Source organism: Streptomyces mabaensis (assembly GCF_053763515.1).
In genome coordinates, this window is record NZ_JBSOPZ010000016.1 from 1 (window position 1) to 113,194 (window position 113,194).

Below are 113,194 nucleotides of genomic sequence, written 5' to 3' on the forward strand. Positions count from 1 at the left end.
GGGTCTGGTGCCGTGCATCGCAAGGCGGAGGAAGGAGCCATGGCGGAGCCCTGGCGACTGACGACAACGCGGCGAGGCGCGGTGCCAGACCCCGCGAGCCCGGCAAGATCCAAACGAGAGGCCCTAGGAGTGGTGTGCGTGCTGCTGCTGGTCGGCAGCGGGCTGGCCGGCTGCGGGATCCGGGCCACTTCGGTGCCCGTCGACGCCGGGCCGGCGCCGTCGCGGGTGTCCTGCGACAGCCCGCCGGAGGACGGCGGTACGCAGCCCGCGGACGGCGTCCGGGTCGAGGTGCAGCTGGTCTGCGGTTCGCAGCTGGTGGCGGTGAAGCGGGTCGTACCGCTCGCGGAGGACAAGGCCGGCCGCGAGCCGGCCGCGGTCGCGCAGGTGCTGCTGGGCGAGCTGAAACGCGCGCCGTCGTCCGCCGAGCGGGACGCGGGGTTCTCCACCGAGGTACCGGACGCGCTGACGGTCGCCCCGGACCGCCGGTCCGGCGACCCGGAGGAGGCGCTGCGGCTGAGCCGCCGCCCCGAGGACCTGCCGCCGCTGGCCCTGGCGCAGATCGTCTGCACACTGGCGGGCAGCGAGGCGGTCGGCTCGGACGGCCCGGTGGTGCTGGGCGGCCCGGACGAGGACCCGCCACGGGAGTGGGAGTGCACGGAGTCCCTGCGCGCCCGCCCGGAGGCGGTGCCGACCCTGGGCGAAGTGGTCCGCCCAACCCCGTCGCCCTGACCCGCCGGGCCCCCGCCCCGAGCGGCGCACATCACACCCGGCCCGACCGGGCGGACGCGGAACCGATCCTGCCGGTCGGTGCGACCACTCCCCGACGCACCACTCGCAGCCTCGGCCCCGGGGGGCCTCGGCGCTTCGCGCTGCTGCGGCGGACTCCGCCCGCCGGACCCCCACCCCGAGCGGCGCACATCACACCCGGCCCGACCGGGCGGACGCGGAACCGATCCTGCCGGTCGGTGCGTCTTGGGGGGCGTGCAGCGTAAGGGTGTGGGCGGCAGTGCCGTCGTCCGTTTTCGTGCGGTGGGGGTCGTGCTCCTGCTCGCGCATCTGGTCATGGTCGGGTGGCTGACGCTGCGCCCGCTCGACGTGCCGTGGGTGACCGCGGCGAATCTGACGCCGCTGGCCGGGATCAAGGCCGACCTCGCGTACGGGCCGCTGGAGGCCGCGCGCCGCATCGGTGAGGGGCTGCTGCTGCTGGCCCCGCTCGGCGTGCTGCTTCCGCTGGCCGGCGGGCGGCTGAACGTCTCGCCGCTGGCGTCGCTGGCCCGTACCGTCGCGGCCGGTGCCCTGATCTCCCTCGGCATCGAGCTGCTGCAGACCGGGGTGCCGGGGCAGGTCGTCGACGTGGACTCGCTGCTGCTGAACACCGCCGGGGTGGCCCTGGCCCACCTGGCCGTCGTACCCGCGATGCGGGCCAGGCTGCGCCGCCGGCGGCAGCACCCGTCGGGCGCCGTCCGGCGGGGGGAGTCGCCTCAGGGGCCCACCCCGACGATTCCCAGGGTCGGGATCGCCCCGTAGAGCGACGCTTTGACCGCTTCGCGGCGCGAGGATTGACGCATCGGGAGCACACCGAGCGGCTCCCGCGTAACTCGTGAAGGAGCCCACCATGACCGCTCTGGTTCGTCCCCGTGACGGCCGCATGATCGGGGGCGTGTGCGCGGCGCTGGCCAGGCGCTTCGGCACCTCCGCGACCACGATGCGAGTGATCTTCCTGGTCTCGTGCCTGCTGCCCGGCCCGCAGATCCTGGTCTACCTCGCCCTGTGGGCGCTGCTGCCGTCCGAGAAGACCGCCACCACCGCGTGGTAGGCGCGGTGGTCAGCCGAGGGTCTCGGCGATCTTCGCCAGCTGCTTGTCCGCGACCTCCCGCGGCACCCGCGGCTCCTTCTTGGCCGCCACGTTGAGAGCCATCAGGCGCACGATCGTCGAGTCCTCGCGGACGATGACCATGTGCAGGGGCGCCGAGACGCCCTGGGAGGAGGCCGACAGGGTGTAGCTGACCAACTCGTCGCCCGCGACCTCGAAGTCCTTGGCCTTGACGGCGGCGTACTTCGCGGTCTGCTTCTGCACGGTGGCGGTGAATCCCGAACCGCACGCCGCCACCGCCGCCTTGAGCCCGTCGATGACCCGCTGCGCGCCGGCCTCGTCGTACGCACTGAGCGAGGCGGAGATCGCGAGGCCCAGCTCCTTCTGGGAGCCGAGGCCACGGTTGACGGTCTCGCGCGCGGCCGGGTCCGGCTTGTCACCCATGATGTCGGCGAGCGGCTGGCACTCCTTCTTGTCCGCCCGGGGCTGGCCGTCGGGCGCCGAGGGGTCCTTGCCCTCCTTGGAGACCTGGTAGCCGGGCAGATCGGACCGCTCCAGCGCCGCTTTCTCCAGCGGGGTACGGGCGGCCGCGCCGCTCGGCGCGGCGCTGCGGGTGCCGGTGGCGCTCTTGCCCTCCCCGGCGGCGGAGCCGCCGCTGCAGGCGGTGGCCGACAGCAGCGCGGACACGGTGAGGAGTGCGGCCACTCCGGTTGCCTTCACGCGCATGTCGGAACCTCACACCCCGTGGGTCTGGCGCTGTTTGAGCGGTGATCCTGGCACACGAAGACGGCCGGGCGCACACCTCACCGAGGTGCACGCCCACCGCACTTGCGTACGAGCCCCGCGCAGCCCTGCGTACGGGCCCCGCGCACGGGCACGCCGTACGCACGCGGAAAACGCTCAGCCGGTCAGGCCGCCGGCCAGCGGCACGCCGCCCAGCAGGGTCTTGACGGGGTCGGTGCCCCCGCCGAGGGAGTCGGCCACGGGGACGTTGGCGGTCTTGGCGGGCAGCGTCGAGGTGACGCCGCCCAGGAGGCCGGTCGCGTCCGGGAGGGCCGGGGCGGGGGCGGCGGAGGCGGAACCGGCGGCGGCTGCGGCGAAGGCGGCGCCGAGAGCGGCGACACCGAGGGTCCTGGCAGCTGACTGCTTCATCGAATCTCGTCCTTGCGACGGGGAATTTGAGCGGCTCCGCAACGTAGCCAGCCCCGAGCGCGGCCCGCAAAACGTGAAAGCGGCCGGGAATTGACGTTCCCGGCCGCTGCTGTCGCGTGAGGCTCAGCCCTGAGGCGCGACGGAACCCCTGGTCGAAGCGGTCTGCTTGAACAGCCATTCGGACTTCAGCTCGGCGTAGCCGGGCTTGATCACGTCATTGATCATTGCGAGTCGTTCGTCAAAAGGAATGAAGGCGGACTTCATCGCATTGACGGTGAACCACTGCATGTCGTCGAGCGTGTAGCCGAAGGTCCCGACCAGGTGCTCGAACTCGCGGCTCATGCTGGTGCCGCTCATCAGCCGGTTGTCCGTGTTGACGGTGGCCCGGAAGTGCAGCTTGCGCAGCAGGCCGATGGGGTGGTCGGCGTACGACGCCGCGGCGCCGGTCTGCAGGTTGGAGCTGGGGCACATCTCCAGCGGGATGCGCTTGTCCCGTACGTACGAGGCGAGGCGGCCGAGCTTGACACTGCCGTCGGCGGCCACCTCGATGTCGTCGATGATCTTCACGCCGTGGCCGAGGCGGTCCGCGCCGCACCACTGCAGCGCCTGCCAGATCGACGGCAGGCCGAACGCCTCGCCCGCGTGGATCGTGAAGTGGTTGTTCTCGCGCTTGAGGTACTCGAACGCGTCGAGGTGCCGGGTGGGCGGGAAGCCCGCCTCGGCGCCCGCGATGTCGAAGCCGACCACACCCACGTCGCGGTAGCGGTTGGCGAGTTCGGCGATCTCCAGCGCGCGGGCGGCGTGCCGCATCGCGGTGAGGAGGGCGCCGACGCGGATGCGGTGACCGTTGGCCCTGGCCCGGCGCTCGCCCTCGCGGAAGCCCTCGTTGACGGCCTCGACGACCTCTTCGAGGGTCAGGCCGGCTTCGAGGTGCTGCTCGGGGGCGTACCGCACCTCGGCGTACACGACGCCGTCCTCGGCGAGGTCCTCGGCACACTCGGCCGCGACCCGGACGAGCGCGTCGCGGGTCTGCATGACGGCGCAGGTGTGCGCGAAGGTCTCCAGATAGCGCTCCAGCGATCCGGAGTCGGCGGCCTCGCGGAACCAGATGCCGAGTTTGTCGGCGTCGGTCTCGGGGAGTCCTTCGTAGCCCGTGGCGCGGGCCACCTCAATGATCGTGCCGGGACGCAGGCCGCCGTCGAGGTGGTCGTGCAGCAGCACCTTGGGGGAACGGCGGATCTGGTCCGCGGTGGGAAGGTTCGGGGTCTCGCTCGTCATCTCGGCACTCTACCTCCTACGCGCGTAGATCCGCTTGGTCGATACGTAACAGTGACCCCACGGACGGATGGAGTACATCTGTGCTTCTGAGACTGTTCTGTCATGGCACTGCTTGCGCCGTCGGCGCGCGGGGCCCGCCTGGGGCGGGCGATCAGCGCGGCCGGCACCGGTTCCACCGTCACCGGCGTGGTCCTGCTGCTCCCCGGGGGCGAGCCCGAGTCGACCCGCCGGCCCTCCCCTCTCTCCCACGCCTTCGTACGCCCGCTGGCGCGCGCACTGGCCCGCGCGGGCCGCTCCGACGGCCTCGTCGCGCATGTCGTCCACTACCGCTCGCGCGGCTGGAACGGCCCCGGCGCGCGGCTGGCCCGGGACGCCGAGTGGGCGGCCGACGAGGTCGTACGGCGGTACGGCGACGTGCCCGTCTGCCTCGCCGGGTACGACATGGGCGGCCGGGCCGCGCTGCACGCCGCCGGTCATCCGGCCGTCAACTCCGTGCTGGCTCTGGCACCTTGGCTGCCGGAGGACGATGTCGCCGCATGCCCGGAACCGGTGAAGCAGCTCGCCGACCGGCAGGTGCTGATCGTGCACGGCACCAACGACACCCGTACCGACCCGGAGTTGTCGTACCGGCTGGCCCAGCGCGCCAAGAAGGCCCACCGGGACATCTGCCGCTTCGAGGTGCACTCCGACGGCCACGGCCTGTACCAGCACCGCGCCGAAGTCCTGGCGCTGGCCGCCGACTTCGTACTGGGCGCGGTCTACTCGCGCGCGTTCGCGCGGCCGGTCGCGGACGCGCTGGCCGCGCCGCCGCCGATCGGGCTGCGGATGCCACTGGCGGGGGGATTCGGCCGCTCGCTGCGAGGCTGACGGACACCCCCTAGTCCGGGAGCAGATGGCCCCGGCGCGAGAGCAGGAAGCGCTTGAAGGCGGCCACCGGGGCGGTGTCCGGGTGGCCGTCCAGCCAGGCGACGCCGATCTCCCGTACCGCGCGCGGGGCCGTCACCGTCAGCTCGACCACGCCCGGCCGGGCCACCGCGGGCGGTGGCAGCAGCGCCACGCCGAGGCCGGCCGCCACCAGGCCCCGCAGGGTCTCCGCCTCCTCGCCCTCGAACGCGACCCGCGGTTTGAAGCCCGCCTCGGCGCACAGGTCGTCGGTGATGCGGCGCAGGCCGTAGCCCGGTTCCAGGGTCACGAACGTCTCGTCGGCCGCCTCCGCCAGCCGGACCCGCTTGCGGGTCGCGAGCCGGTGGTCGTCGGGCACGACCAGGCGCAGCCGCTGCTCGTCCAGGCGGCGCGCGACGAGGTCGGGCGCGTCCGGGACGGGCGAGGTCAGACAGAGGTCGAGGTCCCCGGCCCGGAGGCGTTCGAGCATGGCCTCGCCGTAGTTCTGTACGAGCTGGAAGCGGACCCGGGGGTGATCGGCGCGGAAGGCGCGGATCAGCCCCGGCACGGTCTCGGAGCCCATGGTGTGCAGGAAGCCGAAGGCGACCTTGCCGGCCGCCGGATCGGCGTCGGCGCGAACCGTCTCGGCGGCCCGCTCGACCTCGGCGAGCGCCCGCTGTACGGAAGTGAGGAACGTACGGCCGGCCGGGGTCAGCGAGACCGTGCGGCCGTGCCGGGCGAAAAGGTCGACGCCGAGGTCCTGTTCGAGCCTGACCATCGCCCGGGAGAGCGTCGACTGCGGTACGGACATCTCCTGCGCGGCGCGGGTGACGTGCTCGTGGCGGGCGACGCCGGCGAAGTACGCGAGGCGGGGCGCCAGCACCGCGACAATGTCTTCTTCGTAACTGCCCGGTGACAGGGACGGCTGTGAGCTGGGGTCATGCACCATGGGAACGATTATCGCCGTTCCATGCATTGGACGCATAAAACCGCGCGGCCTACCTTCGACATATGCCTCCTGCCAGTACCGGGGCACCCACCACCGTGGGTGCCTCCGCCGCGCCGTCCCCCTCCACCGACGTCACCCGACTCGCCCCGGGCGCCACCGGCTACCGCCGGATGAGCTTCGCGCTCTTCGCCGCCGGGGTGGCGGCCTTCGCCCTCCTCTACTCCACCCAGGCCCTGCTTCCCGCCGTCTCCGCCGACTTCGCGGTGACCGCCGGGCAGGCGAGCTGGTCGGTCTCCGCCGCGACGGGCGCGCTGGCGCTGTGCGTACTGCCGCTGAGCGCGCTGTCCGAGCGGTTCGGGCGCACCCGGCTGATGACGGTGTCCCTGACGGTGGCGGTCGTGGTCGGCCTCCTGGTGCCGTTCGCGCCGGACCTCGGCTGGCTGGTGGCGCTGCGCGCCGTACAGGGCGCGGCGCTCGCCGGACTGCCGGCGTCCGCGATGGCGTACCTGGCGGAGGAGGTGCGGCCCAAGGCGCTGGTCGCCGCGATCGGCCTGTTCGTGGCGGGCAACAGCATCGGCGGGATGAGCGGCCGGGTGCTGACCGGCTGGGTGGCCCAGGCCTGGGGCTGGCGCGCGGCGCTGGCGGCGGTCGGCCTGCTGGCCCTGTTGTGCGCGGTGGTCTTCCGGCTGCTGCTGCCGAGGGCGCGCCACTTCGTACCCGGTTCGCTGAGCCCGCGCACGCTGGCCCGGACGGTGCGCGGTCATCTGGCCGACCCGCTGCTGTGCCGGCTGTACGCGATCGGCGCGCTGTTCATGACCGTGTTCGGCGCGGTGTACACGGTGATCGGCTACCGGCTGGTGGACGAGCCGTTCTCCCTCCCGCAGGGCGTCGTGGGTTCGGTCTTCCTGGTCTACCTGGTCGGTACGGCCTCCTCGGCCGCGGCCGGCCGGCTGGTGGCCCGTACCGGCCGCCGCGGGGCGCTGTACCTGGCGGTCACCACCACCGCGGCCGGCCTGCTGCTCTCGCTCGCCGACAGCCTGGCCGCCGTGCTGCTGGGGCTGGTGCTGATCACCGCGGGCTTCTTTGCGGGCCACGCGGTCGCCTCGTCGTCGGTCAGCCGTACGGCGAAGACGGGCCGCGCGCAGGCCTCCGCCCTCTACCAGTCGGCGTACTACCTGGGCTCCAGCGTGGGCGGCACGCTGGGCGCGGTCGCGTTCCACGCGGGCGGCTGGGCGGCCACGGTCCTGCTCGGCCTGCTGGCGGTCCTGGGCGTCGTCTCGATCACCCTGTACGGCTCGCGCTGCGCGCGGGCGGAGCGCCGGCTGGTGCTCGCCGCTGCACAGCGTTGATCCATTATCACGAAGCGCGTGAAACTGCCCCGGCTTTCCGTGCAACTTCACCTGCATTTCGCATGTCTAGCTCGCAGGACGTCATGCGTGCGCGGGAGGGACGGGGAGAAATGGGACAGATACGCAGGAGAGGGACCGTGGCGGCCGGGGTCGTCGCGCTCGTGGTGCCGGTAGCGGTGGCGGTGGGCAGTACGCCGGCCCAGGCGGCGACGTGCACGACGAGCACCGGGCCGTACCAGAAGCAGGTCGAGAAGTTCCTGGGGCGGCCGGTGGACGGCAGGCAGTCGGCCGCTGACTGCACGGCGATACGTTCCTTCCAGGCCAAGCACGGGATCACGCCGACCATCGGCTACGCGGGCCCGGTCACCTGGCGCACGATGAGCACGATGCTTGCCCAGCGGGCGGCCGGCACCAACCCCAACAAGGCCGGCACCTGCCCGGTCAACAAGGGCCGCATCGCCTGTGTCGACCTGACCCGGCAGCTGAGCTGGATCCAGGACGGCAGGACACTGAAGTACGGACCGGTGCCGGTGCGGACCGGGAAGAACGGCACCGAGACGCGGACCGGGGCGAAGAAGATCTACTACCGGTCCGCCAACCACTGGTCGACGATCTACAAGGTGTGGATGCCGTACTCGCAGTTCTTCGACGGCGGGCAGGCCTTCCACTCCACCACCAAGAGCATGTGGAACCCGCCCGGCTCGGGCGGCTGCGTCAATATGCGGCCGGCCGACGCGAAGGCGTACTGGGGCATGCTGAAGAACGGCGACGACGTCTTCGTGTACGGGCGCAAGCCCGGCACCTGAGACGGCCCCGGAGCCGTTCCGGCTGCCGTTGTCAGAGCGCTCGTGTAGGTTCCGAATCGCTGGTGCCAATGGGCTACAGGGGTGGTGGATCTCCATGAGTGATCTCGCGACGAAACCGGATCTCGACTCCAATCTGGGGAAGTACCGCGTCGAGCTGACGGGCTACTGCTACCGGATGCTGGGCTCCGCCTTCGAGGCGGAGGACGCCGTCCAGGACACGCTCGTCCGCGCCTGGCGGAGTTACGACCGCTTCGAGGGCCGCTCCTCGCTGCGGTCGTGGCTCTACCGCATCGCGACCAACGTCTGCCTGGACATGCTGAACGCGGGGAACCGCCGGGCCCGTCCCATGGACCTGTCGTCCCCGCAGACGCAGGCCACGGCCGTGCTCAACACCCTGCCCGAAGTGACCTGGCTGGAGCCGGTGCCGGACGGCCGGGTGCTGCCGGCCACCGCCGACCCCGCCGACATGGCCGTGGCGAAGGAGTCGGTCCGGCTGGCCTTCGTCGCGGCGCTCCAGCATCTGCCGTCCAAGCAGCGCGCGGTGCTGATCCTGCGCGAGGTGCTGGCCTGGAAGGCGAGCGAGGTCGCCGAGCTGCTCGACACCTCGGTCGCCTCGGTGAACAGCGCGCTGCAGCGGGCCCGCGCCACGCTCGCGGCGAGCGAGATACGGGAGAGCGACGCCGCCGACCCGCTCGACGAGGACCAGCAGAAGCTGCTGGAGCGCTATGTCGCCGCCTTCGAGGGGTACGACATGGACCAGCTCACGGCGCTGCTGCACGAGGACGCCACGCTGTCCATGCCCCCCTTCGACCTGTGGCTGCACGGCCCCGCCGAGATCCGTGCCTGGCACGTCAACCAGGGCATCGGCTGCAAGGGCTCCCGGCTCGTCCCGACCGTGGCGAACGGCCTGCCGGCCTTCGGCCAGTACCGGGTCAGCGAGTCGGGCGACGGCCACGCCCCGTGGGCGCTCCAGGTCATCGAGATCTCAGAAGGGAAGATCGTCGGGCTCAACGCGTTCCTGGACACCGAGCGGTGGTTCCCGCTCTTCGGCCTCCCCGAGCACCTCGACGCCCAGCCCGACCAGCCCTAGCAGCGCGCGGAGCCGGCCGCTGGGCCGGCGCAGCCTGATCCGGCCGCCCATCCGCCGGGCGGTGAGCTGCAGCCTGGCCAGGGCGTCCACGGTGGCGAGGTCGGGCGAGGCGAGCGCGCCGACGTCGCAGTCCACCACCCCGGCGCCGGGGCAGTCGTGCAGCAGCTCCCGCAGCCGCTCGCACAGCCGCGGCACATCGGCACGGGTCACCGGGCCGATGATGACGAGGTCACGTCGTCGGTCGCTTCGTCGGATGGGGTCCACATGAGGGCAGACCCGCCGGGCGGGCGGAACTCATCGCACAGCGAGGGGGTGTCCGGTCGATCAGGCCGGATCAGCGAGCGGCGTCTGGTGCGCGCAGCTGCAAGGCGGCTGGATTCGGCCATAGCGGAGCTATGGGCGGATTCGGCCAACGCCGCAGATGTGCGTGCCAGGCGGCGGGAGCCCGGCATGATCGGCCGGACACCCCCTGGGCGTTCCGCCCGGCTGACCGTGGCGTGGTGGGTCAGGAGACGCGTTCCAGCAGGACCGGGCCGGGGGTGAAGGCCGTGCGCTCGGGGGCGACCAGCACGCCGCCGTCCAGGGCCTCCAGGGCGTACTCGAACTTCTCCGGGGTGTCCGTGTGCAGGGTCATCAGGCGCTGGCCGGCCGTGACGGTGGCACCCGGCTTGACGTGCAGCTCGATGCCCGCGCCCGCCTGCACCTGGTCCTCCTTGCGGGCCCGTCCCGCGCCGAGCCGCCAGGCCGCGACGCCGACGGCGTAGGCGTCCAGGCCGGTCAGCACCCCGGTGGAGGAGGCATGCACGACGTGCTGCTCACGGGCGACCGGCAGCGTGGCGTCCGGGTCGCCGCCCTGGGCGGCGATCATCCGGCGCCACACGTCCATGGCGGAGCCGTCGGCCAGCGCCTTGGCCGGGTCGGCGTCCTTCAGGCCGGCCGCGTCCAGCATCTCGCGTGCGAGCGCGAGGGTCAGCTCGACGACGTCGGCCGGGCCGCCGCCCGCCAGCACCTCGACGGACTCGCGGACCTCCAGGGCGTTGCCGGCGGTGAGGCCGAGCGGCGTGGACATGTCGGTGAGCAGCGCGACCGTCTTCACACCGTGGTCGGTGCCCAGCCCCACCATGGTCGCGGCGAGTTCGCGGGCGTCCTCGATGTTCTTCATGAAGGCGCCGGTGCCAACCTTGACGTCCAGGACGAGCGAGCCGGTCCCCTCGGCGATCTTCTTGGACATGATGGACGAGGCGATCAGCGGGATGGCCTCGACGGTGCCGGTGACATCGCGCAGCGCGTAGAGCTTCTTGTCCGCGGGGGCGAGTCCGTCGCCCGCCGCGCAGATGACCGCGCCGGTGGATTCCAGCACGTCGAGCATCTCGGCGTTGGAGAGCAGCGCGCGCCAGCCGGGGATGGACTCCAGCTTGTCGAGCGTGCCCCCGGTGTGGCCGAGGCCGCGGCCGCTCAGCTGCGGTACGGCCGCACCGCAGGCGGCGACCAGCGGCGCCAGCGGGAGGGTGATCTTGTCGCCGACGCCGCCGGTGGAGTGCTTGTCGGCGGTGGGGCGGGAGAGGGCGGAGAAGTTCATCCGCTCGCCGGAGTTGATCATCGCGGCGGTCCAGCGGGCGATCTCGACGCGGGTCATGCCGTTGAGCAGGATCGCCATCGCCAGCGCGGACATCTGCTCGTCGGCGACCTCGCCGCGCGTGTAGGCGTCGATGACCCAGTCGATCTGCTCGGGGCTCAGCTCGCCGCGGTCCCGCTTGGTGCGGATGACGGAGATGACGTCCATGGTGAGGCTTCCTTCCGGGGCGGCCCCTCCGCCGGAGCGGAGCGGAAGGGCCGCGTTGCTGAGGAGGATCTGCGAGAGATGGTTCGGGCCGAAGGCCTGCGGCAGCATTTCGGCGAGGGTGCGGATGCCTTCCGGCGTCTCCAACAGCAGCTCACCGCCGCCGAATTCGAACAGCAGCTGCCGGCAGCGCCCGCACGGCACCAGGGCCTCGCCCCGGCCGTCCACACAGACGAAGTGGGTCAGCCGGCCGCCGCCGGTCGCCTGGAGCTGGGAGACCAGCCCGCACTCGGCGCACAGGCCGAGACCGTACGAGGCGTTCTCGACATTGCATCCCACCACCGTACGGCCGTCGTCGACGAGGGCGGCGACGCCGACCGGGAAGCCCGAATACGGCGCGTACGCACGGGACATGGCGTCCCGGGCCGCCGCCCGCAGGGCTTCCCAGTCGACGGTCGCGGCCCGCGTCACTTGCCCTGGCCCTTCCGGTACCGCATACCGTCCGCCTTCGGCATCCGCAGCCGCTGCGCGGACAGCGAGAGGACGAGCAGCGTGACGACGTACGGGGTGGCGCTCACGAACTCGGTGGGCACCGTGTCCGTACCGAGGTACCAGACCAGGACGCCGGCGGCGATGACTCCGCTGATCGCGGCGACCAGGTAGCTCTTGCGGTAGAGCTTCCACAGCGCGAGACCCACGAGCAGCACCACCAGCAGCAGGAGCAGCGCGTGTACGGACTGGCCGCCGGCCCGCAGCTGGAGGGCGTCGGCGAAGCCGAACAGGCCCGCGCCCATGGCGAGTCCGCCGGGACGCCAGTTGCCGAAGATCATCGCGGCGAGGCCGATGTAGCCGCGGCCGCCGGTCTGGCCCTCGTTGTAGATGTGCGAGGTGACCAGGGAGAGGAAGGCGCCGCCGAGGCCGGCCATACCGCCGGAGACGACCACCGCGATGTACTTGTACGTGTAGACGTTGACGCCCAGCGACTCCGCGGCGATCGGGTTCTCGCCGCAGGAGCGCAGCCGCAGGCCGAAGGCGGTCTTCCACAGCACCCAGAAGGTGCCGACGAAGAGCAGGACGGCCACGATCGTCAGCAGCGACAGGTTGGTGACCAGGCCGCCGAAGATGCCCGCCAGGTCCGAGACGAGGAACCAGTGGTGCTTCTCGATCGAGGCCAGCCAGTCGGACAGTCCGGGCACGGTGATCGAGGTGATGTCCTCGGCCGGCGGGGACTGCTTGGGGCTGCCGCCGCGCTGGGCCGCCTCACCGGTGTTGAACCACAGCTTGGCGAAGTAGGTGGTGACACCGACCGCCAGGATGTTGATCGCGATGCCGGAGATGATGTGGTCGACACCGAAGGTGACGGTGGCGATCGCGTGCAGCAGGCCGCCGAACATACCGCCGAGCACACCGGCGAGCACACCGATCCAGGGGTTGGTCTGCCAGCCGGCCCAGGCCCCGAAGAAGGTGCCCAGGATCATCATGCCTTCGAGGCCGATGTTGACCACGCCGGCCCGCTCGGCCCACAGGCCGCCGAGGCCGGCCAGGCCGATCGGTACGGCCATGGCGAGGGCCGCGCTGATCTGGCCGGCACCGGTGAGGTCCTCGGCGCCCGTGATGGCCCGCACGGCGGACAGCGCGAGCAGGCCGGCCGCGATGATCAGCAGGATGACGGGGAAGGACAGGCGGGTGCGGCCGCCCTTGCCGCCGGCCGCCTTGGGCGCGGCGGGCGGTGGGGTGGAAGTCGCCGTGGCGGTCACGCCGACACCTCCTGCTGGTCGGAGTTACGGGCCTGGGCGGCGAGCTTCTCGCCGACCTGCCGCTGCTGGCGCTTGAGGCCGAAGCGGCGCACCACTTCGTACGCGATGACGACGCACAGGACGATGACGCCCTGGATCACGCCGACGATCTCCTTGTCGTAGCCCTCGAATTCGAGCTTGCCGGTGCCGCGTTCCAGGAAGGCCCAGAGCAGCGCGCCGAGGGCGATGCCGACCGGGTGGTTGCGGCCGAGGAGGGCGATGGCGATACCGGTGAAGCCGATACCCACGGGGAAGTCGCCGCTGTACTCGAACGAGTCGTTGAGCAGCGTGGGCATGCCGATCAGACCGGCCATGGCGCCGGAGATCAGCATGGAGGTGACGACCATCTTCTTCACGTCGACACCGCTCGCCTGGGCCGCGGAGCCGGACTGGCCGACCGTCCGCAGGTCGTAGCCGAAGCGGGTGCGCGAGAGGGTGAACCAGTACGCGACGCCCGCGACGACGGCGACGACGATGAAGCCCCAGACCGGGGCCGGGGTGGTCGGGAACTCGAAGAAGTGGGCGGACTCCGGGAGCGGGTCCGTGGAGATCTTCGTACCGGCCTCGTCCAGGTGTCCGAGACGGCCCACCTGGAGCAGGTAGCCGATGATCGCGGTGGCGATGGCGTTCAGCATGATGGTCGAGACGACCTCGCTGACACCGCGGGTGACCTTCAGGACGCCGGCGATACCGGCCCACATCGCGCCGACGATCATCGCGGTGAGGATGATCAGCGGGATCTGGAGGAAGCCCGGGAGGGTCAGCGCGCCGCCGAGTGCGGCCGCGAAGAAGGCCGCGAGGCGGTACTGGCCGTCGACGCCGATGTTGAACAGGTTCATGCGGAAGCCGATGGCCACCGCGAGACCCGCCAGGTAGTACGTCGTTCCCTTGTTCAGGATGTAGACCTGGCTGTCCGACTTCAGGCCGTAGTCGAACATGATGCCGAAGGCGTTGAACGGCTCCTTGCCGGTGGCGGCCAGCACCACGGCGGTCACCAGGAACGCGACCACGATCGCGAGTACGGGGGCCGCGAGCCCCAGGAGCAGCCGCTCCTTGTCGAACTTCTTCATCGGTCCTCTCCCCCGTCTGCGGGGTCGCCGTCGGCACCGTCGCCGGCCGGGTGCTCGAGATGGCCGGTGGCCGCGCCGGTCATGGCCGAACCCAGCTCCTCCGGAGTGATGGTGGCGGGGTCGGCGTCGGCGACCAGGCGCCCGCGGTACATGACGCGCAGGCTGTCCGAGAGGCCGATCAGCTCGTCCAGGTCAGCGGAGATCAGCAGCACCGCCAGGCCTTCGTGGCGCGCTTCCCGGATCTGGTCCCAGATCTGCGCCTGCGCGCCGACGTCCACGCCCCGGGTGGGGTGCGCGGCGATCAGCAGCTTGGGGTGGTGGCTCATCTCGCGGCCGACGATCAGCTTCTGCTGGTTGCCGCCGGAGAGCGAGGCCGCGGTGACCTCGATGCCGGGGGTGCGCACGTCGTACTCGCGCACGATCCGCTCGGTGTCGGCGCGCGCGGCCTTCAGGTCGAGGAACGCGCCCTTGCTGTTGGGGCGTTCGGTGACATGGCCGAGGATGCGGTTCTCCCACAGCGGCGCTTCCAGCAGCAGGCCGTGCCGGTGGCGGTCCTCGGGGATGACGCCCATGCCGTCCTCGCGGCGCTTGCGCGTCGGGGTGTGCGTGATGTCGTCGGTGTCCAGGGTGAGGACGCCGCTGTCCAGCGTCCGCATGCCCATGATGGCCTCGACCAGCTCCGACTGGCCGTTGCCCTCGACGCCTGCGATGCCCAGCACCTCACCCTTGTGGATGGTGAAGCTGATGCCGTCGAGCACCGCGCGTACGACGCCGTCGGGGTCGGTGGCGGTCAGCCTCAAGTCCTGAACCCGGAGCATCGGTACGTCGGTGACGGTCGACTCGCGGGTCTCGGGCGAGGGCAGCTCGGTGCCGACCATCAGTTCGGCGAGCTGCTTGGTGGTGACCGTCTTCGGGTCGGCGCTGCCCACGGTGGTGCCGCGGCGGATCACGGTGATCTCGTCGGCGACCGACAGCACCTCGCCCAGCTTGTGCGAGATGAAGATGACGGTCAGGCCCTCGGCCTTGAGCTCGCGGAGGTTGTCGAAGAGCGCGTCGACCTCCTGCGGGACGAGGACGGCGGTCGGCTCGTCGAGGATCAGCGTGCGGGCGCCCCGGTAGAGGACCTTGAGGATCTCCACGCGCTGACGGTCGGCCACGCCCAGGTCCTCGACCAGGACGTCGGGCCGGACGCCCAGACCGTACGCGCCGGAGATCTCCCGGATCTTCGCGCGTGCCTTGTCCCCGATGCCGTACAGCTTCTCCGAGCCGAGCACGACGTTCTCGAGGACGGTGAGGTTGTCCGCGAGCATGAAGTGCTGGTGCACCATGCCGATGCCGCGCGCGATGGCGTCACCGGGGTTGTGGAAGGAGACCTGTTCGCCGTCCACCGCGATGGTGCCCTCGTCGGGCTTCTGCATGCCGTAGAGGATCTTCATCAGAGTGGACTTGCCGGCGCCGTTCTCGCCCACGAGGGCGTGCACGGTGCCTCTGCGCACGGTGATGTCGATGTCGTGGTTGGCCACGACTCCGGGGAATCGCTTGGTGATGCCGCGGAGCTCTACGGCATGGGGACTGCTTGACGCTTTGATGGCGCACTCTCCTAGGGCAGGAGGCGGAGGGAGCGGGGGCGGTGGGGGCGAAAATTACCGCGTTCGGCGGCATGCTACGCGCGTAGCTCTGCCAAAAAAAGAAACTGTCTGACGCCATATGTGACACGGGGCCCGGAGAAGCGGCAGCAGCCGCTCCCACGGGCCCCGGTCAGCGGGCCGGTCAGGTGGTCGTCTTCACCTTGATGGTGCCGTCGACGATCTTCTTCTTGGCCTCGTCGATCTTGGCCTGGATGTCCTTGAGGTGGTCACCCGTGGTGGTCAGGCTGACGCCGTCCTTGGCCAGGGAGTACGAGTTCACGCCGGTCAGCGGCTTGCCGTCGTGGACGGACTTGGCCAGATCGTAGACACCGGTGTCGACGTTCTTGACCACGGAGGTCAGGATCGAGTCGGCGTACTTGGAGAGGGCCGGGTCCTTGGCCTGGTCCGAGTCCACGCCGATCGCCCAGGCGCCCGGCTTGGCCGCGACGGCCTCGATCGCGCCGGCGCCGGAGCCGCCCGCGGCCGTGTAGATGACGTCGATGCCCTTGTCGAGCATGCCCTTGGCGGCGGCCTTGCCCTTGTCGGGGCTGCCGAAGCCGGAGAGGTCGGATCCGGTGGTCAGGTACTGGATCTGGACCGTGGCCTTCGGGTTGGTCTCCGTGACGCCCTGCTCGAAGCCGGCGGCGAACTTCTTGATCAGCGGGAGGTCGACACCGCCGATGAAGCCGACCTTGCCGTCCTTCGACTTCAGCGCGGCCGCGACACCGGCGAGGTAGGAGCCCTGCTCCTCGGTGAAGACGATGCTGTCGACGTTCTTGGCGTCCGAGACGGAGTCGACCAGGCCGAAGGTGGTGTCCGGGAACTTCGCGGCGACCTTGTCGATCGCGTCCTTGTACGCGAAGCCGACACCGATCACCGGGTTGTAGCCACCCTCGGCGAGCGAGGCGAGGCGCGTCTCGCGGTCGGCCGGGGTCTCACCGGTCTTGGCGGTGAGCTCCTTGGTGTCGGCGCCGAACTCGGCCTTGGCCTTGTCCAGGCCGCGGGCCGCGGAGTCGTTGAACGAGTTGTCGCCACGGCCGCCGACGTCGTAGGCCATACCGATCTTGAGCTTCTTCTCGCCACCCGTGCCCGGAGACTCGGTGGACGACTCGCCACAAGCGGTGGCGGTGAGCGCGAGAGCCGCGGTGATGGCACACGCGGCGCTGATCTTGGATACCCGGCGCACTGGGAGGCTCCTTCAACCTGACCGAAGCGCCTCTTCCGGCGCTGGTTTCGCGGCGATCGTAACGCGCGTAGATGTCAGTTAAAGGCCTGTTCATGAGTTGTTATCGGATCGTCGCGAACAGGCCACGACAGGGGATTGCGCGGCGACGAGGGCGCCGTGACGGGAGCGGGGTGGTCGGTGACTATCCGCGACTATCCGCGCATGCCGTCCAGCAGCGCGGCCGCGGTGAACAGCTCCACGCCGGCCTGGATCGAGCCCTCGTCCGCATCGAAGTCGCCGCGGTGCAGGTCCCGGCGGACCGGGTCGCCCGGCGTACGCACGCCCAGGCGGGCCATCGCGCCCGGGACGAGCTCCAGGTACCAGGAGAAGTCCTCGCCACCCAGGCTCTGCTCGGTGTCCTCGATCGCATACGGTCCGCGGCGCGCGATCATGGCGTCGCGCAGCAGGTCGGACATGGCGGGGTCGTTGACGACGGGCGGGACGCCGCGGACGTAGTTGATCTCCGACTTGGCCCGGTGCAGGGTCGCGACCTCGTCGATCGCCTCGTGCACCAGGTCGGGGGCGTCGCGCCAGGCGTGCAGGTCCAGGCAGCGGACCGTACCGGACAGCTCAGCGTGCATCGGGATGACGTTGCACGCGTGGCCGGCCTCGATCCGGCCCCAGGTGACCGACAGGCCCGCGCGGGCGTCCACCCGGCGGCTCAGCACCGCCGGCACCTCCGACACCACCTTGGCGGCGGCGGTGACCAGGTCGGTGGTGAGGTGGGGGCGTGCGGTGTGGCCGCCGGCGCCGTTCAGGGTCACCTCGAGCCGGTCGCAGGCGGAGGTGATCGCGCCGTGCCGCAGTCCGACCTTGCCGACCTCGACCTTGGGGTCGCAGTGCACCGCGATGATCCGGCCGACGCCGTCCATCACGCCGGAGGCGATGGCGTCGGCGGCGCCGCCAGGCAGGATCTCCTCGGCGGCCTGGAAGATCAGCCGTACCGGTCGGGGCAGCAGCCCCTGCCGGTCCAGGTTGGCCAGGACCAGGCCGGCGCCCAGCACCGTGGTGGTGTGCACGTCGTGGCCGCAGGCGTGGGCGCGGTCCGGGACGGTGGAGCGGTACGGCACGCCGACCTTGGCGTCGGGGATAGGGAGGGCGTCGATGTCGGCGCGGATGGCCAGCATGGGGCGGGTGCCGTCCCAGTGGCCGATGTCGCAGACCAGGCCCGTACCGGCGTCCAGGACGCGTGGCTTCAGTCCGGCCTGTTCGAGCCGGGCCTTGATCGCCGCGGTGGTACGGAACTCCTGGTTGCCCAGCTCGGGGTGCATGTGGAGGTCACGGCGGAAGGCGATCAGTTCGGCACGCAGGCTCTCCGGCAGCGTGCCGGGCAGTGCCGCTTCCCCGGGCAGGTCGGCTTCGGACTCGCGGTACATCAACTGGTTCACCTGTTGAAGGGTAGGCCTATTCATCGGTCAACTGGCCATCGATCAACAAAACTTCAACCCGTTAGGCGAAGAAAGCTGGCCGCGCGGTGCATGACCGACTGGGCGTGTGGGTAAGCTGCACCGCTCTTCGAGCGTACCCCGGCTTTGGGCGAGGCTCGGGTGTGACGGTGCTCGCACCAGGCGGTTCGTGCGTCAGGAGTGGGCCCGGCGTACGTCAGGCGGTGCCCGCGGGCGCGGGGACGAGCCGCTCCACGTCGCGGGCGGTGTCCGTGACCCCCGCGAGGAAACTCTGCGCCCGCGGTGACGCGTGGTCCGTGAGCCACGCCGGGTCGATGTCGCAGACGGCGACGGTCACGCCGGTGCCGGCGAGCGCGTACGGCAGGGTGTGGACAACGGTGGACGGGAAGCTCAGGATCGTACGGCCGACCGGGCCCCGGCGGGCGATCAGCTCCAGCGGCAGGTCGGGCCGGACGATCTCCAGGCCGGTCTGGGCACTGAGCGTGCGCAGCTTCTCGGCGCTCTCCCTGCGGTGCGCGAAGTAGCGGGTGGCGGCGTGGGTGCGGGCCAGGGTCCGTACCGCCTCCAGGTAGCGGGCGGGCTCGACCACACCGGTCTCGACCAGGGAGGTACCCACCAGGTCGGTGCCCTTGGTGAGCCGCGGCGGGCCGAAGGTGGACCGGGTCCAGGCGAAGTCGTTGACCCGGAGGGTGATGCCGTCCGGTGCGGCGACCGGCATGGCGGTGAACACCTCGACGCGGCGGCGGGCCTTCGGCGTGAGGCGGCGGCGCGCGGAGGCGGATACGGGCGCGTACGCGAGGTCGCACGCTCCGCGCAGGCCGCGGCCGCCGGTGCGGTGCCAGCGTACGAGGCGGTCGCCGCCGGCCAGCTGGGCGACGAACTCCATGGTGGCCGTGCCGTCGTCGACCACGACGATGTCCCTGGCCCGGGCGAGGGTCAGCAGCAGCTGGACGTACCGGGAGAACGGATCGCCGATGACGATGCGCGGCGCCCGGTGCAGTGCGCCGGCCAGCGCGTTGAGCGCCCTGAGCGGCGCGGCGGCGCCCCCGCGGGCCTCCTGCCAGTCCACCGGGTACCCCTCGTCGAGGGCCAGCGCGGCCATCCGGCGCAGCTGGCCCCGGGACATCGGGTCGACGGGCGGCAGCACGACGATCCGCAGCCACCCGTCGGGGCCGGGCCCGGCCGGGGAGGCGCCGCCCCGCCCGGCCGGCGCCCGGATTCCGTCCGGGGCCCGGGTTCCGGCCCGGGCGGGCTGCGGTGGGACCGTCAGGAGCAGGGACGGGGGGCGGGAGGCCTCCGCGTACGCCCACTCCAGGACGTTGAGGAGCTGAACCGGGCTCTCCACGAGGGCCAGGGTGGGGGCAGGTGAGGTCACCGCGTTCTCCTCGTCGTCCTCGTCGTCCGCGTCGGCCGGGTCGTCCGCGTCGGCCGTCAGACCGCGGCGGGGATGCGGTCGCCGCCCTCCGCGACCGTCCCGGTCACCCGGCGCAGCTTCTTCATCGGGCCGAGCTCGCTCTCGTACACCTTCTTGACGCCGTCGCCGAGCGCGGTCTCGATCGTGCGGATGTCCCGCACCAGCCGCTGCAGGCCGCCGGGCTCGACGGACGCCGCCTGGTCCGATCCCCACATCGCGCGGTCGAGCGTGATGTGGCGCTCGACGAAGGCCGCGCCGAGTGCGACGGCGGCGAGCGTGGTCTGCAGGCCCGTCTCGTGGCCGCTGTAGCCGATCGGGACGTTCGGGTACTCGTCCCGCAGGGTGTCGATCACCCGGAGGTTGAGCTCCTCCGCCTTCGCCGGGTACGTCGAAGTGGCGTGGCAGAGCAGGATGTTGTCGCTGCCCAGCACTTCCACCGCGTGCCGGATCTGCTTCGGGGTGGACATCCCGGTGGAGAGGATGACCGTCTTGCCGGTCCCGCGCAGGGCGCGCAGCAGCTCGTCGTCGGTGAGGGAGGCGGAGGCCACCTTGTGGGCCGGTACGTCGAACTTCTCCAGGAAGGCGACGGCCTCGGTGTCCCACGGGGAGGCGAACCAGTCGATGCCGCGCTTGGCGCAGTGCTCGTCGATGGCGCGGTACTCGTCCTCGCCGAACTCGACGCGGTGGCGGTAGTCGATGTACGTCATCCGGCCCCAGGGGGTGTCGCGCTCGATGTCCCACTGGTCGCGCGGGGTGCAGATCTCGGGCGTCCGCTTCTGGAACTTGACCGCGTCGCAGCCGGCTTCGGCGGCGGCGTCGATGAGCGCGAAGGCGTTCTCCAGGTCGCCGTTGTGGTTGATGCCGATCTCGCCCGTGATGTACACGGGGTGGCCGGGGCCGGCGGTGCGGGAGCCGAGGGTGCGCAGACGGGAGGAGGTGCTCATGGAGGGTGCTGTCCTTCGCTGGGAGCGGGGGGTGGGGACGGGGGATGGGGTGTCGAGGAGGGGGGCGAGCGCCCGGGCGCGCGCCAGGTCGTGCGGATCGTCGATCTCCAGCACGCGGGCGGGATCGGCCGGTACGAGGGCGGTCCGCCCGAAGAACCGGTGGCCGGCGGCCCGGAACCCGGCGGCGTCCATGGCATAGGCGGCGCCGGTCTCCAGAAAGTCCTGGGGCCGGTCCTGCCGCCGGGGCCGGAAGGCCTGGTCATGGTTGACGCCGTAGCCGCCGTAGCCGCCGGAGGCGGCGGAGGCGGGCACCGGCGGGGCCGCCCCGAGGGCGTCGCCGGCCGCGCCGGCTGCCGGGCCGCCATCACCGTGTCCGCCGACGGGCGCGCCCGGCACCGGCCGTGAGCCGTCCGGGGACACCCCCGAGCCGGGCGCGCCGGGCACCGGCAGGGGTGCCGGGGGGGCGGTTTCCCGGAGGTCCGCGCCGGAGGCGGGTTGGCGCCAGATGAAGCCGTGGAACGGGGCCGCCGTCACCGCCGTGTCCGCCCCGCGCGTGGTCACCGCCGACGCGACGCCGTCGATGTCCTCCGGGGTCAGGAACGGGCTCGTGCACTGGACCAGCAGGACGACGTCCACCCGGGTTCCGTACAGCGCCTCGTACGCGTCCATCGCGTGCAGGACCGCCGACTCGCTGGTGGCCGTGTCGCCCGCGATCACCGGCGGGCGGGGGACCACTTCCGCGCCGGCGTCCCGCGCAGCCGCCGCGATCGCCGCGTCGTCCGTGGAGACGACCACGTCGGTCACCAGGCGCGCCGCCAGACAGGCGTGCACGGCTCGCGCCACCAGCGGGACGCCGCCCACGGCGGCCAGGTTCTTGGCCGGTACGCCCTTGGATCCGCCGCGGGCGGGGATCACGGCCAGGACCGTGCGTACCAGGACGTCGGGCTCGGTGGTGCTCACAGTTCTCCCATCCGGCGGATCACGGGGGCCACGCGCTGGACGCCGTGCCGGTACGCGCCCCGGGCCGTGTCCCGCAGCGCGGCGCGCACCCAGCGGCGTACGCCGGAGGCGCGCGCGGCCGGCGCGGCGCCCGGCAGCGGGGCTCCGTCGGGGCCGAGGTGGTGGCGGGCGAGGATGCCGGGCAGGTATCCCGGCGCCGTGGCGAGGGTGTAATAGGGGGTGAGCGGCGGGAGTTCGGGCCGCTCGGTCAGCTCGGCGACGCGCTTGCGGGCCGCGTCGAAGGCACCCTCGTACGCGCCGTCGTACGCGCCCTGGTCCGCACCCTCGTGCGCACCGCCCGCGGCGACCCCCTGCCCGGCGAGCCACTCGGGGTCCGCCTGCGGCCGGTGGCCCTCGTCCAGCTCGTCCCAGGACGCCAGGCACCCGGAGCCGAGGAAGTGGTGGTTGCCGAGCGCCTCACGCACCCCGAGGTCGGTCAGTACGGCCGTGGGGATGCCCCGGTGCAGGGACTCCAGCGCCGCCGTCGAACTGACCGTCACCAGCAGGTCGGTGCGGTCGAGGACCTCGCCCATGTGCCCGTAGACCAGGCGGCAGTTGGCGGGCAGCCCGCCCTCGATCCGGTCCGCGAGCCGCTGGTACGGCAGCTCCTCCAGATGCGTGGTGTGCTCGCCCGGCTTGCTGCGCAGCTTGACCAGAACCTCGCGGCCCGGGTGCAGCCGGGCGTGCCGGACCGCGCGCCCCAGCAGGTAGCTCCGGTCGGCGCGGCTCTCCGGTACGGACGGCTGGGCCGCGAAGACCACGGTCCGCATGCCGCCGTAGCGCTCCTCGTACCGCGCGCCGCCCAGGAACGGCAGCGCGGTCTCGACGACACTTCCGGCATCGGCGCCGACCCCCTCGTACACCGCGCGGAAACGCTCCGCGTCGTGGCGGGAGTTGGCGAGGACGAGGTCCGCGCCGTGGCGCAGCAGCAGCCCGTCGGCGAGCTTCTCGTATACGACTCCGACGTATCCGGTGACGATCACGGGCCGCGCGGCGGGAGTCGGCCAGTGCCGGCGCAGGCCGTGCAGCATCGCCTGTACGCCGCCGCCGACGAGGGCGAGCACGACGACGTCGTACGGCTCGTTCCGTATCTCCTGGAGGAACTCCGCGCTGGTCACCTCGCTCAAGCGGTCGGCCGCCACGCCGACTTCACCGAGCTGGCGCGCGGTGGGGGTGGCCCGGCCGCGCAGCAGGAATCCGGAGAGGTGGAGTTCGGGGGCGAGGCGGTGCGCGGTGAGTGCGCCCCATTTCCATCGCGTATCGGAATCCGCGAGTACGGCGACCCGCAGGTTCCTCTTGGTACTTACTGGCACGACGCCGACGCTATGCAGGCGTTCCGCCCGGCGGCCCAACTCGCCCGCAACAGCTGGTTAACAGCCCGTCGCCGAAATGCGAATGTGGCGTGGAATGGGTCAGGTTAACGGTCTCGTCATTCTTCGTTCATACGCTGTCCGCATGCGGGCCAGAATGAATGCCGGGGCACGCCCTAATGTCACGCGGGTGGTTAAGCTCTCCGTCATCGTGCCGTTCTACAACGTGCAGACATACGCGCCCGACACCCTCAGAAGCCTCCGCTCGAATGCGCGGGAGGATTTCGAATTCATTCTCGTCGACGACTGCTCGTCCGACGGGACGCCGGAGCTGCTCGAACGCGCCGGCCGCGAGCTGCCGGGGGCGGTCGTGCTCAGACACGAGCGGAACGGCGGGCTGGCCACCGCGCGCAACACCGGGCTGGACGCGGCGCGCGGCGAGTACCTCACCTTCCTGGACGGCGACGACTGGCTGGCGCCCGGCCACTACGCCCGCGCGCTCGCCGCCATCGAGGCACTGGGCTGCGACTTCGTCCGCACCGACCATGTCCAGTGCATGGCGCGGGCCCGTACGGTCCACCGCGTCCCGCACGGTCTCCAGGGCGTGGTCTCCTCGCCGCGCGACGCGATCCTGCCGGCCGACCGGTCCACCTCGGTCGACTACGCGTACGCCTGGGCCGGGGTCTACCACCGCCGGCTCGCCGACCGCGGACTGCTGCATTTCACCGACGGGCTGCGCACCGCGGAGGACCGGCCCTGGATCTGGCGGCTGCACCGGGAGGCGGAATCCTTCGCCGCCGTCGGCCTGCCGGGGATCTTCTACCGGCGCGGAGTCGCCACCTCGCTCACCCAGATCGGCGATGTGCGCCAGCTCGATTTCATCCGGGCATTCGACCAGGTACTGGAGGAAACCGCCCGGGACCGGGATGCGGACACCCTGCTGCCGAAAGCCGTGCGCACGTACTGCGCGATCATTTCCCACCACGTGGGATCCGCCGAAAGGTTCGAACCAGCCGTGGCCCGAAAACTGCGTTCCATGAGCGCGGCCGCTCTCAAGCGAATGCCGCAGAACGTCCTGGACGACGCGCTCGATTCCATGGACGTCCGGCGGGCCGCCCGGCTGCGCAGGCTCAGGCGGCGCCCGGTGGCCACGGGGGTGGCCGCCTGATGAGCCGTACCACTCAGATCTTCCTTGCCTCCACTCTGTACGGGACGGCCACGCTGGCGGCGGCGATCGACGCGGGCTGCTTCGGCCCAGCCGACCGCCGGCTGCTGCTCGTCAGCAACAACGCCGCCACTCCGGAGACCACGCCCGGCCTCGACGAGATGCCGGGCTTCGCGCTGCTGCGCGGCCGCTTCGACGGCGTGCTGTCCTGGAACGAGACCATCGCCCCCTTCCATCCGGGCAGTTGGGCCCCGCGCCCGGACGACGCCCCGCTGTGGGAGCGGCAGTTGCGGCAGCTGTGGCGGCTGGGCGACGACCGGGTCGAGCTGATCGTCGAGTCCTTGCAGGTCAGCCCGGCGCTGTCGGTGGTCCAGTTGTTCCCGGGCGCGCCCATAGAGGTGTACGCCGACGGGCTGATGACGTACGGCCCGACCCGCAACAAGCTCGACCCGCTGATCGGCACCCGCGTCCGCGGGCTGCTCCACCTGGACCTGGTTCCGGGGCTGCGGCCCCTGATGCTGAGCGAGTTCGGCGTCGAGCCCCGGCTGGTGCCGACGGACGCCTTCACCAAGGTGCTGGCCGAACTCGCGGACGACGTCGCCGATGTGCCCGCCGTCCCGGCGGAGCCGCCCGCCCTGCTCCTCGGCCAGTACCTCTCCGCCCTCTCCCTCCTCACCCCGCAGGAGGAGGAGGAACTGCACGTACGGATGGTCCGCGGCGCGCACGCCCTCGGCCACCGGCACCTCGTCTTCAAGCCCCACCCCAGCGCGCCGGCCCGCTGGTCGCGCCTGGTCGAGGAGGAGGCCGAACGACTCGGTGCCGAACTCACCGTGCTGGACAGCCCGGTACTCGCCGAGGTGCTCTACCAGCGGCTGCGCCCGGCCCTGGTGGCCGGCTGCTTCTCCACCGGCCTGCTCACGGCCGCCATGCTGTACGGCATCCCGGTCGCGCGGACGGGCACGGAACCGCTGCTGGACCGCGTCACCCCGTACCAGAACAGCAACCGGGTACCGCTGACCATCGTGGACGCCCTGCTGCCCGACCTGGCCGACGCACAGGCCGTCGCCGGCTGGGCGCCGCCCACCGAGCGGCAGGTGCGGGAGTCGCTGACCGGGCTGGTCACGGCGGTCGGCTACGCCATGCAGGCGCAGATCCTGGCGGAGCTTCGGCCGGCCGCCGAGCGCTATCTGGCCGGCCATCTCGACGCTCACACCTGGCGTTACTTCAAGCGGCGCCGGCTGACCTCGCTCGGCCTGCCGGGCGCGGTCCCGGCGCAGCTCGCGTTCATCCCGCGCAGCCCGGCGGTGCGGCGCGTGGTCCGCCGCGCCCGGCACCTCAAGCGGACCGCGCTCGGATGACGTCGACCCCGATAGCCGTACCCGACGCGCCCGACGTATCCGCCGTACCCGAAGCGATCCGCGCGGAGCCGCTCCCACCGCCCGCGACGCGGGCGCGGCGGGCCGCGCCCCCGGCCCGGCTGCGCGCCCTCGACGGGCTGCGGCTGCTGGCGGCCCTGATGGTCGCCGCGTACCACCTCGGCGGCCGGGGCGGAGAGATCAGCAAGGCCTGGGGCACCTCGCCGGGAGTGCAGTTCCCGACCGCCTCGGCGTGGTTCGCGTACGGCTGCCTGGGCGTGCAGATCTTCTTCGTGATCAGCGGCTTCGTGATCTGCATGAGCGCCTGGGGACGCCCGCTACGGGCCTTCTTCGCCTCCCGCGTGGCCCGGCTCTTCCCCGCCTACTGGGCGGCGATCGTGCTGGTGACGCTGGTGTTCGCGCTGCCGTGGGTGGCGTACCGGACGGTGTCGCCCTCGGACTTCCTGCTCAACCTCACGATGCTCCAGCAGCCGCTGGGCGCCGACCGGGTGCTCGGTGTCTGCTGGACGCTCTGGGCGGAGCTGCGCTTCTACGCCCTGTTCGCGCTGTTCGTCGTCCTGCCGGGCGGCGGCCGGCAGCGGATCCTGCTCTTCTGCGCGGCGTGGACGCTCGGCGCGGCGATCGCCGACGCGGCCGACAACCGGCTGCTCGACCTCGTGCTGATGCCCGAGTACGCGCCGTTCTTCGTCGGGGGCATCGGCCTGTACCTGGTCCACCGCGACCGGCGCGACGTACTGGCCTGGGGTGTCGCGGCCACCGGCTGGCTGCTCGGCCAGCACTACGCGGTCGCCACGCTGTGGCACGCGCCCGATCCGCGCTTCTTCTCGTACCGCAGCGCGTGGGTGATCGTCGCTGTCGTCACGGCGGGCTTCGTCGCGGTGGCGCTGATCGCCCTCGGGCGTGCGGCGTGGGCGAACTGGCGGTGGCTGACTGTGGCCGGGGCGCTGACGTACCCCTTCTACCTGGTCCACGAACATCTGGGATGGGTGGCGGTCGAAGCTCTCCACCGCCACCTGGGCCTGCCCGCGTATACGAGCCTGCTGGGCACGATCGCGCTGATGCTGCTCCTGGCCTGGCTGCTGCACCGCTGGGTGGAGCGCCCGCTCACCCCTCTGCTGAAGCGTTCCCTCACACGCTGCTGACCGACAGCTTCGCCGCGAAGCCCAGGAACAGCGCGCCCGCCGCCGTGGTCGCGCCGGCCGAGAGGCGCTTGCGCCGGCGGAAGGCCGCCGACAGGCGGGTGCCGCCGAAGATCAGCGCCGAGAGGTAGAGGACGCTGGCCGCCTGGGCGAGGGTGCCGAGGAGGACGAAGGACAGCGCGGGGTGGGCGTAGCCCGGGTCCACGAACTGCACGAAGAAGGAGATGAAGAAGAGGATCGCCTTAGGGTTGAGCAGGCTGATCACCAGGGCCCGGCGGAAGGGCCGTTCGGCCGCGGGAGCCGCGGCCGGCTCCTCGGCCGGGAGCTCGGTGCTCCGGTCGTGCCGCGAGCGCCACATCGACCAGGCGGCGCGCAGCATGCCGAGGGCGAGCCAGGTGAGATAGCCGGCGCCCGCGTACTTCACGATCCCGAACAGCAGGGCGTTGGCCTGGAGCAGCGAGGCCACTCCGGCGGCGGAGAGCACCATCAGCACCGCGTCGCCGCACCAGACGCCCGCCGCCGCCCGGTATCCCGTCCGCACCCCGCGCCTGGCGGCGACCGAGAGGACGTACAGCGAGTTCGGACCCGGCAGCAGAATGATCAGGACGAGGCCTGCGAGATAGGTCGGAAGATCGGTCACACCCAGCATGTCGCGGAGTGTCGCACGCGAGTACCACACTCCGCTTTTCTGTCCTGTATGTAAGACGACTCAGCCGGAACGCACCTGTCGGCTCAAAAGGCATCAGACGGAACGTACGTCCCCCACACCTCGCGCAGCGCGTGGCAGACCTCGCCGACCGTGGCCCGCGCCCGCAGCGCGTCCTTCATCGGGTACAGCACGTTGTCCGTCCCCTCCGCCGCCTTCTTCAGCGCGGCGAGCGCCGCGTCCACCGCCGCCTGGTCCCGCTCGGCGCGCAGCCTGGCCAGCCGCTCCGCCTGCTGGGCCTCGATGGCCGGATCGACGCGCAGCGGCTCGTACGGCTCCTCGGCGTCGAGCTGGAAGCGGTTGACGCCGACGACCACGCGCTCGCCGCTGTCCGTCTCCTGCGCGACGCGGTAGGCGCTGCGCTCGATCTCGTTCTTCTGGAAGCCGCGCTCGATGGCGTTGACCGCGCCGCCCATGTCCTCGACCCGGGTCATGAGAGCGACGGCGGCGGCCTCGACCTCGTCCGTCATCTTCTCCACGACGTACGAACCGGCGAACGGGTCCACGGTGGCCGTGACGTCCGTCTCGTACGCCAGCACCTGCTGGGTCCGCAGCGCCAGGCGGGCCGACTTGTCGGTCGGCAGCGCGATCGCCTCGTCGAAGGAGTTGGTGTGCAGCGACTGAGTGCCGCCGAGGACCGCGGCCAGGCCCTGCACGGCCACGCGGACCAGATTGACCTCGGGCTGCTGGGCGGTCAGCTGGACGCCCGCCGTCTGGGTGTGGAAGCGCAGCATCCACGACTTGGGGTTCTTCGCGCCGAACTCGTCCCGCATGACCCGGGCCCAGATACGCCGGGCCGCACGGAACTTGGCGACCTCTTCGAGGATCGTCGTGCGCGAGACGAAGAAGAAGGACAGGCGCGGCGCGAAGTCGTCGACATCCATGCCGGCCGCGACGGCGGTACGGACGTACTCGACTCCGTCCGCGAGGGTGAAGGCGATCTCCTGCGCGGGCGAGGCACCCGCCTCCGCCATGTGGTAGCCGGAGATCGAGATGGTGTTCCACTTCGGGATCTCGGCCTTGCAGTACTTGAAGATGTCGGCGATCAGCCGCAGCGACGGCTTCGGCGGGAAGATGTACGTCCCGCGCGCGATGTACTCCTTGAGTACGTCGTTCTGGATGGTGCCCGTCAGCTTCTCCGCCGGCACCCCCTGCTCCTCGCCGACCAGCTGGTACATCAGCAGCAGCAGCGCGGCCGGCGCGTTGATCGTCATCGACGTCGAGACCTTGTCCAGCGGGATCCCGCCGAACAGCACCCGCATGTCGTCGATCGAGTCGATGGCCACGCCGACCTTGCCGACCTCGCCGCTCGCGATCGGCGCGTCACTGTCGTGGCCCATCTGGGTGGGCAGGTCGAAGGCGACGGACAGGCCCATGGTGCCGTTCGCGATCAGCTGCTTGTAGCGGGCATTCGACTCAACGGCCGTACCGAATCCGGCGTACTGACGCATGGTCCAGGGACGCCCGGTGTACATCGACGGGTACACACCGCGCGTGAAGGGAAACGCACCGGGCTCGCCCAGCTTCTCGGCCGGGTCCCAGCCACCGAGCACCTCCGGCCCGTACACGGGCTCAATGGGAAGACCGCTCTCAGTGAATCGAACGCTGCCCGACTCGCGCGCCATGTGCTGTGCCTCCATCGACCTGCCGAAGCTACCGTTTGGTAGCAACGCCTTCTCGCAACGGACTGTAGTGGCGGGCGTGCGGCGAGTGGAGAGCCGCGCGCTGGGACCTTGCTCACAGAATGCGCCGACGTTCGCAACCAAGCACCCGCGGAAAGCATCCCTTAGGTACACGGACCATTCCCGGGGGGCATACATGTATCGCACGACCGTCTTCAGAAGAGCACTCATGGCGGCCGTGGCCGTGGCCTGCGCGGCGGGCTGTACGGCCCAGGCCGCGGGGTCCCCCGGCGGCGGCACCCCGGCGGCCCCCGCGACCGCGGCGCCGGCCGGCGCGTCCGCGACCCCCTCCCCGGACGGCAAGCCCTCCGCCTCCGCCGCCCCTTCCGCGACCGCCTCGCAGGCGCCCACCGGGAGGGTGCTGATGGCCGAGGGCACGGAGAACGAGCAGGTCCGCGAGTTGCAGGCGAGGCTCAAGCAGCTCGGCCACTTCAAGCGCAGCCCCACCGCCTTCTACGGCTCCCTCACCTCGACCGCGGTCCAGGCCTTCCAGCAGCAGCAGGGCCTGGAGACGACCGGCACGGTCGACGAGACCACCTGGCAGCGGCTGGCCGGCACGACGACGAAGCCGACCGCGAGCGAGCTGCGCCCGCCGACCACGTACGAACTCGACACCCCGGACCAGCGGTGCATGACCGGGCGGGTGATGTGCATCAGCAAGGAGAGCCGGACCCTGGCCTGGATGATCGACGGCAAGGTCGTCTCGGCGATGGACGTGCGCTTCGGCTCGGAGAACACGCCGACCCGCGAGGGCACGTTCAGCGTCGGCTGGAAGGCCAGGAAGTGGGAGTCGACGATCTACCACACGCCCATGCCGTACGCGATGTTCTTCAGCGGCGGCCAGGCGGTGCACTACTCGTCCGACTTCGCGGCCCGGGGCTACAACGGCGCCTCGCACGGCTGCGTGAATGTCCGGGACGAGGGCAAGCTCGCGGCGCTCTTCGACGAGGTCAAGGTCGGCGACAAGGTCGTCGTCTACTGGTAGCGGGTCAAGGGACCATATGCGGCCGCGGTGTGAGGGCGCGGGCGGGACCGGGGGAACGTGTCCCGCCCGCGCCGGTGCGCAGTGCCGAAGGTACGGGGGGAACCCCGGCTCATGCGCGGCCGATGACCAGTCGGCTCACTTAGTTCTGCGTCACCGGCTCGAAAAGCGTTACACCGGCCGGCGGCACCGCGACGAAACCGAGCGGCGGGGCCGGGGCATGCTCCGGTGCCACGGGCACCATGCCGGTGCCGCGGTCACCGCTCGACCGTTCCGCGTCGTCACCGTCGTCGTCACCGCCGCCGCTGTCGTCGTCGCCGTCGCTGCCCTTGTCGCGGTCGCCCTTCTTCTCCCCGTCGTCCGTGCCGACACCCAGCAGACGCTTGCAGAACCGCTCCACCTGGTGGGCGCCGCCGGCCCCCTCCTCCAGGCGCTGCCTGCTGTCGCCGGCCAGGCTCTTGCCGCTGTGGTAGTCGCGGCAGGCCTGGACCAGCCACTTGCGGTCCCGCTCCCGGCTGTCCTGGGGCGGAGTGCCGGCGCCGGGGTCGTGCGTGCCGGTCCCGCCGTCGTGCGTCGGATCGGGTGACGTCTCGGGGGTACCGGGGCTCTGAGTGCCGCCGCCGGAGATCCGGGGGTCCTGCGTCGAGGACGGCGGGTCGCTGGGCGTGGCCGTGCCGGGAACGGGCGGGATCCGTGCGTCCGGTGTGCCCGCGACGGACACGGAGACCGCCGGCTGCGGCCGGGCGCTGTCACCGAACGGGGTGGGCAGCACTCCGGTACCGGCCGCGACCGCCACACCGCCGAGCGCGCAGCCGGCCAGCGCGGCGGCGAGGCCGAAGTTCAGCGGGCGTCCCCAGCGGCGCCCCGGGCGGCCGCCGTGTGCGGCAGGGCCGGGCGCGGACCCGAGTACGGTCACCGGGGTGCCCGGGGTGTCCGAGGCGTGCTCGGCGAGCGGGGCGCGGGCGGGGCCACCGTGCGCCTTCCGGAAGGCGGCGAGTGCCGCTTCCTCACCGGGGAGTTCCCCGCTCTGCGGAGCCTGGGCGGCGCGGCCCAGGGCTGCGGAGAGCCGTCCGGCCTCTTCGCGCACCTGCTCGTCGGCGCTCTCGACGGGCTCGCCGCGCAGCAACCGCTCCGCCGCTCTCCTGTCAAGCCACTGGTAGCGCTCGTCCGCCATCACATGTCCTTCTGCGTCCGCAGACGCGAATGCGTCACACCGGCCGAGGCGGCGGTGCCTCGGCGCGGCGCTCGCTGCGGTGGCAGGCCTCCCAGTTCCCCCGACCCGCCATTACCCTCGGTTACGTCGTCGCCCGCCTCCGCGCCCAGCAGCTCGGCCAGCCGCTTCAGGCCGCGGTGCGCGGCGGTCCGTACGGCGCCCGGGCGTTTGCCCAGGGTCTTGGCGGCGCTCTTGGCGTCCAGCCCGACGACCACCCGCAGGACAACCGCCTCGGCCTGGTCCTGGGGAAGCTGGGCGATCAGCGCGAGGGTATCGCCTGTGGCGAGGGACTCCATCGCCTCCCCCGCGGTGTCCGCGTCGGAGGGCTTGCCGGTCAGCTCCGTCTCGTCGCCGCCGACCGCGGGGCGCCGGCCCCGCATCCGTATGTGGTCGAGGGCGCGATTGCGCGCTATCCGCGCGGCCCAGCCCCGGAAGCGGTCCGCGTCTCCGCTGAACCGGTCGATGTCCCGCGCTATCTGCAGCCAGGCCTCGGAGGCGACATCCTCGGCCTCCGCGTCGCCGACGAGTGTCCGGACGTACCCCAGTAGCCGCGGGTGCACGGCGCGGTACACAGTCCGGAACGCGTTCTCGTCGCCGTCCTGTGCCGCGAGCACAGCGGTGGTCAGCTCCGCGTCGTCCCCCAGCACCGTCTCTACCTGTCCCACTGTCCTGTTCGCAGCTGGTCACTGCCGCGCCACACTGCGCGAACCTGCACGCTACGGCCTCTCACCTACCCCCGTCCATGTGTTGTACAACGCGCAACGACACCAGCACTCACCGGGGTGTGACAGAAACCGCAGTCATGGCGCTGTTAGGAATACGGGCTTGTCGCACGAGCCCGTTGCGAACGACGACCGGGGCCTCTCCTGTGGGGGGTGGCGGCCCCGGTCGTCCTCGTCTCACACGGAGCTGTCACGCTGTTCACAGCGGCCATGCGGCCAGCAGATCATCGGGGCCGTAGGCGGCGTCGAGGCCCGGACAGTCGGTTCCACTGCGCGAAACCGCCACCACCGGGACGGGTTCGGCGGTGAGCGCGGCCCGGTGGCGGTGGAGGGCCGCCAGGTCGTGTCGGTCGAAGGGTGACTCCTCCAGCCACTTGATGGAGCCGACGAACAACAGTTCCTTGGCGATGGGGGCGCGGTCTGCCCCGACGATGTCGATCTCTATGTCGTTGGTGCGGGTCCAGTAGCCGCCCACTGCGGGGGCCGCGGGCAGCCGGTCGTCGGGCAGTGTCCGGGCGAGCGCCTCGCGCACGAGCGGCTCGACGGCCCGGCCGCGCCAGCTGGTCCAGTTCTCCCGGATCCGCGCCAAGGTCAGATCGCCTCGACCCCGCTCGATCTCCCCCATGGAAGGGCCGAGAAGGTGCAGCCAGAACCGCAGGTACGGATCCGTCACCCGGTAGCGGCGGTCCTTCGACGGGCGCAGGGACACGGGCAACTCCCCGGCAACGATCCGCTTGTGCGTGAGCAGCTCCAGCGCGCGCTGCAGCGGCGTGGCGCCGATCCCGCCGGCCGCGCGGGCGATGCTGGTGAAAGTACGCTCCCCACTGCCGATCGCCGCCAGCACCGCACGAGCCTGGGCCTGCGGCGGAAACTCCGCGGCCAACGAGCGCTCGGCGGACACCAGCAATGCCGAGACCGGATCGTTCAGAGCCTCGCCGAGGAAGTCCCACAGTCCCGCGCCGTGCGGCCACTCCGCACAGATCAGCGGCAGCCCCCCGGTGACCAGCGCGGCGTCGAAGGCTTCGGCCGGACCCAGTCCCAGCATCCGCCCGACCTCGGCGGGATTCAGTGCCCCGAGCACCATCTCCCGGCCACGCTGGTGGAAGGGGCGTCCGTAGCTGTTCAGCGCCTCCATCATCGACAGATCCGAGCCAATGAGGACCAGCAGCACCGGCTTGGTCTCCAGCGCCCGGTCCCAGGCCCGCTGCAGCATCCCCTCAAAGGCGCCATCGACATCCATCAGGTACGGCACCTCGTCGATGACCAGCACACTGGCCCGGTCGGCGGGCAGCGCCGCGGCCAGTACATCGAACGCTGCATCCCAGCTCTCCGGCCGCGCGGCGGCCACCAACTGCGCCAGCGGCAGCGTCGACGCCTGGGCGTCCCGGGCCAGCCGTGCCAGATCGTCCGCAGGGGATGCACCGGTGGCGGCGTAGAACAAGAACGGTGCCCCGGAACGCTCCACGAACCGCTCGACCAGCCGCGACTTGCCCACCCGGCGTCGCCCGCGCAGCATCACGCACCGACCGGGCCGCTCCCTCCCGACTCCTGCCGCCACCTTCTGCAGCTCGCGCTCAAGCGTCGCCAGCTCCTGCCGACGGCCGACGAAGTCCACCATGCCCGCCAACCTCCACGCATGACACTAACAATAATGTTGGTAACTTCAACGTTAGCATCGACCCGGTCAGCCATGTCTGCTCCCGGCGATCAGTTGGCGGTGGGGTGGGTCAGCCATGCGGATGCGGCGCTCAGCATCAGTCGTACTCCGGTGTCGATGGCGGGGTCGGGCAGCGGGGCGAACCGCGGCGAGTGGCTGCCGGGGACCTCCGCCGGAAGCGCTCCGTCGACCAGGTCCGCCAGCCGGAAACCGTCGAAGATCTTCGGATCCAGCGCGCCGAAGAACCAGAACACGGAAGGGACCCCCAGCGCCGCGCCGAAGGTCCCGAAGTCCTCGCTGCCGGTGAGCGGCTGCGGCAGCGTGAACGCCCGCTCCGGGCCCACGACGTGGGCCATCGCCGCAAGGACCTGGTCGGTGGCGGCCGGGTCGTTGGAGGTCATCGGGAAGCTGTGCAGCTCGGTGATCTCCGGTTCGCGTGGCGCCGCGGACGCCATCGCCTCGGTCCGGATGATGCGCTTCACGGCGGTGAGCACCTTCTCGCGCACCGCCGGGGCGGCGCTCCGGATATTGATCTTCAGGTCGGCGGTGTCCGGGATGATGTTCTCCTTCGTCCCGGCCTGGATCGCACCCACGGTGACCACGGCCATCTGGCTCGCGCCCACCTCGCGGGACACCACCGTCTGCAGCCGCATGACGATCGCGGCGGCCATCACCACCGGGTCCACAGTGGTCTCGGGCACCGACCCGTGCCCGCCCGTACCGAACAGCCGCACGTGCAGGTTGTCGGAGGCTCCCATCACCGTGCCGTGCCGAGTACCGGCGTAGCCGAGCGGAACCGGTGCCACATGCTGCCCCAGACACACCTCGGCGCGGGGGAACCGCTCCAGGAAACCGTCCTCGATCATCGCGGGTGCCCCGCCCACCTCCTCGGCGGGCTGGAACACCGCCACCACGGTGCCGTGCCAGGCACCCCGGTTGGCGGCCAGCAGCGCCGTCGCACCCAGCAGACAGGTGACGTGCATGTCATGCCCACAGGCATGCATGACCGGCACCGTCTCGCCGTCATCGTTGACGGCCGTGGCGGTGGAGGCGTACGGAAGACCGGTTTCCTCCTTGACCGGAAGAGCGTCCATGTCCGCGCGCAACAACACCGCCGGCCCCTCACCGGAGCGCAGCACACCGACCACGCCGGTACCGCCCACCCCCTCAGTGACATCCCAGCCCTGCCCGCGCAGCCGGTCTGCGACGACCTGGGCAGTGCGCTTCTCCTGGAAGGAGAGCTCGGGGTGGGCGTGCAGGTCCTCATACAGGCCACGCAGGCCGGGCAGCAGATCCGCCAGACCGGCGAGCAGGGGGTGATGGGTCGACGTCATGACAGTTCCTTTTCCATCGAGGGAGGACACTCCAGGGCCCCGGCACGAATGCGGTCGTCGGCCGTAGCGAGGAAGGAGGCAGTGTCCTGCGGGGTGAACCAGGCCTTCACCGCAGCGATCACTGCCCCCAGGGCCAGAAACGAGCACCGGCACTCCTTCCAGCAAATGGCCGATACTCGACCGTGGCGGGGAGTCCCCACATGGTGCGACTCACTTGCAGAAGGGCCGGGAAGTTGCAGGAAAACAGCGCTGAGCAAGCAGATCCACAGGAATCCGATACCGGCTTCTCCGAGCTGGATCTGGCGCTCATCGACGCCCTGCAGTCCTCACCCCGTGCCACATGGACGCAGCTCGGCCGGGCCCTGGGCATCGACGCCACGACCGCCGCCCGCCACTGGGAACGACTGCGCGCACAAGGACTGGCCTGGATCACCGCGTACGAGACACCCCACACCGCCACCGTCGCCTACGTCGAAGTCCGCTGCATGCCACGGCAGTTCGACTCCGTCAGCCACGCGCTCACCCAGCTGCCCTGGATCCTCAGCGTCGACGAGACGGCGGGCGACTTCGATCTGTTCCTCTCCGTCGCCGCGACCGACCTCCACTCCCTGGGCAGGGCGGTCCACGGCACCATCGGCCACCTACGAGGCGTCCGCGCCACCAACACCCGCCTCGGCCTGACCCTCTTCGGCGAAGGCAGCAACTGGCGCACCCGCGCCCTCGGGCCCGCAAGCAGGGCACTGCTGCCGGGATCCGGCAGCACCCCCCATGTGACCCCCAGCACCTACAGCACCCACATGCGCAGCCGGCTCACCCCGCAGGACACCGCACTGCGCACCGCACTCGGCCACGACGGCCGCCTCGGCTACAAGGAACTCGGCACCGCGATCGGCGTGAGCGAGTACACCGCCCGCCGACGTCTCCTACGCATGCTCCGCGACCGCGAGATCACCCTGCGCTGCGACTTCGCCCACCCGCTGGCCGGATACCGCGCCGTGGCCCTCTACCGGGCCGCCGTCCCGCACCCCCACCTCGAACACACCGGCGCCGCACTCGCCCGCATGGAACAGGTCCGCCTCTCCGTCTCCGTCAGCGGCCCCCACAACCTCCTCGTCATGGTCTGGGTCCACGACCTCCATGGCATCAGCACCTTCGAGAACCTCCTCGCCGACCGCTTTCCTCACCTGGAGGTCAAGGACCGCACCATCACCCTCCACACCCCCAAACGCATGGGCTGGCTCCTCGACCCCCTCGGCCGCGCCACCCACCACATCCCCCTCGCGCTACCTGCCGACAGTGGATCGGGAACGGACCTCAACGGGGCGAGGGAGTCGTAGGCACGAAGCCCGCCGGCCGACAGAAAGCAGCAGGTCAGGCCCGGTGCCGGCAGGCCGGCCAACTCGACATCGGACCGTCGCACGGGCCGATCAGTTCTGATCCTCTATCAGATTCATGTCGTGCCAGGCGCGTTCCACCCGGCTGAACGCGCGGACCGCCGCAGGCTCGGCCAGCTCTGCGACGATCGCCTGGACGGCGCTGACCATGGCGGTCACGGAGGTGAGGCCGCGTACGGCTTCGGTTGGCACCACGATGACGTGGTCGGCGTGGTCGGCCAGGGGGGTGGAGCGCAGTTCCGTGAGCACGCAGACGGTGACCCCGGCCTCATGAGCGAGTCGGGTGAGTGCGAGTTGCGCCCGGGTGAGCCGCCACATGTTGATCACCAACAGGCAGTCGCCCTTGCCCAGGTGAGTGACCTGCGCGGCCTGCACGGTGGCCGCGCCCAGGGCGAGCTGGATGTCGTACCCCATGGCCATGCCCGGATAGGCGAGGACGTGCGCGGGACCGGCGGCGCTTCCCGAGCCGGCGATGACGGTACGGCGGGCGGAGGCCATGACGCCGGCGACTGCGCGGATGGCCTCGGTCGTGACCGGCTCCATGAGCGCTGCGACGTTGGCGGCGTCACGGCGAAGCATCTGGACGGCGGGGTCGGTAGCCGGCCCTGTGCCGAGGCCGCCCGCGCTCAATGAGTCGATGTAACAGTCGCGCAGATCCTGGCGCAGCCCGGGCCAGCCGTCGAAGCCGAGTTGTTGGGCGGTGCGTACGACGGTGGAGACGTTCACGCCGGCTCGCTCGGCCACCTCGCGCGCGGCGGCGTAGGCGGCGAACCCCGGCTCGCGAGCGAGGACCTTCACCACTCGGCCCGCCTGGGGACCGAGCGACGCGTAGCCGTCCAGGCCGGTGAGCCAGCTCTCGATCGACATTCCCCCTCCTCCCGGGTCTCCCCGATCAGGCCGAGATTGTGTCATGGACGACCTGGTAGCTCCGGGAGCGGGCGTCGTCCTCGGAGTCGAAGCAGTGGGCAAGGCCGGAGCCGAACCGGGCGCGTTCGGGGTCCGCCAGCCACCGCTCGTAGTCGGCCGCGTCGGGCCATACCGCGGTGACGACGATCTCGCGCGGGTCGTCACGGCTCACCAGAAGCTGGGCGGCCTGCGCGCCTGACACCTCCAGGATCCGGTGCCGACGGTAATAGGCCACCACCTCGTCGACGTGTCCGGGCTTGGGTCGCAGGGTGAGAACGGTAAACATCATGCATCAACTATTGCATGGCTCGATCCGATGCATCTAACGTTGCGCCACCTTCTTCCTGGAGATGCCGTGACCCTTCCTGACTCCACCGCAGTTCCCGCTGTCGGCTCCCAGCAACTGCTGGACCGGCTCGACGGCCTCGAGGTGTCCCGCCCGCACCGACGGCTCATGTTCCAGGGCGGACTGGGATACGCGATCGACTCGTTCGACGGCGCGCTGATGGGCTACGCGCTCTCCGCCGTCATCGTGCTGTGGCACATCAGCTCGGAGACCGCCGGCTGGCTGCTCTCCGCCGTGTTCTTCGGCTATCTGGTCGGCGCCCTGGTCGCCGGAGTGCTCGCCGACCGGTATGGACGCCGACGCCTGATGATCATCGCCCTGCTCGTCTTCAGCGTCTTCAGCGTGCTCATGGCCACCGCCACGACGCCGACCGAGCTGTTCGTCTGGCGGGTGCTGGCCGGCGTCGGCCTGGGCGCCGAGAGCGTCCTCGTCGCCCCGTTCATCGCCGAGTTCATCCCGCCTGCGCACCGCGGCCGGTTCGTCGGACGCACCGTCGGCTTCTTCGCGTTCGGCTACATCCTGGCCGGGCTCGTGGCAGCACTGCTCATCGCGCCGCAGCCGGAGGTCGGCTGGCGTATCGCCGCCGGCGTCACCGCCCTACCGGTCGTACTGCTGCTGTGGTGGCGCAAGAGCCTCCCCGAGTCCCCCCGCTTCCTGCTCTCCCAAGGCCGGGTCGCCGAGGCCGCCGCCGTCATCGAACGCTTCGAGAAGGAGAGCGGCCGGAGCGAGGCGCCCTCCCAGGCGCAGGCCGCCGTGGTGGAGGAAACCCCGCCCCCGACGCAGCCCACGGCGGAATCGGATCGGCCAGGCGTCCTCGGCCAGCTCGCCGCCTTGTGGGCCGGCCCCATGGCCCGCCGCACCGCGGTCCTCTGGGTGCTCTGGTTCACCATGACCGGCGTCAACTACGGCTTCGCCAGCTGGCTGCCCGCCTTGCTGGTCCAGGACAAGGGCTTCAGCATCACGACGTCCTTCGTCTATTCCCTTGCCACGGCCTGCGCGCAGGTCCCCGGCTACTACGCCGCCGCCTCCCTCATCGACCGCTTCGAGCGCAAGTGGGTCATCGCCGGCTACGCCGCCGGCGCCGCACTCTCCGCGCTGGGAGTGGCCCTCGCGACGCATTCCGCGGTGCTGCTCGTCGCCACCATGTTCCTCTCGGCGTTCGTAAGCGGCGCGGCCGCCGCGTATTACGCGTACACCGTCGAGCAGTACCCCACGGAGATCCGCACCACCGGCACCGGCGCCGCCTCCGCGGTCGCCCGCATCGGCGCGATAATCTCGCCCATCGCCATCGGCTACCTCTACAAGAGCATCGGCTTCAGCGGCGTCTTCCTCTGCCTGGTCGGCGCTCTGGCCGTCGCCGTCACCGTGACCCTCGCCTTCGGCGAACGCACTGCCGGCCGCAGCCTCGAACAGATCGCCCCACCCACCGCCTGACGGGCGACCACCAGATCTTCCGGTGCGGCGCCGCCTGCCCCCGGCGGCGCCGCCCCACGAAACAGAGAGCGACGAAGAATCGTGAACCAGTCACCCAGCGCCGTGCTGTTCGAGAACGCGCGCGTGTACGACGGTATGTCCGAGGCCCTCACGGATCCCAAGAGCGTACTCGTCGAGGGAAACCGCATCACCCGCATCGCACGGTCCGTCACCGCACCCGACGGTGCGACGGTCGTCGACGCGGGCGGACGGACTCTGTCACCCGGATTCATCGACGCGCACTCACACGTGATGTTCCAGCTCTCCATCAGCGAGGGCGCGCGGACCGACGCGCTCTACCACGCCATCCAGGGCGCCGCGATGGCGAAGCTCTACCTCTCCCGCGGCTACACCACCATCCGCGACGCCGCCGGGAACAGCTTCTCCCTCAAGCTGGCCATCGACCGGGGCATCGCCGAAGGCCCGCGCATCTACCCCTCGGGCCCGATGTTCTCGCAGACCTCGGGCCACGCCGACCTCAGCGGACCGGCCGAACCCTCCCGCCTGGTCGGCGGAGAACAGTCGCAGATGGCCAAGATGCAGCACCACATCGTCGTCGACGGCGTCCCCGAGGTACTCCGCGGTGTGCGGCACGCGCTGGGGCGTGGGGCCAGCCAGATCAAGATCGCAGTCGGCGGCGGATGCGGCTCCGAGCGTGACCCGCTCGACGTCACCGAGTTCACGAGCGAGGAGATCGAGGCGGCGGTGCGGGCGGCCGCCGACTGGAACACGTACGTCACCGCCCATGTCTACAACCCCGCCGGTGTACGCCGGGCGATCGCCGCGGGCGTGCGCTGCATCGAGCACGGCAACCTGCTGGACGAGGACACCTTGCGTGTCATGAAGGAGGCGGGTACCTGGCTGAGTCCGCAGGTCATCATCTACACGATCCGCCCGAACGGCTTCACCGACGACCAGGCGGACAGGCATCGGCAGGCATACGAGGGGATCGACAAGATGTTCACCGCCGCGAAGGCGGTCGGCTTCGACCGGATCGGCTTCGGTTCGGACATCGTCACCTCGCCCGAACTCCTCGCCCGGATCAACGAGGAGTTCATCCACCGCACCAAATGGTTCACGCCCGCCGAGATCCTGCGCCAGGCAACCTCCAACAACGCGCAGATCCTTGCCATGTCCGGCCCGCGGAACCCCTACCCGGGCAAGCTCGGCGTGATCGAGGAAGGCGCACTGGCCGACATCCTGCTGATCGACGGCGACCCGCTGAAAGATCTCGCGATCCTCACCGAACCCGAGCAGAACCTCGTGCTGATCATGAAAGACGGCGTGATCTTCAAGAACGCGCTGGCCCTGAACACTCCGTCGGCCCAGGCGTGACAGGTCTGCCCGCCTGTCTGCCCGCCTGCCGCGCGGTCTGCGCGTGCTCCGGTGCCCCGGCCGTGGCGCACGTGGCCGCCGACCGACATCTCGCACGGCGCTCCGCTCAGCCCTGGGCCCTCGCCCTGCGGGAGACCACCGCGCGCAGCACTCGCTGCCCCTCGGTCGAGAGGTCCAGGGCCCGGCGCAGCCCCGCGCCGCCGGCCGACGGGTCCGCGAGGATTTCCAGGATCTCGGTCTGGCGCCTGAGTTCACCCGCGACGAGCGGGCCGGCGCCGTCCGTGTCTCCTTCACGGCAGCTCGTCAGCCGCTCGGCGTCGGCGTCCTCATCGCCCGGGTCCCCCGCGTCCAGCCGGTGGTGGATCTCCAGTGCCACGACCGAGCAGGCGTCCGCCCACTCCCGCAGCGGCGCCTCGGCCCACTCCGAGGGCGCGGCGCCCAGCATCTGCCGTACCAGGGCCGCCGACTCGCCGGTGGCGGCACTGCCTTCGAGGGCGTCCCGGGCCGCGGTCAGCCGCTCCGCCCAGTCCTCCTCGCCGACCGCGACGCCCGCCCACAGCGGGCGCAGTACACCGGCCTCCTCCACGAACAGCGGCAGGCACCGGTCGAGGCAGGCGAGCCCGCTCGCGGCCAGGCCCCGTTCATCCGCCCGTGCGATCAGTTCCACCAGGCTCATTGAGTCTCCCGTCGCGGACGCAGTACTCCCCTTACTGCGTCCGGGCGCGCGATTGCGTCACTGCGCGCTGTCCACCTTGTCCGCCAGCGCAGTGAACTCGCCCCAGGTCCGGGCTGGTTCACGCGGGTCCCACAGCTTCTGGGCCACCGCGTGCAGCGGCAGCCGGATGCCCGCGGCCACCTGTTCCTGGGTCTGCGCGTTCGCAAGGTCGCACCACACGGCCAGCCGGCCGCCCAGGATCTGGTCCGAGTAGCGCTGCGGCACCGGCTGGGTGCCGCGCAACACCAGCGGCGTCCACTGCTCGTAGATCCGCCGGCCGTCCGGATAGGTGAACTCATTGGGCTCACCGAGGACGTAGTACAGGAACTCGTCGTTGAGGTTGACGACCTTGCGGCCCTCCGCGAGGTACCCGACCGGCTCCCGCGCCCCGATCTCCTTGCCCGTCCAGTACTCGACCTCGATGTTCTTGTCCGCGGTCACCACCCCGCCCCGGAAGAACCCGTCGTTCCACGCCTTGGGCTGCTTGCCGAGCGGACGCACCACCGCGGCCCGGTCGTTCAGCCAGCCCGTCGCCAGGTCCTGGATCCGCGCGTTCGCGCCGTACTTCTGCCGGGCGGCCGCGGCGAGCTGCGGATAGGAGGCCTCGGGGTCCTTCTTGACCAGCGCCTGGTACTCGTCGGCGCCGAGGTGGAAGTACCCGCCAGGGAAGAGCGGGCTGTACTCGCGGAGCAGATCGTCGACGATCCTGGCCGAAGCCGGCTGGGAGATGTCGATGGCTCCGCGCGTGGGCGCCCCGCTCGCGTCCTTCAGCTGGAGCGAGGGGTGCGCGCGCAGGACCGCGCCCAGGTGTCCGGGGGAATCGATCTCGGGGACAACGGTGATGTGCAGCCGCTGGGCGAGGGCGACGATCCGCCGTACCTCGGCCTTGGTCAGATGCTGCTCGGAGACGATCTCGGGGTGCGAGGTGGACTCGATACGGAAGCCCTGGTCGTCGGAGAAGTGCAGACCGAGCTGGTTGAGCTTGAGGTCGGCCATCTCGCGCAGCCGGTCCTCGATCCACTCGGCGCTGAAGTGTTTGCGCGCGATGTCGACGTTCAGGCCGCGCTGCGGGCGGTCCGGCCCCTCGGTCACGACACCCTCGGGCATCTGCCCGTCGGCGCGCACCGCCTGCTTCAGGGTGCGGGTGCCGTAGAAGACGCCGGCCTCGCCGGAGCCGGTGATCCGCACCCGCCGGTCCTTGGTCGTGAGCGTGTACGACTCGGCGGCGGCCCGCGCGTCCCCGGGCTGCTTCGGTTTCGGCGTGAGCGCGAGCTCGATGTCGCCGGCGCGGGCGGCGACGCCGCCCGCGTAGCGGAGCTTCAGCTCGCCGGAGAGGAGCTTGGCCTCGTCGGCGAGGGCCTCGCTGCCCTTGGCGACGAGGACGCGGGCGGTGGGGGCGGGCTTCCAGCCGGGGCCGCGCGCCTCTTCGTGCGAACGTACGGACGGGATGGTGCGGGGAGCCGTGGACACCGGATACGTGGGACTCGGCGCGGCCGGGGCCTGCGGGGCGGCCACCGTGCCGTCGGTCGGGGTCCTCGCGCCGCTCGTGCCCGTCCCGTCCGGCCAGACGGCCACGCCGACCGAGAGAACGGCAGCACCGGCGACGAGCCCGCCTGCGGTGAGGGCACCGCGCGAATTCCACATCAGCCACTTACCTCCCACAGAGCCTGAAAAGGACCAAGTACCACATAAGGCGTCCACTTCAGGTTCTCAAACTCTCCCTTCCGGGTGAAATTCGCGCATCCGTCGGACAGGTTTCCCCAGCCGTCGATAGCGTGGGGTCACATCCACCCCATCCTTCCCAGGAGCTCACGCTGCCTCCCTCCACTCAGGGTCAGCACGGCCTCGGCCATGCCGCCATACCGGCCCGGAGCAGCGGCGGACTCGTCCGCTTCAACGCCGCTCCCGACGGCGCCGCCGAGGCCGCCCTGCTCGCCTGCTGCGGCAGCCGCCGCTGGGCGCACCGGCTGGCCACCCACCGCCCCTACCCCGATGTCGCCGCGTTGCTCGCGGCGGCCGACGAGGCCAGTTACGACCTCGCCGCCGCCGACCTCGCCGAGGCGCTGGCCGCCGAGGACTCCGCCGACCTCCACCCCAGCGCCCCGCAGGCGGCGCACACCGCACTGCGGGCGGCCCACGCGGCGTACGAGAGGCGCTTCGGCCATGCGTTCGTGATCTGCCTCGACGCCGTACGGCCGTCCGAACAGCTCGATCAGGTACTGGCCGGAATCCGCTCCCGGCTGGCCAACGAGGCGGACGAGGAGAGAGCCGTCACAGCCGACGAACTGCGCCGGCTGGCCCGCGGACGCCTCGCCGACCTGGTGGCAGATCAGCTGTAATCGGCCGATTCGGACTGTCCCGATAGCCCATCGGTGCCTGTTTGATTGCTTGTTTGATCACACCTGCGGACCCCGGGCGAGCGAACCGACAAGTCGTCGCTACGATGGCCAGGGCCGGTGGACCGTACCCGGCCGGGCCTGGTCGACAAACAGAAGCCGGCAGGCCCTGATCCCCGCTCCCGGAGGGTTCTTCCGTGCCGGCTGGAACGCTGTACCGCGGCCGGGAAGGTATGTGGTCCTGGGTGGCTCATCGAGTCACCGGCGTCCTCATCTTCTTCTTCCTGTTCGTACACGTCCTCGACACCGCTCTCGTCCGCGTCTCCCCCGAGGCGTACGACGATGTCGTGGCAACCTACAAGACACCGCTCGTCGCGCTGCTGGAGTACGGCCTCGTCGCCGCCATCCTCTTCCACGCGCTGAACGGCCTGCGTGTCATCGCTGTGGACTTCTGGTCCAAGGGCCCCCGCTACCAGAAGCAGATGCTCTGGACCGTGATGGGCATCTGGGTCGTGCTGATGGCCGGGGCGCTCTACCCCGTGCTCGGGCACGCCGCACAAGAAGTATTCGGGAGCTGACGCAGATGTCCGCTGACACCTCATCTTCGACCGGGTCCGTCGAGGGCGTGAGCCTGTACGACGCCGACAACCCGGCTCCGGTCATCGAACCGCCCCGCCAGCGCAGCCGCAAGACCCCCAAGTCGACGCGCGGCAACTTCGAGATGGTCGCATGGCTCTTCATGCGCCTGTCCGGCATCGTGCTGGTCGTCCTGGTCATCGGCCACCTGCTGATCCAGCTCGTGCTCGACGGCGGCGTCTCCAAGATCGGCTTCGCCTTCGTGGCCGGCCGCTGGGCCTCGCCGTTCTGGCAGACCTGGGACCTGCTCATGCTGTGGCTCGCGATGCTGCACGGCGCCAACGGCCTCCGCACGGTCATCAACGACTACGCGGAGCGTCCCCGGACGCGCCTCTGGCTGAAGGGCCTGCTCTACACCGCCACGGTGTTCACCATCCTTCTGGGCACGCTGGTGATCTTCACCTTCGACCCGAACATCCGCTAGAGCCGGGGCTGAGGCTTAACCCATGAAGATCCACAAGTACGACACCGTCATCGTCGGCGCCGGCGGAGCCGGCATGCGCGCGGCCATCGAGTCGACGAAGCGCAGCCGCACCGCCGTGCTGACGAAGCTCTACCCGACCCGCTCCCACACCGGCGCGGCGCAGGGCGGCATGGCCGCCGCGCTCGCCAACGTGGAGGAGGACAACTGGGAGTGGCACACCTTCGACACGGTCAAGGGCGGTGACTACCTGGTCGACCAGGACGCCGCCGAGATCCTGGCGAAGGAGGCCATCGACGCCGTCCTCGACCTCGAGAAGATGGGCCTGCCGTTCAACCGGACCCCGGGCGGCACCATCGACCAGCGCCGCTTCGGCGGCCACTCGCGCAATCACGGCGAGGCCCCGGTCCGCCGGTCCTGCTACGCCGCGGACCGCACCGGTCACATGATCCTCCAGACGCTGTACCAGAACTGCGTCAAGGAGGGCGTGGAGTTCTTCAACGAGTTCTACGTCCTGGACCAGCTGATCACCGAGGTCGGCGGCGTCCGGAAGTCGGCGGGTGTGGTCGCCTACGAGCTGGCCACCGGCGAGATCCACATCTTCCAGGCCAAGGCCGTGATCTACGCGTCCGGCGGCACCGGCAAGTTCTTCAAGGTGACGTCCAACGCGCACACCCTGACCGGTGACGGCCAGGCAGCCTGCTACCGGCGCGGTCTGCCGCTGGAGGACATGGAGTTCTTCCAGTTCCACCCGACGGGCATCTGGCGCATGGGCATCCTGCTGACGGAGGGCGCCCGTGGTGAGGGCGGCATCCTCCGCAACAAGGACGGCGAGCGCTTCATGGAGAAGTACGCGCCGGTCATGAAGGACCTCGCGTCGCGTGACGTCGTCTCGCGCTCCATCTACACGGAGATCCGCGAGGGCCGCGGCTGCGGTCCCGAGGGCGACCACGTCTACCTGGACCTCACCCACCTGCCGCCGGAGCAGCTCGACGCCAAGCTCCCGGACATCACCGAGTTCGCGCGTACGTACCTCGGCATCGAGCCGTACACGGACCCGATCCCGATCCAGCCGACCGCGCACTACGCCATGGGCGGCATCCCGACCAACGTCGAGGGCGAGGTCCTCGCCGACAACACGACGGTGGTCCCGGGTCTGTACGCGGCGGGCGAGGTGGCGTGCGTCTCCGTGCACGGAGCCAACCGCCTGGGCACCAACTCGCTCCTGGACATCAACGTCTTCGGGCGCCGGGCCGGCATCGCGGCCGCCGAGTACTCCGCGAAGGCCGACTACGTCGAGCTCCCGGAGAACCCGGCGCAGTTCGTCGCCGACCAGGTCGAGCGGCTGCGCAGCTCCACCGGCACCGAGCGGGTCGCGGAACTGCGCCGCGAGCTGCAGGAGACCATGGACGCCAACGTCATGGTGTTCCGCACCGAGCAGACGATCAAGACGGCGGTCGAGAAGATCGGCGAGCTGCGCGAGCGGTACCTGCGCGTGTCCATCCAGGACAAGGGCAAGCGGTTCAACACGGACCTGCTGGAGGCCATCGAGCTGGGCAACCTGCTCGACCTGGCCGAGGTCATGGCCGTGTCCGCCCTGGCCCGCAAGGAGTCCCGCGGCGGTCACTACCGCGAGGACTTCCCGAACCGCGACGACGTCAACTTCATGCGCCACACCATGGCGTACCGCGAGGTCGGCGACGACGGCATCGAGTCCATCCGTCTCGACTACAAGCCGGTCGTCCAGACCCGCTACCAGCCGATGGAGCGTAAGTACTGATGGCTACCCCGACCCTGGACAAGGTGGAGGCCGAAGCCGCCGCCTCCCCGTACATCACGGTCACGTTCCGGATCCGCCGCTTCAACCCCGAGATCTCGGACGAGGCGACCTGGCAGGACTTCCAGATCGAGATCGACCCGAAGGAGCGCGTGCTCGACGGTCTCCACAAGATCAAGTGGGACGTCGACGGCTCGCTCACCTTCCGCCGCTCGTGCGCCCACGGCATCTGCGGCTCCGACGCGATGCGGATCAACGGCAAGAACAGGCTCGCCTGCAAGACGCTGATCAAGGACATCAACCCGGAGAAGCCGATCACGGTCGAGGCCATAAAGGGCCTCACGGTCCTCAAGGACCTCGTGGTCGACATGGACCCGTTCTTCCAGGCCTACCGCGACGTGATGCCCTTCCTCATCACGACGGGCAACGAGCCGACCCGCGAGCGCCTGCAGACCGCCGAGGACCGAGAGCGCTTCGACGACACCACCAAGTGCATCCTGTGCGCCGCGTGCACGTCCTCGTGCCCGGTGTTCTGGAACGACGGCCAGTACTTCGGCCCGGCGGCGATCGTCAACGCGCACCGCTTCATCTTCGACTCGCGTGACGAGGGCGGCGAGCAGCGGCTGGAGATCCTGAACGACAAGGACGGCGTGTGGCGCTGCCGCACGACGTTCAACTGCACGGACGCGTGCCCGCGCGGCATCGAGGTCACCAAGGCGATCCAGGAAGTGAAGCGCGCCCTGATCACGCGCCGCTTCTAGTTCCCTCCGCCCGCGCTGTACGAGGGCCCCGCCACCCGGACCCACTCCGGCCGGCGGGGCCCTCGGCGTCGTACGCCGAGGGCTGTGCGCGGGCCGCTGGAAAGTGGCTGCGGGACGCGCCGGACGGGTGCACCTCGATCGGGTGAACCGCACCGCGGAAACAGGCACAACGGCGCGCAGTACTTCAACGTACTAGTATGGAGACGTACTGCTGGATGAGGGCTCATGGTCTGGCGTCTTGAAATGGCCAGGGAGGTTCGCGACTGGCTGCACGAGCTCAGGAAGAACGACCGCACCACCGCGATTCTGGGCCGCTGGCCGAGGCACGCTGTGCCGAGTGGCTGGAGCACCTTGCTCAGCGGCAGAAGAAGGAGGCACAGCAATGACCAGCTTCCACTCCTGGGACGAGGTCAAGGACGAGGTCTTCGACGCTGAGGACCTCGAGGAGATCACCGCAGGGGCCCGGCGCATGGTGGCAGAGGCGCGCGCCCACCGGCTCGCCGAGATGCGCAAGCAGCTCGGTCTCACTCAACGCGAAGTGGCCGACCGGATGCATGTGAGGCAGGAGCGAGTGTCCGCCATCGAGCGAGGCAGGGCCACATCCACGGAAGTGGGGACCGTAGCGGCATATGTCGCAGCGCTGGGCGGCGAGTTGGAGATCGTCGCCAACTTCAACGGGACCCGGGTGGTAGTGGCCTGACAGGTCAGACTGACAGCGACACGGTTTGCACCCCTGTGAGTGGCGGGGCGCGCACGCCCGTTCCGCCGCGCGCATCTGCCAGAACGCGTCAGCCGCCTTCGGTGATCCGCGGGGCAGGTTCGTTCTCGTAGTTGGCCGGGCCGAAGTTGGCGTTCACGTACCTCTCCCAAGAACCGTCCTGGACCATCTTCTTCAACGCCGAGTTGATCTTGGTCTGGAGCTCCTTGTCGCCCTTCTTCAGACCAATGCCGTACTTCTCGTTGCTCAGATTCAGGCCCGCGAGCTTGAACTTGCCCTGGTTCGCCGGCTGAGCGGCGTAGCCGGCCAGGATGGAGTTGTCCGTGGTCACGGCGTCGAGAACGGTGTCGTGCAGGGCGTCGAGGCACTCGGAGTAGCCGTCGAGTTTCAGCAGAGCGGCCTTCGGGGCCAGCTTGTCCTTGACGTTCTGCGCCGAGGTGGAGCCGGTGACCGAGCACAGCCTCTTGCTGTTGAGATCCTCGGCCTCCGTGATGCTGCTCTCGTCGGCACGGATCAGGAGGTCCTGGTGGGCCACGAAGTACGGGCCGGCGAAGTCGACCTTCTCCTTGCGCTTGTCACTGATCGAGTAGCTCGCGACGACGAAGTCCACTTGCCCGAACTGGATCATCACCTCACGGTCGGCGCTGTAGACCTGCTTGAACTCGATCCGGTCCGGCTGATAACCGAGCTCCTTGGCCACGTACGTCGCGACGTCCACGTCGAAGCCGGTGAACCTGCCGTCCGGCGTTCTCAGTCCGAGGCCGGGCTGGTCGAACTTGATGCCGATGGTAATCGTGTCCGTGCCGTCCCCATCGCCATCGCCTCCGCACGCGGAGACGGTCAGGGCGAGGGCGACGACCGCGGCGACCGCGACGCCTGCCTGGGAAAACTTCATGGCGAACGTCCTTCGGGCTGCTGCGTTGCCTGGCTGCAAGACGCTAGAGAGGCCGTAAGCGCAGCGTCCATAGATCTGACCAAGAATTGAGCATCACGATCCGGCTCGATGCGTGTCCGGGTCGCCTCACAGCTGGCTGAGGATCGTCGGATCGGTGATCTCCCTGTCCTTGGCCAGCATCATCGCCTTGCTGAGGATGACCGCCAGTGTGCGGTCGCCCTCGAACGGCAGGTAGCCGGTGTCCGGGCCGCCGCCGCCCGATTTGGGGACGATGCACAGGTACTGGTCGTGCGGGGTCATCAGGATGTTGCCCGAGCCGAGGTGGATCTTGTACGTGTGCAACTCGCCCCGCACATGCAGGAACCGGCCCTCGATCGTGCACCGGTCGGCCATCGCGAGCCGCGGGACGAGCCGGGTGAGGAGTTCCCGGCGGGTCTCGGCGCTCTGGTTCAGCTCGCCGAAGCCGTACGACGTCCAGTACTCCCGGAACCGGCCGCCGGGGCCGCCGTCCAGCCAGGTGGGATCGTTGCCCACGCTTGCCACGCCCACGAACAGGTCGACGTCCCGCAGGACTTCGCTGAGCACGATCTCCGGTATGTCGCCCAGAGGCAGCGGCTCGACCGGCGCCCGGCCGTCCCGCAGCCACATGCCGTACTCGCCGCCGTAGCAGCTCGCGAGGTTCTCCGGGGCGTCGATCGGATAGAAGCGCACCTGGTCGGTACGCAGGCGGAGGTAGCTGCCGGACTCGGTGGTGTCCACGCCGTACTCGCCGCCGTCGCCCTCGATCCAGTACTCGGCGCGCAGCCCCCACTGCGGCAGTTCACGGGTGGCGGGCGGTGCGCTGTCGTCGACGCAGAGCCGCAGCACATTGCGCCAGCCGCGCACGGCCGCCAGCGAGTGGAACTGGTGCTGGCGCAGGATGTGCGCGGCGAAGCGGTTGGAGTACGTGCCGGTGTTCCGCTCGGCGTCGGTGAGCAGGTACACCTCGCGGTGCGCCTGCTTGAACGGCTGGGTGATCCCGTGCCGTTCGAGCCAGTCGCGCCAGGCGACCACCTCCGCGACCGGCCGGCCGACGGGATGCCACAGCTCGACGGTGCCGCCCTCGGCGCCCACGGCCACCGGGTCGTCGCTCAGGCCGCGCAGCTCGCCGTCGGCGAAGCCGCATGCCCTCCCGTCCACGGTCCACAGCAGCCGACGGGCCAGAGTGCCGACGAGGGGGTGATCGAGGTACCGCTCGCGCCAGGCCTTGTACGTCCAGGTCCTGCGGGCCAGGAACTGCCGGTCCAGGCGCTCGGCCTGGGCACTCAGCATCTTGTCGATGTCCTTGGCTGCCGCCTTGAGCTCCTTGAGCTCGTCGGGATGGTCGCGCTTCACCGCGGCGGGCGGGGCCTTGACCTGCTTGCCGGTGGCGTTCAGCCAGGTCAGCCGGGTCCGGCTGCCGGTCACGGTCAGCTCGGCGGTGCAGTCGCCCAGCCGGTGCACGGCACGGCCGGCCCCGGTGAGCCCGTACGCCGGGACGGCGAGCTCCTCGATCTCCTCGCGGCTCATCCCGAGCGAGGTGGCGCGTGAGTCGAGCGCGGCGCCCAGCAGCTTGAGCGTGCCCTTGTACGTGACGCGGGTGGCGAGGCGGGCCAGCTCGGCGAGCGCCGCTTCGCCCTCGATGCGGGCGAGCGCGGTGACCCCCGCGTTGGCGACCTTGGGGTTGCGCGGGCCGAGCCCGGCGACCTTGCGCAGCGAGGTCTCGACAAGCGCGCCCAGCGCGCGGGCCGTTCCCGGCTCCGGCGGCAGCAGGGACAGCACCCAGGCGAGCCCGCGCAGGACGTTGGCGTTGTACGGGTCGTAGGCGTCGTTCTCCGCGAGGACGTGCGGCGCCCCGTTGTACGGCTGGGTACGCGGACGGCCCACCAGGCCGAGCCACGCCACCACGGCGTCCCGTACCTCGTGGGCGTCGAGCCGGCCGACCAGGGCCCGCGCCGCGGTCTCCCACCTGGCGGTGGGCCTGGCGGCGGTCGCGGTGGCCGCGTGCCCGACGAGCGCGCGCCAGTCGGCTCCGAGCCCGGCGAGGTCCGCGAGCGCGCGGTCGGCCCACGCCTCACCGGGGTTGACCGCCGGGTCCGGATGCGCGGCGATCAGCGCGTCCAGCTCGGCGTCCCGGTGGTACCGATCCATGACGGTGCGTCGGATGACGGCCACCACCCGGTCCGGCAGCGCGCGGCCCGCGGCCACCTCGGCGGCCGCGAGGATCTTCAACTCGTGCACCGACCAGGTGGAGTGCATGGACCCGTAGTGCTCCAGCCGCCGCAGCCGCTCCGTGGAGAGCAGATCCTCGGGCAGGTCCCTGGCGAGGACCCCGAGCAGGGTCAGTGCGTGGGTGTGGGTCGGCATTCCCTCCAGGTACGACCGACTGCGCGCCACCAGCGCGTTGGCCAGCCGGAGACGGTCGGCCTCGGCGAGCGCCCGTATGGTGCCGAGCACCGTCACACCGTCGCCGTCCCAGCGGTTCTCGTTGGTGATCGCGATCTTGAGCAACTCGTCGCCGAGCTCACCCATGTTGCCCTCGGCGGCCAGCCGGCCGACCGTCTCGACCCGTTCCGGGTAGCGCGACGCCATCACCCACCCACCAGCGGGACGAGCTTCAGGAACGTGACCTCCGTGCCCAGCGGCAGGTCGGTCTCCGCGTCCAGCTCCTCCAGTTGCCGGTCTCCGACCAGCACCAGGAAGCCGCCCCGCTCAAAGGCGGCGAGCGCCAGCTCGCACTGCCGCTCCGGGTCCATCCGGCGCGGCGTGCGTACCTCGTGCCCGTTCAGCGTGCGCTCGGTGTCCGTCGGCCGCACCAGCCCCCGGAACGTACCGGTGCCCGACGGGCGGGCGTTGAACTCCGCGACCTCCTGGAAGACCCGCCGCCGGATCAGCTCGCGCACCGCGAGCCGCTCCTCCGCGATCTCCAGCCCCCAGCCGTCGGTGCGGCCCCCCGATGTCGTCTCGTCGACGAACGTCACCATTCCCATGCCCAGGAGAGTAGGACCCGGCACTGACAACCGGCCGTCGGGCCGGCCTGTGCTCAGCCGGCCTGTGTTCAGTCCGCCGCCGGGGACGCCGGGGAGACGGGCCGCTCGAAGAACGTCTCCAGGGACACCGTCGCCCGGGTGCCGCTGACGCCCTCGATCGCGTACAGCCTGCGCAGCACGTCCTGGAGCCCCTCCGTGGTCGTGGTCCTGACCTTCACCATCACCGACGCGCTGCCCGCGATGACGTGGGCCTCCTGGATCTCGGGGATCGCGGCGAAGGCCTCGGCCGAATCGCCCATCCACGCCGACGACTCGACCATCACGAAGGCCAGTACGCCGCGCCCGAGGGCGGCCGGGTCCACGTCCACCGTCGTGCGGCGAATGACGCCGCGGTCACGGAGTTTGCGTACGCGCTCATGGGCGGCGCCCGCCGAGAGGCCGACCGCCCTGCCGAGGGCGGCGTACGCCTGGGTGGCGTCCCGCTGGAGCAGCGCGACGAGTTCACGGTCGATGTCATCCACGGTTGCCACCATACAGCGTCCTACGATAGGCATGTTCTACCGAACATTATTCGGCTCATGCCCCGGAGGTTGCCATCATGTCTTCCGATATCCGTACTTCGATCTACGAGATCCTGGACGAGCGCTTCCGCACCGGACGGTGCACCCACGGGGACGAGCGGCTGGAACGGCTCCACGACGACTGCCGCTGGGCCGAAGGACCGGTCTACCTGCCCGCCTGGCGGCAGCTGATCTGGAGCGACATCCCCAACGACCGCATGCTGCGCTGGGACGAACCCACCGGCACCGTCGGCGTGTTCCGCTCCCCCGCCGGCCACAGCAACGGCAACACCCTCGACCGCGAGGGCCGGCTGATCAGCTGCGAGCAGGGCAACCGCCGGGTCACCCGCACCGAGCCCGACGGCAGCATCACCGTGCTCGCCGACCGGTTCGCGGGCAAGCGGCTCAACAGCCCGAACGACGCTGCCGTGAAGTCCGACGGGTCCGTCTGGTTCTCCGACCCGGACTTCGGCATCACCAGCGACTACGAGGGATACCGCGCGGAGAGCGAGATCGGCGCCCGCAACGTCTACCGGATCGACCCGGCCACCGGTGCGGTCACCGTGGTGGCGGACGGCTTCGGCGGCCCGAACGGCCTCGTCTTCTCGCTCGACGAGCGGCAGTTGTACGTGTCCGACACCCGCGCCGGGCACATCCGCGTCTTCGACGTGCGCGAGGACGGCACCCTCTCGGACGGCAAGGTCTTCGCCGAAACGGCGGACACGGACAGCCGGTTCGACAACATCCGTTTCGACGACGAGGGCCGGCTGTGGGCGGCCGCCATGTTCGGCGGAGTGCACTGCTACGACCCGGACGGCACGCTGATCGGCCGGCTGCGCGTCCCCGGGGCGGTCTCCAACATCGCGTTCGGCGGCCCGAAGAACAACCGCCTGTTCATCACGGCGACGACGGCGCTGTATTCGCTGGTGATGTCGGTGACGGGGGCGCCGCGGATCCGCCGCGCCCGCTGAGCCGGGCCGACTCCTCCACCCCTCCGCTTGAACATGTTCAAAAACAGGGCTAGATTCATTCATGCCAGCTTTTTGAACACGTTCAAGGAGGGGTGGGGGATGGACCTCACTGTTGTCGCGTACGCCGTCTACCTGCTGATCAGCGTCGCGCTCACCATCTGGGTGGCCCGGACGCTCAGCCGCAACGGACGCATCTTCATCGCCGATGTGCTGCGCGGAGACGAGAAGCTCGCCGACGCGGTCAACCACCTCCTGGTGGTCGGCTTCTACCTGGTCAACCTCGGCTTCGTCGCGCTGTACCTCAAGGCGGCCGAAGCCGTCGAGAACGCCCGCGGGCTCTTCGAGGCGCTCTCGGTGAAGATCGGTGTCGTCCTGCTCGTCCTCGGCGTCATGCATCTCGGCAACGTCTGGGTCCTCAACAAGATCCGCCGGCGCGGGGTCATGGACCGCGAGCAGGTCCCGCCGGTCGGCCCGCAGGGCTGGACGAACCAGACCGGTCCGGGCCCGTGGGCCGCACCCGCCGCCGGTCCCGCCGGCGCCGGGGCGTGAGCGCGGTGGGCACCCCGGTCCGGGCACTGACCGTCCTGTACGACTCCCAGTGCTCCCTCTGCGTCCATCTGCGGAACTGGCTGCTGCGGCAGCGGCAGCTGGTACCGCTGGACATGGTGCCCGCCGGGTCGGCCGAGGCGCGGCGCAGGTACCCCGGCCTCGACCACGCCCGCACCCTGCGGGAGATCACCGTCATCGGCGACCGCGGCCAGATCTACGCCGGGCCGGCGGCCTGGATCGTCTGCCTCTGGGCCCTGGCCGAGCACCGGCCGAAGGCCCACTGGCTCGCCACCCCGGCCGGCCTGCCCTTCGTACGCGGGACGATGCTCGCGGCGGCGAAGTACCGCGCGGCCACGTCGTCCGGGCCGGCGGCGGGAACGCCCTGCGACGACCGGTGCGCCGTACCCAGTTAGGCTCGGACACCGTGACTGAAGCGAAGGCCCCCAAGAGCGAGCAGACCCGGACGCTCATCCTCGAAACCGCGCTCCGGCTCTTCCAGGAGCGCGGTTACGACAAGACGACGATGCGGGCCATCGCCAAGGAGGCCGGGGTGTCGGTGGGGAACGCCTACTACTACTTCGCCTCCAAGGAACATCTCGTCCAGGGCTTCTACGACCGGATCTCCGCGGAACACCAGGCGGCGGTCCGGTCCGTGCTGGACCGGGAGACCGATCTGGAGACCCGGCTCGCCGGCGTGCTGGGGGCCTGGCTGGACATCGCGGCGCCGTACCACGAGTTCGCGGCCCAGTTCTTCAAGAACGCGGCCGACCCGGAGAGCCCCCTCAGCCCGTTCTCCCCCGAGTCGGAACACGCCCGCGAGGCGGCCGTCTCGATCCACCGGGAGGTGCTGGCCGGCTCCAAGGCCAAGGTTCCGGACGAACTCGCGGACATCCTTCCCGACTTGATGTGGCTCTCCCAGATGGGTCTGGTCCTGTACTGGGTCTTCGACCGCTCGGAGGGCCGCGAGCGCAGCCGCCGCCTCGCCGAACGGGGTGCCCGCCTCACCACCCGCGGCGTCGCGCTGGCCCGCTTCCGGGTACTGCGGCCGCTCGTCCGCGAGGTGCACGAGCTGTTCACGGACTTCCTGCCAGGCATGGCGGAGACGGTCGCGGCCCGCAAGAGGTCCTGAATCACAGCCAGTCGAGTTCCCACAGGCGCCACACGCCCGTGCCGTCCGACAGATACTGCGCTCCCGTGACCGCCTCCCGGCTGAGGACGTAGTCCTTCTTCTGCCAGATCGGGACCATCGGCACCTCGTCCGCGACGAGTTGCTGGAGCGCCTTGAAGTCCCTGCTCGCCCGGCCGCGCTCGCCGTACGACTGGGTCCGCACGATCAGCTCGTCGATGTCCTTGTCCGAGAAACCGTTGTTCATGCTGGTGTTCGTGCCGACGAGCGGCTGGCTGAAGTTGTCCGGGTCGGGGAAGTCCGCGATCCAGCCGATGGTGTACGCGTCGTACTTGCCGGCCGCGTACCCCTTCTGGAACGTCGTCCACTCGGGCACGGAGATCAGCTCCACCTTGAACAGCCCGGTCTCCTCCAGCTGGCGACGCACCTCCTCGGCCTCGGCCTCGGTCGCGCCCCGCACCGAGAACGCCAGGCTGAACCGCACCGGAGTCTCCACCCCCGCCTGGCGCAGCAGCTTCCGGGCCCGTTCCTTGCTGGGCTCGGGGTACGCGTCGTGGAACGGCGTGCTGTGCCCGGCGATGCCCTGCGGGATCAGCGAGTACAGCGGGTCGACGGTGCCGCGGTACACCGAGCTCGCCAGCTTCGGCCGGTCCAGGAGGGCGGCGACGGCCTTGCGTACGTCCTTCTCCGCCATCTGCGAGCCCTTGCGCACGTTGAAGATCAGCGTGCGGATCTCGGCACCCTCGGACTCCTTGATCCGGATGTCCGGCATGCCCGGGGTGAGTCCGGCGAGCACCTCGGGCGGCATCTCCCGGTGGGTGACCTCGACCTCGCGGCTCTCCCAGGCCCGGTTGAGCGCCTCGGACCCCTTGAAGTAGCGGATGTTCACCGGGACCTTGGCCGCGGACGCCTGGCCCTGGTACGAGCGGTTGGGCTTCAGCCGCGCCCGGCTGTCGGCGTCGAACGACGTCAGGACGTACGGGCCGGAGCCGTCGACGGTGTCGCCGGTGCGCAGTGCCCTGGCCGGGTACTTCGTACGGTCGACGATCGCTCCCGCCCCCGTGGCGACCTTGAAGGGGAACGTCGCGTCACGCGAGGAGAGGTTGAAGGTGATCGTGCTGCCCCGGGTCCTGACCGACTTCAGGGTGGCGAACAGCGACTTCGGGCCCTGCTCGGAGTCGATCGCCAGGACCCGGTCGAAGGAGTGCTTGACGTCGGCGGCCGTCACCGCGCGGCCGTTGGAGAAGGTCAGCCCCTCGCGCAGTTCGCACTGGTACGTCGTCAGTTTCTGGCCGATGAACTCGCAGGAGCTCGCCGCATCGGGCACCGGGGTGTCGGAGCCCGGCTTCATGGTCATCAGCGTCTGGAAGACATTGCTGTAGAGCGCCCAGGAACCGGCGTCGTACGCACCGGCCGGGTCGAGCGACGAGACGGTGTCGGTCGTCCCCACCGTGATCGGGTCCTTCCGCCCACCGTCCGACGGCAGCAGCTGCCAGCCGCCGACCCCGGCGGCGACCAGCACCACACCCGCTGTGAAAACGCGAAACCGGACAGACCGCATGCCAAGTACTCCTCATGGCCCTATCCCCCGCCGGCGTGCGCCCCTCAGCCCCGCCGGCCCCCAATGGCGTGCACTCAATCACGGAATCTTCACAAGAGAAAGGGGGTCAGGCGTGCCGTGAGGCGAGCTGTACGACCGTGATGTCGGACGGCGCCCCGACCCGCACCGGCGGGCCCCACGCGCCCGCGCCCCGCGAGACGTACAGCTGCGTGTCGCCGTACCGCTCCAGCCCGGCCAGCGTCGGGTTGGCCTGGGCCGCGACGAGGTTGCCGGGCCACATCTGGCCGCCGTGGGTGTGCCCGGAGAGCTGGAGGTCCACCCCGTACCGCACCGCGTCGTGGATGACGACCGGCTGGTGTGCGAGGAGGACGGCCGCCCGGGTACGGTCCCGGTCGCCGAGGGCGCGGACGAAGTCGGGGCCCTCGCCCTCGCTCTCGCCCGCGAGGTCGTTGACGCCCGCGAGGTCGAAGCCGGGCAGTGCGGTACGGGCGTTCTCCAGTGGGCGCATCCCGAGCTCGCGGACGTGGTCGATCCACTGCTGCGCGCCGGAGAAGTACTCGTGGTTGCCGGTGACGAAGTACGTGCCGTGGCGCGCCCGGAGCCGGGCCAGCGGCTCGGCGGCGGATCCCAGGTCGGCGACGCTGCCGTCGACGAGGTCGCCGACGACGGCGACCAGATCGGGCTGGGTGGAGTTGATGGTGTCGACGATCCGCTGGGTGTGCGCCCGGCCGAGGACGGGCCCGAGGTGGACGTCGCTGACGACGGCGATACGGAAGCCGTGGGCGGCGCGCGGCAGTTTGGCCAGCGGTACGGTGACGCGCTTGACGCGCGGCCCGCGCAGCACCCCGTACGTCCCGTACCCGACGGTGCCGGCGGCGGCGAGGGCGGCGGCGCCGGCGACGGTGCGCGCGACGAAGAGCCGCCGGCTCACGTCGGCGGGTGCCTCGGGCGCGCCGGGCGCGGGGGCCGCGAGGGCGTGCGTGACCGTGGTGCCGGGCGGCGGCGTACTCGCGGCGCCGGCCGTACCGGCGGCGCCGGTACGCGCCGCGGCGCCGACGCGGTCCCCGTCGGCGGCGGCCGGGGCCGGCTCGGCACCGGCCGCGTCCGCGGGACCCTTCGTCGCGTCCCGGCGCGCGAGCAGCCGCCCCAGCAGGGGCCGAACCGCCTCGCCCGCCAGGACCGCCAGGGTCAGGTACAGCAGTACGGCCAGCCAGAGGTAGCCCGGCCAGGCCAGCACCTGCTGGAGCCAGAAGGGGGCTCCGGCGCGGGCGCTCACCATCGCGCCCACGGTCAGCAGCGGCAGCACCCACACGGCGGCGGTCCCGGCGCGGCGGGCCACGCCGCCGGGTGCGGTGGTGTCACCGACGAGCCTGCGCCACAGGTAGCGGTGGACGAGCGCCAGCAGGGCCAGAACGGCGGCCGCGACCAGCGCGAACATCGCAACAGCCATCAGGCACGGCCGGATTCACGGCGGAGGGCACGCAGGCCGCGCAACCCGATGAGCCCGACACCCGTCCCCAGAAGCAAGGACGTGATGGCGAGCAGCAGATGCACCCAGAAGTACGCCGTCGGCTCCCCCGCGGCGTCGAACGCCAGACCGCTCCCGTTCTCCCACAGGTTCTTGATGAAAGTGACCCAGATGACCCAGCTCCACACCCCGAACGCGAGCAGGAACCAGGAAAGGGGACGGCTCAGTTTCATACGCTCAGTATCGTCTCCTTCCCCGGAACGGCCGCGTCGGGGTGGGCTGTCCCGGCGGCTCTTCCGGCGGGTCCCGCCACCGGTGATCCCGTCACCGGGTACGGCAGGTACGTTCTCGTCCGTGTCTGCCCCGAAGAAGATGACCGCCTCCGCGGTGACCGTGCTGTCCGCCCTCCTGTTGCCCGCCCTGGTCGCCGGGCCCGCCCTCGCCGACCACAAGCCCGACACCGAGCAGCGCAGCCGGCCGAAGCCACCCGTCGTGATGTCCTCGGTCGGCGGCGCGCAGCTCGGCAAGCCAGGTACCCAGGTGAATCTGGGCCGGGGGGCCCCGGTCCTGCCCAGGGAGCTGAGCGGCCGTTCGTGGATCGTGGCGGACGCGGAGTCCGGCGATGTGCTCGCCGCGCACAACGCGCACTGGCGGCTGCCGCCCGCATCCACCATGAAGATGCTCTTCGCGGACACCCTGCTGCCGCGGATGCCCAAGACCGACACGCACCTGGTGACCGAGGACGAGCTGGCGGACGTCGGCGAGGGCAGCAGCCTGGTCGGCATCAAGGAGGACCACAGCTACACGGTGCACGACCTGTGGCTGGGGGTCTTCCTGCGGTCCGGCAACGACGCGGTGCATGTGCTCTCCGCGATGAACGGCGGGATCGACAAGACCGTCGAGGACATGCAGCAGCATGCCGAGGAGCTCCAGGCCCTCGACACGGTCGTCGTCTCGCCCGACGGCTACGACGAGCCGGGCCAGGTCAGCAGCGCGTACGACCTGACGCTGATCGCCCGCTCCGGCCTGCAGAAGAAGGACTTCCGCGAGTACTGCTCCACGGCGTCCGCGACCTTCCCCGGCGAGCAGAAGGAGGGAAAGCGGCGGGAGACGTTCGAGATCCAGAACACCAACCGGCTGCTGACGGGTGCGTACGGCCGCGGCCCGTACAAGGGCATCGCCGGGGTGAAGAACGGCAACACCACGAACGCCGGTTCCACCTTCACCGGTGTGGCGCAGCGCGGCGACCGGGTGCTGCTGGTGACGGTGATGAACCCCGACGCGGAGGGGCTGAACGCGGTCTACGACGAGACCGCGGCGCTCTTCGACTGGGGCTTCGCGGCGGCCGGCAAGGTCAGGCCGGTGGGCGAACTGGTCGGGCCGAAGACCGCGGAGGCCGCGGGCGCGTCCAAGGGCGCGCCGCCGAGCAAGCCGGACCACGGGAAGAAGACGGAGGGCCCGGCGCAGGCCGCGGTCTCCGCGAAGGACCGGTCGGGCGGCAGCGGGATCGGTGTCGCGCTCTCCATCACGGGCGGGATGGTCGCGCTGCTGGTCGCGGCGGTGTTCCTGGTGAACCGCCGCTGGCCGCTGCGTCTCCCGCGCCGGTGACGTCGTCGTCGGCGACTTCCGCGCCGGTGACTCCCGCGCCGCCGGTGACCTCCACCTCGGCCTCGGACATGGCCATGTCGGTGTCCGCCTGCCGTGACTGCGTCGCCGTCCAGGCGGCGCAGAACAGCAGCAGCTTCGCGGTGAGGTTGATCCACAGCAGCAGCGCGATCGGCACCCCGAACGCGCCGTACATGCTCTTGCCGGCGACATCCCTGATGTAGCTGCCGATCAGCAGCTTCAGCAGTTCGAAGCCGACCGCGCCCATGAGTCCGGCGACGATCAGCCGGTGGCGCGGCGGCTCCACCCCCGGCAGCAGCGTCAGTACGTACAGCAGGACCAGGAAGTCGGCGAGGACGGCCACCGCGAAGACCGCGATCTGGAGCAGGACCCCGCCCCAGCCGTCCCGGGAGATGCCCAGCTGGTCCGCGCTCCAGCCGATGGCCGAGGACCCGACGCCGGACGCGACGAGCGAGGCGAGCGCGGCGGCGCCGAGCCCGATGAGCACCACGCCGTCCCTGGCCTTGTTCAGGACCGGGTTTCCCTCGTCCTCGTCGTCCTTCTCCCAGACGGCCCGCAGGCAGTCGCGCATCGAGCCGATCCAGCCGATGCCGGTGAACAGCAGCAGGGCTCCGGCGACGAGCCCGATCGTGCCCGCGTTGGCCACCAGCCCGTCGAGGTCGAGCTGGTCGGAGATGCCGGGCACCTGCTCGGCCACCCCGTCCTCCAGCTTCTTCAGCCGTTCGGGGGTGAGGAAGGCTGCGCCGATGGCCGCGGCCACCGTGATCAGCGGGAAGACCGCCAGAAAGCTGATGAAGGTGATCGCCGCGGCCAGCCGGGTCCAGTGGACCCGGTCGAGCGTCTCGTAGGAGCGCCAGGCGTGGGTCCGCATCAGTTTCGCGACGAGCGGGCCCACGACCGGGAGTTTTTTCAGCCAGTCCATGGGTCGCTCCTACCCGCCGGACCTGGCTGTTACGGCTGGAGCGTCGGCTCGTCCCTGTGCGCTACCTGCGCGGGGACCCCGGACGGGCCGGTTCCGAAGGGGTAGTCGCGCAGCTTGCGCCAGATCCCGTCCGCGCCCTGCTCGTACAGCGCGAAGCCGTTGGAGGTCCAGGACGCCTCGTAGTCCGCGAGTTCCGCGTACGCCCGGTCCATCGCCTCCTCGGCGATGCCGTGCGCGACCGTCACATGCGGGTGGTAGGGGAACTGCAGCTCGCGCGGCACCGGGCCGCCGGCGTCCCGGATCTGCTGCTGCAGCCATGCGCAGGCCGAGGCGCCCTCGACGACCTGGACGTAGACCACGGGCGACATCGGGCGGAACGTGCCGGTCCCGGAGAGCCGCATCGGGAAGGCGCGGCCGACGGCCGCGACGGCCGCGAGGTGCGTGCGGATCTCCGGGAGGGCGGACTCGTCCACCTCGGTCGGCGGGAGGAGGGTGACATGGGTGGGGATGCCGTGCGCGGCAGGGTCCCCGAAGCCCGCGCGCAGCTCCTGGAGCAGGCTGCCGTACGGCTCCGGGACCGCGATCGAAACGCCGAGCGTTACGGTCCCCACTAGCTTCTCCTCAGTCGTGTCGCGTGTGGTGCGGTGCCGCCAGTGTGGCGGCTGCACGGCCCGTACGGCCAGGGTCCTCGGTCAGTGCGTGATTCGGTACGTTTCGGGACGTGATTCCCGTCTCGATTCGAGGTCTGCCGCCCGGGCCCGGAGCCGGTCCGGGCGCCGTCAGTGCTTCGCGGGGAGCAGCCCGATCCTGTCGTACGCCTGGGCCAGCGTCTCCGCGGCGACCGCGCGGGCCTTCTCCGCTCCCTTGGCCAGGATCGAGTCCAGCGTCTCCGGGTCGTCCAGGTACTCCTGCGTGCGGGTCCTGAAGGGGGTGACGAACTCGACCATCACCTCGGCGAGGTCGGTCTTCAGCGCACCGTAGCCCTTGCCGGTGTACTTCTGCTCCAGATCGGCGATTCCGGTGCCGGTGAGGGTGGAGTAGATGGTGAGCAGGTTGCTGACGCCCGGCTTCTTCTCGGGGTCGAAGCGGATCTCGGTCTCCGTGTCGGTGACCGCGCTCTTGACCTTCTTCGCGGTGGCCTTCGGCTCGTCGAGCAGGTTGATCAGGCCCTTGGGAGTGGACGCCGACTTGCTCATCTTGATCGCCGGGTCCTGGAGGTCGTAGATCTTCCCGACCTCCTTGATGATGTGCGGCGCCGGGATGGTGAAGGTGTCGCCGAAGCGGCCGTTGAAGCGCTCCGCGAGGTCGCGGGTGAGCTCGATGTGCTGACGCTGGTCCTCGCCGACCGGGACGGCGTCGGCCTGGTAGAGGAGGATGTCCGCGACCTGGAGGATCGGGTACGTGAAGAGGCCGACGGTGGAGCGGTCGGCGCCGTGCTTGGCGGACTTGTCCTTGAACTGGGTCATGCGGGAGGCCTCGCCGAAACCGGTGAGGCAGTTCATGACCCAGCCGAGCTGGGCGTGCTCCGGGACGTGGCTCTGGACGAAGAGCGTGCAGCGCTCCGGGTCGAGGCCGGCGGCGAGCAGCTGGGCGACGGCGAGCCGGGTGTTCGCACGCAGCTCCGCGGGGTCCTGCGGAATGGTGATCGCGTGCAGGTCCACGACCATGTAGAACGCGTCGTGGGTCTCTTGCAACGCCACGTACTGGCGGATCGCACCGAGGTAGTTCCCGAGGTGGAACGAACCGGCGGTGGGCTGGATACCGGAGAGCGCGCGAGGACGATCAGAGGCCATGCCCTCATTCTCTCAGGTGCGCAACCCTGCTCCCACCGCCGGTGTACCGCAGTCGGTCAGTCCGTCGGCAGGCCCGGCGCCGGGTAGACAGCCATCAGCGCGGCGACCTCGGCACGGATCCGGGCCAGGGCGTCCTCGTCGCCGGTCCGGGCGGCGCTGACTCCCCGGTCGATCCAGTCGGCGACGGCCGGCATGTGTTCCACGGCGAGACCGCGCGAGGTCAGTGAGGGGGTGCCGATGCGGATGCCGGAGGGGTCGAAGGGCTTCCGGGGGTCGTAGGGGACGGTGTTGTAGTTCACGACGATCCCGGCCCGGTCGAGGGCCTTGGCGGCGGTCTTGCCGGGGACGTCCTTGGGGGTCAGGTCCATCAGGATCAGGTGGTTGTCGGTACCGCCCGAGACCAGGTCGAAGCCGCGCTCCAGCAGCGCTTCGGCGAGCGCCTTGGCGTTGGCGACCACCGCGTGTGCGTAGTCGCGGAACGAGGGCCGGGCGGCCTCGTGGAGGGCCACCGCCACGGCGGCCGTGGTCTGGTTGTGCGGACCGCCCTGGAGACCGGGGAAGACGGCCTTGTCGATCGCCTTGGCGTGCTCCTCGCGGCACATGAGCATCGCGCCGCGGGGCCCGCGCAGGGTCTTGTGCGTGGTGGTCGAGATGACGTCCGCGTGCGGGACCGGGGACGGGTGGGCACCGCCCGCGATCAGGCCCGCGATATGGGCGACGTCGGCGACCAGGACGGCACCGGCCTCGCGGGCGATCTCCGCGAAGGCGGCGAAGTCGATGGTGCGGGGGAGGGCGGTACCGCCGCAGAAGATCAGCTTCGGGCGTTCCTTGAGGGCGAGTTCGCGTACCTCGTCGAAGTCGATCAGGCCGGTGTCCTGGCGTACGCCGTACTGGACGCCGCGGAACCACTTGCCGGTCGCGGAGACTCCCCAGCCGTGGGTGAGGTGGCCGCCCATCGGGAGGGCCATGCCCATGACGGTGTCGCCGGGCTCGGCGAAGGCGAGGTAGACGGCGAGGTTCGCGGGCGAGCCGGAGTAGGGCTGGACGTTGGCGTGCTCGACGCCGAAGAGCGCCTTCGCGCGGGCGATGGCGAGGAGTTCGACCTGGTCGATGTTCTGCTGGCCCTCGTAGTAGCGGCGGCCCGGGTAGCCCTCGCTGTACTTGTTCTGCAGCACGGTGCCGGCGGCCTCCAGCACGGCCCGGGAGACGTAGTTCTCGCTGGGGATGAGCCGCAGGGTCTCGGCCTGGAGCCGCTCCTCCGCGCCGACGAGGGCGGCGAGTTCCGGGTCCGTGGCGGCGAGGGCGGGGTGGCTGTGCGTGGTCGCAGAGCGAGGCAGTGTCATGGCGTCCTCCGGGACGATCCGTGTCCGCGTCGTGGTCCCGGGGTGCCCTGGGGGTCCCTCCCGTGCCGAAGGCTACGGGGGAAGGCGGCACCTCGTGGTGGTTGCCGCACACGGCTTCCCCGGGGTCGCTTCCCCGCGTGCCAGTCGCCGTGCGCACTGTTCACTCTACCGGGCTCGCCGTACACCGAAGGTTTCTTTCCAGGCCGGAAGAGCGACGATAGAAAGGGGCGCGATCCCCGCCCCGCACCGGATGGTCTGTCCCGACGATCGGAGAACCCGTGTCGACAACGGCATCTGCCTTCGCCTCCGCCGAGGCCCACAGCGCGCACAACTACCACCCGCTGCCCGTCGTCGTCGCGTCGGCGGAAGGTGCCTGGATGACCGATGTCGAGGGGCGTCGCTTCCTCGACATGCTCGCCGGCTACTCGGCACTGAACTTCGGTCACGGCAACCGGCGTCTCATCGACGCGGCCAAGGCCCAGCTGGAGCGGGTCACGCTCACCTCGCGCGCCTTCCACCACGACCGGTTCGCGGACTTCTGCGCGCAACTCGCCGAGCTGTGCGGCATGGAGACGGTGCTGCCCATGAACACCGGGGCGGAGGCGGTGGAGACCGCCGTGAAGACCGCCCGCAAGTGGGGCTACAAGGTCAAGGGAGTGATGGACGGCCGGGCGAAGATCATCGTCGCGGGGAACAACTTCCACGGCCGCACGACCACCATCGTCAGCTTCTCCACCGATCATGAGGCGCGGGCGGACTACGGTCCGTACACCCCGGGCTTCGAGATCGTCCCGTACGGCGATCTGACCGCGCTCGAAGCGGCCATGACCGAGAACACCGTCGCCGTACTGCTGGAGCCGATCCAGGGCGAGGCCGGCGTGCTGGTGCCGCCCGCCGGATACCTGGAGCGGGTGCGGGAGTTGACCCGTCGGCGCAATGTGCTGTTCATCGCGGACGAGATCCAGTCCGGCCTCGGCCGGACCGGCAGGACGTTCGCCTGCGAGCACGAGGGTGTCGTACCGGACATGTACGTGCTCGGCAAGGCGCTCGGCGGAGGCGTCGTGCCCGTCTCGGCGGTGGTGTCCTCGGCGGAGATCCTGGGAGTGTTCCGGCCCGGCGAGCACGGCTCGACGTTCGGCGGCAACCCGCTCGCCTGCGCCGTCGCGCTGGAGGTCATCGCGATGCTGCGCACCGGCGAGTACCAGCAGCGCGCCGCCGAGCTCGGCGACCACCTGCACCGCGAGCTGGGCCTGCTGGTGGGCGGCGGAGCCGTGGACGCGGTGCGCGGGCGAGGGCTGTGGGCCGGGGTGGACATCTCCGCCGGCCACGGGACCGGCCGGGAGATCTCCGAGAAGCTGATGGACCGCCGGGTGCTGGTCAAGGACACCCACGGATCCACGATCCGGATCGCCCCGCCGCTGGTGATCAGCAAGGAGGACCTGGACTGGGGCCTCGACCAGCTCCGGGCGGTCCTGGACGAGTAGGGGGCCCCTGGTCAGAGGGTTGCGCGGGTCAGAGGATGACGTGCGGGAGAAACCGCGCGTACTCGTCCGTGATCAGGCCCGACGACTCCCGGATACCGAGCCCCGCCGCCTCGTCCTCGACGACCCACGCACCGAGCACCACGCGGTTGCCGTCGAAGTCAGGCAGCGGGGCCAACTCCTGGTAGCAGCACGGCTCGTCACGCGGTACCGGCTGGGGGTCGCCGGGCTCGTGCACGGTGACGCCCGCGCCCTCGCGTCCCAGCAGCGGCTTGGCCACATAGCCCCGGCCGCTCGCGAGTTCGCGCGGACCGTCCAGATACGCGGGCAACAGGTTGGGATGCCCCGGGTAGAGCTCCCACAGCACGGCGAGCAGCGCCTTGTTGGACAGCAGCATCTTCCAGGCCGGCTCGATCCAGCAGGTGGTGCCGGTGGAGCCGCCGTTGTCGAGGGTGTCCAGGACGTGCGGGCCGAAGCGGTCGGTGGTCAGCCACTCCCACGGATAGAGCTTGAAGCAGCTGCGGATGAACCGCAGCCGTTCGTCGACGAAGCGGCCGGACAGCCGGTCCCAGCCGATCCGTTCTACGGACAGTGCCTCGGTGGCGAGTCCGGCCTGCTGGGCGGTCTCGCGCAGATACGCGACCGTCATCAGGTCCTCACCGAGCGCGTCGCCGTCCGAGTGCACGAAGTGCACGGGACCCGGCGGCAGCAGGGCGGCCTGCCGCCGCCACGCGTCGACGAGCCGCTCGTGGAGGGAGTTCCACTGGTCGGCGCCGGGGAACCGTTCCTCCATCCAGAACCACTGCGGGCTCGCCGCCTCCACCAGTGAGGTGGGGGTGTCGGCGTTGTACTCCAGCATCTTGGCCGGGCCGCGGCCGTCGTAGCGGAGATCGAACCGGCCGTAGAGCGACGGCAGTTCGGCCCGTCGCCGCCAGGACTCGGCGATCCGGCGGGCAAGCCGCGCGTCGGTGATGCCCAGGTCGGCGAAGCGGTCGTGCGCGACGATGTGCGCGGCCGCGGCCAGGCACATCGCGTGCAGCTCCTCGACGACCTCCTCCAGCGCCTCGACCTCGGGCAGCGAGAAGGAGTAGTACGCGCTCTCGTCCCAGTACGGGCGCAGTGAGCCGTCGGGGAACCGGGTGAGGGGGTAGACGAGCCCCTGCTCCTCCACGGTCCGCTGCCAGCCGGGCCGGGGTTCTGTGGTGTGGCGCTTCATCGGTTCGTACGTCCCGGCCGGGTCAGCCGCCGCCGGAACCGGAGCTGCCGAAGCCGCCGCGGTCGACCGCCGACTTGTCGAAACTGCCGCCCGCCACCTTGCCGTTGCTGACCGAGCCGCCGTAGTAGTAGCGCCCCGAGCCGTCGCTGTCGTCGCACTCGTAGCGGGGCAGTTCCTCCTGGGTCACCGGGTCGACGCAGCGCTCGTCCGGCTCGGAGCCGCAGGACGTGAGCATCGCCGCGAGCACCCCCATACCGCCGAGCACGACCGTGCCCGACCTGAGCTTCTTGCGCACAGCCATGCGTCGGCGCCCCCGTCTCCCGGTGTACATGTACATGGCCTGTCGGCCGCCGCCCAGCGTAGAGGGGTCCGGTCCGCCGGCGGAATCCGGCTCCCTGTCCGGATCCCTCAGGGCAGCGCCCGGCACAGGGTGTCCAGGGTGGCCGTCCAGGCGCTGTCCGGCGGGGTCGCGTAGCCGACGACCAGGGCGTCGCGCGGCGGGACCGCCGACTCACGGTGGCGGAACCGGGACAGGCCCTCCAGCGCCAGGCCCTGCCAGGCCGCGGCCCGGACCACCGACCGCTCGGTGCCGGGCGGAAGTTCCAGGACGGCGTGCAGGCCGGCGGCGATACCGGTGACCCCCACGTGGGGCGCCCGTTCGGCCAGCGCCGCGACGAGCTGGTCGCGGCGGCGCCGGTAACGCAGCCGCATGCTGCGGACGTGACGGTCGTACGCGCCGGAGGCGATGAACTCCGCCAGCGTCAGCTGGTCCAGCACACCGCACGCCCAGTCGGCCACGCCCTTGGCCTCGGCCACCTCGCCGGCCAGCTGCCCGGGCAGCACCATCCAGGCGAGCCGCAGGCCGGGCGCGAGGGACTTGCTGGCCGTGCCGAAGTAGGCCACGCGGTCGGGGTCGAGTCCCTGGAGCGCGCCGACGGGCTGGCGGTCGTAGCGGAACTCGCCGTCGTAGTCGTCCTCCAGGATCAGCCCGCCCGTCGCCCGCGCCCAGTCCACCGCGGCGGCGCGCCGGTCCGGCGGCAGCGGCACCCCCACCGGGAACTGGTGGGCCGGTGTCATCAGCACCGCACCCGCGTGCCGCAGGGCGCCCAGCTCCCCGGTCCGGGTGCCGGTGGCGTCGAAGGGCAGCGCGGTGGTGCGCAGGCCGGCGTCGGTGAGCAGGTTCCAGTGGATGTCCAGGCCGTACGACTCGACGGCGATGCCCCGCACCCGCCGCTGCCGCAGGACCTTGGCGACCAGCATCAGGCCGTGCACGAACCCCGAGCAGATGACGATGCGTTCCGGCTCGGCGTACACCCCGCGGGCCCGCGCCAGATAGCCGGCCAGCACCTCGCGCAGCTCGATGCGGCCGCGTGGATCGCCGTATCCGAAGGCCTCGTTGGGCGCGGCCGTCAGCGCCCGGCGGGCGGCGGCCAGCCAGGCCGTGCGCGGGAAGGAGGACAGGTCGGGCGAGCCGGGCATGAGGCTGTACGCGGGCCGCCCGGGGGCCGCGCGGCGCGGCGGGCCGGGCCTCCTCCCGGCCGGCGCCCGGCGGGCGGCGGCGCGCGGGGCCACCCGGGTCCCGGAGCCCTGCCGCGCGGTGAGCCAGCCCTCGGCGGCCAGCTCGGCGTACGCGTCGGCGACGGTGTTGCGGGCGATGCCCAGGTCGGCGGCGAGCGAGCGGGAGGACGGCAGCCGGGTGCCGGGTGCCAGCCGGCCCGTACGGACGGCCTCGCGCAGCGCGTCCATGAGCCCCGCGCGCACCCCGGAACCGGAGAGTTCCAGATGCAGGTCGGCGCCGAAAGTGGCCCACGATTCCGTCATGGAAGTGGACCATACCCGTGGGTGACTTACCCCGTAACGTGATCTCCATGACGACGAACGAGAACACCGCGTACGCACCCGAGCACACCCCCCGGCTCCAGTGGGCGAAGCACGCTCCCGAGGTCTACAAGGCCATGATCGGCCTCGATGCGGCGGCCAGGAAGGGGCCCCTCGCCCCGGCCCTCCTGGAACTGGTGAAGATCCGCACCTCGCAGCTCAACCACTGCGCGTTCTGCCTCGACATGCACACCAAGGACGCCTTCGCGGCGGGCGAGACGGTCGAGCGCGTGGTCCAGCTCAGCGCGTGGGAGGAGTCGCGGCACTTCTACACCGAGAAGGAGATCGCGGCGATCGAGCTCACCGAGGCGGTCACCGTCCTCACCGACGGCTTCGTGCCGGACGAGGTGTACGAGCGGGCCGCCAAGTCCTTCGACGAAGCCGAGCTGGCCCAGCTGATCGCGGCCATCACCGTCATCAACGCCTGGAACCGCTTCGCGGTGTCCACCCGTATGGTCCCGGGCCACTACACGCCCGGCGCCTACAAGTGACCACGGCACCCGGTGGCGGGGCCGTCGCCGCGTTCCGCGCGCTCCATCACGGCCGCCGGGCCGCCGATCCGCTGATCCTGCCCGGCCCCTGGGACGCGGCCAGCGCGCGGGTCTTCGCCGACGCCGGGTTCCCGGCGCTCGCGACCCCCAGTGCGGGGGTCGCGGCGTCCCTCGGGTACGAGGACGGCTCGACGCCCGCGGACGAGATGTTCGCGGCGGTGGCGCGGATCGTGCGGTCCGTCTCCGTCCCGGTGTCGGCCGATGTCGAGGACGGCTACGGCCTCGCCCCCAAGGAGCTCGTCGCCCGCATCCTCGACACCGGTGCGGTGGGCTGCAACCTGGAGGACTCCTCGGACGGCGTCCTGAAGGACCCGCACCGGCACGCGGACTGGCTGGCCGAGGTACGGGCGGAGGCCGGCGACCGGCTGTTCGTCAACGCGCGGGTGGACACGTTCCTCCGGGGGGTGCCGGAGGCCGGTCCGGCCATCGAGCGCGCCCGGCTGTACGCCGCGGCGGGAGCCGACTGCATCTACCCGATCATGGCGCCGCCCGAGCTGCTCCCGGAGCTGGCGGCCGCGGTCCCGGTCCCGCTCAACGCGGTCGCACACCCGGACTTTCCGGCGCCGCGCCGTCTCGGCGAACTGGGCGCCGCCCGGATCACGTTCGGCCCCGGGCTTCAGCGCCGGGCGATGGCGGCGGTACAGCAGATCGCACGGGATCTGCTGCCGCCGCGGGACAGGCCCTAAGCCGTACAGGACCTGCGGCTGCGGGGAGCGGGCATGCCGGCCCGCTCCCCGTCGTACAGCCGGCTACTTCTTGGGCAGCCACGCCTTCCAGGTCGGCTCGTTCGCCTTGACCCACTTCTCGGCCGCGGCCTCGGGCGACAGCTTCTCCCCCGCGATCATCAGCGCGACCTCGTTCTGCTGCTCGGTGGTCCACTTGAAGTTCTTCAGGAACTGAGCGGCCTCCCCGCCGTCCTTCGCGAAGTCCGCGTTGAAGAACTTCTGCAGCGGCGTGTGCGGGTAGGCACAGGCGACCTTCTTCGGGTCGGCGTCACAGCCCTCCTTGTACTCGGGCAGCTTCACCTCCACCATCTCGACCTGCGCGTTCAGCCACTGCGGAGTCCACCAGTAGGTCAGGAAGGGCTTCTTGGCCTCGGCGTTCTTCTTGATCTCGGTGATCTGGGCGGCCTCGGAGCCGGCGTACTTCGTCTTCAGGTTCAGCTTGAGGTTGCTGATGATCGCGTCGTCGTGGGTGACGTAGTCGGGCGAGCCCTCCAGCAGCTGTCCCTTGCCGCCGCTCTCCCCGGTCCGCAGGTCGTCGGCGTACTTGTTGAGGTTCTTCCAGTCGGTGACATCGGGGTTCTTGTCGGCCCAGTACTTCGGCACGAACCAGCCGATGTGCCCGGTGACACCGAGGTCGCCGCCGCCCACGACGGTCTTCTTGTCCTCGACGTAGTTCTTCTCCTGCTTGGGGTGGCCCCAGTCCTCCAGGATCGCGTCGATGTCGCCCTTGGCGAGCGCGTCCCAGGCCAGGACCTCGCCCATCTGCTGGGTCTTGACCTTGTAGCCGAGCTCCTTCTCCAGGAGGTGTTTCGCCACGGCGACGTTGGCCTCGGCGCCGACCCACGAGGGAACGGTCAGCCGGACCGTTCTGTCGCCGCCGACGTCGTCCTTCTTGCCGGTGTCGGCGGCGCCGCACGCGCTCAGCGCGAGGATGCCGAGGGCGGAGAGGGCGGCGGTGAGCTGGTGACTTCGGCGCATCGTGAACAGGTCTCTTCTCATGAGTGGTTGTCCTTACGGGTACGGGCGGCGGGCTGGGTGACGCGGTCCAGTACCAGGCCGAGGCAGACGATCGCCGCGCCCGCGGTCAGGCCGAGGCCCAGTTCGCCCTTGGAGAGGCCCTTGACGACGTCGTAGCCGAGGGCGCCGCCGCCGACCAGGCCGCCGATGATGACCATCGCGAGGACGAGCACGACACCCTGGTTGACGGCGAGCAGCAGCGCGGGGCGGGCCAGCGGCAGCTGCACCTGGAGGAGTTGCTGCCGGGTTCCGGCGCCCATCGAGCGGGCGGCCTCCAGTGCGGCCGGGTCGACCTCCCTGACGCCCTGGGTGGTGATCCGGACGACGGCGGGCAGCGCGTACACGACCGCGGCGATGATCGCCGAGACCCTGGTGACGCCGAACAGCGCGACGACCGGGATGAGATACACGAACTGCGGCATGGTCTGGAGTACGTCCAGGACGGGCCGCAGGCACCGCTCGACCCAGCCGGCACGGGCGGCGAGTACGCCGATCGCGACCCCGGCGAGGAGGGTGAGCGCGACGGCCGCGATCACCTGGGAGAGGGTGTCGAGGGAGACCGTCCACACGCCGAGCACGCCGACCGCGGCCAGGGCGAGGGTGGCGGTGAGCGCGGTACGCCAGGTGCCCACCAGCCAGGCGAGAGCGGCCACCAGCAGCAGGAGTGACCACCAGGGCAGCCACTCCAGGCCGTCGCGCAGCGGGTTGAGCAGCCAGGCGGTGAAGTTCTCCGACCACACCTCGGTGCCGCCGAGCACGGGGACGCCGGAGGCGAGGTTGGCGGTGATCCAGTCCTGGGCGGTGTTGACGGGGGTGGAGATCTCGTACGTCCACTTCTCCGGCCAGGTGCCGGAGCGGACGGCGGCCGCGCAGCCGGTCGCGACGGCGACCAGCCCCCAGCCGCGCCACCCGTGCAGCCATCCGCGCAGCCACGGCAGCCGCCCGGCGCCCTCGTCCGGGACGCCGGCACCGATCCGGTCGCCGGCAGCGGCGGTGGTCCGGTCCAGCCAGACGGCGATCAGCACGATCGGGATGCCCGCGGCGAGCGCGCCGCCGACGTCGACGGTCGACAGCGCCTCGTAGACCTCTTCGCCGAGGCCGCCGGCGCCGACGAGGGCGGCGATGACCACCATCGACAGGGCCATCATGATCGTCTGGTTGAGGCCGAGCAGCATCTCCTTGCGGGCCAGCGGCAGCCGGGCCGTCCACAGCCGCTGCATCCCGCTCGCGCCGAGGGAGGCCGATGCCTCCAGCGCGGCGGGGTCGGCGCCGCGCAGCCCGAGGGCGGTGAGCCGGGCCATGGGCGGGGCGGCGTAGATGACCGTGCAGAAGAGCGCGGCGGGCGTGCCGGTGCCGAAGACCAGCACGAACGGCAGGAGGTACGCGAACGCCGGCAGTACCTGCATGGTGTCGAGGACCGGCCGCAGTGCCCGGTCGACCCGGTCGGACAGCCCGGCGGCGAGGCCGAGCGCGACGCCGAGCAGCGCGGAGACGGCGACGGCGACGACCATCAGGGCGATGGTGACGAGGGTCGGGTCCCACATCCCGAGCAGGCCGCACACGGCGAACGCGCCGAGCGCGGTGCCCGCGACGCGCAGGCCGCCGGCCCGCCAGCCGGCCAGCACGGCGGCGACGGTGACGCCGGCCCAGCCGAGCGCGTCGAGGAGCTGGTACACGGCGTCGACGGCGTCGGTGGCGGTGTTCGACAGGTGCAGCAGGAAGTACAGGAACAGCGGATGCGTCTCGCGGTTGTCGACGACCCACCGGTTGACGTCGTCGAGGGGCCCGGACACGTCCACACTCAGCGCCCCGGGCCAGCTCCCGCCGCCCCACAGACCGGCCCCGAGGGGCACGAGCACAAGAGCGGCGACGGCGAGCACGAGCAACTTCCGCACGAGGGGCCGCCGAAGCCGCGCGGACACCCCGCCGGGCGCGGCCTTGGCCGCGGGAACGGAGGCCGGGACGGCGGCGGTCACGCCGCTACCGCCCTGTCCGTGGGCAGACCCGCCACCACCGCGAGGAGCCCCTCGTGGTCGACCACGCCGACACAGCGGCCGTTGTCGACGACCCGGACCGGGCCGCCCGAGCGGGCCACCGCCTCGATCGCCTCGACGCAGGTCGCGTCCGGGGCGATCGCCGGGCCCGCGTCGGCCTCGCCGTCGGCCGGCCGGCGCATCGCCGTACGGGCGGTGAGCACCTGCTCGCGCGGTACGTCGCGGACGAAGTCCCGTACGTAGTCGTCGGCCGGCGCGCCCACGATCTCCTCGGGCGTGCCGAGCTGCACGATCCGCCCGTCCCGCATCAGTGCGATCCGGTCGCCGAGACGCAGCGCCTCGTTCAGGTCGTGGGTGATGAAGACCATCGTGCGGCCCTCCTCCCGGTGCAGCCGGATCACCTCCTCCTGCATGTCCCGCCGGATCAGCGGATCGAGCGCGCTGAACGGCTCGTCGAAGAGCAGCACCTCGGGGTCGACGGCGAGCGCGCGGGCGAGCCCGACACGCTGCTGCTGGCCGCCCGAGAGCTGTCCGGGGCGGCGGTCCTCCAGCCCCGCGAGCCCCACCTTCGCGACCATCTCCGCGGCCCGTGCCCGGCGTTCCGCCTTGCCGACGCCCTGGATCTGCAGGCCGTACGCGACGTTGTCGACGACCGACCGGTGCGGCAGCAGCCCGAAGTGCTGGAAGACCATCGCGGCACGGTGTCTGCGCAGCTCACGCAGACGCGCCCGGTCCATCGACAGCACGTCCTCGCCGTCGATGGCGATCGAACCGGCGGTGGGTTCGACGAGCCGGGTCAGGGTGCGTACGAGCGTGGACTTGCCGGAGCCGGACAGGCCCATGACGACGAAGACCTCGCCCTTGCGGACGTCGAAAGAGACGTCGCGGACGGCGGCCGTGCACCGGGTACGGCCGCGCAGCTCCTCGGCGGAGAGGTCGGCGAACTCCGGGTTGCCCGGGACGCGGTCCGCCTTGGGCCCGAAGACCTTCCACAGATTGCGGACGGCGAAGACGGGGGCCGTGGCAGCGGGTTCCTGGGTCATCGCGGGTCACCTCCATCGGTCGGGCGGCCTGCGGACAGCAGTTCCGCGCATTTCTCCCCAACCATCAGCACGCCGATCATCGGGTTCACCGCGGGCATCGTCGGGAAGACGGACGCGTCGGCGATACGGATGCCGTCGAGACCCCGGACCCTCAAGTCCGGGGATACTACGGCGAGTTCATCGGTGGAAGAACCCATGCGGCAGGTCCCCGCGGGGTGGTACACGGTGTGCGCGACCTTGCGCGCGTACTCGCTCAGCGCCTCGTCGGAGGTCACCTCGGGGCCGGGACAGACCTCGCGCTTCAGCCAGCCGGCGAGCGGCTGGGTCGCCGCGATCTCGCGGGCGATGCGGATGCCGTCGACGAGCGTGCGGCCGTCGTAGTCGTCCGGGTCGGTGAAGTAGCGGAAGTCCAGCGCCGGCTTGACGGCGGGATCGGCGCTGGTCAGGTACAGCCGGCCGCGGCTGCGCGGCTTGGGGATGTTGGGGGTCATCGACACCCCGTGCGCGGGCCGTTCGTACCCCAGCCGCTCCGGGTTGTCGGTGAAGGGGATCTGGTAGAAGTGGAACATCAGGTCCGGCCCGGCGCTGTGCGGGTCGCGCCGCACGAAGAGTCCGGCGTCGCTGTCCATCGCCGAGTTCTCGGGGATCGGCCCGTCCGTCTCCCAGACGATGACCGACTCGGGGTGGTCGAGCAGGTTCTCGCCCACGCCCGGCAGATCGTGCACGACCGGTATGCCGAGCGCGTCGAGTTCCGCCTTCGGGCCGATGCCGGAGTGCAGCAGCAGCCGCGGGGTGTCCACCGCCCCCGCGCACACCACGACTTCGCGGGCGGCTTCGATCAGCAGCTCCTCGCCGTCCCTGGTCCGCACTCGCACCCCGGTCGCCCGCGCGCCGGCACCGGCACCGTCGAACTCCAGCCGGTACGCCCAGGTCTCCAGCGCGATGTGCAGGTTGGGCCGGTCCAGGAAGGGGTGGAGGTAGGCGACCGAGGCGCTGGAGCGCTTGTTGTCCTCGGGGTGGTACGCGAGGTCGAAGAAGCCGGTCCCCTCGTGGAAGGGCGCACGGTTGAACCCCTCCACGCGCGGCACGCCGAGCGCCGCCTGCGCCGCGTCGACGAAGTCGCGGGCGATGGGGTTCCGGTCCTTCTCGTCGACCGGGACGATGTTGTTGAGCAGCCGGTCGAAGTACGGGTCCATGGCCGCGGCGTCCCAGCCCTCGGCCCCGGCGGCGGCCCATTCGTCCCAGTCGGACGGCAGCGGCCGGAACGCGATCAGCGTGTTGTGCGAGGAGCAGCCGCCGAGCACGCGGGCCCGGCTGTGCCGGATGTGCGAATTGCCGCGTGGCTGCTCGGTGGTGGGGTAGTCGTAGTCCAGGTCGCCGCCCAGCAGCCCCATCCAGCGCCGCAGCGTCAGGACCTCCGGGCGGTCGACGTCGGAGGGCCCGCCCTCGATGACGGCGACCCGGACACCGGGATCCTCGGTGAGCCGGGATGCGATGACGGACCCCGCCGTACCGCCCCCGACGACGACATAGTCGTATTCGGCCATGAAGTGCTGACCCTCCGGTCTCTTGCGTTCCTGCATACGTACGGCTCCCTGCCGGCGTGCGGGTGGTCAGCCCGCGAACCAGCGCACCGGGCGCGGGTCGAGGTTCTGGTAGATGTGCTTGGCCTCGCGGTACTCGGCGAGCCCGCTCGGCCCCAGCTCACGCCCGATGCCGGACTTCCCGAACCCGCCCCATTCGGCCTGCGGCAGGTACGGGTGGAAGTCGTTGATCCACACGGTCCCGTGCCGGAGCCGCCCGGCGACGCGCCGCGCACGGCCGGCGTCGGCGGTCCACACCGCGCCTGCGAGCCCGTACTCGGTGTCGTTGGCGAGGGCGACGGCCTCGTCCTCGGTGTGGAAGGTCTCCACGGTCAGGACCGGCCCGAAGACCTCCTCCCGTACGACCCGCATGTCGCCGTGGCACAGGTCCAGCACGGTGGGCGCGTAGAAGTAGCCGCCCTCGGGGCGCTCCTCGGAGGGTTCGGGGCGCACCCCGCCGGTCCGCAGGACCGCACCGTCGTCCAGCGCGGAGGCGACGTACGCCTCGGTCCTGGCGAGCTGCTGCGCGGAGACGAGGGGGCCGCACTCGACGCCCTTCGCGGTGCCCCGGCCGAGCCGGATCCGGCCGGCCCGGCGGGCCAGCTCCGCGACGAAGCGGTCGCGTACGGACTCCTCGATGATGAGCCGGGAACCGGCGGAGCAGACCTGGCCGCTGTGGATGAACGCGGCGTTCAGCGCCTGGTCGACGGCCGTGTCGAAGCCCTGGTCCGTCGCGCAGGCGTCCGCGAAGACGACGTTGGGGTTCTTGCCGCCGAGCTCCAGGGCGACCTTCTTCACGCCGGCGGCGGCGGCCCGCATCACCTTGGTGCCGCTGGCCAGGCCGCCGGTGAACGAGACCAGGTCGACGTCCGGGTGCTCGGCCATCCGTGCGCCCACCGGATCCCCGGCGCCCGTGACCAGGTTGGCGACGCCGGCCGGCAGTCCGGCCTCAGCGAGCAGTCCGATCAGCGCGATCGTCGTCAGCGGGGTGATCTCACTCGGCTTGAGCACAAAAGTATTGCCCGCGGCCAGCGCCGGGGCAATCTTCCAACTCGCCTGGAGCAGTGGATAGTTCCAGGGGGTGATCAGCGCGCAGACCCCGACGGGCTCGTGCACCACCACGCTGTGGATCTGCTCCGAGCCGGCGTCCACGACCCGTCCGCCGCTCTCGTTCATCACGAGGTCGGCGAAGTAACGGAAGGCATCGGTCACGCAGTCGACGTCGACGCGGCCCTCTTCGAGCGTCTTGCCGGCGTCCCGGCTCTCCAGCAGCCCGAGTTCCTCGCGGTCGCGCTGGAGGAGGTCGGCCACCCGCCGCAGCAGGGCCGCCCGTTCGGCGACCGGTGTACGGGGCCACTCGCCCGCGTCGAAGGCCTCGCGCGCGGCGGAGACCGCGGTGTCCACGTCCTCGGCCGACCCTTCGGCGACGACCGCGAACGGCCTGCCGTCGGCGGGGTCGAGTATCTCCCGGGTGGCACCGGAGGCGGCGGCGCGCCATACGCCGCCCGCATGAATGGTCTGTTGTGCCGACACGTCCCGATTGCCTTCCGTTCCCGTTGCGTTTCCGACCGGTTCTGACCGGAGAACGGGACCCCTCCCCCGAAGTCGGGGATGCATGCGCAATCAGTGGCCGAACGTGTCATGTGTCACTGAGGGGGAAAGCGAAACGTCCCCCGGCAGCCGTGGCCGCGGGGGACGTTCCGGACGTATGACCTCAGATCAGGCCGAGCTCGCGGACCGCGTCGCGCTCCTCCTCGAGCTCCTTGACGGAGGCGTCGATGCGGGCGCGGGAGAAGTCGTTGATCTCCAGGCCCTGCACGATCTCGTACTTCCCGTCCTTCGTGGTGACCGGGAAGGAGGAGATGATGCCCTCGGGCACGCCGTACGAGCCGTCCGACGGGATACCCATCGAGGTCCAGTCGCCCGCGGCGGTGCCGTTGACCCAGGTGTGCACGTGGTCGATCGCGGCGTTGGCGGCCGAGGCGGCCGAGGACGCGCCACGGGCCTCGATGATCGCCGCACCGCGCTTGGCGACGGTCGGGATGAAGGTGTCGGCGAGCCAGGCCTCGTCGTTCACGACCTCGGCGGCGTTCTTGCCGGCGATCTCGGCGTGGAAGACGTCCGGGTACTGGGTGGCCGAGTGGTTGCCCCAGATGGTGAGGCGCTTGATCTCGGAGACCGCCACACCGGTCTTCTGCGCGAGCTGCGAGATCGCGCGGTTGTGGTCCAGGCGGGTCATCGCGGTGAAGCGCCCGGCGGGCACGTCCGGGGCCGCGGCCTGCGCGATGAGCGCGTTGGTGTTGGCCGGGTTGCCGACGACGAGGACCTTGATGTCGTCCGCGGCGTGGTCGTTGATGGCCTTGCCCTGCGGCTTGAAGATGCCGCCGTTGGCGGAGAGGAGGTCGCCGCGCTCCATGCCCTTCGTACGCGGGCGGGCGCCGACCAGGAGGGCCACGTTCGCGCCGTCGAAGGCGACGTTCGGGTCGTCGGTGATGTCGATGCCCTGCAGCAGCGGGAAGGCGCAGTCGTCGAGCTCCATGGCGGTGCCCTCGGCGGCCTTGAGACCCTGCGGGATCTCGAGCAGACGGAGCCGGACCGGCACATCCGCGCCGAGCAGGTGGCCGGAGGCGATGCGGAAGAGCAGCGCGTAGCCGATCTGGCCGGCCGCGCCGGTGACGGTGACATTCACGGGAGTGCGGGTCATGGCGATCTCCGTAAGACAGCTGGCGGTGGGGCTCCCTGCCCCGGGTGCTGGACGCCTCCCACGAATCTTGACGTGAAGAGACCTCCAGCGGTCAGGCTATCGGACCCGGGACGGCGCGCACTCCCGGCCCCGCCCGGGGTGGAACGCGCGCACCCGTGTCCCACCCGGCGTGCCCCGCCGGCCGGCGCGTCCCTCACTCCTGCTCGGTGCACCCCTTCACACCGGTCGTCAGGGTCGCGCACGCCTTGGCGTCGGTGGCCTCGGCGGCCGCCGTCATGGGCGTGTACGCGTCCTTGTCGGCGTTCACCGTGCCGTTCTGCGCGCCCGAGCCGCCGGACGTTATCTGCACCGTGTCGCCGACCGCGGCCTGGGTGATGCGGGCCCATGCCGCGGCGCACGTCTTGCTGTAGCGCACCTCGACCAGAGCGGTGCCGACCGTGGCCCTGGCCGTGGTCGTGGCCAGCGTGCCGCCGCAGCCCATGACCTCCGGGTCCTTGCCGGTGCAGTCGCCGCCCTTGCACTTCACGCCGGCGGGCAGCGCGGGCGTGCTCGTGGTGGGGGTGACCGCCGGCTTCCCGGCCGCCTTGCCGTCGTCGGCGGTGCCGCCGAGGTCGGTGAAGAGCACGGCGGCCGCGATCACCAGCAGCGCGCCGACCAGGCCCGCGAGGAACATGGTCGCCTTGCGCTTCGGCTTGCCGGGCGCCGGCTCCCGGCGGCGTACGGACCGGTCCTGGCCGCCGGGCCCCTGCGGCGCGGCGGCGGAACCGCGCCCGGCAGCACTGCCGCCGGCGCCGGACGGGCCGCCCGTGGGTGCGCCCGCGGGTGCGCCCGAGCCGGTCCGCGGCGGGGTGGCGCGGCCGCCCGTACCCGCCCGGCCGTTCTTGGCGCCCGCAGGCCTGCCGGCCGATCCGAACTCGCCGAGCGCGGCCCGCGCCTGGGAGATCCGGATCGCCTCCATGGTCATGTCGTGCCGCATCTCGGACCGGCTCCAGGCACGCTCCGCGAGCTCCCACATGGTGGTGAGGTGATTCGGATTCGTGCCGGTCACCTCGGCCAGCGCGACGACCGCGCCCTTGGGCGCGAGCAGCCGGCCGCCCAGATACCGCTCCCAGGACGTCTTGCTGTAGCCGGTCCGGTCCGCCACCGCGGCGATACTCAGCCCGCTGCGGTCGACGAGCCTGCGCAGCTGGCTGGCAAACTCCCTGACCTGCGGGTCGAGTTCCTCCGGTAGCTCCCTCCAACGAGGCATGCTTCCCCCCTTGTCCCCCCGTACGTGCCGATATTGCGCCCTGCTGTGCCCCCCGCGCCCTTCTCCTGGCTGACCAGCTGGCTGACCAGAGAGATGCGCCGGGCCAGGATGTCAGTTCCTGGGGCCGGGGCGCACGGGGGCATTCGGGACATCGATGCGCCCCCTCGCGCGCCGGATGTCCCGGAGGTCCTGTCCGGGGGACAGGACCAGCCGCAACCAGTGTCCCACCCCGCGGGCACGCCGCCGCCCGCCCGCTCCAAGCAGGAGTCGGACGGGCGGGACCGCAGGCGGGACAGTGCCGCGGCGGACGGTCAGGCGGAGGCCGTCCTCTTCCGCAGGTTGGTGTCCAGCGCGTCCAGGAACTGCTCCGTGGTCAGCCACGGAGCGTCCTTCGAGATGAGCAGCGCGAGGTCCTTGGTCATCCGGCCGCTCTCGACGGTCTCGACGCAGACCTGTTCCAGCGTCTCGGCGAAGCCGGTGACCTCGGGGGAGCCGTCCAGCCTGCCGCGGTGGGCGAGACCCCGGGTCCAGGCGAAGATCGAGGCGAGCGGGTTGGTGGAGGTCGCCTTGCCCTGCTGGTGCCGGCGGTAGTGGCGGGTGACCGTGCCGTGGGCCGCCTCGGCCTCGACGGTCCTGCCGTCGGGGGACATCAGGACCGAGGTCATCAGGCCGAGCGAGCCGAAGCCCTGCGCGACGATGTCGGACTGGACGTCGCCGTCGTAGTTCTTGCACGCCCAGACGTAGCCGCCCTCCCACTTCAGGGCCGAGGCGACCATGTCGTCGATGAGACGGTGCTCGTAGGTGAGGCCGGCCTTCTCGAAGTCCGCCTTGAACTCGGCGTCGAAGATCTCCTGGAAGAGGTCCTTGAAGCGGCCGTCGTACTTCTTGAGGATCGTGTTCTTCGTGGACATGTACACCGGGAAGTCGCGGGCCAGGCCGTAACGGAACGAGGCGCGCGCGAAGTCGCGGATCGACTCGTCGTGGTTGTACATGGACAGCGCGACGCCGGCCCCCGGGAACTCGTGGACCTCCAGCTCGACCGGCTCGGAGCCGTCCTTCGGGGTGTACGTCATGGTGAGGGTGCCGGGACCCGGGACCCTCAGGTCGGTGGCGCGGTACTGGTCGCCGAAGGCGTGCCGGCCGACGACGATCGGCCTGGTCCAGCCGGGGATGAGGCGCGGCACGTTCTCGATGATGATCGGCTCGCGGAAGATCACGCCGCCGAGGATGTTGCGGATGGTGCCGTTCGGCGAGCGGTACATCGCCTTGAGCTTGAACTCCTCGACGCGCGCCTCGTCCGGTGTGATCGTGGCGCACTTGACGCCGACGCCGTACCGCTGGATGGCGTGGGCGGCGTCGACCGTCACCTGGTCGTTGGTGGCGTCACGGTTCTCCATGCCCAGGTCGAAGTACTTCAGCTCGACATCGAGGTACGGAAGGATCAGCTTGTCCTTGATGAAGGACCAGATGATGCGGGTCATCTCGTCCCCGTCGAGCTCGACGACGGGGTTGGCTACCTTGATCTTGGCCATCAGGTGAACATCCCTCTCGCATCACGACTGCGCCGATTTATCTCGTCATCAAGATACTTGACGTCGTGAGAATCCGACAGCTTCTGCGAGGGTCATGTCGGGGCGGGATCCCACTGAGGAGATCCCGCGAAGGAGATCCCGCGAAGGAGATCCCGCTATCGGATCGTGAAGCGGACGGCTTCCTCGAGGAACGGCAGCTCCAGCCAGGGGTCGGGCTGCGCCACGAGGGCCAGCAGCGTGATGGCGACGCCGAGCAGTCCGTACGTGACCATGTCCGTGAAGCGGGAACGCACGGCGAGCATGCCCACCGAGGGCAGCACGCGGCGCAGTACGGCACCGCCGATCAGCGCGAGGCCGATGACCAGGCAGCCGATGCGGGCATGGCCGAGGGCGGTGACGAGCAGCCCTGCGGCGGTGGCGCCGAGCACGGCGAGCAGCGGCCACTGGCGCGCCGGGGCGGGCGCGTCACCGGGCGCGGCCCGGCCGCCGCCCTCGGGGCGGGCGGTGTCGCGGGTGACGGAGGGAAACCGCCGCGAGACCCGCCCGGCCACCCCGTCGGCCCCCGGAGCACTGACGGCCCCGGGCACGACGGGCCCGGCATCCTCCGCCGCACCGGCCGGCCCGGCGACGTCCTCGCCCGCAGCCCGGGGCTCACGCCCGGGCCCGGTGTCCGGTCCGGGCTCCGGGGCCGGGGCAGGGGTTTCGGGGCGCGTGGCCGCGTCGTCTTCCTGGTGCGCTTCTGCCGCCATGTCTCGCCCTCTCCGCCCGCTGTGGTTCCTGTGGGTCAGCTGCCGGCCCGAGCCGCCCGCTCGGCCGCTTCGACGACGTTGACCAGCAGCTGCGCCCGCGTCATCGGGCCGACCCCGCCCGGGTTCGGCGCGACCCAGCCGGCCACCTCGGTCACCCCGGGGTGCACGTCTCCGACGATCTTGCCGTTCTCGTCCCGGCTGACACCGACGTCGAGGACGGCGGCCCCCGGCTTGACATCCTCCGGCTTGACCAGGTGCGGGACACCGGCCGCGGCGACGATGATGTCGGCGCGCCTGAGCTGCGCGGACAGATCGCGCGTACCCGTGTGGCACTGCGTCACCGTCGCGTTCTCGGACTTGCGGGTCAGCACGAGCGGCATCGGCCGGCCGATGGTGATACCGCGGCCGACGACCACGACATGCGCCCCGTTGATCTCGACCCCGTGGTGCCGGAGCAACTGCACGATGCCGTACGGGGTGCACGGCAGCGGCCCGGTCTCGTTCAGCACCAGCCGGCCGAGGCTCATCGGGTGCAGCCCGTCCGCGTCCTTGGCCGGATCCATCAGCTCCAGGACCCGGTTGGTGTCGATGCCCTTGGGCAGCGGGAGTTGGACGATGTACCCCGTGCACTCCGGGTTCTCGTTCAGCTCGCGTACGACCGCCTCGATCTCCTCCTGGGTGGCGGTGCCGGGCAGTTCGCGCTGGATCGAGGCGAGGCCGACCTCGGCGCAGTCGCGGTGCTTGCCGTTGACGTACCAGCGGCTGCCGGGGTCGTCCCCGACCAGCAGGGTCCCCAGGCCCGGGGTGACCCCCTGCGCCTTCAGGGCCGCCACACGGGCGGTCAGGTCGGACTTGATCGCGGCTGCGGTGGCCTTGCCATCGAGAATCTGGGCGGTCATGCACCCATCCTCGCGGATGCACCCGCCCAGGTTCCAATCCGGCCGCGCGGCCGGACCGCGACCCCACCCGCGCACCCCTCCGTCAGCCCGTCGAAGAGGTTGCACTTGCACAACACCTGGCGATACCGACTGGACAAAAAGAGGACAGTCCTACAACGATGATCCGCGCATGCCGCGGGCAGTGCCGGGGGGCGGACCGCTTAGTTCCATATTTTCCTCCGCGCGGACCGCGCCGTCCCCGCACGTCCAACGGAGGAACCTCCCCATGAGCTTCGGCGACCCGAACAACCCGTACGGGCAGCAGCCCCCGCAGGGTCAGCCCAACCCGTATGGCCAGCCCCAGGGCCAGCCCGGCTACGGATACCCGCAGCAGGCCCCGCAGGGCGTGCCCCAGCAGGGTTACGGCTACCCCCAGCAGCCCGCGCAGCCGGCCCAGCCGTACGGCGCGTACCCGCAGCAGGCCGGCGCCCCGTACGGCGGGATGCCCGAGTTCGCGCACTGGGGCCTGCGGTTCGCCGGCACCCTGATCGACGGCCTCATCTACATGGTTCCGTACGTCCTGGTCCTCATCGGCGGCAGCATCGGCGACTCCGTGGGCATGATCCTGTCGGTCATCGGCGGCCTCGGCCTGATCGGCGTGATGATCTGGCAGCTGATCCAGGAGGGCAAGACCGGTCAGACGATCGGCAAGAAGGCCATGGGCATCCGACTGCTGCGCGAGGCCGACGGCCAGCCGCTCGGCGTCGGCATGGCGTTCGTCCGCCGTCTCGCCCACTTCCTGGACAGCCTCGCCTGCTACCTCGGCTGGCTGTGGCCGCTGTGGGACGCGAAGAAGCAGACGTTCGCGGACAAGGTCTGCTCCTCGGTGGTCGTCAAGTCCCAGTGACCTGACCCCCGTACGCGCGAAGGCCGCGCCCCCTTTCGGGGAGCGCGGCCTTCGCGTTACCACGATCAGTGGAAACCGTGCCTAATGAAAGAAATGCCGCGTACCGGTGAAGTACATCGTCGCGCCCGCCTTCTTCGCGGCCTCCACCACCTGCTCGTCGCGGACCGAACCGCCCGGCTGCACCACGGCCTTGATGCCCGCCTCCAGCAGGATCTCCAGGCCGTCGGGGAACGGGAAGAACGCGTCGGACGCGGCGTACGCCCCCCGCGCCCGCTCCTCGCCCGCGCGCTCGACCGCGAGCTTCGCGGAGTCGACCCGGTTGACCTGTCCCATGCCGACGCCGACGGACGCGCCGTCCTTGGCCAGCAGGATCGCGTTGGACTTCACGGCACGGCAGGCCTTCCACGCGAAGGCCAGCTCGGCGAGCTCCGCCGGGGAGAGCGCCTCACCGGTGGCGAGCGTCCAGTTGGCGGGGTCGTCGCCCTCCGCCTGGAAGGCATCCGACTCCTGGAGCAGCGCGCCCCCGGAGATCGGCTTGAGGTCACCGGACTGCAGCGGGGTGCCGTCGACCTTCAGGACCCGGATGTTCTTCTTCCGGGCCAGGATCTCCACGGCCCCGTCCTCGTACGCCGGGGCGGCGATGACCTCGGTGAAGATCTCCGCGACCTGCTCGGCCATCGCCACGCTCACCGGGCGGTTGACGGCGATGACGCCGCCGAACGCCGACAGCGGGTCGCAGGCGTGCGCCTTGCGGTGCGCCTCGGCGACGTCCGCGGCGACCGCGATGCCGCACGGGTTGGCGTGCTTGATGATCGCGACGCACGGCTCGTCGTGGTCGAAGGCGGCACGGCGCGCGGCCTCGGTGTCCACGTAGTTGTTGAAGGACATCTCCTTGCCGTGCAGCTGCTCGGCGTTGGCCAGCCCGCCCGGCTGCCCGTCGGTGTAGAGCGCGGCGCCCTGGTGGGGGTTCTCGCCGTACCGGAGGGTGGCCTTGCGCTCCCACGCGCCGGCCAGGAACTCGGGGAGGGGCGTGCCCTCCTCCGGGGCGTACGAGCCGGTGAACCAGGAGGCGACGGCGACGTCGTACGCGGCCGTGTGCTGGAAGGCCTCCGCCGCCAGGCGCTTACGGGCCGGCAGGTCGAAGCCGCCGCCCCGGACCGCCGTGAGCACGTCCGCGTACCGCTCGGGGCTGGTGACGACCGCGACGGACGGGTGGTTCTTGGCGGCGGCGCGGACCATCGAGGGGCCGCCGATGTCGATCTGCTCGACGCACTCGTCGGGGGTGGCGCCGGAGGCGACGGTCTCCCGGAAGGGGTAGAGGTTGACGACCACCAGGTCGAAGGGCTCCACGCCCAGCTCCGCCAGCTGCTCGCGGTGCGAGTCGAGCCGCAGGTCGGCGAGGATGCCGGCGTGCACGCGCGGGTGCAGGGTCTTGACCCGGCCGTCCAGGCACTCGGGGAAACCGGTGAGCTCCTCGACCTTGGTGACCGGCACCCCGGCCGCGGCGATCTTCGAGGCCGTGGAGCCGGTCGAGACCAGCGTGACGCCCGCCTCGTGCAGTCCACGGGCCAGGTCTTCCAGCCCCGTCTTGTCGTAGACGCTGACCAGTGCGCGGCGGATGGGCCGCTGGGTACCTTCGGCGGTCACTGGATTGTTACCTTTCGTCCCTCAATGCGGTAGCCGTGCCGGGCCAGACGCCCCACGACATCGACGAGCAGCCTGCGCTCGACTTCCTTGATGCGCTCATGGAGCGCGGTTTCGTCGTCCTCGTCCCGGATCTCGACCACACCCTGGGCGATCACCGGGCCCGTGTCGACGCCGTCGTCGACGAAGTGGACGGTGCAGCCGGTGACCTTCGCGCCGTACGCGAGCGCGTCACGCACGCCGTGGGCGCCCGGGAAGCTCGGCAGCAGGGCGGGGTGGGTGTTCACGAACCGCCCGCCGAAGCGGGCGAGGAACTCCTTGCCCACGATCTTCATAAAGCCGGCCGACACCACCAGGTCCGGTTCGTACGCGGCCGTGGCGGCGGCCAGCGCCGCGTCCCACTCCTCGCGCGAGCCGTACGCCTTCACCGGGCACACGAAGGTCGGCAGCCCGGCGCGTTCCGCCCGCTCCAGCCCGGCGATGCCCGCGCGGTCGGCGCCGACGGCCACGATCTCGGCCCCGTACCCCGCCGGATCGGCGGCGATGGCGTCGAGCAGAGCCTGGAGGTTGGTACCGGACCCGGACACCAGCACCACAAGGCGCTTGGCTCCCGGACGGGAGGGAGGGGAGGCCACAGCGGGGCCCTTTCTCGCGGTGCTGCCGTTTGTACGGTCATACGAAAGCTTCCGGCCCCGGGATACGGGGAACTCTACGAAGCGCTCGACCGTCAGCAACGATACCGGCACACCGAGCGGCCCCCACGGGACGGGGGGAAGGCCGCGGGGTAGCGTCTGGGAAGGATCCGTTCCCCCGTACGGGGAACAGACGACACAAGGGGAAGACGCTCACCTGATGCCGGACCGACGCCGCCGCACGACTCTCCGCCTCCCGCTGTCCGACACCCTCGTCGCGGAGCGCGGCTCATCGATGCTGCTGCGGGAACGCCAGTCCCCCACCCCTCCGTCGGCGCCGGACGGGGACGACAACCCCTTCGCCCCGCCGCCCGAGGGCAGTCCGGACCGGCCCTGGCAGCCGCGACGCCCGGCGAACGGCGAGGGTGAGGGCGGCGAGAGCGGGGACGGCCGCGACGGCGACGACTCGCGGCCCTCGCCGTGGGGTGGCCGCTGGAGCAACCGTCAGCCCGGCAGCGGGGGCGGCGAATTCGGCCGCAAGCCCGGTGGCGGGCAGGAAGACGGCCAGGGCGGTGCCGGCGGCGGGATGCGCTGGGACCCGACCGACCCGGCCCAGCGGCGCGCCCGGTACGCGCTGCTGTCGGGCATGTGGGCCTTCTTCTTCACGCTGTTCGGCCAGCCCGCGATCGCTCTGCTGCTGGGGGCGCTCGCCCTCTACTGGGGCATCAGTTCCCTGCGCGCCGAGCCGCGGGTGCCGGCCCCGGACGCCGCCGCGCCGCCGGCCGGGGCCGCCGGCCGTGGTGCGGGCGGCAGCGGCGGCAACGCCAAGCCGCAGCGGACGGCTGCGGTCAGCGGTCTGGTCACGGCGTCGCTCGCGCTGGTGATAGTGGCCGGGATGTACACCACGCAGCTGGTGTACCGCGACTTCTACGCCTGCACGCAGGACGCGCTGACCAAGACGTCGCAGCTCAAGTGCAACGACATGCTGCCGGAACTGGTGGAGAAGGTCATCGGCGTCAAGCCGTAGCCCCGCTCTCGCCGTCTCTCGGTGGCTCGGCCGGTTCCGGGCCCTCCTCCCCCGGCAGCTGGTCGCGGTCCTGCGGCAGCTCGGGCATCAGCCCGCCAGACGCCGCCCTGATCGCCGCCCACCGCACCTCGCGTGCGCGGGTGGAGTGCCAGGAGCCGGTGTCCGGATCCGCCGCCGGGCCGCTGGGGGGCAGGAAGTCGTACCCCTCGGACCTGCCGTCGGCCTTGACGTCCCGGTGGCGCGGGTCCTTCGCCGGGCGCGGGTCTTTCGCCGGGGCGACGGGAGCCGGATCGCCGGCCTGCTCCGGTCCCACCGTCCGCCGCCAGGCGTACGGCATACCGTCGCGCAGCCGCCACGCGCGCAGGACCAGCGACAGGGGGACGCTCAGGACCAGCGTCCAGGCCAGCGCCGCCGCGCCCGTCTGCCACCAGACCGGCCCGAAGTCCGCCAGCCGGCCGGTGCCCAGCGGGCCGCCGGACGCCGCCGCCAGTACGGCCGCCGCCAGCGCGCACACCACCGACCCGCCGGCCGCCACCAGCGCGGTGGCCCGGCAGTTCCAGGCCTCCTCCCGTACCGCGAAGGCGGGGGCGGCCGTACGTACGGTGAACCAGGCCACCGCGATGCCCGCTGCCACCGGCACGGCCCCCGCGGACCAGTGCAGCGGCGTCCCGGGCCCCTCGGCCGGCAGCGCGGCGAGCAGCGGGAAATGGGGCAGGGCAGGGGTGCCGACCAGGGCGAGCGGGGCGGCGGTGGCCGACGTACCGAGGGCGAAGCCGGGACCGAGCCCGTAGGCGGCCCCCCACACGGCGGCGTTCGGGACCAGCGCGAGCGCCAGCAGCAGGACCGCGAACCGGCCCGACCACACGCCGGTGAGCTGGAGGAACGCGTCCTGGGCCGCGCCCGCGTGCCAGACCAGGGAGACGGCGGTCAGCAGCGCGCCGCCACCGAGCAGCGCCAGGACGCCCGCCGCCCCGGCCCGGAGTGCGACGGTGAACCGGGGGCGCGCGACGGTCTTCTGTACGCCGCTGGGCACCCACGCCGGGAGCGGACCGCGCGGGTACCCGCGCGCCGTCCACACGCCGGCGGCGGCTGCCCCGGCCACAACGAGCGGCACATGGAACAGGGCACTCAGCGGGGCGGCGGGCAGCGGGCCGCCCGCCGCGTAGACCGCGATGGCGGCGCCGACCAGCAGATAGCCGCCCGCCACCCCGAAGAACGCGATGCGGGGCGTGACCACGGGCGTCGACGCGGCGAGCAGCGAGGCGATGAGCGGCGCGCCGTCGGGGGTGTCCGGCTCCTCGCCGGGGTCGAGCGAGTGCCGTGCGGCGCGGTGGACGAGCGCCACCGGCAGGGCGACGAGCAGCAGCGGCGTCAGTCCGACCGGCGCGGGCACGCCGGACAGGGTGTCGGCCCGGACCAGTTCCGTACCGTGCGCCAGCAGCCACAGCCCGGCGGCGACGTGCATGGCCCCGGCGGGGCCGCTGTCCGGGTACGGCGAACTGATCCACAGCACGATGACCAGGACGGCGAGCACGCCGAATCCGAGTCCGGCGGCGATCGCGCCGCCGAGCGCGCAGGCGACGGTCGCCGAGGCGCGGGCGTGCGCGGAGGGCGGCATCGACGACAACGGCGGGCGTCGTTCGGTCACTTGAGTCACGCCGCAATGGTCCCAACGACACGCGGTTTATCCATGTAACAGGCGAATGACCGCTGTGTCGCTCAATATACGTTTATGTACTTTTTCGCCCGGCGTCGTGCTGTGCGGAGTCCGTCATGGAGTCCGTCATGACACAGAGCACCAGGTCCGCGTCCGGCATGCCGCTGCCCACCCCCAAGGAGCGCCGCAGCCTGCGTGAGGCGAAGGCGATGAGCTGCGAGGAGGTGGCGGAGGCGGTCGGGGTCACCGCCGCGACGGTACGGGCCTGGGAGGCGGGACGGTCCGCCCCACGCGGGCGCAAGCGCCAGGCGTACGCGAAGCTGCTGGCCACCATCCGCGCGGAACTGGAAGCCGGCGCCGCGACCGGGCCGGCGGCGACGCCCCGCCCGCCGGCCCCGGAGGCGGGCTGGGCAGCGCCACCAGCGTCGCCGTCGGACCGCCCGGCCTGGGGCGGCGCAGCTGCCGGCGCCACCGCCCCACCCCGCCCCGTGCCGGCGGCGGCCCACGCGCCGAGCCCCGCGGAGGCGTTCGACGCGCTGTACGCGAACGCCGCGCCCGCCCTCGTCCGGCAGGCGTACCTGCTCACCGGCCGGCGCGCGCTCGCGCTCGAGGCCGTCGAGCGGGCGTTTCAGCAGGCCTGGCAGCGCTGGCCGGAGGTCGCCACCGACCCGGACCCGGCCGGATGGGTGCGCGCGGCGGCGTACGAGTACGCGCTCTCCCCCTGGCACCGGCTGCGCCGCGCGCACAGGGAGCCCGACCGGCCACCGGCCAGGGCCGAGGACCGCGCGCTGCTGGACGCGCTGCTGGAGCTGTCGCCCATGCACCGCCGCACCCTCCTGCTGTACGACGGCGTGGGGCTCGACCTGCCCGAGACGGCGGCGGAGACCGAGGCGAGCACTCCCGCGGCGGCGAGCCGGCTGCTGAACGCGCGGGCCGTGGTCGCGGAGCGGCTGCCCGAGGTGGGAGCGGCGGCCTCCGCCGCCGAGCAGTCGTCGGTCCTGCACACCCGGCTGACCGAGCTCACCCCGGTCGCACCGCTCGTACCACCGCCCGCCCGCCACGTGCGGACGACCGGCGAGCACCGGACACAGCTGTGGACGCGGGCGGCGATCGGGCTCACGACCGCGCTTCTGGCGGCGACGCTGCTCGCGCTGGCCACCGCGCCGACGCGGTACGAACCGCCGCAGCCCCCGGGTGAGGCCGTCCCCGGCGTGCCCCCGCACATGGGCCCGCAGCCGCTGACCCCGCAGGACAAGGCACTGCGCAAGAAGCTCCAGGCGGAACCGGCCAACGGACCGGAACGCCTGGTCCCGCAACCACACTGACCCACCCAGCCGCGGCACACGTGCGGTCCACGAACGCCCAGACAGCAAACGCGTGCGGGCCCAACGCGTGCGGGCCGCAAACGCGCGCGGGCCCGCAACGCGTGCGGACCGCGAACGCGTGCGGGCCCGCACCCCCCCAGGGGTGTGGGCCCCGACGCGTGTGGGCCCCGACGCGCGCGGGCCGCAAACGCGTGTGGGCCCCGACGCATGTGGGCCCCGACGCATGTGGGCCCCGACGCATGTGGGCCCCGACGCATGTGGGCCCCGACGCGTGTGGGCCCGCACCCCCAGGGGTGCGGGCCCACAACGCGGTTACCTGGCGGCCAGCGCCCTAGCGTTACGCGCCGAGGATCTCGCGCGCCAGCTTGGCCGTCTCGGTCGGCGTCTTGCCGACCTTGACGCCCGCGGCCTCCAGGGCCTCCTTCTTGGCCTGTGCGGTGCCAGAAGAGCCGGACACGATGGCGCCGGCGTGACCCATCGTCTTGCCCTCGGGAGCCGTGAAGCCCGCGACGTAGCCGACGACCGGCTTGGTCACGTTCTTCGCGATGAAGTCCGCGGCCCGCTCCTCCGCGTCGCCGCCGATCTCACCGATCATCACGATCAGCTCGGTCTCCGGGTCGGCCTCGAACGCGGCCAGCGCATCGATGTGCGTCGTACCGATGACCGGGTCGCCACCGATACCGACGGCCGAGGAGAAGCCGATGTCACGGAGCTCGTACATCATCTGGTAGGTCAGCGTGCCGGACTTCGACACCAGACCGATGCGGCCGGGCTTGGTGATGTCGCCCGGGATGATGCCGGCGTTGGACTGGCCCGGCGTGATCAGACCGGGGCAGTTCGGGCCGATGATCCGGGTCTTGTTGCCCTTGGCGGTGGCGTACGCCCAGAACGCGGCGGAGTCGTGCACCGCGATGCCCTCGGTGATGACGACGGCCAGCCCGATCTCGGCGTCGATCGCCTCGATGACGGCGGCCTTCGCGAACGCCGGCGGCACGAAGAGGACGGAGACGTCGGCCCCGGTCTTCTCCATCGCCTCGGCGACGGAGCCGAAGACCGGCACCTCGACTGTGGTCGATTCGCCCGTCTCCGACAGGACGTCGAAGTCGACCGACGTGCCCGCCTTGCGCGGGTTCACGCCGCCGACGATGTTGGTGCCGTCACCCAGCATGAGCTTGGTGTGCTTCATGCCGGTGGCACCGGTCATCCCCTGGACGATGACCTTGCTGTCCTTGGTGAGGAAGATAGCCATGGTGTTGGTGTCCTCTGCCCTTACTTCGCAGCCGCGAGCTCAGCGGCCTTGTCGGCCGCGCCGTCCATGGTGTCCACGCGCTGAACGAGCGGGTGGTTGGCGTCGGACAGGATCCGGCGACCCAGCTCCGCGTTGTTGCCGTCGAGGCGCACGACCAGCGGCTTGGTGACGTCCTCGCCCTTGGTCTTGAGCAGCTCCAGGGCCTGGACGATGCCGTTGGCGACCTCGTCGCACGCGGTGATGCCACCGAAGACGTTGACGAAGACGGACTTGACGTCCGGGTCGCCGAGGATGATCTCGAGACCGTTCGCCATGACCTCGGCGGAGGCACCGCCACCGATGTCGAGGAAGTTGGCGGGCTTCACGCCGCCGTGCGCCTCACCGGCGTACGCGACGACGTCGAGGGTGCTCATGACGAGACCCGCGCCGTTGCCGATGATGCCGACCTCACCGTCGAGCTTGACGTAGTTGAGGTTCTTGGCCTTCGCAGCAGCCTCGAGCGGGTTGGCTGCTGCCTTGTCCTCGAGGGCCTCGTGCTCGGGCTGGCGGAAGTCCGCGTTCTCGTCGAGCGAGACCTTGCCGTCGAGCGCGATGACGCGGCCGTCGGCGACCTTCGCGAGCGGGTTGACCTCGACGAGGAGCGCGTCCTCGGCGATGAAGGTCTTCCACAGAGTCTGGAGAATCTCGGCGATCTGGTCGGCAACGTCGGCCGGGAACTTCGCGGCGGCGACGATCTCGGCGGCCTTCTCCGCGGTGACGCCCTCATTGGCGTCGACCGGGATCTTCGCCAGGGCCTCGGGCTTGGTGGCCGCGACTTCCTCGATGTCCATGCCGCCCTCCACCGACGCCATGGCCAGGAAGGTGCGGTTGGTGCGGTCGAGGAGGTACGAGACGTAGTACTCCTCGGCGATCTCCGGAGCGGTCTCCGCGAGCATCACCTTGTGGACCGTGTGGCCCTTGATGTCCATGCCCAGGATCTGACCGGCCTTCTCGACCGCGTCAGCCGGGTCGGAGGCGAGCTTCACGCCACCGGCCTTGCCGCGGCCGCCGACCTTCACCTGCGCCTTGACGACCGACCGGCCGCCCAGACGCTCGGTCACCTCGCGCGCCGCCTCAGGCGTGTCGATGACTTCACCGGCCAGCACCGGTACACCGTGCTTGGCGAAGAGGTCCCTCGCCTGGTACTCGAACAGGTCCACGCGCGTCCGTCCCTTGTCTTCTTAAGATTCGCAGTGATCGCGGTTCGTAATCTGCGTGGGCGTGCCGCAAAGGGCAACGTGACTGCGCTGTCACAGGGGAGGCGCACACGGTGTCCGGGAGCGCGGCATGTCCGTCTCGCAGGTTATCCCCGTGAACCACAGGTCCCTAAATCGCAGATCACACCGGAGCGGTGATACCTGTCACAGACCGCGCCGGTGGCGGACACGGAGGGCGAGCACGGGGCCGGGCGGCCCCCACCGCCGTGGGGGCCGCCCGGTGATCGTTTCGTGCGACGTACTCAGATGCCGTACGAGGGGTACGCGGGGTACGCCGGCGTCGCGTACATGGAGGCCGCGTCCTGGGCGAACTGCGGGGCGACCGAGGTCATGCCCTGGGCGCCGGTGACGGCGTTCCCGGCGGCGGGCCGCGCGTCCTCGGTGACACCGGACACGAGGCCGCCGGCGAACGGCTGGACGTCCGAGGCCACGCCGTACGCGAACGGCTCGACCTCGCCGACGACCCCCTGAGCGAACGGAGCAACCGTGTCGGCGACCACCGCCTGCACGATCGGCTGCACCTCGGAGACCACGCCGGCGGCGAGCCACTGGGCCTCGCCCGTCACGCCGTACGCGAACGGCCCGACCTCGCCCACGACGCCCTGCGCGAAGGGAGCCGTCTCGCCGAGTGCGTCCTGGGCCAGGATGCCGACGTCGCCCACGGCCTGGCCGGCGACGGGGAGCGCGGCGGCGACCGCTGCGCCGGCAATGGGCGGCAGGACGGCCTCGGCCGTCTGGTCGACGGCCGGGCCGGCCATGGTGGTCGCACCTTCGGCCGTGGTCTGCGCCGTGCCCTGGGCGTAGCCGGGGATCTGCTCGAGCGGGCCGAAGAGGTAGTCGATGTCGTCGGCGACGGCGCTCTGTACGTCCTCGACGGCAGGGGCAGCCGGGGTGGCCGAGGTGGCCGGGACGGTGCTCGTGGCGACGTCACCCGCCGTCTCCTGGACGTCGGCCTTGACGTCGGTCACGTCCTGGACGGCGTCGGTGGCCTGGTCGGGCGTCGACAGCGGGACGGAGACGGGCAGGTCGGCCGCGCTCGCGGCCGCGGTGCCGAGGGCCCACATGCCACCGGCGGTGGCGGCGACGGCTATGGAACGGCGGAGGTTCTTGTGCATGCTGGTGTCAGTCCTTCGAATTCGTTCGGCAGTCCGGGGATTTCCGGATGGCGGGCAGACCTGTCCCGCCCCCGCGCGGCAGGTCATGAGCGGGGGAAGGGCCTGCCCTAGCCGGGGAATTCGAGGATGTCGCGGGGCCTTTCGCGCGTCGGAGCGGTGGCGGGGGATATTCCGGCGTCGCGCGCGAGCGGGAACACCGCACGGTCCGCGGAGGCGGCCTGTGGATCGCCGGAACGCGGCGGCTTCACCTCACCGGCCTGCCAGACCGCGTCGCCGCAGGGGCCGGCGGGCGGCTGCACCGGAGGCTGCCCGTACGTCACGGACACGGATCCCGTGCGCGTGAGGTCGTACCGGCTGTCAGGGACCATCCACGCCCAACCGGCCGGGCGGTACGAGGAGTCGGACACCGGCGCCGACTGGTGCGGTTGCGGCTGCGGTTGCGGCTGTGCCAGGGCACCTGCCGGCGCGGGCCGGTCGGACGCCTGGAACGCGGGCTCCCTCTCGGGCGCGTGCGGTGCGCGGTCCTGTTCCGGCACGTCGGCAGGCTGCAAGGGGGCGGGCAGGGTTCCGGTCACCTCTCCGGCCACCTCGTCAGCCACCTCGTCGGCCAACTCACCGACGAACGCCGCCGCTTCGAGCAGCTCGCGCGGCGCCGCGTCCTGCACCCGGTGCGTCACCTGGTCCTGGACCTGAACCCCGACCAGGTCCTGAACGCCAACCAGGTCCTGGCCCTGGATCGCGGTCCGGTCAGGCATCGCCACCCGCCCGAGGACGGGGACCACCGGGGGTTCCGCCGCCTGGGCCGGTCCGCCGCAGAGGAACCCGAGTGCGAGCAGGCCCCCGAGGAAGAGCATCACCGGCAGCGCACGCCGACCGGCCGCGGCGCGCAGCGTGCGCACGGCGGCAGCGGCAGGAGCAATCGCTGCGGTCAAGGTGGGGAGAGCCTTTCCAGGCATCGCGGAACAGGAGATTCCGTGGGGGGACGGGACGATGCTCGCACGAGCCTCCCGGGGTCACGCAAGTCCCATGTTACTGATGAGTCGCCATGTCCGGTATGGGCAGGGGCCGTTTTTCGATCGCCGCCGCCATCACCTCCGGGAAGAGATCGGGCGTACAGGCGAACGCGGGGGCACCGAGCGCGGCAAGGTCCGCCGCGTGCCGGCGGTCGTACGCGGGGGCTCCCTCGTCGGAGAGGGCGAGCAGCGCCACGAACTGCACGCCCGCCGCCTTCATCGCCGCCACGCGCTTGAGCATCTCGTCCCGTATCCCGCCCTCGTAGAGATCGCTGATGAGGACGACGACGGTGTCCGCGGGCCGGGTGATCTGCGACTGGCAGTACGCGAGCGCCCTGTTGATGTCCGTACCGCCGCCCAGCTGGGTGCCGAACAGGACGTCCACCGGATCGTCCAGCTGGTCGGTCAGGTCCACCACCGCGGTGTCGAAGACGACGAGCCGGGTGGCGATGGAACGCATGGAGGCGAGGACCGCACCGAAGACGGAGGCGTAGACGACCGACGCCGCCATCGACCCCGACTGGTCGATGCACAGCACGACGTCCTTCTTCACGGACTGCGAGGCCCGGCCATACCCGATCAGCCGCTCGGGCACGACGGTCCCGTACTCGGGCAGGTAGTTCTTCAGGTTGGCCCGGATGGTGCGGTCCCAGTCGATGTCGCGGTGGCGCGGTCGGCTGATCCGGGCCGAACGGTCCAGCGCCCCGGTGAGCGTCGCGCGCGTCCGCGTGGCGAGGCGCTTCTCGAGGTCCTCGACCACCTTGCGCACCACCGCCCGGGCCGTCTCCTTCGTGGTCTCCGGCATCGCCTTGTTGAGCGAGAGCAGCGTGCCCACCAGATGCACGTCCGCCTCCACGGCCTCCAGCATCTCCGGCTCCAGCAGGAGGGCGGAGAGCCCGAGCCGGTCGATGGCATCGCGCTGCATCACCTGGACGACGGAGCTCGGGAAGTACGTACGGATGTCGCCCAGCCAGCGCGCCACGGAGGGCGCAGACGCCCCCAGCCCGGCCGAACGGTCCCTTGCGCTCTGCTCTGTGCCTCCCCTGCCGCCGTAGAGCGCGGTGAGCGCGCCGTCCATCGCCGCGTCCCGCCCGACGAGGGTGCATCCGGTCCCCTCGGCAGCCTCGCCACCGAGCACCAGCCGCCAGCGCCGGAGCCGCTCCTCGGTACGGTCCACGGTCACCGAGCCGGTCACCGAACCGGTCGTTGAGCCGGTCATTGAGCCACCTCCATGGGCAGGTCGAGCAGCAGACGGAGAACAGGCAGTACGGCGTCCGCGCGTCGCGGGTCCAGCTCCGCTGCGAAGCCGAGGACGGCCGCCGCGGTGACTGCGGCCGCCGGCCCCGTCCGGCCGGCCGGGCCGCGCCGGACGAGTTCGCCGAGGGTGCGGCGCACGCCCGGCTCGTACGCCGAGAACGTGCGGCGCAGCAGGGGCAGCACATCGGTGAAGGCCTCCGCGGACACGGCGGTGAGCCACCCGTCGAGCAGGCTCAGCAGCCGCTCGTCGTGGACGAGCAGCATTCCCCCGCCGGCGCTGCCGCCGACGAAGCCCTCGATCCAGGCCGCGGCGTCACCCGGCAGCGTCCCCGGGGACAGTGCGAGCGCCATGAGCCGCGCCGCCTCGTCCTGTTCGAGCCGGCCGTCGTCCAGCAGCAGCCGGGCGGCCCGGCCGCGTATGACGCCCGGCACGGTGTCCCGTCGGGCCAGGGTCCGCAGCACCGCCGCCCAGCGGCCGCGCAGTCCGTCGTCGGCCAGCAGGCCGATCGCCCCGTGAACGGCGTCCAGATGACCGCGCATTTCCGCCGCGCCGTCGCCGTCGAGTCCGGCGCACGCGGGCGGCAGCCCGACGCAGACCCGCTCGGCCAGGCCCGCGGCCACCTCGGCCAGCGCAGCCGTGTCCGTGCCCCGCACATCCCCGTACCGCAGCGAGCGGGCCAGCGCGGGCAGGGCCTGGGCCAGGTGGCCCACGTCCGCGTCGAGCGCCGCCCGGTCGGCCAGGACCCTCATCACCAGGGGCAGCGCGTCGGGCAGTTCGGCCAGCAGGCATCGCTCGGCGAGTGCGGTGACCTCGCCGAGTGCGGTGGCGGCGACCGCTTCGGACTCGGCCCTGGCCGTGGCGGCGGACAGCACGGTCGTCCCCCACACCCCGGCCTCGGCCACCCGCACCGAGAGCTCCGGTTCCCAGCGCAGCCGCCAGGTCTCCCGGAACGTGCCGGTGCTGCCGCGTGAACGCGCCGGCTCCCCCCACGGCACGGAGAGCAGCCGGAGCCGGTGCAGCAGCCGGCTGCGCGCGGAGTCCGTGTCCTTGCGCAGGTCGAGTTCCAACTCCCGCTCCAGTGCCTCCGGTTTGAGCCGGAGCGTGCGCTGGACGCGGGTCAGATCGCGCTGCAGGGGCACGACGGGCGCGGACTCGGGCACTTCGCCCAGCACATCGCCGACGACCAACCGGTCCTGGACGAGCGAGAGCGGTATGTCGGAGCCCTCGCACATCACGGCCCGGACGGCGTCCGTGGTCTCGGAGAGACCGGCGAGCGGCCGGCCCCGCATGGCGGCGAGGGTGTCGGCGAGCCTGACCGCCTCGATGACATGCGCGGACGAGACCGGGCGGTCCTCCTCCCGCAGCAGCCCCGCGACCTTGGTCATCCACCGCTCGATCGGCCGGTCCCGGGCACTGAACAGATGCCCGTACCAGCCGGGCGAGGCGATTCCCGCCCCGTATCCGCTGTCGCGGGAGAGCCGCCGGTGCGTCCAGGGCACCCAGGTCATCTCGACCCGGGCCTTGGGCAGCCCCTTGAGCAGGGCGCGGTCGGCCGTGGCCGTGGCCCGCTCGCGGAGTGCCGGAACATGCCAGGCCCCGCACACCACGGCGAACTCGTCACCGAACTCGCGGCGGGCCGCGCGCATCTGGAGCCGCATGTGTGCCTCGCGCACCGGATCGCGCGTGTGCCCGCCGTCCCCGTACGTCTCGCGCAGGGCGGCCATCGCGTCACCGAGTGCGTCGAACGCGGCCAGGGGGCCCGCCCCGGTGTGCCGGTGCTCGACCACGTCTTCCCACCAGCGCTCGGGATCGTCGTACCCGGCGGTCTCGGCGAGGACGGCGATCGGATCGATGCGCAGCGCCTCCTCGCCCGGTTCTGCCGGCGGGGTGTCCGGCTCCTCCTCGGTGACGGCGAGCGAGTGCGCGGCCGGAAGGTCGATGAAGCGGACCGGCACCTCGTGTGCCAGCGCCCAGCGGATGGCCACCCACTCCGGGGAGAACTCGGCCAGCGGCCAGAACGCGGCCCGCCCCGGGTCGTCCGTAACATGGGCCAGGAGCGCGACCGGCGGGCGCATGTCCGCGTCGGCGGCGAGCGGCAGCACCGCGTCGCCCTCCGGCGGGCCCTCGACCAGTACGGCGCGGGGCCGGGCCGCGTCGAGCGCGGCCCGCACCGCACGGGCCGAGCCGGGCCCGTGGTGGCGCACCCCGAGCAGGGCGGGTCCTGTCATACCGAGACCTCCCGGCAGGCGCGGTAGAAGTCCTTCCAGCCGTCGCGCTCCCGGACGACGGCTTCCAGGTACTCCTGCCAGACGACCCGGTCGGCCGCCGGGTCACGGACCACCGCGCCGAGGATCCCGGCCGCCACGTCCGCGGGCCGCAGCACTCCGTCGCCGAAGTGCGCGGCCAGGGCGAGCCCGTTGGTGACAACGGAGATGGCCTCGGCCGTGGACAGGGTGCCGCTCGGCGACTTGACCTTCGTACGGCCGTCGCCGGTGACCCCGTCCCGCAGCTCGCGGAAGACGGTGACCACCCGGCGGATCTCGTCCATGCCCTCGGGAGCGGCCGGCAGGTCCAGCGAGCGCCCTATCTGGTCGACGCGCCGGGCCACGATGTCCACCTCGGCGTCGGCCGTGGCGGGCAGCGGCAGCACGACCGTGTTGAAGCGGCGGCGCAGGGCGCTGGACAGTTCGTTCACCCCCCGGTCGCGGTCGTTGGCCGTCGCGATGAGGTTGAAGCCGCGGACGGCCTGCACCTCCTGGCCCAACTCGGGGATCGGCAGGGTCTTTTCGGAGAGCACGGTGATCAGCGTGTCCTGGACGTCCGCCGGAATACGGGTGAGCTCCTCGACCCGCGCGGTCATGCCCCCGGCCATGGCCCGCATGACGGGACCGGGCACCAGCGCGTCGCGGCTCGGCCCGTGGGCGAGCAGCTGGGCGTAGTTCCAGCCGTACCGGATGGCCTCCTCCGGCGTCCCCGCCGTGCCCTGCACGAGCAGGGTCGAATCGCCGCTCACGGCGGCCGCGAGATGCTCGGACACCCAGGTCTTCGCGGTGCCGGGCACGCCGAGCAGCAGCAGCGCCCGGTCGGTGGCGAGCGTGGTGACGGCCACTTCGACGATGCGGCGCGGACCCACGTACTTGGGGGTGATCACCGTCCCGTCGGGCAGCGTGCCGCCGAGCAGATATGTCGCCACCGCCCACGGCGACAGCTGCCACCGCGTCGGCCTCGGCCGGTCGTCGGCGGCTGCCAGCGCCTTGAGTTCGTCGGCGAAAGCGTCCTCCGCGTGCGGCCGGATCGCCTCGTTTTCGGGCACGGTCATGGATCCCCCTCCAGATCTCCCGGATGTGGTTTCCACCGTGCACCACGCCACTGACAATCGGCCTCGGCGTGGGTATCACCGCAGGTCGGAGCGATTGTCAGTGGTGGGTCCTACCTTCGAGGCATGAATGAATCGGGGGTGCGATGGACTGCGGATCAGGTGCTGGCACTGGCTCCTGATGGCGCGTCACGCAAGGCGGGAAGCAAACTCGGCAGCGCCGGGCCGTGGTCGGAGGCGGGCAGCTCCGGCGCGGGTGCGGTGTGGGGGCTGTGCAAGGGCAGCGGCAGCAAGCCGTACCAGACGGTGGTCGACACGGCGGACGTCGCGTACAAGTGCTCGTGCCCGAGCCGGAAGTTCCCGTGCAAGCACGCGCTGGGTCTGCTGCTGCTCTGGGCGGCGGACGAGCAGGCCGTGCCGGCCACCGGCGAAGAGCCCGGCTGGGCCGGCGAATGGCTGGCGGGGCGCAGGAAGCGCGCCGAGAACAAGCAGGACAAGAACGCCGACCCGGCGCGCGCCACGGATCCGGAGGCCGCCCGGCGGCGGGCCGAGCGCCGCGCCGAGCGGATCACCTCCGGCGCCACCGAGCTGGAGCAGCGGCTGTCGGACCTGCTGCGCGGCGGGCTGGCCGCGGCGGAGCGGGCGGGGTACGGACTGTGGGAGGAGACGGCTGCCCGTATGGTCGACGCCCAGGCGCCGGGACTCGCGGGGCGGGTCCGGGAGTTGGGGGCGATTCCGTCCTCGGGCCAGGGCTGGCCCGTGCGGCTGCTGGAGGAGTGCGCCCTGCTGCATCTGCTGGACCAGGCCTGGCTGGGCCTGGACCGGCTGCCGGAACCACTCGCCGCGACCGTGCGGACCAGGGTCGGTCTGCCCGCGGTGGCGGACGGCGGAGCGGTGCGCGACCACTGGCTGGTGCTCGCGCAGTACGACACGACGGACGGCAGACTGACCACGCGCCGGATCTGGCTGTACGGGCGCGCGTCGGGGCGCACCGCGCTGGTCCTCGATTTCGGCCCGCCGGGCCGGCCGCCGCAACTGGCCCTGCCGACCGGGCTGATGCTCGACGCCGAGCTCACCCCGTTCGCCGGGGCCGGACAGCTCCGGGCCGAACTGGGCGAGCGGTTCGCCGCCCCAGCCCCGCACGCGGGGCGACCGCCGGGCGGGGACACAAGGTCGGCGGCCGAGCGCTACGGACAGGCCCTGCGCGACGATCCCTGGCTGGACTCCTGGCCGGTGACGCTGCACGACGTGATACCCGTCCCGGCCGACGGGCGCTGGCAACTGGCGGACGCGGGAGGCGACTCCGCCCTGCCGATCAGCGGCGCGTTCCACACCCGCCCGGGCCTGTGGCAACTGGCCGCCCTGTCCGGCGGCACGCCCCTCACGGTGTTCGGAGAATGCGGCCACCAGGGCTTCACCCCCCTGACGGCCTGGTCACCGTCCGAACCGGACCCGATCCTGCTGACCTGACGGGGCGGGGGCGGGGGCGGGGGCGCCGGGGGCGCCGGGGGGCGGGAGCGCCGGGGGCGGGAGCGCCCGGGGCGGGGGCGGCGGGGGCGGGAGCGCCCGGGGCGGGGGCGGCGGGGGCGGCAGGGCCGCGACGTGCGGGCCGGGCGGGGCCGGGGCGATGCTCGCGGCGGGCGCAGGGCAGTAGGGGCGGGTGGGAGCGACGAGGCGGGTGGGAGCGCCGGAGGCCGGGGGCGAAGCTCGCGGCGGGCGCTAGGCGGCGGGGCGGGTGGGAGCGCCGGCGGCCAGGGGCGAAGCTCGCGGCGGGCGCGGGGCGGCGGGGGCGGCTGGTGCCGGTCGTCGAACCCGGCACGGGCGCCGGGCGCGTCTCGGCCCTCAGCTTGGGCGTCCAGTGCCCCCTGGCCGACGCCGGGGAGGGCGACGCGGCGAAGCGCGCGGCGGGTGTGCGCGCGGCACGAGTGGGGCGAGATGGCCGGACGGCGGGGCGGAGGGCCGATGAGCGGGGCCGGTGACAGCAAGCGGACAACTGTCCTCAACGACGGAGGGGTTCGATGACCAGTACCACCACGCCCTGGGAAGAGCTGGTTACTTCGGCTCTGCTGGGGACCGACCGGCGGCCGGTGCCGGACAGTTCGGGCCGGCCCGGCCGGGACGCGGCCACCGCGCTGCTGGACGCGGCGGCGCTTCAGACCGTGCGGCGCCGGGCGGGGCTGCTCCCCGCCCGCTCCGCCGAGCGGCCCGCACCCGCCCCGCCGGATCCGCGCCCCCCGCTGCCCGCCGCGGCCCGCCGCCGGCTCGCGCAGCTGCTGGCCGACCGCTCCGGGCCCGGGGGCACGGGCGGGCGGCGCGGAGCCGCACCCGACCTCACCGAGCTGCTCCCCCAGTGGCTCGCCGCGGCCAACCGGCGCCGCTTCCAGGCGCCGCACGCCCTGCTGCCCGCGCTGCTGGACGCGGCCCGCGCCCGTACCGATCTGCGGCCGCAGGCCCTCACCCTGGCCGGACCACGGGCGCTGTGGCTGGCCCGGCTCAATCCGGACTGGAAGTTCGCGCTGCGCGGCGCCGCAGGCAGTTCCGCGCTCCCCCGGCCCACGGACACCGATCAGGTGGCACTGCTGTGGCAGGAGGGCCTGTTCGCGGAGCGCGTCGCCCTGCTCACGGCCGTACGCGCTCATGACCCGGCCGACGCGACGGCTCTGCTGGCCACCACCTGGGCGACCGAGCGGGCCGAGGACCGGCTGATGTTCCTCGACTCCCTGCGCACGGGACTCTCCGACGGCGATGAGCCGTTCCTCGAACAGGCACTCTCGGACCGCAGCCGCAATGTCCGCGCCACTGCTGCGGAGCTGCTCTCCGCGCTGCCACGGTCGGCCCTGGCCGAGCGGATGGCCATCCGCTCGGCGTCCTGCGTGAGCCTGGACCGTACGGAGGGAGAGGTGTGCATCCGGGTGGAGGCACCGCACGAGTGCGACGCCGCCATGCAACGGGACGGCGTGGTGCCCAAGCCGCCGACGGGGCGCGGTGAGCGGTCCTGGTGGCTGGGACAGCTGGTGGAGGCGGCGCCGCTGTCCGGCTGGCCGGGCCGGCTCGGCGGACGTACTCCCGAGCAGATCGTGGCCCTGCCGGTGACGGACGGCTGGCAGGAGGAGCTGCACGCCGCCTGGTGCCGCGCTGCCGTGCGGCAACGGGACCCGGACTGGTCCCGCGCCCTGCTCGGTGCCCCGGCGCTGCCCCCGGATACCGGTCCCGGCACGGCATCCCTCGCGGAGCGGGCAAAGCTGCTGGCCACACTGCCGGGTGAGGAGCGGGCGGTGTGGGTGGCGGAGTTCATCGATGCGCACGGCCTGTCCGAGGCGTTCCAGCTGCTCGGCGTGTGCGCCGTCCCCTGGGCCGAGCCGCTGGGGCGGGCGGTGGTCGACGCGCTCGACATCGCGCGGGACGCCGGCAGCTACCCCTGGAGCTTCAGCGGAGTGATGGGCCTGGCGGAACGCTGCCTGGACCCGGCGGAGGCGAGCCGGCTCGAGATCCTGACGGCGATACCGGACGAGGCGGAGGGCGCGTCCCCGGGCGCCGGCGGCTACTGGTCGGAGGCCTTCCAACGGCTGGTTTCCACGCTGCGCCTGCGCGCGGCGATGCTGGCGGAGCTGGACACCCCGACGCCCCCGGCCCCCCGGCCGGACACCCCAGCTGCCTGAACCGTACTCCCAACGCCATGGGCCGAGGCCTCCGGGCAACGCGGGCGTCTACGCCACGACGCGACAGGCCCGGCGCCGCCGGGCCGCAACCGGCCGACGCTTCGGCAGCGGCCGCGCTACGGGCGCGCGGGCTGCCCGTCCATCGCGGGGCAGCCGCGAGCGGGGACGGTGCCTGCCGGCGCCCTGCGGGGGCCGGGCGTGGTCAGGCCTCGGCCGGTTGGCGGACGTTCGCGCGGACCCAGTCCACGATCGACGCCGTCGTCGCGCCGGGCGTGAAGATCTCGGCCACGCCCTTCTCCTTCAGCGGAGCGATGTCCGCCTCGGGGATGATGCCGCCGCCGAAGACCTTGATGTCCGCCGCGTCGCGCTCCGTCAGCAGCTCGATCACCTTCGCGAAGAGCGTGTTGTGCGCGCCCGAGAGGATGGACAGCCCGATCGCGTCAGCGTCCTCCTGAATGGCGGTGTCGACGATCTGCTCGGGCGTCTGGTGCAGGCCGGTGTAGATGACCTCCATACCGGCGTCCCGCAGGGCACGCGCGATGACCTTGGCCCCGCGATCGTGGCCGTCGAGACCCGGCTTGGCCACCACCACGCGGATCGGACCGGTCACACCCATCACTGCCTCCATGTACCGACTGCGCCGTCATTGGCACGGGTCCCCGGTGCCGCGAGGGCCGGGGATGTGAACGAACGTTATCTACAGCATCCCGCAACCCGCCGTTTCGCGGGTGACAGCGAGGGGGAAATCACACATGGGACATGTTCGCTTTGCGCCGCGCCCGCATCGCCCGGCTCAGGAGCCGCCTGCAGGGACGGTTGCAAGGGGAGCCGCAACGAGGGCGCCGTCCCACCGTGCCGCCAGCCGCGCGGCACGGTGGGACGGCATACCGGTACCGGCACGGCGGCAGGCACGGCAGCATGCTCGCTCGACCGCACCCAGCCGCCCCGGCCCACCGGCCTTCCTCCGCCGCGGAGCCCCACGAGGGCATACGGGGGACAGAACCGTCCTCCCTCGTGCCAGCCGGGAGGTCGGCCATGAGACTTCAGCTCCTTCTTCTCCCCCCTTGCCTTCGCCACGTACGACTGACGGCCGCGCTCATGCGTGCCGCCACCCTGGAGCTGGCGATCCTCGCCGCGCACCTCCTGCTCTACCCCACGGGCATCAGCCAGGAACGCCGCCGGACCGGGCCCGGTCCCTTGCCCTCCGCCGGTCCGGCCGGGGACCTGGAGGCGGAGACCTCCGCACCCCCGCGGCTTCCGACCGCCGGGGGCACCGGCACGCCGGTGGTCCTGCTGCACGGGTTCGTGGACAACCGCTCCGTCTTCGTCCTGCTCCGGCGTTCTCTGACCGCGCACGGCCGGCACCACGTGGAGTCGCTCAACTACTCTCCGCTCAGCTGCGACATCCGTGCCGCCGCCGATCTGCTCGGCAGGCACATCGAGGAGATCTGCACCCGCACCGGTCACCGCCAGGTCGACATCGTCGGTCACAGCCTCGGCGGCCTGATAGCCCGCTACTACGTACAGCGACTGGGCGGTGACGCTCATGTCCGCACCCTGGTCACCCTGGGCACTCCGCACGCGGGTACCCGGATCGCCCCGCTGATGAGCGCGCACCCCATCGTGCGCCAGATGCGCCCGCACTCCGACGTGATCGAGGAGCTCCGCGAGCCGGCACCGAACTGCCTCACCCGGTTCGTCAGCTTCTGGAGCGACCTCGACCAGCTGATGCTGCCGCTCGAAACGGCCTGCATCGACCACCCTGACCTGATCGCGCAGAACGTTCAGGTCAGCGGCATCGGCCACCTCGCGCTCCCGGTGCACCCGGCGGTCGCGGCCGGGATCCGGCAGGCACTGGAGGCCGCGGAGGCTCCGGCAGACACCTCGGGAACGGCCTCGGTGGCCTGAGGAAACCGCCGCGACATCGAACATTCATCGAACACAGGGCCAAAGCTCTGCCCAGGGTCGGCCGAAAGGCGGTCGAATGCCCGGTTCCTGAACGCCCGAAACCTGCCGGAGATTGTCGCCGTCGCATACCGCCGGGTACAGTCGCGCCCACTGCTCTCCCTCCGGGGTACCCCCCTCCCCGGACCCCAGGCCCCCGCTGCCGAGGCGAAAGAGAAGTTGGTGAACGACCGTCACCCGTCGGGGTTCTCTACCCCCCCGGCTCCGGCTCCCGACGCCTCATACGCGCACCACGCGTCGTACGAGAACCAGGGAACCTTCGCCGGCGACCCCCTCTTCGGTGCGCTTCCGGGCGACTACGACGGCGGCCACAGCGGCCAGTACGACAGCACGCAGTGGACCACCGACGCCTACGCGTCCACGGATTACAGCGGGTACACCGGGTACAGCGGGTACGAAACGTACGACACCGGTGCTTATGGCACCGGCAGTTACGACACCACCGCATGGACCGCCGAGGGTTATCCGGCGGCCGTGGAGATCCCGGCCCAGGTCTCCTACGACACCACGGGGCAGTGGGACGCCAACGCCTGGAACCAGACAGGTCAGTACGAAAACGTCACGTACGGGTACGACGCCACGACCCAGTGGACGACGCAGGACTTCGAAACAGGCACGTACGACGCGACCGCCTGGAACTCGGACACGCCCGAGAACCCGGAGCAAGAAGCGCTCCCCGTGGCGGAGTTCACCGCCGCCGAGCCGCTGCTCGAAGCGGAACTCGAACCGGAGCTCGAACCGGAAGCGGAACTCGCCGCAGCCCCCTCAGCGCCAGCCGGCCCCGCCGCCCCTCACCCGGTCCGCCGCGCCGGCGGAAACCGTGGTCGCCGCCGCACGCCGGCGAAGCGCTCCGCACTGCTCACCGTCGCCGTCCCGTCCGCCTGCGTCATGGGCGTCGCCGGTATCGCAGCCGCCTCCGTCAGCGAACTCGGCGGCCCGAAGGCGGACGACACCACCACGCAGGCCGCGCCCGACCCGGCGTCGGTCAAGCCGGTCGCCGCGAACAGCAAGCTGGACACCCAGCTCGCCGCGCTCAGCGCCGATGCCGACGACTTCGCCGACCGCGCCAGCCGTACCCAGGAGCGCATCGACCTCAAGGAACGGCAGGCCGCCGAGAAGAAGAAGCGCGAGGAGGAGGCCCGCCGCAAGGAGTTGCTGCGCCCCAAGTTCGCGCTTCCGGTGAAGCAGGATGGGCTGAGCGCGCAGTACGGTCAGGCCGGCGTCAACTGGATGTCCCTGCACACCGGCATCGACTTCCCGGTCTCGTACGGCACGCCGGTGATGGCCGCGACCGACGGCACCATCCGCACCCAGTGGAACAGCGCCTACGGCAACATGGCGATAGTGACCGCCCCCGACGGCACCGAGACGTGGTACTGCCATCTCAGCAGCACCAAGTTCCGCTCAGGCACGGTCAAGGCCGGCGACGTCATCGCGTACTCCGGCAACTCGGGCAACTCCACCGGTCCGCACCTGCACTTCGAGGTACGGCCCGGCGGCGGAGCGGCGATCGACCCGCTGGCGTGGCTGCGCGGCCACGGCCTGGACCCGACGTAACCGAAGGCCCGACGTAACCGAAGGCCAGGCCCGTACCCCCGGTACTCCCGGTACCCCCCGCTACAGCTTCTGCACCGGCGCGTACCGCAGCAGCAGCCGCTTCGGCTTGGCGTCACCGAAGTCGATCGTCGCCTGCGCGTCCGCGCCGCTCCCGGTCACCTCCTGCACGGTCCCCAGCCCGAACTGGTCATGCGTGACCCGGTCACCGACCACCAGCGCGATCACCGGCTTGTCCGTCGCCCGCCGCGTGGCGAACCCGGAAGGCCCGGACCGCGACCGCGCCGAGGACAACGACGACGTCAGCGACGACGTGATCCCCGACGTCGGACCTGCCGGGAGCTGCGCACCCTTGCGCTTCCACTCCAGGTGCTGCTCCGGGATCTCCTCCAGGAACCGCGACGGCGGGTTGTACGCGGGCTGGCCCCACGCACTGCGCATCGAGGAGCGCGTGAGGTACAGCCGCTCGCGCGCACGCGTGATGCCCACATACGCCAGCCGGCGCTCCTCCTCCAGCTCCTTGGTCTGCCCGAGCGCGCGCACGTGCGGGAAGACCCCGTCCTCCATGCCCGTCAGGAAGACCACCGGGAACTCGAGGCCCTTGGCGGTGTGCAGGGTCATCAGCGTGATGACGCCGGACCCCTCCGTGTCCTCGTCCGGGATCTGGTCGGAGTCGGCGACGAGCGCCACCTGCTCCAGGAAGTCGGCCAGCGTCCCCGGATTGTCCTCGCCCCGCTCCTGCTCGAACTCCAGGGCGACGGCGGCCAGTTCCTGAAGGTTCTCGATCCGCGTCTCGTCCTGGGGGTCCGTCGACGCCTGGAGCTCCGCCAGGTATCCGGTCCGCTCCAGAACCGCTTCGAGCACGGTCGCCGGGCCCGCCCCCGACTCGACGATGGTGCGCAGGTCGTCCATCAGGACGTTGAAGCGCTTGACGGCGTTCGTCGACCGCGACGCCATGCCGTACGCCTCGTCGACGCGCTTCAGCGCCTGCGGGAAGGTGATCTTCTCGCGCAGCGCCAGCGCTTCGATCATCGCCTCGGCACGGTCGCCGATCCCGCGCTTCGGTACGTTCAGGATGCGCCGGAGCGGGACCGCGTCCTCCGGGTTCGCCAGTATCCGCAGGTAGGCCAGCACATCGCGGACCTCCTTGCGCTCGTAGAAGCGCACACCGCCGACGACCTTGTACGGCAGGCCGACCCGGATGAAGATCTCTTCGAAGACACGGGACTGGGCGTTCGTCCGGTAGAAGATGGCGACATCGCCGGCCTTCGCGTCACCCGCGTCCGTCAGCCGGTCGATCTCGTCGGCGACGAACTGCGCCTCGTCGTGCTCGGTGTCCGCGACATAGCCGATGATCCGCGCGCCCGACCCGGCGTTCGTCCACAGGTTCTTGGGGCGACGGCTCTCGTTGCGCTCGATGACCGCGTTGGCCGCGCTGAGGATGGTCTGCGTCGAGCGGTAGTTCTGCTCCAGCAGGATCGTCGTCGCGTCCGGGTAGTCCTCCTCGAACTGGAGGATGTTACGGATGGTGGCCCCGCGGAACGCGTAGATCGACTGGTCGGCGTCACCCACCACACACAGCTCGGCGGGCGCCACCTCCTGCGTCCCCGGCCCGACCAGCTCGCGTACGAGCGTGTACTGCGCGTGGTTGGTGTCCTGGTACTCGTCGACCAATACGTGCCGGAACCGGCGCCGGTAGTGCTCGGCGACATCCGGGAACGCCTGGAGCAGGTGCACCGTGGTCATGATGATGTCGTCGAAGTCGAGCGCGTTCGCCTCGCGCAGCCGCGACTGGTACATCGCGTACGCCTCGGCGAGCGTCTCCTCGAAACCTCCCCCGGACTCCGTCCGGGAGGTGCCCCCAGCCGCCTGCCCGGCGAACGTCTCCTCGTCGATCAGCTCGTTCTTCAGGTTCGAGATCTTGGCGCTGAAGGACTTCGGCGGGAACTTCTTCGGGTCGAGGTCCAGGTCACGGCAGACCAGGGCCATCAGCCGCTTGGAGTCCGCCGCGTCGTAGATCGAGAACGACGACGTGAAGCCGAGCTTCTTCGATTCGCGCCGCAGGATACGGACGCACGCGCTGTGGAAGGTCATGACCCACATCGCATGGGCACGCGGTCCGACCAGGCTCTCGACGCGCTCCTTCATCTCACCGGCGGCCTTGTTGGTGAAGGTGATCGCCAGGATCTCGCCCGGGTGTACCCTGCGCGCGGACAGCAGGTGCCCGATCCGGTGCGTCAGTACGCGCGTCTTGCCGGAGCCCGCGCCGGCGACGATGAGCAGCGGCGATCCGGAGTGCACCACCGCGGCCCGCTGCTGCTCGTTCAGCCCGTCGAGCAGGGCGGCGGGGTCGATCACCGGCCGGGCGGCCCCGTCCCGGTAGTACGCGTCCCGGTCGACGGGCGCGTCGAACTTCCCGCCGAAGAGGTCGTCCGCGCCCGCTTCGGGGGCGTGCTCCTCGGGGGGCGGCGGGTGCTCCTCGCCGGAAGGCTGGAGGTCCGCCAGGAAACTGTCGTCAAAGAGGCTGCTCATCGCCTCCCGAGTCTAGGCCGCCGCACTGACACCGCGGTCACGAGTTCCGGTAGGTAACGAAAATGTATCGGACATATCGAACATCAGCCTTCCCTCCAGCCACACCGATTGGCTAGCGTGCTCCGCCAAGGCCCTCCGTACCCCCGTCGGCGAACCGCGCCGGAACGGATGGCCCCGCGCCGAGTCCGGCCTGCCGTACGGCAGTTCGGAGCCGGGGACCCACCATGCACAACCGGGGTGAATCGGACCGGCTCCGCCGGACCGTAGGGCAACCTTCCGCATGCCCGAACCCGACAGCTAACCCGGTAGGCGGTCCACGGAAGGAGATGCCGGCCTTGGCGTCGCATCGCAAGCCGCGCACCCGGATTCGAACCACCGCTCCCGCGGTCGGGATCACGACCGCAGCCACCGCAGCCCTCGCCTCCGTCAGCCTTCTCGCGCAGAGCGCGAGCGCCGCGCCCGGTGCGCCGGCCGAGCCGAAGCCGAGCGTCGAGGACGTACAGAAGAAGGTCGACGAGCTGTACCGCCAGGCCGGTACGGCCACCCAGAAGTACAACGCCGCCAAGGAGCGCACCGAGACCCAGCGCAAGAAGGCCGACGTGCTGCTCGACCAGGTCGCGCAGAACACCGAGAAGCTGAACGAGACCCGGCGCGAGCTCGGCACCTACGCCGCCGCGCAGTACCGCACGGGCGGCATGAGCCCCACCGCCACCCTCCTGCTCGCCGACGATCCGCAGGGCTACTTCGCCCAGGACCACCTGATGGACCGGCTCGGCGGCCGCGAGCAGCAGATCCTCAGCGACTACCGCGCCCGGCAGGCCGAGGCGGCCGGGAAGCGGGCGGAGGCGACCAGGAGCCTGGAGTCGCTCACCACGTCCCAGGCCGATCTGCGCGCCGGGAAGCAGGAGGTCCAGCGGAAGCTGGCCGAGGCGCGCGCGCTGCTGTCCGAGCTGACCGCCGAGGAGAAGGCGCGGCTCGCCGCGATCGAGCGGAAGAAGGAGGAAGAGGCGCGGCGGAAGGCCGAGGAGCTGGCGCGCGAGCAGGCGGCCGCCGAGAAGCAGCGCCAGGAGGAGGCGGCGCGGCAGGACCAGCAGCCGCAGCCCGGCACGGACACCGGCTCCGACGCGGGTACTGGTTCCGGTACGGGCTCGGGTACTGGTACGGGCTCGGGCACCGGCTCCGGTACGTACGCCGCCAAGGCGGAGAAGGTCCTCTCCTTCGCCCGGAACCAGATCGGCAAGCCGTACGTCTGGGGAGCGACGGGCCCCAGTTCGTACGACTGCTCGGGCCTGACCGGGGCCGCCTGGAAGACCGCGGGCGTCGACCTGCCGCGTACCACCTGGGACCAGGTGAAGGTGGGCGAGCGGGTCGCGACCGCCGACCTGCTCCCCGGTGACCTGGTCTTCTTCTACGACGACATCAGCCACGTCGGCATCTACATCGGCGACGGCAAGATGATCCACGCCCCGAAGCCGGGGACGAACGTCCGCGAGGAGTCGATCTACTACATGCCGATCTACGGCAGCGTGCGCCCGGCGTAGTCACGCTGCGTCAGTTGGGCGGGGCGCCGCCCAACTGACGCACCTCTTTGCCCCGTTCGCGCGCCTCGGGTCGCGGGCTGTCGTAAGCCCGCCTAGCGTCTCCTGCGTCGAGGCGCATCGAAGGCTCCTCGAGGATCCGGAGGAGTCACCATGCGAGGGATGCGTGCCGGTGCCGCCGTCACCGTGCTCGGTGCCGCCGCGCTCTGCCTCGGCACTCCCACGGCTACGGCCGCTGACGCGGCGCTCCGTGCCGCCGGCTGCGAGACGTCGGACGTCACCGTCAGTGAAGGACGCTCCGGCACCGCGAAGGTCGAGCCGGCGGCCGAGCCCGGTGCCGAGTACGACGTGACGCTCGACTGCGCGGGCGAGGAAGGGCTGGCCGGCCTCACCATCGCCGACGCCGAGGACGCTCCCGAAACCGACGCCGAGCACGACGACACCGACGAGCACGAAGACACCGCGTACGGCGACACCGAGCACCAGCTCGGTGGGCACGACGAGCCCGGCGCCTGGGCGGAGTCCGGTCCCCCCACCGGCGTCCGGCAGGGCGTCAAGGCCGGGGTGGGCGGCAGCCTCACCGGTATCGCTCCGGTCCCGACGGCGGCCGGGGCCGCGCTGATCGCGGGCGCCGCCGGGGCCGGCGTACACCTGATGCGCCGGCACCGCAGGAGCTGAGCCGGCCCGGGGAGAGGGAGGCATGCCGCAGTCACCGCAGACGCGCGGGGCGTGGGGTTCGGTCGCCGTCGTACTGCTCGTCGGAGTGTTCCTGGTCCGCTACGGCGCCGCGGAGTCGCCGGGACCGCCGCAGCCCGCCTCGGCCGTCGCAGCCGTCACAGCCGAAGGAGCTGCATCCGCGCCGACCGCCACGAGCGCCCCGACCGCTCCCGGAGGACCGGGGCCCGCCGGGCCCGCCGCGCATCCGCTGCCGTACTCCGCCCCGCTCCGCGTCGCCATCCCGTCGATCGGGGTAGACGCCCCCCTCACCGGCGTCGGCCTGACATCCGACGGCTGGATCGACACCCCGCCCGCCGCGCACCGGAACGTGGCCGGCTGGTTCACGGGCGCCGCCTCCCCCGGCGAACAGGGCACCTCCGTCGTCGTCGGCCACGTCGACAACGGCGAAGGCCCCGCCGTCTTCTACCGCCTCGGCTCCCTCACGAAGGGCCGGCGCATCGAGGTCGTACGCCAGGACGGACACACCGCCGTCTTCTCCGTGTACGCCGTCGAGCTCGTGCCGAAGCAGGGCTTCCCGGCCGACCGCGTGTACGGGAACAGGGACCGGCCGGAGCTGCGCGTCATCACGTGCGGCGGCGGCTTCTCCCGGAAGACGGGGTACGCGGGCAACGTCGTCGCCTACGCCCGGCTCGTCCGGGTCCGCTGAGAGCCGGGGGACCTCAGGTCCAGAGAACCGCGATGAAGATGTTCGCGACCGTCAGCCCGCCGACCGCCCCGAAGAGCGGCTTCTCCACCCTCTCCTCGTCGCGCTTCACGTACACCAGGCCGAGGATCACGACCAGCACCGCCAGCTTGATGCCGATCTTGAGGTTGTTCACGGTCTGGTCGTCGGCCTGGTTCAGGCCCACCAGTGCGACTCCCGTGATCAGCATGGTCAACGCGCCGTGCAGCATCGCCGGGTTGAACCGGGCCGTGCCCGCGCTCATCGCCTTCATCTGGGTGAGGAAGCCGCCGAGCAGCGAGGCGATGCCGATGATGTGCAGACCGACGAAGACATTGATGAGTACGTCCATGAGGCCGGAGCCTAACCACCCGTTTGGCAGCGCTTCGCAGTCAGGTCCGCCTCATCCACCGGTCCCGTACGGTCAGCAATATTCCGGTTGGCACCAGTTCCGCTCATTCCGACTCTTTCCCGTGACCCAGGTTTAGCGTCCTCCCCCAGGTGGCCGAGTCCCCACCGTCGCCCCGTACCGGGCGGCAGCCGGCCACTCCGCCAAGAGATCCGGCGGTGGCCCGCTTCCCCTGTGCGGACCGCCGCCGGACGACGGAAGGACGTGATGGCCCTCGTGGCTGCACACCGAAAGCCCAAGCAGCGCCCGCTCGCCGGCAACACCGTCCGGACTGCCGCCACCCTCGCCCTCGCGGGCGCTGCTACCGCCACCGCCTTTGAAGGCTCCGCCCACGCGGAGCCCCGCCTCACCCCGGCCCAGCTGAAGGCCAAGGTCGACCAGCTGTACCGGGAGGCGGAGGTCGCCACCGAGAAGTACAACGGGGCGAAGGAGAAGACGGGCGAGGCCCAGCGGTCGCTGACCGCACTGCGTGACGAGGCGGCGCGCAAGACCGACCGGCTGAACGCGTCCCGCAACGCCCTCGGTTCGCTCGCGACGTCCCAGTACCGCACTGGAGGGATCGACCCGGCCGTACAGCTCGCGCTGTCGTCCGACCCCGACCAGTACCTGGAGCGCGCCGCGTTCGCCGACCGGGCGCGCGGCCGGCAGGCGGTCGAGATCGCCTCGGTGCAGAGGCAGCTCGGCGAGCTGGAGCGGCTGCGGGCCACCGCGAACGGGCGGCTGGCCGACCTCAGGAGCCACCAGGCCGACCTGGCGAAGCACAAGGCGACCGTGCGGAAGAAGCTCGGCAGCGCCGAACACCTCCTCGCCCGGCTCACCGCGGAACAGCGTGCGGCGTACGAGGCGGAGGTGTCCCGGGGCGGTTCCGCCGTCTCCCCGGCCGCCGGCCAGGCCGGCCGCAGCGACCGCGGTACGCCGCGCGGGCCGGTCCAGGCGCCCAACCCGCGGGCCGCGCAGGCCATCTCGTACGCGTACGGCGCGCTCGGCAAGCCGTACGTCTGGGGCGCCACCGGCCCCTCGGCGTACGACTGCTCCGGCCTCACGCAGGCCGCCTGGCGCGCGGCGGGCGTCTCGCTCCCCCGCACCACGTACACGCAGATCAACGCTGGGCAGCGCATCTCCCGCTCCCAGCTCGCCCCCGGGGACCTGGTCTTCTTCTACTCGGGCATCAGCCATGTGGGGCTCTACATCGGCGGCGGCCAGATGATCCACGCCCCGCGCCCCGGCGCCCCGGTCCGGGTAGCGCCGATCGACCAGATGCCATACGCGGGCGCGACCCGGCCCTCGTAATGGGCCGTCTACGGCCGCGTGGCGTGCGGGGCGGTCAGACCAGTCTGCGGGCCGTTGCCCAGCGGGTCAGTTCGTGGCGGTTCGACAGCTGCAACTTCCGCAGGACCGCCGACACATGGGACTCGACCGTCTTCACCGAGATGAAGAGCTGCTTCGCGATCTCCTTGTACGCGTACCCGCGCGCGATCAGCCGCAGCACCTCCCGCTCGCGCTGTGTCAGCCGGTCCAGGTCCTCGTCCACCGGCGGCGCGTCCGTCGACGCGAACGCGTCCAGGACGAAGCCCGCCAGCCGTGGCGAGAACACCGCGTCGCCGTCCTGGACGCGGAAGATCGAGTCGATCA

General features: G+C 71.5%; 101 protein-coding genes, 2 pseudogenes and 1 riboswitch (1 of these 104 cut by a window edge). Of the genes and pseudogenes, 39 read left to right on the top strand and 64 right to left on the bottom strand.

Annotated features, from left to right (window positions below; genetic code table 11):
• Window positions 1-138: 138 nt before the first annotated feature.
• From ACWV17_RS16225 to ACWV17_RS16235, 3 genes are all read left to right on the top strand, one after another.
• Entirely contained in the window at window positions 139-729 is a 591-nt protein-coding gene (locus ACWV17_RS16225) for a hypothetical protein (protein ID WP_455360278.1), read from the top strand.
• Window positions 730-981: 252 nt separating this feature from the next.
• On the top strand, window positions 982-1,527 hold the full coding sequence (locus tag ACWV17_RS16230) for a VanZ family protein (RefSeq protein ID WP_455360279.1): 546 nt from the start codon (window positions 982-984) through the stop codon (window positions 1,525-1,527).
• A gap of 88 nt (window positions 1,528-1,615) precedes the next feature.
• Complete coding sequence (locus tag ACWV17_RS16235; RefSeq protein ID WP_455352858.1) at window positions 1,616-1,816, top strand: PspC domain-containing protein; 201 nt, start codon at window positions 1,616-1,618, stop codon at window positions 1,814-1,816.
• Window positions 1,817-1,825: 9 nt separating this feature from the next.
• Here the strand turns inward: ACWV17_RS16235 and ACWV17_RS16240 are convergent, their stop codons facing one another.
• The 3 genes from ACWV17_RS16240 to ACWV17_RS16250 all read right to left on the bottom strand — a co-directional run bounded on the left by ACWV17_RS16240 (window position 1,826) and on the right by ACWV17_RS16250 (window position 4,243).
• On the bottom strand, window positions 1,826-2,539 hold the full coding sequence (locus ACWV17_RS16240) for a hypothetical protein (protein WP_455360280.1): 714 nt from the start codon (window positions 2,537-2,539) through the stop codon (window positions 1,826-1,828).
• Between the two features lie 174 nt (window positions 2,540-2,713).
• On the bottom strand, window positions 2,714-2,965 hold the full coding sequence (locus ACWV17_RS16245) for a hypothetical protein (protein ID WP_455352860.1): 252 nt from the start codon (window positions 2,963-2,965) through the stop codon (window positions 2,714-2,716).
• Window positions 2,966-3,088: 123 nt separating this feature from the next.
• Window positions 3,089-4,243 (bottom strand): adenosine deaminase, encoded by a 1,155-nt coding sequence (locus tag ACWV17_RS16250; RefSeq protein ID WP_455360281.1) that lies wholly within the window; start codon window positions 4,241-4,243, stop codon window positions 3,089-3,091.
• Between the two features lie 102 nt (window positions 4,244-4,345).
• On the opposite strand from ACWV17_RS16250, the gene ACWV17_RS16255 reads away from it, so the two are divergent.
• Entirely contained in the window at window positions 4,346-5,110 is a 765-nt protein-coding gene (locus ACWV17_RS16255) for an alpha/beta hydrolase (RefSeq protein ID WP_455360282.1), read from the top strand.
• A gap of 10 nt (window positions 5,111-5,120) precedes the next feature.
• On the opposite strand, the gene ACWV17_RS16260 is transcribed toward ACWV17_RS16255, so the two are convergent.
• Window positions 5,121-6,074 (bottom strand): LysR family transcriptional regulator, encoded by a 954-nt coding sequence (locus tag ACWV17_RS16260; protein ID WP_455360283.1) that lies wholly within the window; start codon window positions 6,072-6,074, stop codon window positions 5,121-5,123.
• A 62-nt stretch (window positions 6,075-6,136) separates the two neighbouring features.
• Here ACWV17_RS16260 and ACWV17_RS16265 point away from each other — a divergent pair, with 62 nt between their 5' ends.
• The 3 genes from ACWV17_RS16265 (at window position 6,137) to ACWV17_RS16275 (ending at window position 9,319) form a co-directional block, all read left to right on the top strand.
• On the top strand, window positions 6,137-7,423 hold the full coding sequence (locus tag ACWV17_RS16265) for an MFS transporter (RefSeq protein ID WP_455360284.1): 1,287 nt from the start codon (window positions 6,137-6,139) through the stop codon (window positions 7,421-7,423).
• Between the two features lie 110 nt (window positions 7,424-7,533).
• Window positions 7,534-8,229 carry a L,D-transpeptidase family protein gene (locus ACWV17_RS16270; protein ID WP_455352865.1) on the top strand — a complete coding sequence of 232 codons (696 nt, stop codon included), beginning with the start codon at window positions 7,534-7,536 and terminating at the stop codon, window positions 8,227-8,229.
• A gap of 94 nt (window positions 8,230-8,323) precedes the next feature.
• A complete protein-coding gene (locus tag ACWV17_RS16275; RefSeq protein WP_455360285.1) occupies window positions 8,324-9,319 on the top strand; it encodes a sigma-70 family RNA polymerase sigma factor in 996 nt (331 codons plus the stop codon).
• Here ACWV17_RS16275 and ACWV17_RS16280 read toward each other — a convergent pair.
• The 12 genes and pseudogenes from ACWV17_RS16280 to ACWV17_RS16335 all read right to left on the bottom strand — a co-directional run bounded on the left by ACWV17_RS16280 (window position 9,215) and on the right by ACWV17_RS16335 (window position 22,894).
• Window positions 9,215-9,529 (bottom strand): STAS domain-containing protein, encoded by a 315-nt coding sequence (locus tag ACWV17_RS16280; RefSeq protein ID WP_455360286.1) that lies wholly within the window; start codon window positions 9,527-9,529, stop codon window positions 9,215-9,217. The two genes, ACWV17_RS16275 and ACWV17_RS16280, sit on opposite strands and share 105 nt — an antisense overlap.
• 295 nt (window positions 9,530-9,824) lie before the next feature.
• Window positions 9,825-11,102, bottom strand: coding sequence for a thymidine phosphorylase (locus tag ACWV17_RS16285; RefSeq protein WP_455352868.1), 1,278 nt, complete (start codon window positions 11,100-11,102; stop codon window positions 9,825-9,827).
• 69 nt (window positions 11,103-11,171) lie between these two features.
• Window positions 11,172-11,570, bottom strand: a pseudogene (locus ACWV17_RS16290) (cytidine deaminase); the annotation flags it as partial.
• A complete protein-coding gene (locus ACWV17_RS16295; protein ID WP_455352870.1) occupies window positions 11,567-12,856 on the bottom strand; it encodes an ABC transporter permease in 1,290 nt (429 codons plus the stop codon). The gene ACWV17_RS16295 and the pseudogene ACWV17_RS16290, both read right to left, overlap by 4 nt.
• Entirely contained in the window at window positions 12,853-13,965 is a 1,113-nt protein-coding gene (locus tag ACWV17_RS16300) for an ABC transporter permease (protein WP_455352871.1), read from the bottom strand. The genes ACWV17_RS16295 and ACWV17_RS16300 overlap by 4 nt, the downstream gene beginning before the upstream one ends.
• Window positions 13,962-15,554: an ABC transporter ATP-binding protein gene (locus ACWV17_RS16305; RefSeq protein ID WP_455352895.1), complete on the bottom strand. Its 1,593-nt coding sequence runs from the start codon at window positions 15,552-15,554 to the stop codon at window positions 13,962-13,964. The genes ACWV17_RS16300 and ACWV17_RS16305 overlap by 4 nt, the downstream gene beginning before the upstream one ends.
• 181 nt (window positions 15,555-15,735) lie before the next feature.
• Complete coding sequence (locus tag ACWV17_RS16310; protein WP_455360287.1) at window positions 15,736-16,779, bottom strand: BMP family lipoprotein; 1,044 nt, start codon at window positions 16,777-16,779, stop codon at window positions 15,736-15,738.
• Between the two features lie 191 nt (window positions 16,780-16,970).
• Window positions 16,971-18,194: an amidohydrolase gene (locus ACWV17_RS16315; RefSeq protein ID WP_455352896.1), complete on the bottom strand. Its 1,224-nt coding sequence runs from the start codon at window positions 18,192-18,194 to the stop codon at window positions 16,971-16,973.
• Between the two features lie 226 nt (window positions 18,195-18,420).
• Window positions 18,421-19,599 carry a hypothetical protein gene (locus ACWV17_RS16320; RefSeq protein ID WP_455360288.1) on the bottom strand — a complete coding sequence of 393 codons (1,179 nt, stop codon included), beginning with the start codon at window positions 19,597-19,599 and terminating at the stop codon, window positions 18,421-18,423.
• A gap of 56 nt (window positions 19,600-19,655) precedes the next feature.
• Entirely contained in the window at window positions 19,656-20,582 is a 927-nt protein-coding gene (locus ACWV17_RS16325; RefSeq protein ID WP_455360378.1) for an N-acetylneuraminate synthase family protein, read from the bottom strand.
• A 531-nt stretch (window positions 20,583-21,113) separates the two neighbouring features.
• Window positions 21,114-21,542: pseudogene (locus ACWV17_RS16330) on the bottom strand (acylneuraminate cytidylyltransferase family protein); the annotation flags it as partial.
• Window positions 21,539-22,894 (bottom strand): DUF6716 putative glycosyltransferase, encoded by a 1,356-nt coding sequence (locus ACWV17_RS16335; protein WP_455360289.1) that lies wholly within the window; start codon window positions 22,892-22,894, stop codon window positions 21,539-21,541. The gene ACWV17_RS16335 and the pseudogene ACWV17_RS16330, both read right to left, overlap by 4 nt.
• A 187-nt stretch (window positions 22,895-23,081) precedes the next feature.
• On the opposite strand from ACWV17_RS16335, the gene ACWV17_RS16340 reads away from it, so the two are divergent.
• Genes ACWV17_RS16340 through ACWV17_RS16350 form a run of 3 tightly spaced genes read left to right on the top strand, consistent with a single transcriptional unit; the run spans window position 23,082 to window position 26,574 of the window.
• On the top strand, window positions 23,082-24,059 hold the full coding sequence (locus tag ACWV17_RS16340) for a glycosyltransferase family 2 protein (RefSeq protein WP_455352875.1): 978 nt from the start codon (window positions 23,082-23,084) through the stop codon (window positions 24,057-24,059).
• Window positions 24,059-25,414: a polysialyltransferase family glycosyltransferase gene (locus ACWV17_RS16345; RefSeq protein WP_455360290.1), complete on the top strand. Its 1,356-nt coding sequence runs from the start codon at window positions 24,059-24,061 to the stop codon at window positions 25,412-25,414. Before ACWV17_RS16340 ends, ACWV17_RS16345 begins: the two co-directional genes overlap by 1 nt.
• Complete coding sequence (locus ACWV17_RS16350; RefSeq protein WP_455360291.1) at window positions 25,411-26,574, top strand: acyltransferase family protein; 1,164 nt, start codon at window positions 25,411-25,413, stop codon at window positions 26,572-26,574. Before ACWV17_RS16345 ends, ACWV17_RS16350 begins: the two co-directional genes overlap by 4 nt.
• Here ACWV17_RS16350 and leuE read toward each other — a convergent pair.
• Window positions 26,561-27,220 carry a leucine efflux protein LeuE gene (leuE, locus tag ACWV17_RS16355; protein ID WP_455360292.1) on the bottom strand — a complete coding sequence of 220 codons (660 nt, stop codon included), beginning with the start codon at window positions 27,218-27,220 and terminating at the stop codon, window positions 26,561-26,563. The two genes, ACWV17_RS16350 and leuE, sit on opposite strands and share 14 nt — an antisense overlap.
• Window positions 27,221-27,303: 83 nt before the next feature.
• Window positions 27,304-28,902 (bottom strand): acyl-CoA mutase large subunit family protein, encoded by a 1,599-nt coding sequence (locus ACWV17_RS16360; protein WP_455352879.1) that lies wholly within the window; start codon window positions 28,900-28,902, stop codon window positions 27,304-27,306.
• Window positions 28,903-29,128: 226 nt separating this feature from the next.
• Between ACWV17_RS16360 and ACWV17_RS16365 the strand changes: the two genes are divergently transcribed.
• A complete protein-coding gene (locus ACWV17_RS16365) occupies window positions 29,129-29,944 on the top strand; it encodes a L,D-transpeptidase family protein (protein ID WP_455360293.1) in 816 nt (271 codons plus the stop codon).
• Between the two features lie 139 nt (window positions 29,945-30,083).
• Here the strand turns inward: ACWV17_RS16365 and ACWV17_RS16370 are convergent, their stop codons facing one another.
• The 4 genes from ACWV17_RS16370 to ACWV17_RS16385 form a co-directional block, all read right to left on the bottom strand.
• The gene (locus ACWV17_RS16370) at window positions 30,084-31,115 is read right to left on the bottom strand and encodes a hypothetical protein (RefSeq protein WP_455360294.1); all 1,032 of its coding nucleotides are present in this window, start codon (window positions 31,113-31,115) and stop codon (window positions 30,084-30,086) included.
• Window positions 31,115-31,801, bottom strand: coding sequence for an RNA polymerase sigma factor (locus ACWV17_RS16375; RefSeq protein ID WP_455352596.1), 687 nt, complete (start codon window positions 31,799-31,801; stop codon window positions 31,115-31,117). Before ACWV17_RS16375 ends, ACWV17_RS16370 begins: the two co-directional genes overlap by 1 nt.
• 274 nt (window positions 31,802-32,075) lie before the next feature.
• The gene (locus tag ACWV17_RS16380; RefSeq protein WP_455360295.1) at window positions 32,076-33,494 is read right to left on the bottom strand and encodes an ATP-binding protein; all 1,419 of its coding nucleotides are present in this window, start codon (window positions 33,492-33,494) and stop codon (window positions 32,076-32,078) included.
• Between the two features lie 89 nt (window positions 33,495-33,583).
• Window positions 33,584-34,867, bottom strand: coding sequence for an amidohydrolase (locus ACWV17_RS16385; RefSeq protein ID WP_455360296.1), 1,284 nt, complete (start codon window positions 34,865-34,867; stop codon window positions 33,584-33,586).
• A gap of 233 nt (window positions 34,868-35,100) precedes the next feature.
• On the opposite strand from ACWV17_RS16385, the gene ACWV17_RS16390 reads away from it, so the two are divergent.
• Window positions 35,101-36,204 (top strand): Lrp/AsnC family transcriptional regulator, encoded by a 1,104-nt coding sequence (locus ACWV17_RS16390; RefSeq protein WP_455360297.1) that lies wholly within the window; start codon window positions 35,101-35,103, stop codon window positions 36,202-36,204.
• Between the two features lie 90 nt (window positions 36,205-36,294).
• On the opposite strand, the gene ACWV17_RS16395 is transcribed toward ACWV17_RS16390, so the two are convergent.
• Window positions 36,295-37,128 (bottom strand): MurR/RpiR family transcriptional regulator, encoded by an 834-nt coding sequence (locus ACWV17_RS16395; protein WP_455352569.1) that lies wholly within the window; start codon window positions 37,126-37,128, stop codon window positions 36,295-36,297.
• 25 nt (window positions 37,129-37,153) lie between these two features.
• Window positions 37,154-37,456 carry a putative quinol monooxygenase gene (locus ACWV17_RS16400; protein WP_455360298.1) on the bottom strand — a complete coding sequence of 101 codons (303 nt, stop codon included), beginning with the start codon at window positions 37,454-37,456 and terminating at the stop codon, window positions 37,154-37,156.
• Window positions 37,457-37,522: 66 nt separating this feature from the next.
• Here ACWV17_RS16400 and ACWV17_RS16405 point away from each other — a divergent pair, with 66 nt between their 5' ends.
• Window positions 37,523-38,947, top strand: coding sequence for an MFS transporter (locus tag ACWV17_RS16405; protein WP_455360299.1), 1,425 nt, complete (start codon window positions 37,523-37,525; stop codon window positions 38,945-38,947).
• Between the two features lie 81 nt (window positions 38,948-39,028).
• Entirely contained in the window at window positions 39,029-40,321 is a 1,293-nt protein-coding gene (locus tag ACWV17_RS16410) for an amidohydrolase family protein (RefSeq protein ID WP_455360300.1), read from the top strand.
• Between the two features lie 106 nt (window positions 40,322-40,427).
• Here the strand turns inward: ACWV17_RS16410 and ACWV17_RS16415 are convergent, their stop codons facing one another.
• Window positions 40,428-40,997, bottom strand: coding sequence for a hypothetical protein (locus ACWV17_RS16415; protein ID WP_455352561.1), 570 nt, complete (start codon window positions 40,995-40,997; stop codon window positions 40,428-40,430).
• Window positions 40,998-41,054: 57 nt separating this feature from the next.
• Entirely contained in the window at window positions 41,055-42,680 is a 1,626-nt protein-coding gene (locus tag ACWV17_RS16420; protein WP_455360301.1) for a beta-N-acetylhexosaminidase, read from the bottom strand.
• A gap of 215 nt (window positions 42,681-42,895) precedes the next feature.
• Here ACWV17_RS16420 and ACWV17_RS16425 point away from each other — a divergent pair, with 215 nt between their 5' ends.
• The 6 genes from ACWV17_RS16425 (at window position 42,896) to ACWV17_RS16450 (ending at window position 47,667) form a co-directional block, all read left to right on the top strand.
• Window positions 42,896-43,375 (top strand): 2-oxo-4-hydroxy-4-carboxy-5-ureidoimidazoline decarboxylase, encoded by a 480-nt coding sequence (locus ACWV17_RS16425; RefSeq protein ID WP_455360379.1) that lies wholly within the window; start codon window positions 42,896-42,898, stop codon window positions 43,373-43,375.
• A 194-nt stretch (window positions 43,376-43,569) separates the two neighbouring features.
• Complete coding sequence (gene sdhC, locus ACWV17_RS16430) at window positions 43,570-43,950, top strand: succinate dehydrogenase, cytochrome b556 subunit (protein ID WP_455352559.1); 381 nt, start codon at window positions 43,570-43,572, stop codon at window positions 43,948-43,950.
• A gap of 5 nt (window positions 43,951-43,955) precedes the next feature.
• On the top strand, window positions 43,956-44,432 hold the full coding sequence (locus tag ACWV17_RS16435; protein ID WP_455352558.1) for a succinate dehydrogenase hydrophobic membrane anchor subunit: 477 nt from the start codon (window positions 43,956-43,958) through the stop codon (window positions 44,430-44,432).
• A gap of 22 nt (window positions 44,433-44,454) precedes the next feature.
• On the top strand, window positions 44,455-46,209 hold the full coding sequence (gene sdhA / locus ACWV17_RS16440) for a succinate dehydrogenase flavoprotein subunit (protein WP_455360302.1): 1,755 nt from the start codon (window positions 44,455-44,457) through the stop codon (window positions 46,207-46,209).
• Window positions 46,209-46,967, top strand: coding sequence for a succinate dehydrogenase iron-sulfur subunit (locus ACWV17_RS16445; RefSeq protein ID WP_455360303.1), 759 nt, complete (start codon window positions 46,209-46,211; stop codon window positions 46,965-46,967). The genes sdhA and ACWV17_RS16445 overlap by 1 nt, the downstream gene beginning before the upstream one ends.
• Window positions 46,968-47,349: 382 nt before the next feature.
• A complete protein-coding gene (locus ACWV17_RS16450; RefSeq protein ID WP_455360304.1) occupies window positions 47,350-47,667 on the top strand; it encodes a helix-turn-helix domain-containing protein in 318 nt (105 codons plus the stop codon).
• 88 nt (window positions 47,668-47,755) lie between these two features.
• On the opposite strand, the gene ACWV17_RS16455 is transcribed toward ACWV17_RS16450, so the two are convergent.
• The 4 genes from ACWV17_RS16455 to ACWV17_RS16470 form a co-directional block, all read right to left on the bottom strand.
• Window positions 47,756-48,580 (bottom strand): glutamate ABC transporter substrate-binding protein, encoded by an 825-nt coding sequence (locus ACWV17_RS16455; RefSeq protein WP_455360305.1) that lies wholly within the window; start codon window positions 48,578-48,580, stop codon window positions 47,756-47,758.
• A 126-nt stretch (window positions 48,581-48,706) separates the two neighbouring features.
• Window positions 48,707-51,190: a DUF4132 domain-containing protein gene (locus tag ACWV17_RS16460; protein ID WP_455360306.1), complete on the bottom strand. Its 2,484-nt coding sequence runs from the start codon at window positions 51,188-51,190 to the stop codon at window positions 48,707-48,709.
• Window positions 51,190-51,588, bottom strand: a complete 399-nt coding sequence (locus tag ACWV17_RS16465; protein WP_455360307.1) for a hypothetical protein — start codon at window positions 51,586-51,588, stop codon at window positions 51,190-51,192. The genes ACWV17_RS16460 and ACWV17_RS16465 overlap by 1 nt, the downstream gene beginning before the upstream one ends.
• A gap of 68 nt (window positions 51,589-51,656) precedes the next feature.
• A complete protein-coding gene (locus tag ACWV17_RS16470) occupies window positions 51,657-52,109 on the bottom strand; it encodes an Lrp/AsnC family transcriptional regulator (protein ID WP_455360308.1) in 453 nt (150 codons plus the stop codon).
• A 77-nt stretch (window positions 52,110-52,186) separates the two neighbouring features.
• On the opposite strand from ACWV17_RS16470, the gene ACWV17_RS16475 reads away from it, so the two are divergent.
• The 4 genes from ACWV17_RS16475 (at window position 52,187) to ACWV17_RS16490 (ending at window position 54,797) form a co-directional block, all read left to right on the top strand.
• Window positions 52,187-53,119, top strand: a complete 933-nt coding sequence (locus tag ACWV17_RS16475; protein WP_455360309.1) for an SMP-30/gluconolactonase/LRE family protein — start codon at window positions 52,187-52,189, stop codon at window positions 53,117-53,119.
• 99 nt (window positions 53,120-53,218) lie between these two features.
• Window positions 53,219-53,668, top strand: a complete 450-nt coding sequence (locus ACWV17_RS16480) for a hypothetical protein (protein ID WP_455360310.1) — start codon at window positions 53,219-53,221, stop codon at window positions 53,666-53,668.
• The gene (locus ACWV17_RS16485) at window positions 53,665-54,081 is read left to right on the top strand and encodes a thiol-disulfide oxidoreductase DCC family protein (protein WP_455360311.1); all 417 of its coding nucleotides are present in this window, start codon (window positions 53,665-53,667) and stop codon (window positions 54,079-54,081) included. Before ACWV17_RS16480 ends, ACWV17_RS16485 begins: the two co-directional genes overlap by 4 nt.
• Before the next feature lie 11 nt (window positions 54,082-54,092).
• Window positions 54,093-54,797: a TetR family transcriptional regulator gene (locus ACWV17_RS16490; protein WP_455352546.1), complete on the top strand. Its 705-nt coding sequence runs from the start codon at window positions 54,093-54,095 to the stop codon at window positions 54,795-54,797.
• A 1-nt stretch (window position 54,798) separates the two neighbouring features.
• On the opposite strand, the gene ACWV17_RS16495 is transcribed toward ACWV17_RS16490, so the two are convergent.
• From ACWV17_RS16495 to ACWV17_RS16505, 3 genes are all read right to left on the bottom strand, one after another.
• Window positions 54,799-56,355 (bottom strand): ABC transporter substrate-binding protein, encoded by a 1,557-nt coding sequence (locus ACWV17_RS16495; RefSeq protein WP_455360312.1) that lies wholly within the window; start codon window positions 56,353-56,355, stop codon window positions 54,799-54,801.
• Window positions 56,356-56,461: 106 nt separating this feature from the next.
• A complete protein-coding gene (locus ACWV17_RS16500; RefSeq protein WP_455360313.1) occupies window positions 56,462-57,805 on the bottom strand; it encodes a metallophosphoesterase in 1,344 nt (447 codons plus the stop codon).
• Window positions 57,805-58,056: an SCO4848 family membrane protein gene (locus tag ACWV17_RS16505; RefSeq protein WP_455352543.1), complete on the bottom strand. Its 252-nt coding sequence runs from the start codon at window positions 58,054-58,056 to the stop codon at window positions 57,805-57,807. Before ACWV17_RS16505 ends, ACWV17_RS16500 begins: the two co-directional genes overlap by 1 nt.
• A gap of 121 nt (window positions 58,057-58,177) precedes the next feature.
• Here ACWV17_RS16505 and ACWV17_RS16510 point away from each other — a divergent pair, with 121 nt between their 5' ends.
• Window positions 58,178-59,431 (top strand): D-alanyl-D-alanine carboxypeptidase family protein, encoded by a 1,254-nt coding sequence (locus tag ACWV17_RS16510; RefSeq protein ID WP_455360314.1) that lies wholly within the window; start codon window positions 58,178-58,180, stop codon window positions 59,429-59,431.
• On the opposite strand, the gene ACWV17_RS16515 is transcribed toward ACWV17_RS16510, so the two are convergent.
• The 4 genes from ACWV17_RS16515 to ACWV17_RS16530 form a co-directional block, all read right to left on the bottom strand.
• Window positions 59,349-60,371 carry a YihY/virulence factor BrkB family protein gene (locus ACWV17_RS16515; protein WP_455360315.1) on the bottom strand — a complete coding sequence of 341 codons (1,023 nt, stop codon included), beginning with the start codon at window positions 60,369-60,371 and terminating at the stop codon, window positions 59,349-59,351. The two genes, ACWV17_RS16510 and ACWV17_RS16515, sit on opposite strands and share 83 nt — an antisense overlap.
• A 29-nt stretch (window positions 60,372-60,400) precedes the next feature.
• Entirely contained in the window at window positions 60,401-60,982 is a 582-nt protein-coding gene (locus ACWV17_RS16520; protein WP_455360316.1) for a 2'-5' RNA ligase family protein, read from the bottom strand.
• 168 nt (window positions 60,983-61,150) lie between these two features.
• Window positions 61,151-62,164 carry a tryptophan--tRNA ligase gene (trpS, locus tag ACWV17_RS16525; protein WP_455360317.1) on the bottom strand — a complete coding sequence of 338 codons (1,014 nt, stop codon included), beginning with the start codon at window positions 62,162-62,164 and terminating at the stop codon, window positions 61,151-61,153.
• A gap of 56 nt (window positions 62,165-62,220) precedes the next feature.
• On the bottom strand, window positions 62,221-63,507 hold the full coding sequence (locus tag ACWV17_RS16530) for a serine hydroxymethyltransferase (protein ID WP_455360318.1): 1,287 nt from the start codon (window positions 63,505-63,507) through the stop codon (window positions 62,221-62,223).
• Window positions 63,508-63,785: 278 nt separating this feature from the next.
• Between ACWV17_RS16530 and rocD the strand changes: the two genes are divergently transcribed.
• Complete coding sequence (gene rocD, locus ACWV17_RS16535) at window positions 63,786-64,991, top strand: ornithine--oxo-acid transaminase (protein WP_455352537.1); 1,206 nt, start codon at window positions 63,786-63,788, stop codon at window positions 64,989-64,991.
• 28 nt (window positions 64,992-65,019) lie between these two features.
• Here the strand turns inward: rocD and ACWV17_RS16540 are convergent, their stop codons facing one another.
• The 3 genes from ACWV17_RS16540 to pdxR form a co-directional block, all read right to left on the bottom strand.
• Window positions 65,020-66,204: a glutathionylspermidine synthase family protein gene (locus tag ACWV17_RS16540; RefSeq protein WP_455360319.1), complete on the bottom strand. Its 1,185-nt coding sequence runs from the start codon at window positions 66,202-66,204 to the stop codon at window positions 65,020-65,022.
• Window positions 66,205-66,226: 22 nt separating this feature from the next.
• A complete protein-coding gene (locus ACWV17_RS16545; RefSeq protein WP_455352535.1) occupies window positions 66,227-66,505 on the bottom strand; it encodes a hypothetical protein in 279 nt (92 codons plus the stop codon).
• A gap of 107 nt (window positions 66,506-66,612) precedes the next feature.
• Window positions 66,613-68,025, bottom strand: coding sequence for a MocR-like pyridoxine biosynthesis transcription factor PdxR (gene pdxR, locus ACWV17_RS16550; RefSeq protein WP_455360320.1), 1,413 nt, complete (start codon window positions 68,023-68,025; stop codon window positions 66,613-66,615).
• A 47-nt stretch (window positions 68,026-68,072) separates the two neighbouring features.
• Between pdxR and ACWV17_RS16555 the strand changes: the two genes are divergently transcribed.
• Window positions 68,073-68,573 carry a carboxymuconolactone decarboxylase family protein gene (locus tag ACWV17_RS16555; protein ID WP_455360321.1) on the top strand — a complete coding sequence of 167 codons (501 nt, stop codon included), beginning with the start codon at window positions 68,073-68,075 and terminating at the stop codon, window positions 68,571-68,573.
• Complete coding sequence (locus tag ACWV17_RS16560) at window positions 68,570-69,319, top strand: isocitrate lyase/PEP mutase family protein (RefSeq protein ID WP_455360322.1); 750 nt, start codon at window positions 68,570-68,572, stop codon at window positions 69,317-69,319. Before ACWV17_RS16555 ends, ACWV17_RS16560 begins: the two co-directional genes overlap by 4 nt.
• A 63-nt stretch (window positions 69,320-69,382) precedes the next feature.
• On the opposite strand, the gene ACWV17_RS16565 is transcribed toward ACWV17_RS16560, so the two are convergent.
• From ACWV17_RS16565 to ACWV17_RS16610, 10 genes are all read right to left on the bottom strand, one after another.
• Window positions 69,383-70,357, bottom strand: coding sequence for an ABC transporter substrate-binding protein (locus ACWV17_RS16565; protein ID WP_455360323.1), 975 nt, complete (start codon window positions 70,355-70,357; stop codon window positions 69,383-69,385).
• On the bottom strand, window positions 70,354-72,351 hold the full coding sequence (locus ACWV17_RS16570) for an ABC transporter permease subunit (protein WP_455360324.1): 1,998 nt from the start codon (window positions 72,349-72,351) through the stop codon (window positions 70,354-70,356). The genes ACWV17_RS16565 and ACWV17_RS16570 overlap by 4 nt, the downstream gene beginning before the upstream one ends.
• Window positions 72,348-73,412, bottom strand: coding sequence for a quaternary amine ABC transporter ATP-binding protein (locus ACWV17_RS16575; RefSeq protein WP_455360325.1), 1,065 nt, complete (start codon window positions 73,410-73,412; stop codon window positions 72,348-72,350). The genes ACWV17_RS16570 and ACWV17_RS16575 overlap by 4 nt, the downstream gene beginning before the upstream one ends.
• Window positions 73,409-74,995 (bottom strand): GMC family oxidoreductase, encoded by a 1,587-nt coding sequence (locus ACWV17_RS16580; protein ID WP_455360326.1) that lies wholly within the window; start codon window positions 74,993-74,995, stop codon window positions 73,409-73,411. Before ACWV17_RS16580 ends, ACWV17_RS16575 begins: the two co-directional genes overlap by 4 nt.
• Before the next feature lie 30 nt (window positions 74,996-75,025).
• A complete protein-coding gene (locus tag ACWV17_RS16585; protein WP_455360327.1) occupies window positions 75,026-76,528 on the bottom strand; it encodes an aldehyde dehydrogenase family protein in 1,503 nt (500 codons plus the stop codon).
• Window positions 76,529-76,709: 181 nt separating this feature from the next.
• Window positions 76,710-77,699 carry a malate dehydrogenase gene (locus ACWV17_RS16590; RefSeq protein WP_455360328.1) on the bottom strand — a complete coding sequence of 330 codons (990 nt, stop codon included), beginning with the start codon at window positions 77,697-77,699 and terminating at the stop codon, window positions 76,710-76,712.
• Between the two features lie 193 nt (window positions 77,700-77,892).
• A complete protein-coding gene (locus ACWV17_RS16595; protein ID WP_455360329.1) occupies window positions 77,893-78,948 on the bottom strand; it encodes a helix-turn-helix domain-containing protein in 1,056 nt (351 codons plus the stop codon).
• A gap of 311 nt (window positions 78,949-79,259) precedes the next feature.
• Window positions 79,260-80,480 carry an NADP-dependent isocitrate dehydrogenase gene (locus tag ACWV17_RS16600; protein ID WP_455360330.1) on the bottom strand — a complete coding sequence of 407 codons (1,221 nt, stop codon included), beginning with the start codon at window positions 80,478-80,480 and terminating at the stop codon, window positions 79,260-79,262.
• A 155-nt stretch (window positions 80,481-80,635) separates the two neighbouring features.
• Window positions 80,636-81,229, bottom strand: coding sequence for a DUF3017 domain-containing protein (locus ACWV17_RS16605; RefSeq protein WP_455360331.1), 594 nt, complete (start codon window positions 81,227-81,229; stop codon window positions 80,636-80,638).
• A 35-nt stretch (window positions 81,230-81,264) separates the two neighbouring features.
• The gene (locus tag ACWV17_RS16610) at window positions 81,265-82,128 is read right to left on the bottom strand and encodes a bifunctional methylenetetrahydrofolate dehydrogenase/methenyltetrahydrofolate cyclohydrolase (protein ID WP_455352522.1); all 864 of its coding nucleotides are present in this window, start codon (window positions 82,126-82,128) and stop codon (window positions 81,265-81,267) included.
• A 265-nt stretch (window positions 82,129-82,393) separates the two neighbouring features.
• On the opposite strand from ACWV17_RS16610, the gene ACWV17_RS16615 reads away from it, so the two are divergent.
• A complete protein-coding gene (locus ACWV17_RS16615; protein ID WP_455360332.1) occupies window positions 82,394-83,014 on the top strand; it encodes an RDD family protein in 621 nt (206 codons plus the stop codon).
• Window positions 83,015-83,095: 81 nt separating this feature from the next.
• Here the strand turns inward: ACWV17_RS16615 and purH are convergent, their stop codons facing one another.
• Window positions 83,096-84,661, bottom strand: a complete 1,566-nt coding sequence (gene purH, locus ACWV17_RS16620) for a bifunctional phosphoribosylaminoimidazolecarboxamide formyltransferase/IMP cyclohydrolase (RefSeq protein WP_455360333.1) — start codon at window positions 84,659-84,661, stop codon at window positions 83,096-83,098.
• Complete coding sequence (purN, locus tag ACWV17_RS16625) at window positions 84,658-85,293, bottom strand: phosphoribosylglycinamide formyltransferase (RefSeq protein WP_455352519.1); 636 nt, start codon at window positions 85,291-85,293, stop codon at window positions 84,658-84,660. The genes purH and purN overlap by 4 nt, the downstream gene beginning before the upstream one ends.
• A gap of 217 nt (window positions 85,294-85,510) precedes the next feature.
• Between purN and ACWV17_RS16630 the strand changes: the two genes are divergently transcribed.
• Window positions 85,511-86,317, top strand: coding sequence for a hypothetical protein (locus ACWV17_RS16630; protein WP_455360334.1), 807 nt, complete (start codon window positions 85,511-85,513; stop codon window positions 86,315-86,317).
• Here the strand turns inward: ACWV17_RS16630 and ACWV17_RS16635 are convergent.
• Entirely contained in the window at window positions 86,307-87,974 is a 1,668-nt protein-coding gene (locus tag ACWV17_RS16635; RefSeq protein WP_455360335.1) for a cell division protein PerM, read from the bottom strand. The genes ACWV17_RS16630 and ACWV17_RS16635 overlap by 11 nt on opposite strands.
• A 128-nt stretch (window positions 87,975-88,102) precedes the next feature.
• Between ACWV17_RS16635 and ACWV17_RS16640 the strand changes: the two genes are divergently transcribed.
• The gene (locus tag ACWV17_RS16640) at window positions 88,103-89,299 is read left to right on the top strand and encodes a helix-turn-helix domain-containing protein (protein WP_455360336.1); all 1,197 of its coding nucleotides are present in this window, start codon (window positions 88,103-88,105) and stop codon (window positions 89,297-89,299) included.
• Between the two features lie 337 nt (window positions 89,300-89,636).
• On the opposite strand, the gene sucD is transcribed toward ACWV17_RS16640, so the two are convergent.
• The 7 genes from sucD to ACWV17_RS16675 form a co-directional block, all read right to left on the bottom strand.
• The gene (gene sucD / locus ACWV17_RS16645) at window positions 89,637-90,548 is read right to left on the bottom strand and encodes a succinate--CoA ligase subunit alpha (protein ID WP_455360337.1); all 912 of its coding nucleotides are present in this window, start codon (window positions 90,546-90,548) and stop codon (window positions 89,637-89,639) included.
• 20 nt (window positions 90,549-90,568) lie between these two features.
• Window positions 90,569-91,747 (bottom strand): ADP-forming succinate--CoA ligase subunit beta, encoded by a 1,179-nt coding sequence (sucC, locus tag ACWV17_RS16650; RefSeq protein ID WP_455352515.1) that lies wholly within the window; start codon window positions 91,745-91,747, stop codon window positions 90,569-90,571.
• Between the two features lie 299 nt (window positions 91,748-92,046).
• Window positions 92,047-92,919: a hypothetical protein gene (locus ACWV17_RS16655; protein ID WP_455360338.1), complete on the bottom strand. Its 873-nt coding sequence runs from the start codon at window positions 92,917-92,919 to the stop codon at window positions 92,047-92,049.
• A gap of 107 nt (window positions 92,920-93,026) precedes the next feature.
• A complete protein-coding gene (locus tag ACWV17_RS16660; RefSeq protein WP_455360339.1) occupies window positions 93,027-93,851 on the bottom strand; it encodes a hypothetical protein in 825 nt (274 codons plus the stop codon).
• A gap of 97 nt (window positions 93,852-93,948) precedes the next feature.
• Window positions 93,949-95,151 (bottom strand): vWA domain-containing protein, encoded by a 1,203-nt coding sequence (locus tag ACWV17_RS16665; protein WP_455360340.1) that lies wholly within the window; start codon window positions 95,149-95,151, stop codon window positions 93,949-93,951.
• Window positions 95,148-97,418, bottom strand: coding sequence for a DUF5682 family protein (locus ACWV17_RS16670; protein ID WP_455360341.1), 2,271 nt, complete (start codon window positions 97,416-97,418; stop codon window positions 95,148-95,150). The genes ACWV17_RS16665 and ACWV17_RS16670 overlap by 4 nt, the downstream gene beginning before the upstream one ends.
• The gene (locus tag ACWV17_RS16675) at window positions 97,415-98,509 is read right to left on the bottom strand and encodes an ATP-binding protein (protein ID WP_455352510.1); all 1,095 of its coding nucleotides are present in this window, start codon (window positions 98,507-98,509) and stop codon (window positions 97,415-97,417) included. The genes ACWV17_RS16670 and ACWV17_RS16675 overlap by 4 nt, the downstream gene beginning before the upstream one ends.
• A 123-nt stretch (window positions 98,510-98,632) precedes the next feature.
• On the opposite strand from ACWV17_RS16675, the gene ACWV17_RS16680 reads away from it, so the two are divergent.
• Window positions 98,633-99,976, top strand: coding sequence for an SWIM zinc finger family protein (locus ACWV17_RS16680; protein WP_455360342.1), 1,344 nt, complete (start codon window positions 98,633-98,635; stop codon window positions 99,974-99,976).
• A 548-nt stretch (window positions 99,977-100,524) separates the two neighbouring features.
• Window positions 100,525-102,165 carry a DUF5691 domain-containing protein gene (locus ACWV17_RS16685; protein WP_455360343.1) on the top strand — a complete coding sequence of 547 codons (1,641 nt, stop codon included), beginning with the start codon at window positions 100,525-100,527 and terminating at the stop codon, window positions 102,163-102,165.
• A 202-nt stretch (window positions 102,166-102,367) separates the two neighbouring features.
• Here the strand turns inward: ACWV17_RS16685 and ACWV17_RS16690 are convergent, their stop codons facing one another.
• Window positions 102,368-102,781 carry a cobalamin B12-binding domain-containing protein gene (locus ACWV17_RS16690; protein ID WP_455352507.1) on the bottom strand — a complete coding sequence of 138 codons (414 nt, stop codon included), beginning with the start codon at window positions 102,779-102,781 and terminating at the stop codon, window positions 102,368-102,370.
• Between the two features lie 419 nt (window positions 102,782-103,200).
• Between ACWV17_RS16690 and ACWV17_RS16695 the strand changes: the two genes are divergently transcribed.
• Both ACWV17_RS16695 and ACWV17_RS16700 read left to right on the top strand, forming a co-directional pair.
• Window positions 103,201-104,073, top strand: coding sequence for an esterase/lipase family protein (locus tag ACWV17_RS16695; RefSeq protein ID WP_455360344.1), 873 nt, complete (start codon window positions 103,201-103,203; stop codon window positions 104,071-104,073).
• Between the two features lie 219 nt (window positions 104,074-104,292).
• Window positions 104,293-105,687 (top strand): M23 family metallopeptidase, encoded by a 1,395-nt coding sequence (locus tag ACWV17_RS16700; protein ID WP_455360345.1) that lies wholly within the window; start codon window positions 104,293-104,295, stop codon window positions 105,685-105,687.
• 60 nt (window positions 105,688-105,747) lie between these two features.
• Here the strand turns inward: ACWV17_RS16700 and pcrA are convergent, their stop codons facing one another.
• Window positions 105,748-108,216: a DNA helicase PcrA gene (pcrA, locus tag ACWV17_RS16705; RefSeq protein ID WP_455360346.1), complete on the bottom strand. Its 2,469-nt coding sequence runs from the start codon at window positions 108,214-108,216 to the stop codon at window positions 105,748-105,750.
• Window positions 108,217-108,383: 167 nt separating this feature from the next.
• Window positions 108,384-108,544: riboswitch (cyclic di-AMP (ydaO/yuaA leader) on the top strand.
• Here pcrA and ACWV17_RS16710 point away from each other — a divergent pair.
• The 3 genes from ACWV17_RS16710 (at window position 108,543) to ACWV17_RS16720 (ending at window position 111,138) form a co-directional block, all read left to right on the top strand.
• Window positions 108,543-109,757, top strand: coding sequence for an NlpC/P60 family protein (locus tag ACWV17_RS16710; RefSeq protein ID WP_455360347.1), 1,215 nt, complete (start codon window positions 108,543-108,545; stop codon window positions 109,755-109,757). Its footprint overlaps the riboswitch before it by 2 nt.
• A 150-nt stretch (window positions 109,758-109,907) precedes the next feature.
• Window positions 109,908-110,432: a hypothetical protein gene (locus ACWV17_RS16715; RefSeq protein ID WP_455360348.1), complete on the top strand. Its 525-nt coding sequence runs from the start codon at window positions 109,908-109,910 to the stop codon at window positions 110,430-110,432.
• A 22-nt stretch (window positions 110,433-110,454) separates the two neighbouring features.
• Window positions 110,455-111,138, top strand: a complete 684-nt coding sequence (locus ACWV17_RS16720) for a class F sortase (RefSeq protein ID WP_455360349.1) — start codon at window positions 110,455-110,457, stop codon at window positions 111,136-111,138.
• A gap of 13 nt (window positions 111,139-111,151) precedes the next feature.
• Here ACWV17_RS16720 and ACWV17_RS16725 read toward each other — a convergent pair whose 3' ends face one another.
• Window positions 111,152-111,505, bottom strand: coding sequence for a hypothetical protein (locus ACWV17_RS16725; protein ID WP_455352500.1), 354 nt, complete (start codon window positions 111,503-111,505; stop codon window positions 111,152-111,154).
• A 273-nt stretch (window positions 111,506-111,778) separates the two neighbouring features.
• Between ACWV17_RS16725 and ACWV17_RS16730 the strand changes: the two genes are divergently transcribed.
• Complete coding sequence (locus tag ACWV17_RS16730) at window positions 111,779-112,852, top strand: NlpC/P60 family protein (protein ID WP_455360350.1); 1,074 nt, start codon at window positions 111,779-111,781, stop codon at window positions 112,850-112,852.
• 34 nt (window positions 112,853-112,886) lie between these two features.
• Here ACWV17_RS16730 and ACWV17_RS16735 read toward each other — a convergent pair whose 3' ends face one another.
• A protein-coding gene (locus ACWV17_RS16735; protein ID WP_455360351.1) for a LuxR C-terminal-related transcriptional regulator crosses the window boundary here: on the bottom strand, window positions 112,887-113,194 show its 3' end. Its footprint extends 385 nt past the window's final position; 308 of the gene's 693 nt are visible here — the last part of the coding sequence; its start codon lies off the right edge, out of view; it ends in the stop codon at window positions 112,887-112,889.

What these genes read in the sequence shown, in the direction of transcription:
- ACWV17_RS16325 (WP_455360378.1), bottom strand. Translation starts at nt 20,582, where the DNA reads ATGAGCACCTCCTCCCGTCTGCGCACCCTCGGCTCCCGCACCGCCGGC.
- sucD (WP_455360337.1), bottom strand. Translation starts at nt 90,548, where the DNA reads ATGGCTATCTTCCTCACCAAGGACAGCAAGGTCATCGTCCAGGGGATG.
- ACWV17_RS16365 (WP_455360293.1), top strand. Translation starts at nt 29,129, where the DNA reads ATGGCGGCCGTGGCCGTGGCCTGCGCGGCGGGCTGTACGGCCCAGGCC.
- ACWV17_RS16595 (WP_455360329.1), bottom strand. Translation starts at nt 78,948, where the DNA reads ATGCCTCGTTGGAGGGAGCTACCGGAGGAACTCGACCCGCAGGTCAGG.
- ACWV17_RS16725 (WP_455352500.1), bottom strand. Translation starts at nt 111,505, where the DNA reads ATGGACGTACTCATCAATGTCTTCGTCGGTCTGCACATCATCGGCATC.
- leuE (WP_455360292.1), bottom strand. Translation starts at nt 27,220, where the DNA reads ATGCTGGGTGTGACCGATCTTCCGACCTATCTCGCAGGCCTCGTCCTG.
- sdhA (WP_455360302.1), top strand. Translation starts at nt 44,455, where the DNA reads ATGAAGATCCACAAGTACGACACCGTCATCGTCGGCGCCGGCGGAGCC.
- ACWV17_RS16610 (WP_455352522.1), bottom strand. Translation starts at nt 82,128, where the DNA reads ATGACCGCCCAGATTCTCGATGGCAAGGCCACCGCAGCCGCGATCAAG.
- ACWV17_RS16380 (WP_455360295.1), bottom strand. Translation starts at nt 33,494, where the DNA reads ATGGTGGACTTCGTCGGCCGTCGGCAGGAGCTGGCGACGCTTGAGCGC.
- ACWV17_RS16395 (WP_455352569.1), bottom strand. Translation starts at nt 37,128, where the DNA reads ATGTCGATCGAGAGCTGGCTCACCGGCCTGGACGGCTACGCGTCGCTC.
- ACWV17_RS16260 (WP_455360283.1), bottom strand. Translation starts at nt 6,074, where the DNA reads ATGGTGCATGACCCCAGCTCACAGCCGTCCCTGTCACCGGGCAGTTAC.
- ACWV17_RS16675 (WP_455352510.1), bottom strand. Translation starts at nt 98,509, where the DNA reads ATGACCGTGCCCGAAAACGAGGCGATCCGGCCGCACGCGGAGGACGCT.
- ACWV17_RS16245 (WP_455352860.1), bottom strand. Translation starts at nt 2,965, where the DNA reads ATGAAGCAGTCAGCTGCCAGGACCCTCGGTGTCGCCGCTCTCGGCGCC.
- ACWV17_RS16475 (WP_455360309.1), top strand. Translation starts at nt 52,187, where the DNA reads ATGTCTTCCGATATCCGTACTTCGATCTACGAGATCCTGGACGAGCGC.
- ACWV17_RS16250 (WP_455360281.1), bottom strand. Translation starts at nt 4,243, where the DNA reads ATGACGAGCGAGACCCCGAACCTTCCCACCGCGGACCAGATCCGCCGT.
- ACWV17_RS16265 (WP_455360284.1), top strand. Translation starts at nt 6,137, where the DNA reads ATGCCTCCTGCCAGTACCGGGGCACCCACCACCGTGGGTGCCTCCGCC.
- ACWV17_RS16555 (WP_455360321.1), top strand. Translation starts at nt 68,073, where the DNA reads ATGACGACGAACGAGAACACCGCGTACGCACCCGAGCACACCCCCCGG.
- ACWV17_RS16500 (WP_455360313.1), bottom strand. Translation starts at nt 57,805, where the DNA reads ATGGCTGTTGCGATGTTCGCGCTGGTCGCGGCCGCCGTTCTGGCCCTG.
- pdxR (WP_455360320.1), bottom strand. Translation starts at nt 68,025, where the DNA reads ATGACGGAATCGTGGGCCACTTTCGGCGCCGACCTGCATCTGGAACTC.
- trpS (WP_455360317.1), bottom strand. Translation starts at nt 62,164, where the DNA reads ATGGCCTCTGATCGTCCTCGCGCGCTCTCCGGTATCCAGCCCACCGCC.
- ACWV17_RS16580 (WP_455360326.1), bottom strand. Translation starts at nt 74,995, where the DNA reads ATGCAGGAACGCAAGAGACCGGAGGGTCAGCACTTCATGGCCGAATAC.
- ACWV17_RS16575 (WP_455360325.1), bottom strand. Translation starts at nt 73,412, where the DNA reads ATGACCCAGGAACCCGCTGCCACGGCCCCCGTCTTCGCCGTCCGCAAT.
- ACWV17_RS16385 (WP_455360296.1), bottom strand. Translation starts at nt 34,867, where the DNA reads ATGACGTCGACCCATCACCCCCTGCTCGCCGGTCTGGCGGATCTGCTG.
- ACWV17_RS16455 (WP_455360305.1), bottom strand. Translation starts at nt 48,580, where the DNA reads ATGAAGTTTTCCCAGGCAGGCGTCGCGGTCGCCGCGGTCGTCGCCCTC.
- ACWV17_RS16715 (WP_455360348.1), top strand. Translation starts at nt 109,908, where the DNA reads ATGCGAGGGATGCGTGCCGGTGCCGCCGTCACCGTGCTCGGTGCCGCC.
- ACWV17_RS16540 (WP_455360319.1), bottom strand. Translation starts at nt 66,204, where the DNA reads ATGAAGCGCCACACCACAGAACCCCGGCCCGGCTGGCAGCGGACCGTG.
- ACWV17_RS16685 (WP_455360343.1), top strand. Translation starts at nt 100,525, where the DNA reads ATGACCAGTACCACCACGCCCTGGGAAGAGCTGGTTACTTCGGCTCTG.
- ACWV17_RS16605 (WP_455360331.1), bottom strand. Translation starts at nt 81,229, where the DNA reads ATGGCGGCAGAAGCGCACCAGGAAGACGACGCGGCCACGCGCCCCGAA.
- ACWV17_RS16445 (WP_455360303.1), top strand. Translation starts at nt 46,209, where the DNA reads ATGGCTACCCCGACCCTGGACAAGGTGGAGGCCGAAGCCGCCGCCTCC.
- ACWV17_RS16670 (WP_455360341.1), bottom strand. Translation starts at nt 97,418, where the DNA reads ATGACAGGACCCGCCCTGCTCGGGGTGCGCCACCACGGGCCCGGCTCG.
- ACWV17_RS16450 (WP_455360304.1), top strand. Translation starts at nt 47,350, where the DNA reads ATGACCAGCTTCCACTCCTGGGACGAGGTCAAGGACGAGGTCTTCGAC.
- ACWV17_RS16640 (WP_455360336.1), top strand. Translation starts at nt 88,103, where the DNA reads ATGACACAGAGCACCAGGTCCGCGTCCGGCATGCCGCTGCCCACCCCC.
- ACWV17_RS16665 (WP_455360340.1), bottom strand. Translation starts at nt 95,151, where the DNA reads ATGACCGGCTCAACGACCGGTTCGGTGACCGGCTCGGTGACCGTGGAC.
- ACWV17_RS16420 (WP_455360301.1), bottom strand. Translation starts at nt 42,680, where the DNA reads ATGTGGAATTCGCGCGGTGCCCTCACCGCAGGCGGGCTCGTCGCCGGT.
- ACWV17_RS16720 (WP_455360349.1), top strand. Translation starts at nt 110,455, where the DNA reads ATGCCGCAGTCACCGCAGACGCGCGGGGCGTGGGGTTCGGTCGCCGTC.
- ACWV17_RS16695 (WP_455360344.1), top strand. Translation starts at nt 103,201, where the DNA reads ATGAGACTTCAGCTCCTTCTTCTCCCCCCTTGCCTTCGCCACGTACGA.
- ACWV17_RS16495 (WP_455360312.1), bottom strand. Translation starts at nt 56,355, where the DNA reads ATGCGGTCTGTCCGGTTTCGCGTTTTCACAGCGGGTGTGGTGCTGGTC.
- ACWV17_RS16690 (WP_455352507.1), bottom strand. Translation starts at nt 102,781, where the DNA reads ATGGGTGTGACCGGTCCGATCCGCGTGGTGGTGGCCAAGCCGGGTCTC.
- ACWV17_RS16530 (WP_455360318.1), bottom strand. Translation starts at nt 63,507, where the DNA reads ATGACACTGCCTCGCTCTGCGACCACGCACAGCCACCCCGCCCTCGCC.
- ACWV17_RS16370 (WP_455360294.1), bottom strand. Translation starts at nt 31,115, where the DNA reads ATGGCGGACGAGCGCTACCAGTGGCTTGACAGGAGAGCGGCGGAGCGG.
- ACWV17_RS16235 (WP_455352858.1), top strand. Translation starts at nt 1,616, where the DNA reads ATGACCGCTCTGGTTCGTCCCCGTGACGGCCGCATGATCGGGGGCGTG.
- ACWV17_RS16680 (WP_455360342.1), top strand. Translation starts at nt 98,633, where the DNA reads ATGAATGAATCGGGGGTGCGATGGACTGCGGATCAGGTGCTGGCACTG.
- ACWV17_RS16400 (WP_455360298.1), bottom strand. Translation starts at nt 37,456, where the DNA reads ATGATGTTTACCGTTCTCACCCTGCGACCCAAGCCCGGACACGTCGAC.
- ACWV17_RS16465 (WP_455360307.1), bottom strand. Translation starts at nt 51,588, where the DNA reads ATGGGAATGGTGACGTTCGTCGACGAGACGACATCGGGGGGCCGCACC.
- ACWV17_RS16590 (WP_455360328.1), bottom strand. Translation starts at nt 77,699, where the DNA reads ATGACCCGCACTCCCGTGAATGTCACCGTCACCGGCGCGGCCGGCCAG.
- ACWV17_RS16315 (WP_455352896.1), bottom strand. Translation starts at nt 18,194, where the DNA reads ATGTACCGCGAGTCCGAAGCCGACCTGCCCGGGGAAGCGGCACTGCCC.
- ACWV17_RS16565 (WP_455360323.1), bottom strand. Translation starts at nt 70,357, where the DNA reads ATGAGAAGAGACCTGTTCACGATGCGCCGAAGTCACCAGCTCACCGCC.
- ACWV17_RS16270 (WP_455352865.1), top strand. Translation starts at nt 7,534, where the DNA reads ATGGGACAGATACGCAGGAGAGGGACCGTGGCGGCCGGGGTCGTCGCG.
- ACWV17_RS16350 (WP_455360291.1), top strand. Translation starts at nt 25,411, where the DNA reads ATGACGTCGACCCCGATAGCCGTACCCGACGCGCCCGACGTATCCGCC.
- ACWV17_RS16275 (WP_455360285.1), top strand. Translation starts at nt 8,324, where the DNA reads ATGAGTGATCTCGCGACGAAACCGGATCTCGACTCCAATCTGGGGAAG.
- ACWV17_RS16545 (WP_455352535.1), bottom strand. Translation starts at nt 66,505, where the DNA reads ATGGCTGTGCGCAAGAAGCTCAGGTCGGGCACGGTCGTGCTCGGCGGT.
- ACWV17_RS16655 (WP_455360338.1), bottom strand. Translation starts at nt 92,919, where the DNA reads ATGCACAAGAACCTCCGCCGTTCCATAGCCGTCGCCGCCACCGCCGGT.
- ACWV17_RS16285 (WP_455352868.1), bottom strand. Translation starts at nt 11,102, where the DNA reads ATGGACGTCATCTCCGTCATCCGCACCAAGCGGGACCGCGGCGAGCTG.
- ACWV17_RS16710 (WP_455360347.1), top strand. Translation starts at nt 108,543, where the DNA reads ATGCCGGCCTTGGCGTCGCATCGCAAGCCGCGCACCCGGATTCGAACC.
- ACWV17_RS16615 (WP_455360332.1), top strand. Translation starts at nt 82,394, where the DNA reads ATGAGCTTCGGCGACCCGAACAACCCGTACGGGCAGCAGCCCCCGCAG.
- ACWV17_RS16345 (WP_455360290.1), top strand. Translation starts at nt 24,059, where the DNA reads ATGAGCCGTACCACTCAGATCTTCCTTGCCTCCACTCTGTACGGGACG.
- pcrA (WP_455360346.1), bottom strand. Translation starts at nt 108,216, where the DNA reads ATGAGCAGCCTCTTTGACGACAGTTTCCTGGCGGACCTCCAGCCTTCC.
- ACWV17_RS16255 (WP_455360282.1), top strand. Translation starts at nt 4,346, where the DNA reads ATGGCACTGCTTGCGCCGTCGGCGCGCGGGGCCCGCCTGGGGCGGGCG.
- ACWV17_RS16435 (WP_455352558.1), top strand. Translation starts at nt 43,956, where the DNA reads ATGTCCGCTGACACCTCATCTTCGACCGGGTCCGTCGAGGGCGTGAGC.
- ACWV17_RS16480 (WP_455360310.1), top strand. Translation starts at nt 53,219, where the DNA reads ATGGACCTCACTGTTGTCGCGTACGCCGTCTACCTGCTGATCAGCGTC.
- ACWV17_RS16240 (WP_455360280.1), bottom strand. Translation starts at nt 2,539, where the DNA reads ATGCGCGTGAAGGCAACCGGAGTGGCCGCACTCCTCACCGTGTCCGCG.
- ACWV17_RS16600 (WP_455360330.1), bottom strand. Translation starts at nt 80,480, where the DNA reads ATGGCCAAGATCAAGGTAGCCAACCCCGTCGTCGAGCTCGACGGGGAC.
- ACWV17_RS16505 (WP_455352543.1), bottom strand. Translation starts at nt 58,056, where the DNA reads ATGAAACTGAGCCGTCCCCTTTCCTGGTTCCTGCTCGCGTTCGGGGTG.
- ACWV17_RS16300 (WP_455352871.1), bottom strand. Translation starts at nt 13,965, where the DNA reads ATGAAGAAGTTCGACAAGGAGCGGCTGCTCCTGGGGCTCGCGGCCCCC.
- ACWV17_RS16415 (WP_455352561.1), bottom strand. Translation starts at nt 40,997, where the DNA reads ATGAGCCTGGTGGAACTGATCGCACGGGCGGATGAACGGGGCCTGGCC.
- ACWV17_RS16360 (WP_455352879.1), bottom strand. Translation starts at nt 28,902, where the DNA reads ATGGCGCGCGAGTCGGGCAGCGTTCGATTCACTGAGAGCGGTCTTCCC.
- ACWV17_RS16460 (WP_455360306.1), bottom strand. Translation starts at nt 51,190, where the DNA reads ATGGCGTCGCGCTACCCGGAACGGGTCGAGACGGTCGGCCGGCTGGCC.
- ACWV17_RS16630 (WP_455360334.1), top strand. Translation starts at nt 85,511, where the DNA reads ATGCCGGACCGACGCCGCCGCACGACTCTCCGCCTCCCGCTGTCCGAC.
- ACWV17_RS16515 (WP_455360315.1), bottom strand. Translation starts at nt 60,371, where the DNA reads ATGGACTGGCTGAAAAAACTCCCGGTCGTGGGCCCGCTCGTCGCGAAA.